This window comes from Fibrobacter sp. UWR3 (assembly GCF_900143055.1).
Lineage (GTDB): Bacteria > Fibrobacterota > Fibrobacteria > Fibrobacterales > Fibrobacteraceae > Fibrobacter.
On record NZ_FRCW01000002.1, the window covers coordinates 115,343 to 230,685 of the forward strand.

At 55.9% G+C, this 115,343-nt stretch carries 94 protein-coding genes and 1 tRNA gene (1 of these 95 cut by a window edge); 46 read left to right on the top strand and 49 right to left on the bottom strand.

Going from position 1 to position 115,343, the window contains the following annotated elements:
• Nucleotides 1-1,213 carry the 5' portion of a DUF1565 domain-containing protein gene (locus tag BUA44_RS02625; RefSeq protein ID WP_072808261.1) on the bottom strand. It extends 86 nt beyond the left edge of the window, so 1,213 of the gene's 1,299 nt are visible here — the first part of the coding sequence; the start codon lies at nt 1,211-1,213; its stop codon lies beyond the left edge, outside the window.
• A gap of 43 nt (nt 1,214-1,256) precedes the next feature.
• Nucleotides 1,257-1,955 (bottom strand): hypothetical protein, encoded by a 699-nt coding sequence (locus tag BUA44_RS02630; protein WP_072808264.1) that lies wholly within the window; start codon nt 1,953-1,955, stop codon nt 1,257-1,259.
• A gap of 89 nt (nt 1,956-2,044) precedes the next feature.
• Between BUA44_RS02630 and aroE the strand changes: the two genes are divergently transcribed.
• From aroE to BUA44_RS02660, 6 genes are all read left to right on the top strand, one after another.
• Nucleotides 2,045-2,938 carry a shikimate dehydrogenase gene (aroE, locus tag BUA44_RS02635; RefSeq protein ID WP_072808268.1) on the top strand — a complete coding sequence of 298 codons (894 nt, stop codon included), beginning with the start codon at nt 2,045-2,047 and terminating at the stop codon, nt 2,936-2,938.
• A gap of 1 nt (nt 2,939) precedes the next feature.
• On the top strand, nt 2,940-4,550 hold the full coding sequence (gene aroB / locus BUA44_RS02640) for a 3-dehydroquinate synthase (protein ID WP_072808271.1): 1,611 nt from the start codon (nt 2,940-2,942) through the stop codon (nt 4,548-4,550).
• Nucleotides 4,551-4,560: 10 nt separating this feature from the next.
• Entirely contained in the window at nt 4,561-5,544 is a 984-nt protein-coding gene (locus BUA44_RS02645) for a GDP-mannose 4,6-dehydratase (RefSeq protein WP_072808274.1), read from the top strand.
• A gap of 82 nt (nt 5,545-5,626) precedes the next feature.
• Nucleotides 5,627-6,673, top strand: coding sequence for a hypothetical protein (locus BUA44_RS02650; RefSeq protein ID WP_072808277.1), 1,047 nt, complete (start codon nt 5,627-5,629; stop codon nt 6,671-6,673).
• On the top strand, nt 6,673-7,476 hold the full coding sequence (hisA, locus tag BUA44_RS02655; RefSeq protein ID WP_072808280.1) for a phosphoribosylformimino-5-aminoimidazole carboxamide ribotide isomerase: 804 nt from the start codon (nt 6,673-6,675) through the stop codon (nt 7,474-7,476). The genes BUA44_RS02650 and hisA overlap by 1 nt, the downstream gene beginning before the upstream one ends.
• Nucleotides 7,445-8,893, top strand: coding sequence for a glycosyltransferase (locus tag BUA44_RS02660; protein ID WP_072808283.1), 1,449 nt, complete (start codon nt 7,445-7,447; stop codon nt 8,891-8,893). Before hisA ends, BUA44_RS02660 begins: the two co-directional genes overlap by 32 nt.
• Here the strand turns inward: BUA44_RS02660 and BUA44_RS02665 are convergent.
• Together BUA44_RS02665 and BUA44_RS02670 are read right to left on the bottom strand one after the other, a co-directional pair.
• The gene (locus BUA44_RS02665; RefSeq protein WP_072808286.1) at nt 8,888-9,430 is read right to left on the bottom strand and encodes a DUF4416 family protein; all 543 of its coding nucleotides are present in this window, start codon (nt 9,428-9,430) and stop codon (nt 8,888-8,890) included. The two genes, BUA44_RS02660 and BUA44_RS02665, sit on opposite strands and share 6 nt — an antisense overlap.
• Before the next feature lie 7 nt (nt 9,431-9,437).
• Nucleotides 9,438-10,697, bottom strand: coding sequence for a hypothetical protein (locus BUA44_RS02670; protein ID WP_178348729.1), 1,260 nt, complete (start codon nt 10,695-10,697; stop codon nt 9,438-9,440).
• Nucleotides 10,698-10,813: 116 nt separating this feature from the next.
• Here BUA44_RS02670 and BUA44_RS02675 point away from each other — a divergent pair, with 116 nt between their 5' ends.
• Entirely contained in the window at nt 10,814-13,141 is a 2,328-nt protein-coding gene (locus BUA44_RS02675) for a DNA internalization-related competence protein ComEC/Rec2 (RefSeq protein ID WP_143151836.1), read from the top strand.
• 82 nt (nt 13,142-13,223) lie between these two features.
• Here the strand turns inward: BUA44_RS02675 and hisN are convergent, their stop codons facing one another.
• Nucleotides 13,224-14,030 (bottom strand): histidinol-phosphatase, encoded by an 807-nt coding sequence (gene hisN / locus BUA44_RS02680; protein WP_072808295.1) that lies wholly within the window; start codon nt 14,028-14,030, stop codon nt 13,224-13,226.
• Between the two features lies 1 nt (nt 14,031).
• Nucleotides 14,032-15,120 (bottom strand): histidinol-phosphate transaminase, encoded by a 1,089-nt coding sequence (gene hisC, locus BUA44_RS02685; protein ID WP_072808298.1) that lies wholly within the window; start codon nt 15,118-15,120, stop codon nt 14,032-14,034.
• A 64-nt stretch (nt 15,121-15,184) separates the two neighbouring features.
• On the opposite strand from hisC, the gene BUA44_RS02690 reads away from it, so the two are divergent.
• Nucleotides 15,185-15,883 (top strand): hypothetical protein, encoded by a 699-nt coding sequence (locus BUA44_RS02690; RefSeq protein ID WP_072808301.1) that lies wholly within the window; start codon nt 15,185-15,187, stop codon nt 15,881-15,883.
• Between the two features lie 179 nt (nt 15,884-16,062).
• Here the strand turns inward: BUA44_RS02690 and BUA44_RS02695 are convergent, their stop codons facing one another.
• The 15 genes from BUA44_RS02695 to BUA44_RS02765 all read right to left on the bottom strand — a co-directional run bounded on the left by BUA44_RS02695 (nt 16,063) and on the right by BUA44_RS02765 (nt 34,674).
• A complete protein-coding gene (locus tag BUA44_RS02695) occupies nt 16,063-18,615 on the bottom strand; it encodes an ATP-dependent Clp protease ATP-binding subunit (protein WP_072808305.1) in 2,553 nt (850 codons plus the stop codon).
• 1,234 nt (nt 18,616-19,849) lie between these two features.
• Nucleotides 19,850-21,238: a TldD/PmbA family protein gene (locus BUA44_RS02700; protein WP_072808308.1), complete on the bottom strand. Its 1,389-nt coding sequence runs from the start codon at nt 21,236-21,238 to the stop codon at nt 19,850-19,852.
• A gap of 1 nt (nt 21,239) precedes the next feature.
• On the bottom strand, nt 21,240-22,031 hold the full coding sequence (gene hisF / locus BUA44_RS02705; protein WP_072808310.1) for an imidazole glycerol phosphate synthase subunit HisF: 792 nt from the start codon (nt 22,029-22,031) through the stop codon (nt 21,240-21,242).
• A gap of 115 nt (nt 22,032-22,146) precedes the next feature.
• Nucleotides 22,147-22,470, bottom strand: coding sequence for a thioredoxin (gene trxA, locus BUA44_RS02710; protein ID WP_072808313.1), 324 nt, complete (start codon nt 22,468-22,470; stop codon nt 22,147-22,149).
• A 40-nt stretch (nt 22,471-22,510) separates the two neighbouring features.
• Nucleotides 22,511-23,170, bottom strand: a complete 660-nt coding sequence (locus tag BUA44_RS02715; protein WP_072808316.1) for a hypothetical protein — start codon at nt 23,168-23,170, stop codon at nt 22,511-22,513.
• Between the two features lie 44 nt (nt 23,171-23,214).
• On the bottom strand, nt 23,215-24,972 hold the full coding sequence (locus BUA44_RS02720) for a PCMD domain-containing protein (protein ID WP_072808320.1): 1,758 nt from the start codon (nt 24,970-24,972) through the stop codon (nt 23,215-23,217).
• A gap of 9 nt (nt 24,973-24,981) precedes the next feature.
• Nucleotides 24,982-26,379: a PCMD domain-containing protein gene (locus BUA44_RS02725; protein ID WP_083579442.1), complete on the bottom strand. Its 1,398-nt coding sequence runs from the start codon at nt 26,377-26,379 to the stop codon at nt 24,982-24,984.
• Nucleotides 26,380-26,388: 9 nt separating this feature from the next.
• On the bottom strand, nt 26,389-27,345 hold the full coding sequence (locus tag BUA44_RS02730; protein WP_143151837.1) for a hypothetical protein: 957 nt from the start codon (nt 27,343-27,345) through the stop codon (nt 26,389-26,391).
• Between the two features lie 81 nt (nt 27,346-27,426).
• Complete coding sequence (locus tag BUA44_RS02735; protein WP_072808329.1) at nt 27,427-29,031, bottom strand: FISUMP domain-containing protein; 1,605 nt, start codon at nt 29,029-29,031, stop codon at nt 27,427-27,429.
• A 40-nt stretch (nt 29,032-29,071) separates the two neighbouring features.
• The gene (locus tag BUA44_RS02740; RefSeq protein WP_072808332.1) at nt 29,072-29,662 is read right to left on the bottom strand and encodes a DUF1007 family protein; all 591 of its coding nucleotides are present in this window, start codon (nt 29,660-29,662) and stop codon (nt 29,072-29,074) included.
• Between the two features lie 13 nt (nt 29,663-29,675).
• Nucleotides 29,676-31,274, bottom strand: a complete 1,599-nt coding sequence (locus BUA44_RS02745; protein ID WP_143151838.1) for a hypothetical protein — start codon at nt 31,272-31,274, stop codon at nt 29,676-29,678.
• A 141-nt stretch (nt 31,275-31,415) separates the two neighbouring features.
• Entirely contained in the window at nt 31,416-32,174 is a 759-nt protein-coding gene (locus tag BUA44_RS02750; RefSeq protein ID WP_072808336.1) for an RsmB/NOP family class I SAM-dependent RNA methyltransferase, read from the bottom strand.
• 121 nt (nt 32,175-32,295) lie between these two features.
• Nucleotides 32,296-32,366 (bottom strand) — tRNA-Gln (locus BUA44_RS02755).
• A gap of 53 nt (nt 32,367-32,419) precedes the next feature.
• Nucleotides 32,420-33,823, bottom strand: coding sequence for a hypothetical protein (locus BUA44_RS02760; RefSeq protein ID WP_072808338.1), 1,404 nt, complete (start codon nt 33,821-33,823; stop codon nt 32,420-32,422).
• Nucleotides 33,820-34,674, bottom strand: a complete 855-nt coding sequence (locus BUA44_RS02765) for a TIGR02147 family protein (protein WP_072808341.1) — start codon at nt 34,672-34,674, stop codon at nt 33,820-33,822. Before BUA44_RS02765 ends, BUA44_RS02760 begins: the two co-directional genes overlap by 4 nt.
• 544 nt (nt 34,675-35,218) lie before the next feature.
• Between BUA44_RS02765 and BUA44_RS02770 the strand changes: the two genes are divergently transcribed.
• From BUA44_RS02770 to BUA44_RS02780, 3 genes are all read left to right on the top strand, one after another.
• Entirely contained in the window at nt 35,219-35,998 is a 780-nt protein-coding gene (locus BUA44_RS02770) for an alpha/beta hydrolase family protein (protein ID WP_072808343.1), read from the top strand.
• A gap of 212 nt (nt 35,999-36,210) precedes the next feature.
• Nucleotides 36,211-36,894, top strand: coding sequence for a hypothetical protein (locus tag BUA44_RS02775; protein ID WP_072808345.1), 684 nt, complete (start codon nt 36,211-36,213; stop codon nt 36,892-36,894).
• Between the two features lie 14 nt (nt 36,895-36,908).
• On the top strand, nt 36,909-37,352 hold the full coding sequence (locus BUA44_RS02780; protein WP_072808347.1) for a hypothetical protein: 444 nt from the start codon (nt 36,909-36,911) through the stop codon (nt 37,350-37,352).
• A 9-nt stretch (nt 37,353-37,361) separates the two neighbouring features.
• Here BUA44_RS02780 and BUA44_RS02785 read toward each other — a convergent pair whose 3' ends face one another.
• Nucleotides 37,362-38,081 carry a UDP-2,3-diacylglucosamine diphosphatase gene (locus tag BUA44_RS02785; RefSeq protein WP_072808349.1) on the bottom strand — a complete coding sequence of 240 codons (720 nt, stop codon included), beginning with the start codon at nt 38,079-38,081 and terminating at the stop codon, nt 37,362-37,364.
• 108 nt (nt 38,082-38,189) lie between these two features.
• Here BUA44_RS02785 and BUA44_RS02790 point away from each other — a divergent pair, with 108 nt between their 5' ends.
• The 4 genes from BUA44_RS02790 to BUA44_RS02805 all read left to right on the top strand — a co-directional run bounded on the left by BUA44_RS02790 (nt 38,190) and on the right by BUA44_RS02805 (nt 42,050).
• On the top strand, nt 38,190-38,747 hold the full coding sequence (locus BUA44_RS02790) for a hypothetical protein (RefSeq protein ID WP_072808351.1): 558 nt from the start codon (nt 38,190-38,192) through the stop codon (nt 38,745-38,747).
• A 1-nt stretch (nt 38,748) separates the two neighbouring features.
• A complete protein-coding gene (gene rsmI / locus BUA44_RS02795) occupies nt 38,749-39,432 on the top strand; it encodes a 16S rRNA (cytidine(1402)-2'-O)-methyltransferase (protein ID WP_072808353.1) in 684 nt (227 codons plus the stop codon).
• A 6-nt stretch (nt 39,433-39,438) separates the two neighbouring features.
• The gene (gene lnt, locus BUA44_RS02800) at nt 39,439-41,421 is read left to right on the top strand and encodes an apolipoprotein N-acyltransferase (RefSeq protein ID WP_255370435.1); all 1,983 of its coding nucleotides are present in this window, start codon (nt 39,439-39,441) and stop codon (nt 41,419-41,421) included.
• 215 nt (nt 41,422-41,636) lie between these two features.
• Complete coding sequence (locus BUA44_RS02805) at nt 41,637-42,050, top strand: hypothetical protein (RefSeq protein ID WP_072808355.1); 414 nt, start codon at nt 41,637-41,639, stop codon at nt 42,048-42,050.
• A gap of 51 nt (nt 42,051-42,101) precedes the next feature.
• On the opposite strand, the gene BUA44_RS02810 is transcribed toward BUA44_RS02805, so the two are convergent.
• Nucleotides 42,102-43,166, bottom strand: a complete 1,065-nt coding sequence (locus BUA44_RS02810; protein ID WP_143151839.1) for a hypothetical protein — start codon at nt 43,164-43,166, stop codon at nt 42,102-42,104.
• Between the two features lie 109 nt (nt 43,167-43,275).
• Here BUA44_RS02810 and BUA44_RS02815 point away from each other — a divergent pair, with 109 nt between their 5' ends.
• Nucleotides 43,276-47,100: an SNF2-related protein gene (locus BUA44_RS02815; RefSeq protein ID WP_072808359.1), complete on the top strand. Its 3,825-nt coding sequence runs from the start codon at nt 43,276-43,278 to the stop codon at nt 47,098-47,100.
• Between the two features lie 66 nt (nt 47,101-47,166).
• On the opposite strand, the gene BUA44_RS02820 is transcribed toward BUA44_RS02815, so the two are convergent.
• The 10 genes from BUA44_RS02820 to BUA44_RS02860 form a co-directional block, all read right to left on the bottom strand.
• On the bottom strand, nt 47,167-47,634 hold the full coding sequence (locus BUA44_RS02820; protein ID WP_072808361.1) for a hypothetical protein: 468 nt from the start codon (nt 47,632-47,634) through the stop codon (nt 47,167-47,169).
• Nucleotides 47,634-48,080, bottom strand: a complete 447-nt coding sequence (locus tag BUA44_RS15230) for a hypothetical protein (RefSeq protein WP_143151840.1) — start codon at nt 48,078-48,080, stop codon at nt 47,634-47,636. The genes BUA44_RS02820 and BUA44_RS15230 overlap by 1 nt, the downstream gene beginning before the upstream one ends.
• 35 nt (nt 48,081-48,115) lie before the next feature.
• Nucleotides 48,116-49,039 (bottom strand): riboflavin biosynthesis protein RibF, encoded by a 924-nt coding sequence (gene ribF, locus BUA44_RS02825; RefSeq protein ID WP_255370436.1) that lies wholly within the window; start codon nt 49,037-49,039, stop codon nt 48,116-48,118.
• Between the two features lie 92 nt (nt 49,040-49,131).
• On the bottom strand, nt 49,132-50,058 hold the full coding sequence (gene truB / locus BUA44_RS02830) for a tRNA pseudouridine(55) synthase TruB (protein WP_072808363.1): 927 nt from the start codon (nt 50,056-50,058) through the stop codon (nt 49,132-49,134).
• Complete coding sequence (gene rbfA, locus BUA44_RS02835) at nt 50,059-50,412, bottom strand: 30S ribosome-binding factor RbfA (RefSeq protein WP_072808365.1); 354 nt, start codon at nt 50,410-50,412, stop codon at nt 50,059-50,061.
• Nucleotides 50,412-53,438 (bottom strand): translation initiation factor IF-2, encoded by a 3,027-nt coding sequence (gene infB, locus BUA44_RS02840; RefSeq protein ID WP_072808367.1) that lies wholly within the window; start codon nt 53,436-53,438, stop codon nt 50,412-50,414. Before infB ends, rbfA begins: the two co-directional genes overlap by 1 nt.
• A 38-nt stretch (nt 53,439-53,476) precedes the next feature.
• Nucleotides 53,477-54,694, bottom strand: coding sequence for a transcription termination factor NusA (gene nusA, locus BUA44_RS02845; RefSeq protein WP_083535450.1), 1,218 nt, complete (start codon nt 54,692-54,694; stop codon nt 53,477-53,479).
• Between the two features lie 14 nt (nt 54,695-54,708).
• The gene (gene rimP, locus BUA44_RS02850; protein WP_072808369.1) at nt 54,709-55,155 is read right to left on the bottom strand and encodes a ribosome maturation factor RimP; all 447 of its coding nucleotides are present in this window, start codon (nt 55,153-55,155) and stop codon (nt 54,709-54,711) included.
• A gap of 164 nt (nt 55,156-55,319) precedes the next feature.
• On the bottom strand, nt 55,320-56,360 hold the full coding sequence (locus BUA44_RS02855) for a hypothetical protein (RefSeq protein WP_097036611.1): 1,041 nt from the start codon (nt 56,358-56,360) through the stop codon (nt 55,320-55,322).
• A gap of 118 nt (nt 56,361-56,478) precedes the next feature.
• The gene (locus BUA44_RS02860) at nt 56,479-57,948 is read right to left on the bottom strand and encodes a nitroreductase family protein (protein WP_072808871.1); all 1,470 of its coding nucleotides are present in this window, start codon (nt 57,946-57,948) and stop codon (nt 56,479-56,481) included.
• Between the two features lie 1,330 nt (nt 57,949-59,278).
• Between BUA44_RS02860 and BUA44_RS02870 the strand changes: the two genes are divergently transcribed.
• Both BUA44_RS02870 and BUA44_RS02875 read left to right on the top strand, forming a co-directional pair.
• Entirely contained in the window at nt 59,279-61,294 is a 2,016-nt protein-coding gene (locus BUA44_RS02870) for a cellulase family glycosylhydrolase (RefSeq protein WP_072808375.1), read from the top strand.
• Between the two features lie 109 nt (nt 61,295-61,403).
• Complete coding sequence (locus BUA44_RS02875; RefSeq protein ID WP_072808377.1) at nt 61,404-65,093, top strand: PD40 domain-containing protein; 3,690 nt, start codon at nt 61,404-61,406, stop codon at nt 65,091-65,093.
• A gap of 119 nt (nt 65,094-65,212) precedes the next feature.
• Here the strand turns inward: BUA44_RS02875 and BUA44_RS02880 are convergent, their stop codons facing one another.
• The 5 genes from BUA44_RS02880 to BUA44_RS02900 all read right to left on the bottom strand — a co-directional run bounded on the left by BUA44_RS02880 (nt 65,213) and on the right by BUA44_RS02900 (nt 70,420).
• Nucleotides 65,213-67,114, bottom strand: a complete 1,902-nt coding sequence (locus BUA44_RS02880; protein WP_072808379.1) for a homocysteine S-methyltransferase family protein — start codon at nt 67,112-67,114, stop codon at nt 65,213-65,215.
• 4 nt (nt 67,115-67,118) lie between these two features.
• Nucleotides 67,119-67,568 (bottom strand): hypothetical protein, encoded by a 450-nt coding sequence (locus BUA44_RS02885; RefSeq protein ID WP_072808381.1) that lies wholly within the window; start codon nt 67,566-67,568, stop codon nt 67,119-67,121.
• Nucleotides 67,569-67,571: 3 nt separating this feature from the next.
• Entirely contained in the window at nt 67,572-68,459 is an 888-nt protein-coding gene (locus tag BUA44_RS02890) for a hypothetical protein (RefSeq protein ID WP_255370437.1), read from the bottom strand.
• Between the two features lie 66 nt (nt 68,460-68,525).
• Complete coding sequence (locus BUA44_RS02895) at nt 68,526-68,975, bottom strand: hypothetical protein (RefSeq protein ID WP_072808383.1); 450 nt, start codon at nt 68,973-68,975, stop codon at nt 68,526-68,528.
• Between the two features lie 116 nt (nt 68,976-69,091).
• Entirely contained in the window at nt 69,092-70,420 is a 1,329-nt protein-coding gene (locus BUA44_RS02900; protein ID WP_083579465.1) for a class I SAM-dependent RNA methyltransferase, read from the bottom strand.
• Between the two features lie 81 nt (nt 70,421-70,501).
• Between BUA44_RS02900 and BUA44_RS02905 the strand changes: the two genes are divergently transcribed.
• From BUA44_RS02905 to BUA44_RS02945, 9 genes are all read left to right on the top strand, one after another.
• Nucleotides 70,502-72,286, top strand: a complete 1,785-nt coding sequence (locus BUA44_RS02905) for an FISUMP domain-containing protein (protein ID WP_072808385.1) — start codon at nt 70,502-70,504, stop codon at nt 72,284-72,286.
• A gap of 15 nt (nt 72,287-72,301) precedes the next feature.
• Entirely contained in the window at nt 72,302-73,132 is an 831-nt protein-coding gene (locus tag BUA44_RS02910; protein ID WP_072808388.1) for an FISUMP domain-containing protein, read from the top strand.
• Between the two features lie 117 nt (nt 73,133-73,249).
• Entirely contained in the window at nt 73,250-74,308 is a 1,059-nt protein-coding gene (locus BUA44_RS02915) for an MlaE family ABC transporter permease (protein ID WP_072808390.1), read from the top strand.
• A gap of 9 nt (nt 74,309-74,317) precedes the next feature.
• Entirely contained in the window at nt 74,318-75,100 is a 783-nt protein-coding gene (locus BUA44_RS02920; protein WP_072808392.1) for an ABC transporter ATP-binding protein, read from the top strand.
• 12 nt (nt 75,101-75,112) lie between these two features.
• Complete coding sequence (locus tag BUA44_RS02925) at nt 75,113-76,039, top strand: MlaD family protein (RefSeq protein ID WP_072808394.1); 927 nt, start codon at nt 75,113-75,115, stop codon at nt 76,037-76,039.
• A 10-nt stretch (nt 76,040-76,049) separates the two neighbouring features.
• On the top strand, nt 76,050-76,736 hold the full coding sequence (locus tag BUA44_RS02930) for an ABC-type transport auxiliary lipoprotein family protein (protein WP_255370438.1): 687 nt from the start codon (nt 76,050-76,052) through the stop codon (nt 76,734-76,736).
• 234 nt (nt 76,737-76,970) lie between these two features.
• A complete protein-coding gene (locus BUA44_RS02935) occupies nt 76,971-79,322 on the top strand; it encodes a CotH kinase family protein (RefSeq protein WP_254794679.1) in 2,352 nt (783 codons plus the stop codon).
• Nucleotides 79,323-79,535: 213 nt separating this feature from the next.
• A complete protein-coding gene (gene metH / locus BUA44_RS02940; RefSeq protein ID WP_072808400.1) occupies nt 79,536-83,153 on the top strand; it encodes a methionine synthase in 3,618 nt (1,205 codons plus the stop codon).
• Between the two features lie 78 nt (nt 83,154-83,231).
• Entirely contained in the window at nt 83,232-83,651 is a 420-nt protein-coding gene (locus tag BUA44_RS02945) for a hypothetical protein (RefSeq protein ID WP_072808402.1), read from the top strand.
• Between the two features lie 18 nt (nt 83,652-83,669).
• On the opposite strand, the gene BUA44_RS02950 is transcribed toward BUA44_RS02945, so the two are convergent.
• A complete protein-coding gene (locus tag BUA44_RS02950; RefSeq protein WP_072808404.1) occupies nt 83,670-84,500 on the bottom strand; it encodes an ATP-binding cassette domain-containing protein in 831 nt (276 codons plus the stop codon).
• On the bottom strand, nt 84,493-84,705 hold the full coding sequence (gene xseB, locus BUA44_RS02955) for an exodeoxyribonuclease VII small subunit (RefSeq protein ID WP_072808406.1): 213 nt from the start codon (nt 84,703-84,705) through the stop codon (nt 84,493-84,495). Before xseB ends, BUA44_RS02950 begins: the two co-directional genes overlap by 8 nt.
• Nucleotides 84,706-84,765: 60 nt before the next feature.
• Between xseB and BUA44_RS02960 the strand changes: the two genes are divergently transcribed.
• From BUA44_RS02960 to BUA44_RS02990, 7 genes are all read left to right on the top strand, one after another.
• Nucleotides 84,766-85,515, top strand: coding sequence for a hypothetical protein (locus BUA44_RS02960; protein WP_143151842.1), 750 nt, complete (start codon nt 84,766-84,768; stop codon nt 85,513-85,515).
• Nucleotides 85,512-87,095: a carboxypeptidase regulatory-like domain-containing protein gene (locus tag BUA44_RS02965; protein ID WP_072808410.1), complete on the top strand. Its 1,584-nt coding sequence runs from the start codon at nt 85,512-85,514 to the stop codon at nt 87,093-87,095. The genes BUA44_RS02960 and BUA44_RS02965 overlap by 4 nt, the downstream gene beginning before the upstream one ends.
• The gene (locus BUA44_RS02970; RefSeq protein ID WP_072808412.1) at nt 87,092-88,483 is read left to right on the top strand and encodes a hypothetical protein; all 1,392 of its coding nucleotides are present in this window, start codon (nt 87,092-87,094) and stop codon (nt 88,481-88,483) included. The genes BUA44_RS02965 and BUA44_RS02970 overlap by 4 nt, the downstream gene beginning before the upstream one ends.
• A complete protein-coding gene (locus BUA44_RS02975) occupies nt 88,480-89,106 on the top strand; it encodes a hypothetical protein (protein ID WP_072808415.1) in 627 nt (208 codons plus the stop codon). The genes BUA44_RS02970 and BUA44_RS02975 overlap by 4 nt, the downstream gene beginning before the upstream one ends.
• A 22-nt stretch (nt 89,107-89,128) precedes the next feature.
• Nucleotides 89,129-90,724: a PEGA domain-containing protein gene (locus BUA44_RS02980; RefSeq protein ID WP_072808875.1), complete on the top strand. Its 1,596-nt coding sequence runs from the start codon at nt 89,129-89,131 to the stop codon at nt 90,722-90,724.
• Between the two features lie 96 nt (nt 90,725-90,820).
• Nucleotides 90,821-92,464 (top strand): outer membrane protein assembly factor BamD, encoded by a 1,644-nt coding sequence (locus tag BUA44_RS02985; protein WP_072808417.1) that lies wholly within the window; start codon nt 90,821-90,823, stop codon nt 92,462-92,464.
• Between the two features lie 42 nt (nt 92,465-92,506).
• Nucleotides 92,507-93,250 (top strand): DedA family protein, encoded by a 744-nt coding sequence (locus BUA44_RS02990; protein ID WP_083579466.1) that lies wholly within the window; start codon nt 92,507-92,509, stop codon nt 93,248-93,250.
• Nucleotides 93,251-93,307: 57 nt separating this feature from the next.
• Here BUA44_RS02990 and BUA44_RS02995 read toward each other — a convergent pair whose 3' ends face one another.
• Nucleotides 93,308-93,952, bottom strand: coding sequence for a toxin-antitoxin system YwqK family antitoxin (locus tag BUA44_RS02995; protein WP_072808419.1), 645 nt, complete (start codon nt 93,950-93,952; stop codon nt 93,308-93,310).
• A gap of 51 nt (nt 93,953-94,003) precedes the next feature.
• Here BUA44_RS02995 and BUA44_RS03000 point away from each other — a divergent pair, with 51 nt between their 5' ends.
• The 8 genes from BUA44_RS03000 to BUA44_RS03035 all read left to right on the top strand — a co-directional run bounded on the left by BUA44_RS03000 (nt 94,004) and on the right by BUA44_RS03035 (nt 101,232).
• A complete protein-coding gene (locus tag BUA44_RS03000) occupies nt 94,004-95,509 on the top strand; it encodes a B12-binding domain-containing radical SAM protein (protein ID WP_072808421.1) in 1,506 nt (501 codons plus the stop codon).
• An 81-nt stretch (nt 95,510-95,590) separates the two neighbouring features.
• Nucleotides 95,591-96,316: a hypothetical protein gene (locus BUA44_RS03005; RefSeq protein WP_072808423.1), complete on the top strand. Its 726-nt coding sequence runs from the start codon at nt 95,591-95,593 to the stop codon at nt 96,314-96,316.
• A gap of 26 nt (nt 96,317-96,342) precedes the next feature.
• On the top strand, nt 96,343-96,699 hold the full coding sequence (locus BUA44_RS03010; RefSeq protein ID WP_072808426.1) for a histidine triad nucleotide-binding protein: 357 nt from the start codon (nt 96,343-96,345) through the stop codon (nt 96,697-96,699).
• A gap of 188 nt (nt 96,700-96,887) precedes the next feature.
• Entirely contained in the window at nt 96,888-97,802 is a 915-nt protein-coding gene (gene recO, locus BUA44_RS15865) for a DNA repair protein RecO (RefSeq protein WP_255370440.1), read from the top strand.
• Between the two features lie 364 nt (nt 97,803-98,166).
• The gene (panB, locus tag BUA44_RS03020; protein ID WP_072808428.1) at nt 98,167-98,913 is read left to right on the top strand and encodes a 3-methyl-2-oxobutanoate hydroxymethyltransferase; all 747 of its coding nucleotides are present in this window, start codon (nt 98,167-98,169) and stop codon (nt 98,911-98,913) included.
• A gap of 436 nt (nt 98,914-99,349) precedes the next feature.
• The gene (locus BUA44_RS03025; RefSeq protein ID WP_072808430.1) at nt 99,350-99,616 is read left to right on the top strand and encodes a hypothetical protein; all 267 of its coding nucleotides are present in this window, start codon (nt 99,350-99,352) and stop codon (nt 99,614-99,616) included.
• A gap of 211 nt (nt 99,617-99,827) precedes the next feature.
• Nucleotides 99,828-100,226, top strand: a complete 399-nt coding sequence (locus BUA44_RS03030) for a hypothetical protein (RefSeq protein ID WP_072808432.1) — start codon at nt 99,828-99,830, stop codon at nt 100,224-100,226.
• Nucleotides 100,219-101,232: a Ppx/GppA phosphatase family protein gene (locus tag BUA44_RS03035; RefSeq protein WP_072808434.1), complete on the top strand. Its 1,014-nt coding sequence runs from the start codon at nt 100,219-100,221 to the stop codon at nt 101,230-101,232. Before BUA44_RS03030 ends, BUA44_RS03035 begins: the two co-directional genes overlap by 8 nt.
• 28 nt (nt 101,233-101,260) lie before the next feature.
• Here BUA44_RS03035 and BUA44_RS03040 read toward each other — a convergent pair whose 3' ends face one another.
• The 5 genes from BUA44_RS03040 to BUA44_RS03060 form a co-directional block, all read right to left on the bottom strand.
• Nucleotides 101,261-102,316 (bottom strand): class I SAM-dependent rRNA methyltransferase, encoded by a 1,056-nt coding sequence (locus BUA44_RS03040; protein WP_072808436.1) that lies wholly within the window; start codon nt 102,314-102,316, stop codon nt 101,261-101,263.
• A 76-nt stretch (nt 102,317-102,392) separates the two neighbouring features.
• Nucleotides 102,393-102,839 carry a transcriptional regulator NrdR gene (nrdR, locus tag BUA44_RS03045; protein ID WP_072808438.1) on the bottom strand — a complete coding sequence of 149 codons (447 nt, stop codon included), beginning with the start codon at nt 102,837-102,839 and terminating at the stop codon, nt 102,393-102,395.
• A 57-nt stretch (nt 102,840-102,896) separates the two neighbouring features.
• Nucleotides 102,897-103,577: a fibrobacter succinogenes major paralogous domain-containing protein gene (locus BUA44_RS03050; RefSeq protein ID WP_083579446.1), complete on the bottom strand. Its 681-nt coding sequence runs from the start codon at nt 103,575-103,577 to the stop codon at nt 102,897-102,899.
• 14 nt (nt 103,578-103,591) lie between these two features.
• On the bottom strand, nt 103,592-105,223 hold the full coding sequence (locus tag BUA44_RS03055; RefSeq protein ID WP_072808442.1) for an FISUMP domain-containing protein: 1,632 nt from the start codon (nt 105,221-105,223) through the stop codon (nt 103,592-103,594).
• A gap of 117 nt (nt 105,224-105,340) precedes the next feature.
• Nucleotides 105,341-107,416: a transketolase family protein gene (locus tag BUA44_RS03060; protein ID WP_072808445.1), complete on the bottom strand. Its 2,076-nt coding sequence runs from the start codon at nt 107,414-107,416 to the stop codon at nt 105,341-105,343.
• Nucleotides 107,417-107,565: 149 nt separating this feature from the next.
• Between BUA44_RS03060 and BUA44_RS03065 the strand changes: the two genes are divergently transcribed.
• Entirely contained in the window at nt 107,566-110,127 is a 2,562-nt protein-coding gene (locus BUA44_RS03065; RefSeq protein ID WP_072808447.1) for an NPCBM/NEW2 domain-containing protein, read from the top strand.
• 100 nt (nt 110,128-110,227) lie between these two features.
• Nucleotides 110,228-111,142 (top strand): glycosyltransferase family 2 protein, encoded by a 915-nt coding sequence (locus BUA44_RS03070; protein WP_072808449.1) that lies wholly within the window; start codon nt 110,228-110,230, stop codon nt 111,140-111,142.
• 85 nt (nt 111,143-111,227) lie between these two features.
• Here BUA44_RS03070 and BUA44_RS03075 read toward each other — a convergent pair whose 3' ends face one another.
• Nucleotides 111,228-112,325 (bottom strand): fibrobacter succinogenes major paralogous domain-containing protein, encoded by a 1,098-nt coding sequence (locus tag BUA44_RS03075; RefSeq protein ID WP_072808451.1) that lies wholly within the window; start codon nt 112,323-112,325, stop codon nt 111,228-111,230.
• A gap of 70 nt (nt 112,326-112,395) precedes the next feature.
• On the opposite strand from BUA44_RS03075, the gene BUA44_RS15870 reads away from it, so the two are divergent.
• Nucleotides 112,396-112,527 (top strand): hypothetical protein, encoded by a 132-nt coding sequence (locus BUA44_RS15870; RefSeq protein WP_255370441.1) that lies wholly within the window; start codon nt 112,396-112,398, stop codon nt 112,525-112,527.
• A gap of 281 nt (nt 112,528-112,808) precedes the next feature.
• Here BUA44_RS15870 and BUA44_RS03080 read toward each other — a convergent pair whose 3' ends face one another.
• Both BUA44_RS03080 and BUA44_RS15540 read right to left on the bottom strand, forming a co-directional pair.
• On the bottom strand, nt 112,809-114,134 hold the full coding sequence (locus BUA44_RS03080; protein ID WP_143151843.1) for a hypothetical protein: 1,326 nt from the start codon (nt 114,132-114,134) through the stop codon (nt 112,809-112,811).
• Nucleotides 114,135-114,213: 79 nt separating this feature from the next.
• Nucleotides 114,214-114,357 (bottom strand): hypothetical protein, encoded by a 144-nt coding sequence (locus BUA44_RS15540; RefSeq protein ID WP_178348730.1) that lies wholly within the window; start codon nt 114,355-114,357, stop codon nt 114,214-114,216.
• A 272-nt stretch (nt 114,358-114,629) separates the two neighbouring features.
• Between BUA44_RS15540 and gmk the strand changes: the two genes are divergently transcribed.
• Nucleotides 114,630-115,193: a guanylate kinase gene (gmk, locus tag BUA44_RS03085; RefSeq protein ID WP_072808880.1), complete on the top strand. Its 564-nt coding sequence runs from the start codon at nt 114,630-114,632 to the stop codon at nt 115,191-115,193.
• Nucleotides 115,194-115,343 lie beyond the last annotated feature (150 nt).

Genomic DNA, 115,343 nt, shown 5'->3' on the forward strand with positions numbered 1-115,343 from the left:
ACACCTTCGAAGAGATGGAGCCCTGCTTGTTCATGCCCATCGCGGCGCGGAACAGGTTCGCCGGAGAGTTCTCGTTATACGAGGTCTGTTCGGTGTAGGTCGCATTCAGGAAGCCTTCGAGGTAAGCCTGGTTGATCTTACCCTTGAAAATGCTCGGGTCGCTGATGGAGATGTTCCCGCTCAAGCTCTCGATGCTCGGGGCATCTTCGAGGTCCTCGAACTGGTCGTCGGCAACATTGAGCCAGAGGATGCTCGGGCTCACCGTAACGGTCACGTCGCCCTTCTTGTTCAAGATGAACGCGTTCTTGTCGAGCCAGACCTTCTTCGTTTTCGGGTCACCCTTCGTGTTGTCGAAACCCGCCATCATGTTGAGTGCGAGCAGGTTGTTGTGGATGCGGCTAAAGCAGTTCGTGTTGGAACGCACGCCGAAGCCCATGTCACCGAATTCCTTGGTGCGGGTCCAGGTGAACATCACCGTGTTGTACGCAAATTCGTAATCGACTGCGCCCAGCTTGTTCTGCTTGGCAAGCACGTTCGCACCGATAATGCGGTTCGCGATGAATATGTTGTTCAAAACCTTCACGTTGCCCGCGAAGTGGTTCACCTGCAGGGCAATGTTACCGGTGTTCACGAACACGCAGTTCTGGATAGTGAGGTCACCCTCGGAATTTTCGCCATAGAGGCTGTACACGTTCAGCGAGGGGTTCGTGGTGTTGCCCTTTGCGGGCGGTTCAAGCCACATGCCGGTCGCAACGCCTTCGGGCTTGCCGTTTACCGCGTGGTAGCTGTTCGCTTCGCCCTGGTCGAAAATGAAACCGTCAATCACGACCTTTGAGTTCGCGCCCTTGTAGTTGATGTGCAAAATGCCCTGGCCCTTGGTGGAGTTCATCTCGTTGGTGGGCTGGAACATCGTCTTGTTCTTGATGACGTCGCGGGTCTTGAAATCGTCGGAATAACCGCCGATGAGAGATACCGGCTTGTCGAGCAGAATCCAGCCCTTCTTCATCTGGCCGTTGTAGTTGCCCGCGGCCACGTGAATCGCGTCGCCGGCAGAAGCAAGTTCAATAGCCTTCCAGATGTTCTTGAGGGGCGCAGACGGGGACGTACCTTCGTTCTTGTTCTTACCGCTCGGGCTCACGTACCAATCTGCCGCAAAAGCCTGGCCAGCAAGCGTAAGAGCTGCAGCCACGGCAATCATTTTAATGCTTTTCATATTACTCCTTTAGAAATTTTACGGGAAATATAGTTCAAAATCGCTACTGGCGGCGCTGTTCCTCGCGAATCTGTTCCATGCGGTTCCTGTACTTCGTGTTGACCGCCTTGAGTCTCTCGTCCGAGACGACCTTCCTGAACGACGGGTTCATCGCCTCGTAAACAAATTCGCGCACGCCCTGGATAAAGAACCGAGCATCAAAATCCTCGTTGAAACTCTTCCTCATCCCGTCAAAGAGCATGTCAATCATCACGCCCTGCGCGTAGGAATACTTGACAATCATGGAAGTGGTATCCGTAATGACAACCTTCTGACCCGTAATCGGCCCCGCAAGGGCAATCTCCGAAGCCTTGTCTCCCGCCGCCCTACGTTCCGCGGCCACCTTCTCGTAATGCTCGTTGATATCCTTCCGCTCTTCCTCCGAAAGCTGGAGTTTCCAGGTCGAATCCTTCAGGGCCCTCTCGTTATCGACAATCCCCTGAATCATTGCATCGAGTTCGACCATCGCGCCGACCCGCTGGGGCGTATTCATGTACGACGGCAGCCCGTAGACCGAGCCCAGGATGTAAGCAAATACTTGCGCGTCTGTCATCGCGCTTGCGGCATCGTTCTGGGGCTGGGCTGCCGCTTGCTGGGCCTTGACCTGTTCCGGAGCGGCCTTTTCTGCGACCTTCCGCGGCTCATCCGATTCACAGGCAAGCAGTGTAAACGCGCAAATACATAAGGCAACAAAATTTTTCATAGTAAATCCTCTTTTGCCTTAAATATTATATATCTTTTGTAAGGATTATTGAGAGTTCAGCCCCAGGTGGGCGGACAAAAGAGGTAAAATTGAACCGTATCGACGGAAAAACAGAGACGCTCTGTATCTTCGGGCATCCGGTGGCGCACAGCAAGTCGCCCGCGATGCACAACGCCCTTTTCGAGGCGCTAGGAATCAACGCACGCTACCTCCCCCATGCACCGGAACCGGAAAATTTCGCGGACGCCATCCGCGGTTTCAGGGCAATGAATTTCCGGGGGGCAAACGTCACCATCCCGTACAAGACCGAATTCGTGGGTTGCGACGGAAGCCCTAGGCTCGTAGACGAGCTCAGCAACATCAGCAAGTTCACCGGCAGCGTGAACACGCTCTACTGGAAGGACGGAATTGTCGGGGGCACTCTCCGCGGGACGACTACCGACCCGTACGGCTGCATCCGCAACCTCGAGGAAAACGGCGTAGACGTCAGCAACAAGCGCGTGGCGCTCCTCGGGAACGGCGGTGCGGCGAAGGCAATCGCGTTCACGCTCGTGGAACAGGGCAACGCGCTCACCATCGTGTGCCGCACGGCAGAAAAGGGCCTGGCGCTCGCCGACAGCCTGAATGCGGTATTTGTCGAGGTCGGGGTAAAGGTTTCGACCTTCGCCGACTTCGAAAGCATCTCCGCCGATTTCGACATCATCATCAACGCGACATCCGTGGGCATGACCCCGAACGAGAACGAGAGCCCGCTCCCCGCGGAATGCCTCCACAAGGGGCAGGTCGTGTGCGATATCGTGTACGCGCCGCCGCGCACCAAACTTCTGCAGATGGCAGAGGCGAAGGGCTGCAAGGTCGTCACGGGCGAAGGCATGCTCGTACACCAGGGGTTGGAAAGTTTCCGCAAGTGGTTCCCGAAGGAGACGGAGGGCCGCACCAACGAAGAACTGACTGCGATTATGCGCAAAGGGATGCAGGGCTAACATGAAAGAGCATATTTTCCTTACCGGATTCATGGCCAGTGGCAAGAGCCGCACGGGCCGCACCCTTTCCGAACGCCTGGGCCGCCCGCTCGTCGATACCGACGCGGTTATCGTCGAGCGCGCAGGCAAGAGCATCAGCGAGATTTTTGAACAGGATGGCGAAGCGAAGTTCCGCGAGATGGAACGCGACGTGATTGCAGAAATCGCGGCCAACGAGACACCCCAGGTGGTATCGCTCGGCGGCGGCGCCATCAACAATCCCGAGAACGTGAAGGTCATCCGCGAATCGGGAACGCTCATCCGCCTGTGGGCCAAGCCCGAAATACTGAGTGAACGCATCGGCCGCAAGAACACGCGCCCGCTGCTCGCAAACCTGAGCGACGAGGAACGCCTCGCGAAAATCAAGGTAATGCTCAAGGAGCGCGAAAAGAACTACGCGCAGGCGGATTTCAGCGTGGAAAGCACGAACGATGTGAACGATTCCCACATCATCGAGCGGATCCTGCGCATGTTGCAGTTCTGGAAGAGCCATGCGCTCGATGTTTACCCGAGCAGCGGGGGCCGCTACCCCATCTTTATCGGGAAGGATATCGTCCCCGAGACTGCATGCCTGCTCGAAGGCCTGCAGCTCGCCCCCTCGCACGAATTCCTGGTATGCACCGACACGACCATCGCGAAGGCGCAGGGCAACATGCTTAACATGCTCCGCGGCCAGGCCGGCAGGTGCCCCGTATTCAAGTTCCAGGCGGGCGAACGCAACAAGACGCTCCACAACCTGAACCAGCTTTTCACGTTCATGCTGCACCGCGGCTACACCCGCAAGAGTTGCCTGTTGCAGTTCAGCGGCGGCGTGGTCGGCGACATGGCCGGCTTCGGGGCCGCCACCTACCAGCGTGGCATCCCATTCATCCAGTTCCCCACGACCCTCCTCAGCATGGTCGACAGTTCCGTGGGCGGCAAGGTGGCGGTGAACCACCCCGAAGGCAAGAACATGATAGGCGCGTTCTACCAGCCCCGCGCGGTGGTGTGCGACATCTCGGTGCTTTCGACGCTCAACGACACCGAATACCTCGCGGGCCTTGCCGAAATCGTCAAATACGGCGTCATCTACGACGAGGAATTCTTCCGCTACCTGGAAGGCAACGTAAATGCCATCAAGAACCGTGACTTTAACGCCCTCAAGCACATGATTTTCCGCAGTTGCCAGATCAAGGCCGAAGTCGTGGGCATTGACGAGAAGGAATCGGGCCTGCGCGCCATTCTCAACTACGGGCACACCTTCGGGCACGCCATCGAAAAGCTTACCGGCTACAACATGTTCAGCCACGGCATCGCGGTTTCGCTCGGGATGCGCGTCGCCGCAAGGGCCGCCGTAATGCTCAGCATGATGGATGCCGCGGCAGAATCCCGCCAGAACGCGCTCCTCGATGCGCTCGGATTCCCGAAAACGTTCAACGTGGATACGGAAAAGGCCTGGGAAGCGATGGCGGTCGACAAGAAGGCCGAAAAGGGCACGCGCGTCTACATTCTGCCCACCAGAATCGGTGCGGTCGAAAAAGTAACGAACATCGAAAAAGAAATTGTAACGAAAGCATGGGATGCAATTAGGTGAGGAATAGCATATGAGCATATTAGTTACAGGCGGTACGGGAGGACTCGGGTTCCACATCCTCTCGAACTTGAGCGGAACAAGCCACGGGCTTTACAGTTTCAGCGACGAACAGCCGCAGCCCTGGCAGAAGGTGGACGGCGTGGAGTACCTCACTGGCGACATGCTGAACTTCAAGGACGTGCTGGAGATGATGCAGAAGGTCGAGCCTACGCACATCTACCACCTTGCGAGCCAATCCTCCGTGGGCCTCAGCTACAAAAAGCCCTACGAGACCCTGAACATCAACCTGCTCGGCACGCAGACGCTCCTGGAAGCCGCAAGGCAGGTGGTTCCGAAGGCGAAAATCATGCTGCTCAGTTCGAGCGAAATTTACGGCCGCACGGAACAGCATCTCACCTACCTCCACAAGGAGACTGACCTGCCAAACCCGCTCACGCCCTACGCGACATCGAAGGCGTGCATGGAAATTCTCGGGAACCAGTTCAGGAACGCAAACGACATGCATATTGTCGCCGTGCGCCCCTTCCATTTCACGGGCCCGCACCACAGCAGGCGTTTCGCAATCCCCTCCATTACCTACCAGCTGGTAAAGATAAAGTACTACCACGCCGAACCCGTAGTGTATTCGGGTAGCCTCGACATCAGCCGCGACGTGGTGGACGTGCGCGACGTTGCCCGCGCCATGATACAGATTCTCAACACGGCCCCCTCCGGGCAGGTGTACAACATCTGCAGCGGGAAATCTTACACCTTCCGCGAACTCGTCGACATGCTCGTCGAGATTGCAGACGTGAGCGTAGACTTCCGATTTGACCCTGCCTACGAACGCACGAACGATATCCCGCTTTTGATTGGCGACCCCACCAAGGTAAACGAAATCGGCTGGAAGCCCATGATCAGCATCGAGGACAGCCTCACCGACCTCTTCAACGAAATGGTCGTGCGCAGGCGCACCGAACTCAAGCTCGGCATGGGCAAGGACCTGCCGCTGTAAAAGCGCTCGTTATCCCGATATTACGCCAAGCGCCCCGATAAAGGGGCGCTTTTTTTCGCCTCATTTTTTTATTTTTAGGAATATGAGACGTTCCTTCGGCAAGTTATTTTTCGCAGTCCTCACCGCATTTGCGGTCCAGGCCGCTTTCGCGGGCGATGTGACGCCCCCCTCTGGCGCCGTGCGCAACCTTACGGCAAGCGATTTTATGCCGCACCAGAACAGCGCGAAGGAATTCAACGAAACATGGAGTTACCAGTTCGTGTTCGACAACGGGACGCGCGCATTCGTGAACTATTCCACGCTGTACGTCCCCGCTTCGGGCAAAAAAATCGGCTGCGACATGAGCTTCTGGAACTTCAAGGGCAAAAGTTACGCCGTGGGTCGCCAGTACCCGCCCGAACGCCTGAAGGCCATCAAGGAAAAGAGCACCATCGACATCAAGGGCGAATACGCGATGGAAGGCAAGCCCGGCAAGGGCCACCGCGTGTACTTTACCGCCGACAAGGGCGGAAAGTTCTTCATGGACCTCACGTTCGAAAGTGCCGAACAGGGCAAGGTGCTGGGCGACGGCATCTGGAAAGTCGGGGACGCAAAATTCGCGCAGTACGTGCACATCCCTTACGGGCGCGTTTCGGGCCGCATCGGCTACAACGAGGATACGATTAGCGTGAAGGGATACGCCTACATGGACCAGATTTGGCAAACCGTGCAGGCGACAGACCTCGCGGTCCGTTCCATCAATTTCAGCACCAATACCCGCTCGCCCTACTATGCGGGCAGAATCTCCATAAGCGAAAAAGGCGGGTTGTTCGGCTATGCGCTCTACAACGCGGGTGAAGGCACCAAACTGCTGTTACCCACGCAGGTCAAGGACGGCGAGGAAACCTACAGCGGCAAGAAGTTCCCGAAGAACAAGCTTACCATCGCATGGAAGGAGGGCGCCCCCGAACTTTCATTCCCCGTGAACAAGACGTACCAGAAGGCAAGCCTCCTGGACAAGGTGGACGGGTGGTTCGCGAAGAAGGCGATGAAGATAGCCGCAGGCGGAGAGATTCTTTTCTACCGCGGGCGCAGCGATGCGAGCCACAACAAGAAACTCGACTGGACCGTAACGGGAGCGAAGGACTGATGACGAAGTTTCGCCCCTGCATAGACCTGCACGACGGAAAGGTAAAACAGATTGTCGGCAGTTCGCTCAGCGATAGCGGTGCCGGCCTCAAGACGAATTTCGAGACGGACCGCTCCCCCGCCTGGTTTGCAGAACTCTACAAGAAGGACGGTATAAAGGGCGGGCACGTGATTATGCTCGGGAAGGGCAACGTGGAAGCCGCAAAGGCGGCCCTCGCGGCATACCCGGGAGGCCTGCAGGTCGGGGGCGGAATCACCGCCGACAACGCGATGGAATACATCGGGGCAGGCGCAAGCCACGTGATTGTCACCAGCTGGATTTTCCCGGAAGGCAAGCTTGACCGCGAGCGCCTGGAACGTTTATCGAAAACGGTGGGTCGCGACCACCTGGTACTTGACCTGAGCTGCAAGCGCATCGCCGATGCAAGCACAGGCGACTCCGTTTTGCACGGGAAAGAATGCCCGCGCTGGAAAATCGCCATCAACCGCTGGCAGACGCTTATCGACATCGAGATTACCACCGAGACGCTCAATGACCTCGCCCGGTACTGCGACGAGTTCCTGATTCACGCCGCCGACGTGGAAGGCAAGCAGCAGGGCATGGACGACGAACTCATCGTGTTCCTCGCCGAAAACAGCCCCATCCCCTGCACGTACGCGGGCGGCGCCAAGTCGCTTGCCGACCTGGAACACTGCAAGCAAATTTCAAACGGAAAGATTGACCTCACCATCGGATCGGCGCTAGACCTTTTCGGTGGCAAAGGAGTGAAGTATGAAGACTGCGTCAGGTTCAACAAAGCTTAAGGCTACCGACGCGCTGGACACGAGACCGCCGATTTTCGGGCGCACGGTCACGAGTACATTCAGGAAGATGTTCAGTTTCAAGCACCAGCCCCCCGGAAACCTGCGTACCGGCATGATTCCGCCGATTGTTTTCGGGTCGCTACTCCTGAACATCCCGAAGTTACTGAAGTTGCGCGGCTACCTCAAAAAGGAACGTGCCAAGAGACCCGCAGACGACGTGCGCATCCTGTTCTATTCCGACAACCTGGACGAAACGAACGGGATTGCGAACAACCTGAGGAACGTCATCCCGTACATGCGTGCACATGGCATGAAGGCCTTCCTTGCCGGCAACGCGTTCAACACGCGCCCCTGCGGCGTGGTGGAAAACGGCTACTGCATTCTGCTCCCGAGGCTATTCAGCATGGAACAGCTCGGGTACGCGAACAGCGAACTTGCCATTCCGCGCGTGGGCCCGGTGCTCAGGCTGTTGAAGCGCTACCCCGTCGACCTCATCGAGTTCGAAACCCCGAGCCCCGGCGCATGGCTGGTATGCTTCTGCGCGAAGGTTGCGGGCATCAAGGTATTCAGCCACTACCGCACCGACGTCCCTACCTACACGAAGACCCTCGTGAAGGCAAAATGGATGTTCCACTTTGTGCTGTGGCTCATGAAGATTTTCTACGGGATGACAAAGCCCGTGGTTAGCCCCTGCAAGGACTACGCGGACATTCTCACCTCGCAGCTGAAGATCCCCGCGAACCAGGTGCAGATTCTGCCCCGCGGGCTCCCGCTCGAAAAGTTCTCGCCCGACCTGCGCGGGAAGGGCGTGTGGGAAAAGTACAACGGCTCCACCGAAGCGGTACAGACCGGAACCGCGCGCAAGGTACGTTTCTCGTTTATCGGACGTATCTCGAAAGAGAAGAATCTCGAGTTCTTGAACGGCGTGTGGAAGAAGTTCGCCGCCCAGCACAACGACGTGGAACTCATGTACGTGGGTTACGGCTGGTACCTCGAAGAAATCAAGAAGTTCTTCGCAGGCGACAACAGCGTGCATTTTGCAGGCGAGCAGGGCGGCGAGACGCTCGCGAGCCTCTATGCGGATTCGGACTTCTTCCTGTTTCCGAGCGTGACGGACACCTTCGGGAACGTCGTGGTAGAAGCGATGTCTACGGGGACGCCCGCAATCGTGAGCAACTACGGTGGCCCGCACGATATCGTCATGGACGAAGCCGCGGGGCGCATCTTGCCCATCGACGAAACCGCATGGCTGAACGCGATGGAAGAATGCCGCACGATGTTCCTGGAAAAACCCGAAGAATACGCCAAGATGCGCGAGGTCGCTCACGAGCGCACGCTCAAGTACACGATGCAGAATTCTACCAAGGCGCAGTTCGATTTCTTCAAGAAACTGAAGAAAGACGCGTACAAGCTATAGTTTCACTTTCTGTGCCTTGCGCCAGCGCTCACGTATAAGCTGCAGGTCGTGCTGGTAAGGGTTCCGCTTGAAATCCTCGAACGCCCACGCCGTCGGGTGGAAAATGCCCTTCGCGTACGTAAGCAGCATGTCTAGCCACACGCCCTCGCCCGCATACAGCTTGAACGGCCCACGCTTGTAACTCGGGAGCACCACCTTGTCCAAGTCCATGTAGCCGATATCGATATTCACGGTACGCATGTCCGGATTCTCGGCACTAGCCATCGTGAGTTCAAGTTCGTTACTGCGCACCTTTTCCAGGGCAATCGTCTCTGCCGGGATGCACTTCTCGAAAGAAACCACGCCGCGGCACAGCCCCTCGCCCATCTCGGGCTCGTAATACGGCGTCTTGTCGAAGGCGAAAAGCGCACCCTTGTGGCGCAGCGGCCCCCAGGTATTTTCCAGCGCGCACAATACTTCCGGATTCCATTCCGCACCCTTCTGGAGAACAAACGCGAGCAACTGCACCGGCTCGCAAAACTGTCGCTTAGTCGCCATCGTAACCTCAGTGCGGGTAGACCCGCAAGTTCTTGCGGATGTGTTCCAGCTGCTGTTCCGTAAAGCCGTCCACGCCATCCTCGTTCACCGCGGGGAACATCATGTTATGCGAATCCGGGCAAGAGTTCATATCGAACGCGGTCGCAAACCTCCCGCGCAAGGTGGGCAACCTGGCAAAGTCGCTTACGGGCTTACCGCCACGGCTCTTTAGAAGTCCCGAGGTAAGCAGGTCCTTGCAATACGGAGTATCGGTAAAGCCATCCTCGTAGTTCGAGTAGTCCATATCCACATCGAAATCTGCGAGAGTCGCAGTCGTGTGCCTCAACCCGAAGAAATGCCCGGTCTCGTGAATCGCAGTCGATATCATGGATGTGTACGGCACACCCTCCTCGCCCGAGGGAGTCTTGTTGTACGCGCCAATAACGACGGTACTTCCCGTGCCGCCCTGCAAGTTGCTTCCATACAGGAGCGAATATCCCAGCACCCAATCCGCCTCGATGCGGTGCACCAGCAGAATATCAAGAGCGTTCTTCAGCTTGGGCTCTGGCCAGCCGCCCAGTTCGGTTACAAACATGTCGTCGGAAGACCTGCCTGCAACCCAGGGCTCGTTCGCCGGGTACTTCGAGCCGAGCGTCGGGTGTTCATGCGCGTATCGCACGTACAAGGTATCGATAACGATAGACGAGTAATACGTCCTGAAATTTGTGAGCAAGAGTTCCGCAAACAAGTTCTCGTTCATGAACGAATCAAGGAAATCGACCTTGCCCACGACAACCAGGTTGAGCGAAAGCGTATCGGAATAGGGGCCCTCTGCAGCAAGGCTAGCCCTGCGCGTTGTACCCTTGTAGAGTTCGCCGTCCAGCACAAGCGTGGTCACCCATGTATTGCGGTCAAGTTCCTCACACAGGAATTCATAGACATAGCGGCTGCCTTCGAGCTTCGGTTCCAGCGTGCGCACGTGGCTGGTCGAAACGCGGCCTTCACTTACCATCTCCCCTAGTCGGAAAAGCTGGAGCACGGGCGCGTCCTCGATATTCGGGTCCTTCTCGAAAGAAAGGGTGTACGAGACCTTCGGGTGCACAAGTAGTTGCAAGCCTTCCGCCACATGGGCCGAGGCAGAATCGTTGTTCGCGAGGTCATTCGGGTAAAGCACGTACGGAGAAAGCGTCCGCGGAAGAATTACGGGTTCACCCGTTTCTTCTTCGGCACAGCCCCAAAAACCGGCCACGAGGAGGGCTAAAAGCATGTAAAGAATTTTTTCACGCATGTTTTGGCTCATTTTCGCGTTTCGGGCGTCTTATAGATAGAGGCACCTTCAACCTGGAACAAAACTATAAAAATATGAGAAAAAAACAAAACAGGAAAGCGGATCTTTTACAGAACATGCACGATTTGATGGACCCGCTTGCGGGGAAACCGGCACTCGTCGCAGCACTCACCGTGATGGCGACATACGCAAGCCTCGATGCTCCGGAATTTGCGGTGGCGCTACTCGCCCCCATCGCAATATGCACGAGATTTTTCCCGAGGAGCGTGCAGTGGTGCATCCTGGGGGCGCTTGTTGCCGGAGTGGCGTGCCACGGCCTGCTCGTGGGCCCGCGGGGGGCAAGCCTCCCGGACGACCTGCCCACGAAGGCGTGCGGTAAAATCGAGGCGATGCTCCCGAGGGCGAACGGGACCGCGTTTATCATTGCGGTAAATGAGTATCGCGTGAGGATAACCGAAAAGCGGGACCTGCCCGCGCTCCCGGAACCGGGAGACAGCATCTGCTACGAGGCAAAGTGGTACCCGGTCATGGACCCCACGGTTCCCGGCGGGTTCAACACGCGGGAATGGCTCACGAGCCAGAAGTTCGCCGCCTACGGGAAAATGCTCCACTGGGATTCCTGGCGCGGAGGCTGGACGTTCGAGCGGTATTTCCACCGGTTCCGCCGCTGGCTCAAGACGCGGTTCGACGACTACTTGGAACCTGCGGAGACGGGGCTCCTGCTCGGGCTACTCGCGGGCGACAGGAGCGGCATTCCCGAGGCGCTCCGGAACGACTTCCAGCGTTCGGGCCTCGTGCATGTCCTCGCGATTAGCGGTTTCCATGTGGTTCTGCTCGCGGGCATGCTCATGGTGTTCCTGAAGGCGACGCGCCTCCCCCACAAGGCGGCAAGCATCATCGCAATCTGCCTGCTCGGCGTGTACGTGCCGGTCACCGGCGGGTCGCCCGCAGTCATACGCGCGGTGCTGATGTTCGCCGTCCCGCAACTGGGCACGCTGTTGCAACGCCCCGCGAATACACTGAACAGCCTGGGGGTCGCCCTCCTGTGCATTCTCCTGCATTCGCCCGCAGAACTCTGGAATACGGGTTTCCAGCTTTCCGCAGCGGCAACCGCGGGCATCCTCGTAGGCAACAGCTACAACCCGCTCCGCCACCTCCCGGAATTCCTGAAGCGGAGCAAAACCTGGAACGTGCTCGAATCTCTCGCCATCGCCCCTACATACGTTACTTTGTGCGCAACGCTTGCCACGGCGCCGTTCCTGATACATCACTTCAAGACGCTCTCCCCGATGGCGTGGCTCGGGAACATCGTCGTGGTTCCCCCGATTTCGTGGGGAATGCAGGCAGGGCTATTCGCGGCTCTTTCGCCCATCGACTTCATGCGCGAAACATTCTGCTATGCGGCAGGATTCTTCCTCCGGCTTGCAAGTTTGCTCACCCGGCTCCTTTCCGATTCGGCGCAGGCATCCGTTACCGTCGGGCCATTCAATGCCTGGATACTGCTCCTGCTCGGCCTGCTGTTCGTCACGTTGCCCGTGTGTCGCAAGAACCTGGTCGCCCGCGGGTACTGCATCATATGCACGCTTATTTTTTCCATCACGTTCTGCGTCCAGGGCATAACGCAAATCCTGGACCCTACCTGGAGCATGACCGTCATCGATGTAGGGCAAGGCGACAGCATATTGCTGAAAAGTCCCGGCGGGCGCTGCATCCTCGTCGATGCGGGCGATATCGACTACACTGATTCCGGCAAGGACATCATCGTGCCCTTCTTGCACCACATCGGCGTGCAGAGGCTCGACGCGCTCGTGATTACGCACCCGCACAAAGATCACTTCGGGGGTGCCGCAAGCCTGCTTCGCATGTTCCCGGTGAACGAGATATGGACAAACGAATGTTCCCGCACGGCAGACGGCGTAGAATGGCGCGAGATGGTCGAGGAAGCGGTAAACCGCAAGGTTCCCCTGCGCGAAATAAGGCGCGGATTTACGTGGAAGGAATCTTTTTTCGGGAGCGACTTCTTTCAACTGCAGGCGATACACCCGAAGGGGCTAAGAGACCGCGAAAGGGAATGCCGCGACCTGAACGAGGCGAGCATCACGTTACGGGCGAGTGGGCTCGGGCATTCCGCAATCGTCACGGGCGACCTGACTGTCCCGGGCGAGAAGACAATTCTGGGATCGCTCGCCTACCTAAGGAGCGACGTGCTGAAGGTGGGGCACCACGGGAGCAAGACATCGAGCAGCGAGGAATTCCTGAAGGCGGTGGGCCCGCAGGTTGCCGTCATTTCGAGCGGGCGCAGGAACAGGTTCCGCCACCCGAACAAGCAGGTGACTGAACGGCTCGACGCGCTTGGGATTCCTTACCTCAATACGGCGAAAAGCGGGACCGTTACCGTAACGTTCTCGGAAGATTCTGTTAATGTGGAAACAATGCTTAAGTGAGACTAGGGAGGGGCTCGCACGGCGGCGCCTGGCGGCGCGTTGAAACAAGGGATGCGCCCGCACGGCAGCCTATCCCAGTGCGTTATTTTTTCAAGCAGTTGAGTGCGACGTCGTGCAGGGCGCCGTTCGTAGCGACACTTGAGAACCCTTCGTAAATCGGGGCCGTGGGCTTGCCGTCCGCATCAAAGAGCTCGGTCTTGCCATCGATGGTACTGAACTTGCCGCCCGCTTCCTTGAAAAGGAGCGGATACGGCGCGATGTCCCAGAGGGAAACGACCGGGTCCACCATCACTTCGGCGCGCCCTGCCGCCACAAGGTAATACCCGTAGCAGTCGCCCCACCCGCGGTGAAGCCTTGCCCCGCGGCGGAGCTTCGCGAAACCTTCGCCATAGCCCGAAGTTTCCATGGTGTTTACCGTACCCGAAAGCACGAGAGCCTCGTTCAACTGCGATACGCCCGATACACGAACTGCGCGGCCGTCCAGGAAGGCACCCCCGCCGTTTACCGCCCAGACGGCGGTATTCATCGCCGGAATACGGATAAGCGAACACACCGGAACATTCTTCTTGTAGAGCGCGATAAGCGTGCCGAACAGGGGAACGCCGTGAATAAAAGCCTTCGTACCGTCAATCGGGTCAATCACCCACTGGTATTCCGCATCGGGGCTCTCGATTCCGAATTCCTCGCCAATCACGCCAAAACCCGGAGTTTCCTTCGCCCAGAACTTGCGGCAAAGTTCTTCCGTGCTCTTGTCGGCAACCGTTACCGGCGTGTTGTCCTTTTTCCACTCAACGCCGATACCGGACTGGAAATACTTCAGGATATTTTCCTGAGCCATTTCCGCCGCCTTGAGCGCGATTTGCAGCAGGTCGTTGAATTCCTGGGCCATATTACGCCTCGCACCATTTTTTCACGAGTTCCATCAGGAACGCGTTCTCTTCGGGCTTGCCTATGGTCACGCGGATGTATTCCGGCATACCGAAGCTCGTAAGCCCGCGGACAATCATGCCGTTGCTTTCCAGGAACGCGACAAGTTCCTTCGCGCGTTCACCGATGCGTACGCAAATAAAGTTCGCCTGAGTCGGGAGCACCTTGAGCCCGAGCGCACTGAATTCGCGCGTCAAGACATCAATGCCCTCAGCATTCATCTTGCGGGTCGCCTGCACGTGTTCCTTATCGCCTAGAGCGGCGATCGCCGCCACCTGAGCAGCCTGGTTCACATCGAACGGCGGTTTTACCTTCCACAGGGCACGGACAACTTCGGTACTGCCGAAGGCATAGCCCACGCGGAGCCCCGCCAGCCCGTAAATCTTGCTGAAGGTGCGGTTCACGAACAGGTTCGAGTACTCGCCAACAAATTTCGCCATGTTCGGGTAGTCCGGTGCCGTCGCGAACTCGGCATACGCCTCGTCCAGGAACACGAGCACATTCTGCGGGACCTTCTTCAAAAATTCGCGAATTTCGCTTTCGGTGTAGTATGCGCCCGTCGGGTTGTTCGGGTTGCAAATGAAGGCAACACGAGTTTTATCGTTTATCGCCTTCGCCAGTTCATCGAGCGACGTGCGCGCCTCGCCCTCGCCCACACCGATAAAGTCGGCACCGTTCGAGAGCGTCGTAAACTTGTACACCGAGAACGTCGGCGTAATGCCCACGCAGTTGTCGCCCTGGCGGATGAACGCCTTGCCCACCATGTCGATAATCTCGTCGGAACCGTTACCGACCACAATCTGGCTCGTTTCCACGCCGTACATCTTGGCGATGGAATCAATCAGTTTCGGCGCATCGCCGCGCGGGTAGAGGTGCAGGCTGTCCGCAATCCGGTGAAACGCCTCGACCGCCTTCGGGGAAGCCCCGAGCGGGTTTTCGTTGGACGCTAGTTTCACTACCTTGTCAAGGCCAAAGCGCTCACGGATTTCCTCGATGGATTTTCCGGGAACGTAATCGGACAATTTCGAAAGTTCTGGACGCGGTTCTATCATATCAACCTCTTTTCGTGCACAAATCTACATTTTTCGCCAGAGGATTATTTTAAATTTATCGCGTATGAACCGCCTTGTAGCCCTGTTTGTCGCCGCACTATGCGTAAATGCGTTCGCCGTCGATCGCATGTGGGACATCCGCTACACGTTCGGCCCGGACACGCGCCCCTCGCCCCGCTGGGGTATCGGCGTCGGCGCGGTGAACAACTACGGCTCGGACATTCTCTTCCCGGCAAACATCACTATGGCGCTTTCGCGCGAATGGAACATTGGCGGCAAGGTAAACATACAGAGCATCGACAAGTTCGACCAGGTCATCGTTTCGCTAGATGTCGGCGGGCGCTACCTGATAAATGCGAACAACTTCGTAGAGCTCGACGGTAACTTCGGCCTGAATCGCAACAACAGTACAGCAGTCGTGCTGACCTACGGCAACGAGCAGTTTATCTCGAAAAACTTCGCGAACTTCTACGAACTGCGGGCAGGTGCGCTACAAGGCGTTACCGGAGAAGACGGTTACGTAAAATTCGCGGCGGGCATGACACCCACCCTCTATTTCACGACATTCTTCCGCACCTACATCGAAATCAACATGTCCGAGAGCATCGGGAACCTGACGGACGATTTTATGATTGACATCATCCCGAAATTGGAACTGAGCCTCGGGCCCGCGCGGGTCAGACTCGATTTCGACATCGGGATTATGCAGAAGAAAAACAACGACGTGCAGACCATCGCGCTCTACGTGATAAGCGCGCTGTAGCCACAAATTGATAACTGATAATGGATGATTGATAATGTGAAGTGTGTAATTTCACATTTGTCACTACACACCTCACATTTCACATCATTTACTATTTCACCGTAAACGCAGTGCCATCGTCATCCTCGCGACTTCATCGTCATCCTCGCGTAGGCGAGGATCTTAATCAACATCCGCGGCTATTTCACCGTAAACGCAGTGCCGTCGTAGTCGATGACCACGGGCTTTGCCGCACTCACGGTACCGGCGAGAATTGCGTGGCTCAGCGGGCGTTCCACGTTACGTTCCAGGTAACGCTGGATCGGCCGCGCGCCGAATTCCGGCTGGTAAGCACCATCGGCGATGGCGTCCAGGGCGGCGTCGGTCAAGGTCAGCTGCAAATCCTGACGGGCGGCGCGTTCGGCGAGTCCCTTGAATTTTAGCCTTACGATGTCACGAATCTGCGGCTTCGTCAAGCTCTGGAATACCAGCACTTCATCCAGGCGGTTCAGGAATTCCGGCCTGAAGAAGCTGCGGAGTTCCGGCTCGATTTCCTTCAGGGTCACGGGCTTTGCATCACCCGCGCGGTTCTGGAAGTGTGCGGCACCCAGGTTTGACGTCATGAGAATCAAGGTGTTCTTGAAGTTCACCGTACGGCCCTTGCCGTCGGTCAGTCGACCGTCGTCAAGCACCTGCAACAGCGTGTTGAACACATCGGGGAGAGCCTTCTCGATTTCGTCGAGCAGAATCACGCAGTACGGATGCGTACGCACGGCTTCGGTCAGCTGGCCGCCTTCTTCGTAGCCCACGTATCCCGGAGGCGCACCGATCAAGCGGCTCACGCTATGCTTTTCCATGTATTCACTCATGTCGATACGCACCAGCGCGTTCTCGTCGTCAAACAGTTCCACGGCAAGCGCCTTCGCCAGTTCCGTCTTGCCCACACCCGTCGGGCCCAGGAACAAGAAGCTACCGATCGGCGCATTTTCTCGGCTTAAGCCACTACGGTTACGCAGTATCGCTTCCGAAACCGCTTCCACGGCTTCGTCCTGGCCAATCACGCGGGCATGCAGGCGTTCGTCCAGGTGCAACAACTTGGCCTTTTCGCCTTCGCAAAGCTTGGTCACCGGAATTCCGGTCCAGCGGCTCACCACAAGGGCGATGGTTTCTTCCGTCACCTCTTCGCTCAGGTCGCCGTCTCCGGCGGACTTCTTGATTTCTTCCGTCTTCGCGGCGATTTCCTTTTCGAGGTTCACAATCTTGTTGTACTTGAGTTCGGCGGCGCGGTTCAAGTCGTAGCGGGCTTCAGCCTGCTCCATCTCGTCCTTCGCCTGCTGCAAAGACTTTTTAAGCCCCTGCAACTCGGCGTTTTTCGCGCGCCTCTCCTGCCAACGGTCCTGCATCAGCTTTACAGCCGCATCGGTCGTCGCGAGTTCTTCACGCAGCTCTTTCAGGCGCTTCACGCTGGTGTCGTCGGTTTCCTTCGCCAAGGCCTGCTCCTCGATTTTCATCTGGAGTTCCTTACGCTGCAAGGTGTCCAAGGCTTCGGGCACCGTATCCATCTGCGTCTTCACAAGGCTTGCCGCCTCGTCAATCAGGTCAATGGCCTTGTCCGGCAAGAAACGATCGCTGATGTAGCGGTTCGAAAGTTTCACCGCCGCCACAAGCGCGTTGTCGTGCAGACGCACGCCGTGGTGCGCGTCAAAGCCATCCTTGATGCCACGGAGAATGGAGATAGATTCTTCTTCGCTGGGTTCGTCAACCTGCACAGGCTGGAAACGGCGTTCCAGTGCGGAATCCTTCTCAATGTACTTGCGGTATTCCTGCGTAGTCGTCGCACCGATGCAGTGCAGTTCGCCACGGGCGAGTTTCGGCTTGAGCATGTTGCCCAAGTCCATAGAGCCTTCGGTCTTGCCCGCACCCACGATGGTGTGGATTTCATCGATGAACAGCAAGGTGTTGCCGTCTTCTTCGAGGGCGTCAAGCACCGCTTTCAAACGTTCCTCAAAATCGCCACGGTATTTTGCACCCGCCATCAAGGCAGACAAATCCAGTGCGAACAACTTCTTGCCCTTCAAAGCGTCAGGCACGTCGCCACGGTAAATACGCTCGGCAAGGCCTTCCACAATGGCGGTCTTACCCACGCCCGGTTCACCGACCAGGCAGGGGTTGTTTTTCGTCTTACGGCTTAAAATCAAGATGACACGGCGGATCTCCTCTTCACGGCCAATCACCGGCGAGAGTTTTCCGTCGGCAGCCATTTCCACAAGCTCACGGCCGTAGAGTTTCAGCGGAGACTGTTCTTCGGCATTCGCGGCACCCGCAAACGGATCCGAAAGCCAAGTTTCCACGACCTCGACGCTACCAAGCGCATCTTCGAACACCTTCGCGAGTCCACGGTCGCCCGAGAACTTCATGAGGGCCACGAGCATATCGCCCGGGGTCACCATGCGGTTCACCTGACGCGCCGCCTGCACGGAGGCTCGCAAAATACGGTTCAAGTCGTTATCGGGTTCCACGTCGGGGTTTACGCCCTCCATGCGCGGAATCTTCTGCACGAACGGCTCCAGCTTGCCGCGGAGCTCATTCGTCTTCGCGCCTTTGGACTTGTAGAGTTTCTTCAAGGTGGCATCAGGGCCTTCGACAAGCCCCACAGCCAAATGAGCCGCACCCAAGTAGGAATGCGAGCAACGGTCGCGCAGGCTCTGCGCCTTCGCCAAAACTTTTTCTGCATCGTTATTGAAATCGGACATAGTTGCCTCTTTTTTATTTTTACCGCTTTCCAGATGCAAAACCCGTGCCAAGGGCCTCGCTCGGCAAAAAACGCCCCAAACACCGTAAAAACGGCAATTTCCGCCAACAACAGCAAAAAACGTCGCATTTTTCAGCGGCATTTTTTCAAAATAAGACACACTGGCGTTTAATTCCGCATTAATTAAGGTATATTTAAAAAGTGGGTCTGATAGCGGCTCTTTATGAGCCGAGGTAAAACATCAACAGTTCTATTCTTATATGAAAAAGAATATCATCATTTTTTTACTCATGTTTTCGTCTGCTTTGCTCCTTTGTTTCATGGGAGACAAAGGAGGCAATCTTTATTTAATATTCTCGCTTTTTTTTCTAGCTTATATTTTAATCAGTCTCAAAAGAAAATAACGAAGGAATTTTAAAGGAACGCAAGAAGAAGTCCTTCTTTCACAAGAACCTGATTAATTAAAATTGACTTTTTAGTTTTATAGCTTCGCTTTATGAGACAAGGTAAACTCTAAAATTGGGCATAAATACATATGTTATGGATAATTTTAATCTGCTTAATCATTGTCGGAGTTATTACCAATAATTATACACCATTGAAAGTTTTTATCTTATAGGGGCTCTTTATGAGCCAAATGTAGGACTAAACACCATAAAACAACCCGTTTAGTCCTATGCTGGAGGCAGTTCGCGCCACAAAACAGCCTGCAAATCTGTGCGCAATAGGACTAAGCACCGCAAAACATGCCGTTTAGTCCTATTTTCAAAGCGTTCAGCCAGCATTTCTTGTCGCAAGAGCCCCACATGACCCCGGCAAATCTGCGCGCGGTAGGACTAAACACCGCAAAACATGCCGTTTAGTCCTATATAAGCTCTTCTGGAGCGAAATTTCGCCCCCGTCCCCGCCGCATTGTAAACCTTTCGCAACAAACGATAAGTAAATCGCCCTAACGGCGCCCCCACCCCCTCAAAAAACGCTTTTTTTTGCGTATTTCACGCATTTTCACGTTGTAGGTGTTGTAAACCTTTACAATGGAATTTGGCCCAACCTACTCCCCATAGAGCCCGAATAAATCTACTTTAAACTCAGAAACCAAACATCCCATACACCAACAACGGCATCCCTTCGCGGGGTGCCGTTGTGGTTTATACAGGCTTGCGCTAGGCGGCGCATTTTTTTAGGCGGCGCTTTTTTTCAGGCTGCGCTATTTGCCACACGCCATTTTTCTGAAATTACCGGCCACCGACGAGAATCTGGTCCACCTTGATGCTCGGCTGGCCCACAGTCACAGGAATGTGGCCCGAAGAGGCTCCGCAAATGCCCGCGGCCTGCTCGAAGTCGCTGCCGACCATGCTGATGCGGGGCATAATCTCGTGCCCCTTGCCGATGAGGGTCGCGCCGCGCACCGGTTCGCAAATCCTGCCGTTACGGATAACGTAACCTTCATCGACAGCGAAGTTGAACTCGCCTGTCGCGGGGTTCACGGAACCGCCTGCCATGCGGGCAGCATACAGCCCGTTATCGACACTCGCGATCATGGAATCGAGCGTATCTTTACCGGGGGCGATAAACGTGTTGCGCATGCGGCTCACCGGCGCATACTTGTAGCTTTCGCGGCGTGCCGAACCCGTGCGGGCAATGCCCACTTCTGCGGCACCCACGCGGTCACTCATGTAGGTCTTCAATATGCCATTTTCGATAAGCGTCGTACGCTGCGTGGGCATTCCCTCATCATCGTACTTGAGGCTCCCCCACACGCCGTCCATCGTGCCGTCGTCTATTGCGGTAAGGCACGGCTGGCCAATCGCCTCGCCAATCTTGCCGCAGAAGGGGCTCGCGTTCCTGCGTACGGATTCCGTTTCGAGCGGGTGCCCGCACGCCTCGTGGAATATCACGCCGCCGAACCCGTTGCCCATCACCACGGGCATCTGGCCGCCTGCGATGTAGCCCGCATCAAGCATGCGGACAACGCGTTCGGCACACTCCGTCGCGATTTTTTCGGGAGAGTAGTTCGCCAGCAGTTCGTAACCGCCAAGCGCCCCGGGGGCCTCGTGCGTCGTGAGCCTCTCGGAGCCATCGCTTGCAGTAACCGTCACGTTCACGCGAACCCTGGAACGGTCCAGCACAAGGTTCAGGCCCTCGCTGTTCATAATCGTGATAGACGAGCACACGTCGGTCACCGTAGACCCGACCTGTGCAACTTTGTCCGAAACGCTACGCGCCGCCTTGTCGGCACGGAACAAGAAATCCTGCTTGACTGCCTGGCCCAGCACGCGCGGGTCCTTGAACGCCGCCATATTGAAGTCGCTCACGCGCTTTTCGGGATGCAGTTCAAACGGGGCATTCGTGGCACCCGCCTTCGCGATACGCCCGAAGGCAAGTGTCTGTACCAGCTTTACAAGGGCTTCTTCGCTGTCGTCGCTCGTGAAACCGTACAGCACCTCGGTCCCGTACAGGAGGCGGATTCCGATACCATATTCCGTACCCGCAGTAGCGGTCTCTATATGGCGGTCCTTGATCCCGAGCACAGAACTGCGGGTCTCTTCCTCGAAAATTTCCACAAAGTCGGCGCCGGCATTCCTGCCCGCCTCGAAAATCTTCACAGCGATTGACGGATTCACGCTAGACCTCGCCGTTCATCTTCTTGCGCACAGGGATACCAGCCGCAAGCATTTCCTTCTTGATTCCTGGAACCGTGTAATCGCCAAAGTGCACCATCGACGCGACCAGCGCCGCATCTGCAGCAGTCTTGCGGAATAGGTCCACAATGTGCGCAGGGGTACCCGCGCCACCGCTTGCAATCACCGGCACCTGCACGGCACGTGCCACCTGGTCGGTAATATTCAGTTCGTACCCGTTGCGCACGCCGTCGGTATCGATGGCGTTCAGGCAGATTTCGCCCACGCCCAAATCCTCGGCCTTCTTCGCCCACTCGACGGCATCGATGCCCATCGCCTGGCGGCCACCGCGGATATACACTTCGTAACCGCTCTTGAACTTGTCCGAAACGCCCACGAACTTCGCGTCCATACCGAGCACCACGCACTGGCGACCGAACGCCTTCGCGCCGTCGGCAATGATTTCGGGGTGCAGCACGGCGAGGCTGTTCACGCTCACCTTCTCGGCACCAGCCAACAAGGCCTCGTGCATGTCGTCAAGGTTACGGATACCGCCACCCACCGCAAACGGGATAAACACGCGCTTTGCAATCTGGCGGATCATTTCCATGTCACACGGGCGGTTCTCGGCGCTCGCGGTAATATCGTAGAACACGAGTTCGTCCACGCCGTCGGCACTGTACTGCGCGCCCATCTCCACGGGGTCGCCAATGTCGATATTTCCCTTGAACTTGACGCCCTTCGTGACCTTGCGGTTCCGGACGTCGAGGCAAACGATTAAGCGTTTAGTAAGCATAATAATAGACAGGTCACCCTATGCAATAGTGAAGAATCCAGTTTTGTCATCCACAGCTGGATCCTTCGACTTCGTGCTACGCACTACGCTCAGGATGACACTTCAAAACCCTGAATTATAGATTGCGGTCAATGACGGCCTTGACGGTCGCCTTGGGTACGGCACCCACCACGTTCCCGACTTCCACGCCGTTCTTGAACAGCTTCATGTTGGGGATGTTCGTGATGCCGAAGCGGGCGCAGATATCCTTCGCGCCATCGCTGTCCACGTCCATCTTCGCGATAATGGCCTTGCCGTTGTATTCGTCGGCGAGTTCATCGATAATGGGGCCCATCATCATGCAGGGGCGGCACCAGGTCGCCCAGAAATCAACGAACACCAACTGGCCAGACGAAATGGCCTTGTCAAAATTTTCTGCTGTAAGGTGAATTGCAGGCATAGTAAACTCCGATTTTTTCCCTTAAAATAGAAAATTCGGACTAGAAAGCGTAGCCTATCGCGAAGTTGAGGTCTATACCGAAGCCCGATTCCGCGACCTTGTCGGCATCGCCGTCGTCGATATCGTTCGAAGACATCATCGTGTAGCCAAATCCAAATTCCGTAAACGAGACATAGTGCCCGCTCTGGATCTTCAGTCCCAGATAGCAGGCAAAAATGAAGGCGGACGCTTCACCGGACGAAGAACTGCGATGATTGTAGTAATCACTATCATAGTCAACAGAAACGCTCTCGTAACCGATTTGCGGCGACACGTAAAAACCTGTGTGGCCTTCATTGAAATAGAACCTAAGCCCCTCGTAGAGCCCGTAAGCAAAAATATCTCCGTCGGCAAAACTCGCCCACATCAGTTCCGGGCGCGAGGAAAGCGAAAGCCTCGAGGAAAGGTTATTCTCCACCGTCACCGTAATCCAGGGTATCCCGTATATGGTTGTGAAGATAAGCAACGATACAGGATGAATGGAAATAGACCAGCGGGTATTGGGGAGGGTGGGTTCAGGCGAGGGCTGAGCGGGCTGGGTCGAAACATGATCGTCGGAGGACGCAGCGGCCTGGTCAGAGCCATAGTTCGACCAGTTGTTCCCCTGGGCTCCAGCAAAAATGGCAAGGAGCAGCGCTACAACAGCAATGCGTTTAATCATTTGTTCTCCTTTTTATATACAACTTTGCCCAAAATTTAGCAAACTCAGTAAATCAAGCGCATTTCGTCGGCCCAGAGAGTCGCCCCGACAGAGCCCTTGTACAGGTTTCCGAGTGCACTGGAGGCCATCACCACGCGGATATGAGTCACGTCGAAATCATCCGGAGAATCCGTCGGGTCTAGGTGGTTATCAATACCGTTCTTGTTCTTGAGTCCCTTCGTAAGTACGCTCGAATTGTATATTGGAGAACTATCGTAGGGTATGCCATACTTGAACGCAAGCCGGATTGTCTTGTATCCTTCGCGCTCCGCATCGGTAATGGAAACCACGTCCGGGTCATCCTCGCTCTCGACAGTCGTCGCACGGTACCAGGCCGAAGCGACCATAGTGTTTACGTCGCTCGAAGTACGGTACTGGTTCTTGCCCTCGTTACTCGTGCGGCTGCGATTTTCAAGAATTACATACAAATCACAGGAATCCTTCTTACCATCATACTTTACGTCAAACTCCACATACTTGGGCCTGCCATAGAACGGCCTTCCAAAATCGATAAGTTCATTGCCATCCTCATAACCTGCCATACTGATAGCGCTCACGCCCTTGGGATTAAAATAGGCAACAAGCATATTACCACTAGCAAACTTGATAACCGCTGTCTGGGATTCCATCTTTATGACACTTTTACCTTCGGCATTGGTAGTCAGTTCCTTTGCATAGCTGTTGTTGCCATTATCCCAGCCATCTATATCGTTCATGTTATTAAAATCATCCTTGACCCAGGTATTAAAATCGCTGCCCGGATACTGGTAGCCCGCCTTCACGGTGTAAGTCCGCTCGACACCGTCGTTTTCCAGCGTCACCTTCAATCCGCGCGCAAAGTTGTAGGACTCGCCCACCTTCACACTTGCCGTAGCGCCGTCCGAAAGTTCCAGCCCCTTTATTTCGAGGTCGCGCAAGTCCAAATCAATCGCGTAATTCATATTCAGGAATACCGTACCGGCATCCTGGTCAATTTCAGCCTCAACTTCACCCGCACCGGCAATAAGCCTCAGGAGTTTCGGGGCATTCGCGGGAACCGCCACCGAAGACGATGATTCAGGCTCGTCGCCACCCGCCGAAGAATTGCCGTCGCCGCTGCTGGCCGAACCATCCCCCTTCACAGAAGAGGAACTGCCGGCAGGTTCCTTGCTGCTGCTCGACGCATCGCCCTTGCCCGAAGAAGAATCGCCCGTCTTGGAACTGCAGGAGTCTTCCTTCGCGGAAGACGAACTGGACTTTGCATCCGTATCGCCGGACTCCTTATTCGATGATGAAGACTTCACCTTCTTCTCGGGGATTTCAAACACGACCTGCCACAGCGAAGGAATCCCGCTTTCGGAAACGAGCATCAAGTAAACCGTCCCGCTCGAAGGAATACGCACCTTGTCGCCCTCGTGCAGGCGGTCTTTCGCGTACGAGAGTTCCTGCGCGAGCGAATCCAGCGCGGCGGAATCACTCGGGAACTCCTTGAACTTGCCATCAACCAGATGGAGCGTCGCCATGGAGCTTATATCGAGCAGGGAAATCGTCGCGGAGTCCCAGGTTTCAAGGCTATCGGGAATCTCGTCAAGACTCACGACAATCTTGTGTTCGTCCGCATAGAGCATTGCCCCACTTTCGCCCTCCTCGAAGGCGATTTCATTGAACACGCGGTAATCGGACTGCCCGAAGGTATCGTAGTCGGCAGTACAGCCGAAGAGGGCTGCGCACAGGAAAGCCGCCAAAAGCCATTTCAGAGAAAGTCCATTCTTAAACATTTTCATTTCTTTCTCCTAGTATATCAGTTTAAAATCATCCAACACGAGCGCCGAATTTTCGCCGCCGCGGTACTTACCCGAATTACCGGCCGTTCCGCCACACACAACATGCGCGTACGCCGAAGAAGCGAACATCACGTGAATCGAGTTCACATCCTCTTCACCCGTACCGAGCGAAAGGCCTTCGGCGACGGGATATTCGCCCGAAAGCAGCCCGAACGGGTCCTTGCCGTAAGAAAGTTCAACCGTACGGGATTTCATTTCCACGCTTGCCTCGTCCGAGAAGGCGCCCGTAGCAACCACCTTGCCGTTCTTGCCCACGAGCATCACGTACACGAGGCTCTTTTGCGGGTAGTCCGTAGACTTGTTCGCCACATGGCTGTAGGAATACTTCACCGTGAATGCGGTCGGGCGCGCCGTAAACGGCTTGCCAAAGGTCATGTCCTTCGAAATGTCGGAACAGCCCGTTGAAGGAGTACCTCCGTCAGAACCCTGCTCGTAGATATCCAGCGCAGTCTCACCCGCATAGGATCCAGCAAAGTAGAATCCGCCAGCCATCTTCCAGCTACCATCAATAAACAAGAATGAACCTTCCACCTCGCGGGTCGTAACCGTCGCCATACCGCCATTGAATTCAAGATTCGCCTCCGAAGTGACCTTTATGGCGGCAGAAGATGTCTTCGTCGCCATCGCATCGCTCGTGGTGGCCCAGAAATCATTGCGGGCGCTGAAATCGGAGCCAGGCAGTTGCGGTTCCTCACGTTCGCTGCTCGAAGATTCGGCTTCATCGCTACTCGAAGATTCTGCGGAAGAACTGGATTCGGAAACCTCACTGGACGAAGATGCATCCTCCGACGAACTCGAAGCAATCTCGCTGTTCGAGGCAGGAGCAACAGAAGACGAAGAACTCTCCGCGGGCTTCTCGCTCGAAGAACTCTCCGCCTTTTCACTGCAGGAAGAAACCTTCTCGGCGCTGCTCGAGGCAGGCGCCACGCTGCTCGAAGATTGCACCTCGGGCAAGCTCACCGTCCAGACGGCAATCACGCGGTTCGCATCGTCAAGCACGACAAGCCTAAGGCCTTCCTCGCCAATTTCAAGTTCCGTTCCGGTACTTACCGGGTTATCCCAGTCGATTTCGGGATCCACCAGGTCGTCGTCGAGCGCAAGGTAGCACTTGTTGCCGCCAAGAGCCGCAATGTTATCGACCTTGAAGGACGAAGTGCCCTCGGGGAGCACAATCGAGCGCGACTCCACATCGATTTCGGCATCATCGACATTTTCAAAAAGCTCGGACAGGTCGGGAGCGGCAACCTGCGTTTCCGTTTCGCCGGAACAGGCCCACAGGCCAAATGCCAGCGAGCACAGCGCCCCCGCGATAAACGACTTCATTTTCCCGTGAATCTCAAACCGCATAACAAACCCCTAGAAGAACATCACCAGCGAGAAATCCAGCGCCAGGAGGTTTATGGTGAAATTCACGATGTTGTACACAAAGCGGCTGCTCGTCTCGTCGTTCTCTTCCACATCAATAATGCTGGAACTCAGGCCGAGCAAGCCCACCGAGGTTTCGAACGCGAACCGGTCCAGCACCATCACGCAGATACCCGGATTGAGACCTGCCTTGATAGACCAGCCCCTGTTGCGGGTTTTCTTCATGTCTTCGCCGTCATCCGTCTGTGAAATGCCGTACGAATACTCCACCGAAACAGAAGTCTCGTTGAACAGATAGAAGATGCGGGAATCCAGGACCTTCAGGTAGTTTTTCAAGAGCGGCTGCACAAAGAACCCGTTGCTCACGTACTTGCGGCGCTCCTTCACGTCCATAAGGTCTTCCATGAGCGAGAAATCGATATCAAACCAGGTGCGCGAATACCCGGCACGCACGCCGAGCGCCATGGCATCGCGGATAAAGTACCCGCCAAAAGCCTCCACCGTGAACGTGTAGCCGTAAGCCTCATAAACATCACCAATGAGAATATTCAGCGCATCGTCCTCGGTATTCGCCTGGATAAGCGAGAGCGTCGTGCCCGCATAGAAATGCCCCTTCGATATCGACTCGTCAGGTTCTATCGGGAAAAGCGCATCCAGCAGACCAGCCTTCTTCGCAGGCTTTGCAGAATCGGTCACAACCGGGGCCGTTTCCGGGACAGTTACCGCAGCAGGTGCCGCCGGGGGTTCCACGGCAGGAGTTTCAGCAGCGGGAGCCTCTGCAACCTGGGATTCCTGAACCGGAGCAGATTCCGCCGGTTCAGCCTCCGGCACAGCATTCTCTACCGCCGGTACAGAAGTTTCGGCCTGTGCGGAATCCGGAACTATGTCCTGGGCTAGCGCGGGCAAAAAGGCAAAAAACAGGGAAATAACAAAGGCGGCTTTTCTCATATACTTTAATTTACATTATTATAAAGCAACGAGGAGCCGCCTACCCAGCGTATGTGAGGAATTTCAACTAATTCTAGCGCGCTATTCCACATCCTTTACGCAGCGCACGGCATAGCCGAAAGATTTCATGTAGGATTGTTTTTGAAGAAGGCGATCTCCGGCATAGTAATACCCTTCAAAAGCAGAACTACCGGCATCCTCTTCAACAAGCCAGAAACGGGCATATCCATCGTATTTCACGACGCCATTGCCGTTCCGTTCCCCGGTCGGGAGCATACCGGCGGCATCGAAGGATACAGAGCCATCGTTAAGTGCATACCCGAGCCAGTTCCAATCAGCCTTTTTCGGAAGGCGCCACCCTTCCGGGCAAATTCCGCGCACCTGTTTTTCCGATTCAAAACATACTTTTGTCGCACATTCCAAGTCGTTCACGGCAGCGGCATAGGTGTAGAGGTTTCCTTCTTCGCAGCGTTCCCCGCGTTCGCCAATGCACGCCGTATTCCCCACAAGCGCAGGCGTTGCGGTTGAATCCGCGTAGCGCAGGTTTTCAGCCATCCAGATAATAAACTCGTTGACCTGCACAATGCGGTACTTGTTGCCGTCACGTTCATCGGTAATCTGTTCCAGGCTGTTCCAATCTTCGCCGTGACTGTAGGGGTCCCACGCCGAAGACGATGAAACGGAAGAAGACGAGACATCCGACGAAGACGAAGAAACCTCGCTCGACGACGATTCCGCAGAAGAGGAACTTTCCACGGATGAACTTGAACTTTCCTCAGACGAACTCGAGAAAACGCTCGAACTGCTCGGAGTCGGGACTTCGACAAACTTGTCGAGTTTCACCTCGCCCGCATCGGCAACGCACCTTACCGCATACCCGTATTCCTTCCGGTAGCTTTGGACTTTCAAGCCAACGCCTTCGATATAAAATTCGTATGCACTTTCCGGATCGGTGCCACCGGTTTCTGTCGCAGACCAATACCGAGCAACTTCGTCGTGTTTGGTCCCCTGGTAAAACCATTCACCGGTCGGGTAAGCCGAGAAACCGTAATCGTCCGTTCCGAAATTGTACGTATGCCACCCACCAAGGGCACGGAGAGTGTTCGCATTACCGTCCACGTATGACGATAGCGTTTTCCATTCATGGATTTCCGGCAAGTGCCAGCCCTCGGGGCAAATTCCGCGATGCGGGTATTCAATCCCTTCGCATCTTTCGTGAACCTGGCAACGGTCGTCTTCCATTGCAGAATAGAACGAATAAAGCCTCTTGTCTCCGTCGCATGCGCCCTTTTTCCCAGTAGTCATGCACACGGAGAGGAGCCCGAACTGCAAATCTTCGGAATAATAGCGAAGGTCTTCGGCCATCCACACTTGCGAGCCGATTACAGCCACGCGGTAAACGTTCCCGTCGCGCTTGTCCGTAAAGGCATTGAACGAGGAACCTTTCACATAAGATTCTATCAGGGAACTGCTGGACCCGACGGAAGAACTCGAGGCCAGCGAAGACGAACTCGCCCCCCTCGCAGAAGAACTGGAAACATCATCAGAACTATCGGGAACGACCGGGCCCGCCTTTCCGTACGGGGCCTGCAAAAAATCTGAGCCGTCGTCGCCGCAGGCAACGAACGCCAGCGTGCAACAGGCAAAAGAAACAGGAAAAAGCGCCTTATAAAAACTGTTCATCATTCCTCCTTTTCTTGCAAAAATATAGCAACGCAATTACAGTCTATTTTTTCTTAAATCTCAAATAAAGCCCCTCTATTTCGGAGCGGAACGCCTTGAACAGGCTCAGGCCATCCAGCGCGTCTGCAAAGTACTCCACTTCCAGCGACTTGGGGGCATCTACGTCCGCGTTTTCCATGTCGCTTGTCATTTGTATGTAATTCGTGGGGTCGGCCACCACCACGACAAGCATAGTCCAGTCCGCAGTTGCAGGCATCGAGAAATCGACGACAAAGTCAAGCACAAGCTTGCCCTTGACCATGCTCGCCTTGAAGTTCCTGATTTTCCGGGCCTTCAAGAAGTCAGAACCCGCCTGTACGTAGTTGTAGTAGTTGTTCTTCTCGATAGGGCCAAGGATTGCCGTTTGCAGCGGGGGCTGTTCATCCGCCGAAATTTTCCCGTCGCCGTTATTGTCGACGGACGAAAGCATTGCTGCACTGTAGATTTCGTCATAGGACCAACGGTTTTCGACACCAACAAAGCCGGTCGCATCGTAGAGGACCTTCACCTTGACATCGGCAAAAACATGCGGATGCGCAAAGGCCTGCACGGCAAGCACCGCTACAAGCGAGACAAACAGCAACAATCCGCGCATAGCATGGCCCCCGCTAGAAGGCAAACACGACACCCGCCACGAGTAGACCCGCACCGATTACGCCAAGGCCAATGCCTACCGCCGCCTTCGTGTCGCCGGACTTGTTCAGGTCGTGGTTGTCCTTGATGAGCCGCTGGGCTTTCTCGCTGTCGAACACGGAACGGTTGTATTCGTGCTTCTTGTCGGCAGCGTCGCTCCAGTTGCGTTCGGCAAGGTACCAGAGCACCCCGCCCGCAAGGATAGGCGCAATAGAACTCCACAGGAGCACCTTGCCCACGCGGCGGTCGCTGCGCTTCTGGTTGAATTCCCTCTGGCCCTGGATATACTCGATATCGTCTATCGGCTGCAGTTCCACGTTGATGAAGTTCGGCATGAACGCCTTGATTTCGGTGGTAATGGAGGTGTCGCGGTAGCCCACCTTGCGGAAGAACAGCTGCATCTGCGGTTGCGGCTTCACGTCATCCACGATGAGGTCGGTCATGTAGTCGGGGAAGCGGTTTATCGTAGGTTCCTCGCCCACGTACACTTCGACCGCCTCCGGGTTCGTGCTGAGCGTTATCCTCGTGGAGGGGCGCTGCACCGGGATTTCCACCTTGTTCAGGCTATCCGCGTTGATCTTCACGGTAGCCGTGCCCCACCATTCCACGTCGCGCAGGACCTTCATCACGGAAATCGTGTACTTGCCCGGCTTGATGTTCTTGATGGTGTCGGGGGCAACCTGCATAAGCGCAATCCCGTTCACGAACAGCGAGCACGCCTCCGGGTTCGAAGTAACGAGCAGGTTCGCCTTTCCGGGAGGGTACAGTTCCATCTCCTCTTCCTCGTCCTTCACGACGGGCACCACGTAGTTCGAGAGCGAAAGGTCTATCATCACCTTGTCCTCGAGGTTGTACAGGCGCTTGAGGTCAAGCCTGAAAATCTTGATATACGGGTTCTCGACCACGTTTGCAAGGCTATCCTGGATTTCACGTTCGCGGATTTCGGCTTCGACCTTCGCGACCTCTTCCATCTTGAGGCGCTTTTCCTCTTTCTCGAGGGCCGCCTCCAGGTCATCCTCGGCATCGGCAGCAATCTCAGCAGCCTTTGCGGCCTCGGCAGCAGCAATGGAATCGGCGACGGCGGCGGAATCAGTCTTCGCGGCAAGGGAATCCTTCACGGCATCGGTCATAATGACCTCGGCGGGCTTCTGCGGTTCAGGCTTGTCGTCGTCCTCGAATTCTTCCTCTTCCTCGACCTTCTGGCCGTTGCTTTCCTGGAGCGCAACCGCCTCCTCGTCGCGGATTTCTTCCAGCACCTTCTGGGCGGCATCGTCCGGGGCACGCAGGTAGACGGTATCCTTCTCAATCTTCACGAAGATGGCTTCCTGTTCCACGGAATCACCCACAAGGAAGTAGCGGACGGGCACCTCGCGGGTCGTAGCCGTATCGGCGGGGTTCACGACAGCAGCCTTCGGGGCCGGGGCGGCAGCAGGTGCCGGAGTAGCAGCGGGAGCGGGTGCCGGGGCAACGGTCGGAGCGGCCTCAGGCGCTGGGGCATCCTGTGCAAAGGGTACGGAAAAACACGTCGCACAAAGTACGACCAAAAACACGAAAAGGCTAATTCGTTTCTGCATACCCTAAAGATATATAAAAAAGCGGGAAATGGAACCAATGGTTATTAGTTATTAGTCACTAGTCATTGGTTATTGGTTGCTAGTGAAGCGGGACGCGAGATGTTTATCGCAGGGAGCGGGACGTTTATCGCGGAGGCAGGGCTATTCCTTCACGAGTCGGGCGCAGTATATGGGGCCGCAGCCGTTGCACCGGTCGGGCAATATGTGCACCCCGCATTCGGTGCGGTCCGCCCCCTCGGGGAGGCTTTCGAGCGGTTCAACACGCATCGCGGGGCGTTTTTTCAGGATTCGCTTCACCACATCGTCGTTTTCTACGGGAGAGAGAGCGCAGGTGCCATACACGAGCGTTCCACCGGGTTTCAGGGCATCGATAGCGGATGCCAAGAGCCCGCCCTGTTCCACCGCAAGGCGCTTCACCCGCTTTACCGACCACACCTTGAGATGTTCCGGCGCATTGAGCACGTGCCTGTCCGAAGAACAGGGGGCATCGAGCAGAATCCTGTCGAAACTCTCCTTACGGTGGAGCCCGAACTTCACGCCGTCGTAACCCGAGACGGTCACGACCTTCCGCCAATCTGCCGGCAGGGAATTCTCGATAACGTGCGAAAGGCGCAGCCTCCGGTCCGGAGAGCGGTCGTTACTTTGTAAAAAACCTTCCCCCGCAAGCATAGAGGCAATCACGAGCGTCTTGCCACCGGGAGCGGCGCACATGTCAAGCACGCTATCGCCGGGGCGAACCCCGAGGGCGCGGGCGGCAAACACGGACGCTTCGTCCAGGTAATACGGTTCGAGTCCCTCGCCAAAGCGCAACTCCGTCGCGCGCCCCTCGCCCTTCAGGGATTCAAGGAGTACTGGCCAGCGTTCGCCAAACAGGTTCGTGAAGTAGTCAAAAAATTCCATACTAGTTGTTAGTCATTGGTCATTAGTCATTGGTCATTAGTTATTGGTTGTAATTCAATGACCTGTATATTTTCAAGATAAAAAAAACTCTCTGCTCAGGGGTATGAACAAAGAGTTTTCGTTGAGCTACCAGGATTCGAACCTAGACAAACAGAGTCAGAATCTGTTGTGCTACCATTACACCATAGCTCAGTGTGGGCACAACTTTAGAAAAAATTCTTCAGTTGTGCAAGGGGTAATTCCAATTATTTTACAGATTTCGGCAAAGTCGGCGGGGTATAGGTCATTCCCTGCCATTCCAGCATGTCACCCTTGGGCAGGTTCACGAAGGTAGTCACCACGTATTCATCGAGCGGGGTTTCCGCCGCCTGCAGGGTCGAAACGACCTTCGTATCGCCAGAATAGAGGAGCAGTTCCTGTTCGCCGGAAGGTATATCCTTGATTCTCAAGGAGTTACAAGTCACCGTACGGACAAAGTGCGCCGTACCCTTCGCGCCCACGACCACGCTGTTCACCATGCAGTTGCTCGACTGCGTAGAATCGCGCGGGTCAATCACGAGGGCAATCGTACTGATCAGCCCGGACTGCGGGGTAAGGCTCGCCTTGCCCAGGTTGAGCGTGTCGTTATCCAGGTCCTTGATTTCGGCATACCTCGCATAGCGGCTCAGGCCCGTCATCTTCGTCTTCACGGAATCGCCGAGCCTGTATTCCACGCGGAAACTATCGTAGGGGACGCTGTCGGGCACAGGCAGCCACCAACGGCCCGTACTGTCGGTCACGGTCTGGGCCACGAACTCGGAAGAATCGCCCACGAACTCGAACCCGTAGATGTCGGTAATCGCCATGACCTCGACCCCGGCACAGGGATGCCCCGCACCGCAGGCGACAGAGCCCATTATCCTGCTGAGGTTTTCGGGCTCTTCGGGAACCTGCTTCATGAGGCTGTCCACGTCGGAGGTCGTGCTCCAGATAAACGGCCCCACATCGAGCGTATCGCCCGCCTTTGCCTCGAGGGAATCCATGCTCCACACTCGGTAGATGAGGCTATCGGCAATACCCATGTCCTGGAGCTTCGCCACAATCTGCGGGTCGCCCGGGCAGAACCCGAACCACCATGTACCGGCTGGAATCATCATCTTGAACGAATCGCCCGCGAACACGCTCTGCGCGAACGGCATGCCGGGCATGTACACCGTGAAGTGCGACCCGACCGCCACAGCAGGACTGTCCGGCTCGGCGTAGTACATCACGCTCTCGAAGAACGCCGCCTTCTCGAGCTTGATGGTATCCAGGTCCCTGGAACCGCTAACCACGCGCGGCAGATAAGAGATTTCCTCGGCATCCTGGTCGATAACTGCAATCTGGAACGTATCGGCAATCGCGGAATCGAATGCGAACACGCCCAGCGTATCGGTCTTGACCTCGATAAATTCAGGCACGACCGCCTTATCCTTCGCGGAATAGATCTTCGACATGCGGACGGCGGCGGCAGGGGCACGCGCGCCATCGGTGCGGGTAACGGTACCCGTCACGGCAGAGGCGGTAAGCATGTTCTCGGTATCGGTAGCGGTCCCCGAGAGTTTCTCGGTATCGGAACAAGCAAAAAACAGGGCACTACAGGCGACAGCCAAAGTCAAAGCGTACTTCATTTCGCGTCCTCCCCGTCCTTAACAGACTTGGATTCCTTCTCCTTGCTGAGAGGGAAAAACTGAACGTTCAACTCACACACCATTGTTTCACCGCTGTCGGAGCGCACAATATCCAAAACTTCCTTACGGAAAACGTCAATCTTGTTGATGATGCGTTCGAGCCCCTCGGCCGAGACACTCATCGTGGTACAAGATACATTTCTGCGCTCGGTACTGTAGTGGTCCAGGGCGCTTTTCGCAAGGTCAATCATCTGCTTCTGGAACTGGTGACCGAAAATCGGGGCGATTTCGCGCCCGCTCGATATGGTCTTGTTCACGGAGCGGTAGAAGCCGTCTTCGGCAAGGTCGATAAGTCCGAGGTCGAGCAGCAACTGGATAGCCTGCTTCGCCTGCGGGAGCGTAATCTTGGGGTTCAGGAACAGGGCAACTTCCTGAATGTTCTTTTCGTTGATATTGAGTACCGAAAGGGATTCGCGAACCGCCACGTAATACCACTTGCTGTAGTATTCCTGCTGGTTCTTGGTGAGCGTCTTGACCGTGCGGGGCAGAAGCGCCGACATCTGGTCGAATATCTGCTGCTTGGACGCGGGAGTGGTCGCGTGGGTGAAATCCACCATCAGGGTAAAGTAGCGGCTCTCGCGTTCGTTCAGGCCGAGTGCGGCGATGAACTTCGGGAGCATCTGCGGGGTCAGCGACTTGCGGCCGCGGATCAGGTCGAGGTAGAGCCCCGACGAGGAATACCCGGCCTTCTTCGCGAAGGACCTGTAAGAGAAGTAGCGCTGCACGGACTTACGGTACTCATAGTAATCCTGCAGGTACTTCCTATAGTTGTAATAGGCGTAGACGTTCATTAAAAGCAAAGATAATTTATTTATTTCTTGGGAACACCCCCTTTTTTGCAAAAAGTGGCAAAATTCACCTTTTTCGAGCAAAAAGAGCAAAAAAGAACACTTAGAGAACACTTTTTGCTTTTTACCTATACCCTTTCGCCAAAAATTTGGGTATATTTGGAGAACACCCAATCCCATCCCTCGGACCTTCGCTAATACTCCTAGCGAAGGTCCTTTTTCATACCGTGCGCTCGACGTTTCGGGTATCAAGACCTCCGGTAACTCGCGCACTCCCACCTAAAGGTGGCCATGTACACTAAGGCCTAAAGGCCAAGTGTCCAAAGGTCGCCTTCGCCCCTGGTTAATACCAGGGGCTTTGTCGCTCACGGTGATACCGGCCGTTCTCGGCTCACAGAGAAACGCTCAACGTTTATAGCACCGACAACAGCTTTCGGCTCACGGATAACCGCTCGTTCGTCATTTCGGGTGAGGCCCCTCCGGCTCACGGGAAGCTGCTCTATGTTTATTGCGCCGAAGGCGCCTTTTTATTTTTAAATTTGGGTACATGGATTTGAAGAAGAAGGCTTTAGGGTTGGGTGCGCGGGTACTGCGCATCGCAGGCATCATCCTTGTCATATACGTGAGTATGGTGTTCTACCTCGCGCTGACCGAGCGCAGGAACGCCTTCCCGCGCGCCATCACGCACAAGGAGGCCCGCGAAGCCATCGCAAGTACCGCGAAGGGCATCACCTGCACTACCGCAGACGGCACCGTTCTCGAAGGCTGGGCCATCGGGAACAGGGGCGACAAAGCCCTCCTCTACTACCCCGACGCCGACGAAGATGCGGCCCAGTTCCTCGCCGAAGTCCAGTCACTGGAAGGAACAACGCTCCTCACGTTCAACTACAGGGGCTCGGGCAACAACAAGGGCACTCCCTCGGGCGAAACCTTCGAACCCGACGCTAGCGCCATCCGGGAATGCGCCACCGAATGGGGCGGCGCCCCCGCATTTGTCGCGGGCCGCGGCACGGGAGCGATTCTCGCCGCAAAGAACACCAGCAAGGGCCAGATGCTCATTCTCATCGACCCGGTCAAGAGCATCGCAGACGCCATAAACGGAAAATACGGGAACCTTTACCCCAAATTTTTGGTACGTGCAAAAGTGGCCATGCCGGCCGACTTGTCCTATATCACGGAAAACCGCAAGGTACTCGTTTTCGACCGTGAAAAACATCGTGTCAAAAATCACGCGTTTTTGAAGGATTTTGACAAACTAGACACCCTGAAGCGGGGCGAAAAAACACTCCGTAAAACGTTGTCTATCCTAACAAGTGAACAGCCGTAGGCACCCGCAAGCCCTTATTTTATGCGGGTTTCAGCCATTTATGCCCTCCCCCATCAAACAAGTTTCCTTTGTCTAAATTTGTCAGTAAATTACAGAAAAACTATTATTTTTCCAAATAACCTTGTCTTAAAAGGGGCTTGACAAAAAGCATAAAATTATATATTAATTTACTTGTTAGGGAGCGAATTAATCATTCACAAGAGGTGTATATTATGGAAAACAAAATTACAATCAAGATGGATATCCGAGGGTTTATCCGTTTTTCCAACCAGGCCGTCAAGGACCTTAAGATCGACAAGAACCCGTACGCGGACGTCGAAATCGATACCGTGGGCAAGCGCATCGCCGTGACCCCGACCAAGACTCTCAAGACGACCTCCTTCCGCTTCATGCCCAACGGAGCAGGCTACCTGCTCTACTTCAAGGGCGCCATGAACAACACCGGTTTCCAGGTCGTTCCCGGTGCCTACACGATGGTCAAGGAAGGCAACAGGGTTGTTTTCTCCGGCAACGCTCCCGCCAAGAAGAAGGGCAGCTGGGAACTGTTCCCCTGCCGCAACTCCGTCGGCATCCCGATGCTCTCCATCGACAGCCGCGGCACCATCATTTTCGACAAGCGTTCCTGCACGGCACTCGAAACCGCGAAGAACGACACCATGGTCGCCGAGTACGACGCAAGCAAGAAGATGTTCAAGCTCACCTTCGGCAAGAAGGGCTTCATCAACGTCCGTACCATCGCAAGCCACGCGAACGCCTCGTTCATGGGCACGCTTTCTTCGCACGGCATCGCCCTTCCCACGAAGAGCTACCGTACGGAATGCAAGATTGCGGGCAAGGTCGTGACCTTCAGCGTCGCGCCGCTCATCGCCGAACAGAAGAAGGCAAAGGCTAAGTAACCCAGTAGGCTCCTATGGTAGACGTACTCAAGGCATTCTATTCCGTTCACTACAACTTCGGCATCCTCGCCATAATCATATTGCTTATCGGCATCTTCTTTGCAACGAAGAAGATGTGGATATTCCTTGCGATTACGGTGGCTGTCGTGCTCGTCATGAACGTTGTCCTGTACAAGATGACGGACGGAAAGTCCTGGACCATCGAGGCGGCGGTCGTGAAGAACGCCTACGGGACAGAATACAAGGCCGACCCCATGACCTTCTCCGTCCAGAAAAACTGGGTAAGCAAGGAAGGCATCGTGGTGGACCGCGGAGACACCATCCATCACTGGTGCTGGGTCGACCAGCTCTGGGAGGAATTCTCGCAGACTGACGTCATCGGAGCGCTCTGGGGCGAAAACAAGAGCAAGAAGATGATCAAGGCGTCTGAATCGCACGGCGAAGGTGTCGGCGAATAAAAGCTCGCTCTAGAGATTCTCAAGAATTAGCCCGCCTTTTTCCATACGGAGGAAGGCGGGTTTCCATATCCACTCCCCGGGAGAGGCGACCACGCCACCCTCGACATCCCACATGCCTGCGAGATGATGGTGACCGTGGATGCAGAAGTCGCAATTGTTGCGCTTGAGGACGGACTTGCCCCAACTCAGGTATTCTTCGAGGCGGATCTTTCGGGATTCGCCGATTTTTCGGCTATTGCGGCCCACAAAACGCGCGAGCGCCATTCCCCAGTCCGGGTGAATCTGCTTGAAAAGGAAACGGTTCAGCGGGAAGTCGAGAACCCGGCGCATAATCCGGTACCCGAAATCGGATTTGGGAACGCCGTCGCCGTGATGGAAATAAACGCGCTTGCCCTGAATTTCAAGGATCAGGCTCCTGTGGACCTGCACCCCGAGCGCCTTCGGAAAAAAATCCCCGTAGGCAAAGTCGTGGTTCCCGCGCAAGACGTGCACCTCGCAGCCCGCCTGGACAAGTTCACGGAGCGTGAAGAAGAGTTCCATGTGGTTCTTGTTCACGTAGTCGCTGTACTCGTACCAGAACTCGAACAGGTCGCCCACGACAACCAGGTGCGACGCCCTGCCCTTGATGGAGGCGAGGAAGTCCACGAGCATTTTCTCGCGGTCGGGCAACGCTCCCGGAGGGTTTACCCCCAAGTGGGCATCGGATATGAAGTAGGCACAGGATTCCATCACGAGATGAATATAGTAATTGGGAGTTCGTAGTTATTAGTTATTAGTTGTTAGAATATGCGGGTTGCGGGAAGTTTATCGCCAAACAAAAGAATTATATTTAGGGTAATGAGTTTTTCCGTAGCAAAATCGCTGGTCTTTGCAGGTTGCGCCCTCCTTGCGGGGTGTTCGATGAGCCTCACGAAATACGACCTGCAGGAATACCCGAAGACTATCCCGTTCTTCGAGCCCATCACGATTGCATACGGCGGGGACACGCTCTACCTCGATACGAACCTGCAGCGCGCCTACACGCGGGTAATAGACACGCTAAGCTACCCGATGGAAAGCTGCCGCGGGGTGGCGCACATCGATGCAAGCGTCTCGCAGGACGAACAGCCGAGCGCCTGGAACGTGGGTCTCGCATTCGTGCCGTTCTGGCCGTTTGCCCCCGTGAAAGAAACGTGGACCTACAGGATGGGCGTGCGCATTTTTTGCAACGGCTCCCTCACCTTCAAGGCGGAACTCGAAGAAAGCGAACACGTGGACGCCTTCTGGTACGGCAAGTTCCGGGCCGGCCTCGTGAACGATGCCTCGCAGGAGATGCACCGCAAGCTGCTGGAGCGCATCCGGTACGAAACGCAACTCGGAAGGAACACCGACCTCAATTCCGCGCAGGACTTTTAGCATGCACACACTGTATATCGTCGCAACTCCCATCGGGAACATGGAAGATATCACCTACCGCGCCGTGCGGATCTTGAAAGAAGTCCCGCTCGTGCTCGCCGAGGACACGCGCCACACGCGCATCCTGTTCGACAACTACGGGATAAACACCCCGATGGAAGCCTACCACGACTTCAACAAGGAGAAGGTGACCCCGAAGTACGTGGAGTTTCTGAAAAACGAGGGCGATATCGCGCTCGTAAGCGACGCGGGAACGCCGGGTGTCGCCGACCCCGCATTCAATCTGGTGCGGCAGTGCGTGCGCGAAGGTATCGACGTGCGTGCTGTTCCCGGGCCCTGCGCGATGATTACAGCACTCGTATCGAGCGGCATGCCCACAGACCACTTCACGTTCCAGTACTTTTCGCCCAAGAAGAGCGCCCAGCGCATCCACCTGCTCGAAAAGCTGAAGGACGAAGAGGCAACGCAGATTTTTTACGCGAGCCCGCACAATATCGACAAGTTCGTCGAGGAAATCGGCCAGGTTTTCGGCGAAATCAAGATTGCGCTGATGCGCGAACTCACCAAGAAGTTCGAAGAGCACCTCATCGGCACGCCGGCCGAGATTACGGCGCACTTCAAGGCGCACCCGCCCAAGGGCGAATTCGTGCTGATATTCAACCCGAAGGACAAGAGCGGACTGTAAAAACATATGATGGACAAAATTAAGAATTTACTTGGTTCGCTCCCGAAAGTTTACTGGATTTATTTCGCTGCCCTTTTTATAGCGGAACTTGTCGCGTTCGCGCTCCGGCCCAACGAACCGGGGCTTTACTCGAACCCCGTGCAGTTCGCACCGCTCGCCATCGCGCTCGGGTTCCTGTTCACGCGCGAGGCCCGCAAGAACTTCCGCCGCCACATATACACCTACGGCATATTGCAGTTTGCATTCCTCGCCCTCGATTACACCCTCGGGGATTCTACCGGAGTGGGGCATGCTGGCCTGTACCAGATAGCGACCCTCGCCCTCCCGCTGTTTATCTTCTGGCTCGTGCTTTTCGCCCGCTGGAACGTGGCCCGCATCCGCGAGTTCGATTCCCGCAGGGCGCTTCTCCTGAGCGGTATCGCCTGGGGGCTTTTCGCATTCGCCTTCCCGCCTCTCCCGCTCGGGCCCGCCGCCCTCCTGCTTCTCGTGCCCTGGTTTATCGTGCTTGACCGCTACAACAGGAACACCGCAATATTCGCGACGTTCTGGTCGGGAATGATTTACAACACGGTGAACTACTACTGGATTTACAACGTGATGAACGTGGATTCCGCGCCCTCCGGCCTAATCTGCCTCGGTGTGTTCCTGCTCATCGCATTCTTCAGCGCGTACAGCGTGTTCGCCGCGTTCATCTACACGCTCGCAAAGAACATCAAGTTCGGTGGCCGCGCCTGGCTACTCGCGCTCTACCCCATATTCTACGCGGGTCTCGAGATGACGCGCACCCGCGGGGATTTCGCCTTCCCGTGGAGCCACCTCGGGTACGTTTTCGGCAACACGCTCGAATCCCTGCAGGCGCTCTCCGTCATCGGCATCTTCGGATACACGGCCCTCATCATCGCGTCGAACATGATGGTCGCGAAGGCCATCGAAAGCCCGTGGAAAAAGCCCGCAGGCGACAACCGCACAAAATTCGTTCTCGCGAAACTTCCGCTGGCCGTGCCCGCACTGATATACGCGGCCCTCCTGGTTCACGGGAACGTGGTGCTCAGCAGGCCAGAGGCACAGCCCTTCTACGGCGCAGAAGCACCCGAAACGCCCCTGATGGCGATGGTCCAGCCGAGCATCGAGCAGGGGGAAAAGTGGAGCAAGGCGCGGTTCGATTCCATTACCGCAAAGACATTCGGCATGGTGAACGACAGTGTAACCGCGGGGACAAACCTCATTATCCTCGCCGAGACCGCCGTCCCCGACCACATCCGCAGGCAGCCCGCGACAATCCGGGCGCTGCACAGGCTCGCGGAGCGCCACAACGCAGCGGTTCTCACAGGCGCGCTAGACTTCCACCGCAACGAACCGGGAAGCCCGCGCAAGTACGACATCTACAATGCGTCGTTCCTGTTCACGCCCGAAGATTCCCATTCTTACCAGCGCTACATCAAGAAGCACCTCGTGCCCTTCAGCGAGCGCATTCCCTTCGACGACATCTTCCCCATCCTCAACTACGTGGACCTGGGCGAGGGCGACTTCGTGCCCGGCAAGGAAACTCCCGTGTACGAGCCGTTCAAGTGGACGCCCTTCATCTGCTACGACGCTATCTTCGGCGACCTCGTGCGCGAGGCAATCAACGCGGGTTCGCGCCTGATGGTGAACATCACGAACGACGGCTGGTTCGGCAGGAGCACCGCCCCCTACCAGCACCTGAACCTGGTTCGCTACCGCGCCATCGAGAACGGCATGCCCACCGCAAGGCTTGCAAACAGCGGCGTCACGGCATTCATCGACCAGTACGGGCATTTCGACAAGAACACCGAAATCTTTACCGACCGCGTAGTCTCGCGCAAGATGCAGCTCAAAACCCGCGACACGCCCTACCAGCACTACGGTGACAGCGTAGAGACCGCTCTACTGTGGTTCTTCCTGTTGTACCTAATCGCCGTAGCCTCTATGACCCTCCGAAATACGGTACGTTCCGGCAACCGCAAGTGAAAACTTAAATAAACGGGACGTTTTAGCCCAACCGGACTTTTCTTCCCGCTTTTTGCAGAACGTCACTCGACATTTTTTTGAAAAAAACTGCGTTTTTAGCCCGTATTTATCTATTTTCCTTTCTGAGAGAATGTTTGGCACGCTTTTTGCGACACCTAAAACAGAAAAACAAAACTGAAAAGTAAAAAGCGTAAAACCAATAACCAAAGAGGTGTATGATGAAAACCAAACTGATTCCCGTACTGGCACTGTCTATCATGGGTGTCTTTGCGACAACGTCTTTCGCTCAGGACAAAGTTGTCCCGGCATCGGACGAAAGCGTTGCCGAGGAAGTCGTTTCTACAGACAAGGCCGACCCCAGGGCTGACCGCGCAAAGGAACGTTTCGAACGCAAGGACGCCAAGAAGGCAGAAATTGCAAACCACAAGGCCGAAATGAAGGCCCTGAAGGAAGAACGTGCTGCGGCCCGCGCCGAACGCAAGGAAGCCAAGAAAGCCGAAATTGCAAGCCACAAGGCCGAAATGAACGCCCTTAAGGAAGAACGCGCAGCGGCCCGCGCCGAACGCAAGGAAGCCAAGAGGGCCGAAAAGGAAGCCCGCAAGGCGAACCGAGTCAAGGGCCACTCGTAATATTCCTGCCGAAAGGATAACCCTAAGGGACGCGATCCAAATCGCGTCCTTTTATATTTCCCAGCTGACGCCCGCCTTGAATTCGGTAAAGAACGTCCGCCTGGGTTCTGTAAAGTACTTGTATTTTTTCGGTATCGCGAAGAACAGCCTATAGAACTGTTCCACCCCCGCATACACTCCGAACACGCAGGGTTTCCAGGACAAAGTAACCGCCCAGGAACCGCTGAGTTTTTCAACCTTCTCGTACTTGTTATCCGGGCCGTCCACTACATACCCGTAGAACAAGTTCGCCTTCGCATCTATCGATATCTCTGTCTTGAACCTGAACGAAAGGGACGGATTGAACGACGGGCCGAACCACTTGAGCCAATACGGCGTGCTGATGGAATCGGCCTCGAAACGCGCCCCCGCGAAAACGGAAGCCTTCCATCCGTATTTCACATAACGACGCCACGAGACATAGGCCGCCGCATACAGGGGGCCATCGAGATTTTCGTACCCCCAAAGGGAGATGCTCAGCTTGTGCGTCCCCAGATGCACGGGTTGAAACTCGAACATGGCGTAGAATTCGGGAACCCAGTCATCGACTTCCGAGACATTGAAGTTCGCCCCGACATCCAGGGCCAGGGACTTGCCGACAAGGCCATACCCCACCCCGAGCGAAGATTCCCACGCGCTCGTATCCAACGAACGCAAGTCATCCTTGTCTACAAACCAGCCTCCCGACACGCTAAGGTCAAAGGAATGGCTCCAGTTCCACGAATCGTACTCCAGCGATGCCGTCGCCGCAGTAGCTATTTCGCTACCGAACTCGCTCCCGGAAATTCCGCGGCTCTTGTAAAGCAGCCCGACATAACCCAGCCGGCCCGACGAATGGAATTCCCAGGAATTGGAGAAGAGCGCCTCGTTGTAGTCATCGATGATTTCCTGGAGTTCCGCCGTATAGGGGCCACCCGCAGTCACGGCAGAATCAAAGAGAGCAAGAGCCCGCGTGATATCGCCAGCCTCTTCCGCCTTCAATGCACGGTAATAGAGTTCACCCTGGGTTTCCTCGTCTGCAAGAGAAAGGCCCGCAAGGAAAAACAACAAGCAACAAACAACCACACGACACCGCATAACCACCAGTAAATATACCTAAAAAAGCGCCACGGAGTACATTCGCCGCATCACAATATTTTCACAAACTTTGCCCAAATGTGCAGTCAATTTTACTATATTTGGCGCGATGGATTTTGGAACACGCGTAAATACCTGGTGGAGCCGCAAGTGGCTCGACACGCTCCTGGAATCGGCCGACGAGCAGGCCGTGAAGCAGGGGCTAAAGTTCGTGGAACGCGGGCAGGTAACGAGCATCGACATCATCGACAACCGCGTGATTTCCGTAGTGAAAGGCCCGAACGGCGGCGTCCACAACAACTACATCGTATTCCCGAAGTTCAAGGACGAGAAGGCCGACGTTTTCATGAACCTGCTGATGCAGCAGCCCGCCGAGATGCTCGCGCTCAAGAACGGGGCAATGAACCCGCCGCTCGAACTTCTGCTCGCCAAGAGCGGGCTCACGCTTTTCGACAGCATCGCCGACGTGAAGATGGGCTGCGACTGCCGCGACCCCGTGCCCTGCAAGTACATCGTGGCGACCTTCGTGAAGATTGCCGAGCAGGCCGATTCGAGCCCCAACCTGCTGTTCAAGCTGCACGGGCTCGACCTGGAAGCCTACCGCGAGCACCACACGCTGGAAGCGAACCTCGAGGCCCCGCAGGAACAGAAAATCGTGCGCGCCCTGGGTGGCAAGAGCAAGATTTTTGAACAGGCGGTAGACAACCGGCTCGACTTCGCCGAGGATTCCAGCGACAGCCTGTTTGCAAACTCGCAGGGTTCCGTTACCCGCACGCCCCGGCAGATACTGCCGCAATTCGATTTCGATTCCTGGAAGGACTACTCGCGCATACTGCCCGCGATGCTGCCCAACTACCCCAAGTTCTGCCCCGCCGGGAACTTCCGCAAGAGCTTTACCGACGAGCTGGAAGGCTGCCGCAAATTCTTCGCGAACTACGAGAACTTCGACCAGTTCCTGGAGCACTACCGCGTAAACAACTCCAAGACGTTTATCGCCGAGAACGAGGCCCTGCGCATCTACCACAAGAACGGCTGGCGCTGGCATTTCGACCACCTGAACGAAGGCGGGAACGTCATCGAGACGGGCCTCAGCGTGCCCCAGGTGATGGGAGCCGTGAGCTGGCTCGGGGGCCGCAACCTCTCCTGGCACCACTACACGGCATGCTACCTGTTCCTGCTACTGAAGGTGGCGTTCCACCTGGTACGCACTGGCGCCATCTACCCGCAGGTTTTCTGGACGCACAAGGATGTCGCGCAGGTGCGCTGGCTCCCCGCCGAAATGCTGCCCGATATCCTCGGGATTGTCGCGGACCTCGAGGCGGCCGCCCCGCAAAAGTTCGCGTTCACCGCCCGCGAAGAGGAATTCGTGGAAATGGCGGAACCCGCAGAACAGGTGCTCTCGCTGTTCATTTCACAGCTGCTGCGGTTCGCGCACACGTACAAGCCCGCGCTCAAGACAAACCACGGGAACCTGCTATCGTTCTTCTTCACGTGCGTCTCGGGCAGGCTCGCAGGCAACATGCTCTCCGTACCGGCGGGCATCCAGAAGTGGTTTTCCGTCTATTCGAGCCTAGACTTCCGCACGCAACTGCTGTTCAAGTGCTACGAGAGCGGCGAGCAGGTTGCACTCGAAGTTTTCGTCATTGATACAGACAAACTCACACCCCTTTCTACTTTATTCGAAGAGAACGACGCGCGCCTGCTCTCGATTTTGAACATCCTGAACGGCATCGCGGATTCATTCAAGCCGATGGGCACCTACATCGAGAACCGTGCGGCCTCCCCCATCATGATGCAGGGTGCCGTACTGCTCCAGTTTTTACAGGATTGCCTCAAGAAGCTCGAAATTTTCGGCATCAAGACCGAAATTCCGAAGAACCTGATGAACGTGGGCAAGCCCAAGCCCAAGATTCGCCTGCAGGGCAGCATGAGTTTTGGCGCGTTTACCGCGAACGACCTGCTCGATTTTGACTGGGAAGTGGCGATTGGCGACGAGAACGTATCGGCGGAAGAATTCCTGGAACTTGCCGAGAATGCGGATGGGCTATTAAAATACAAGTCGCAGTATGTGGAGGTGAGCGCCGAGGACCTGCAACGCATCCGCGAACAGATTGAAGGCCGCGCGAAAGGCGATAAGGGCGCGAAAGGCCCCGATGCGGGTGCGGAAGGCTCTGCAGACAGCGAAAACGCGGGTAAGGACGGCGCGGGTTCCGCCGCAGGTGATGAAAGCACGGACGGCGAAGACACAGACGGCGAACCGGTCATCACGCAGGCGAAACTCGTGCAGGCGTGCTTCACCGGAGAATGCGACGGCATCCCGGTCGACATGGCGGGCGAATTCAAGCAGCAGTTCGATTCCTGGCGCAGCGAAACCGAAGTCGCCCTCCCCGAGCACCTGAACGCGACCATGCGCCCCTACCAGGTGCGCGGCTACTCGTGGATGTACAAGAACCTCGAAATCGGTTTCGGTTGCATCCTCGCCGACGACATGGGCCTCGGAAAGACCCTCCAGGTCATCGCGTTCCTCCTCAAGATGCACGAAGAAGGCAAGCTCGCCGAGAAGAAGGCTCTCGTGGTGATGCCCGCGGGCCTGCTGTGCAACTGGCAGGTCGAAATCAAGAAATTCGCGCCCGACCTCACGTTCTTCGCCTACCACGGCGGGAGCCGCGACCTCGAGAAATTCCACGCCGACGTGCTGCTCACCACCTACGCCACATTCCGCAAGGACTTTGTCGAACTGAACGAGCGTGAATGGCAGGTAATCGTCATCGACGAAGCGCAGAACATCAAGAACGCCGACAGCGAGCAGAGCAGGCTATTGCGCCGCATGCGCGCGCCCATGAAAATCGCGATGAGCGGCACCCCCGTCGAGAACCGACTCATGGAATTCTGGACCATCATGGATTTTGCGAACCGCGGGTTCTTCCCGAGCGCCGCCGAATTCCGCGAAAAGTTCGAGACGCCCATCCAGAAAATGGGCAACGAGAAGGTGGCAGAAACGTTCCGCAAGATTACGGCACCCTTCATGCTGCGCCGCCTCAAGACCGACAAGAGCATCATCAGCGACTTGCCCGACAAGATTATCCAGGACGAATACGCCGAACTCACCAAGCCGCAGGCGGCACTGTACCAGAAGACGCTCGAGCACTTTATGCAGGAACTCGAGATGGAGCAGGCGCTGAGCGAGAAGGCGAACGACGCGCATGCGCTATTCAAGCGCAAGGGAATCATATTGCAGATGATTCTCGCCTTGAAGCAGATTTGCAACCACCCCGCGACATTCCTGAAGGGATTAGACGAAAGACGAAAGACGAAAGACGAAAGGGACAATGCCGAAAATCGTCATCCTGACGACCATCGGGAGGAAAGATCCAGGGACACAACTCCCCCGCCAATGAGTTCCGGCAAGATGCAGATGCTCCTCGACCTGCTCACCTCCATCCAGGAACAGGGCGAAAAGACGCTCATATTCACGCAGTTCGCCGAAATGGGATTCCTGCTCGAAAAGACCATCACGGAAGAACTCGGGCTCCGCACGCATTTCTACCACGGCGGATGCACGCAGACACAGCGCACCTCCATGATCGAGGACTTCCAGAAAAACCCCGAATGCAAGGTGCTCATCCTCTCGCTCAAGGCGGGCGGAACGGGCCTCAACCTCACCGCCGCATCGCAGGTCATCCATTACGACTTGTGGTGGAACCCCGCCATCGAAGCGCAGGCCACCGACCGCGCATTCCGTATCGGGCAGACACGCAACGTGCAGGTCCACAGGTTCATCACCAAGGGAACGTTCGAAGAAAAAATCAACGCGCTTTTGGAAACCAAGAAGTCCATCGCGAACATGACCGTAAGCGCGGGCGAAACCTGGCTCGCCGACATGGACGACAAGCAGCTCGGCGAAGTCTTCGGGCTCGACAACACCCTCGTATAGCAAGATTTCAGCACAAACTAATCACAGAAAAAGTCCGCCGGAGCGACCTTCTTATTAAAACTTAATCTATTTTGATTTCACTTTTTCTTTGATGAAAAAAAAGTGTAAATCCCCGCTAGGTTCATTTTCTCTTTGTACTATATTGGCCCCATTCACACAAAAAACTTGCGTTTCTTCAATCATCCAATTTCCAGGGAATTTTTTCGTAAGCCATTCCTTATATTTCTCGCGAAACGGAACCAACTTGTACACAAAATAACACAGAGAATCACAAATTTTAGGATTTTCTTGGAGATTCCCGTCTGTTATAGGACAGTAATATCGATCAACGAGACCTAATCGATAATGGATCGAATCACCCTCATCTCGTTTAAATTTTTCGATATACTTTAAAACAGAATCGGCATCTACATAGTCAGGGCAATACACGCCATTTACAACTTTATATTCAAGTTTTTTGTTATTCTTTTCACCTTGTCCAAAAGCAAGGCAAAAAGAAGAAAGCAACAATAAAAAAAGCAACTTTTTATTCATTAGAATAGAATTCCATTTTTTATGTTGTAACAAGCCGTAGAATTATTCACATCAATCCACGCATTTTTCCATATAGGAAGGCCATCTATTTCTGCATTGTAATAATAGTCATAATCAACAAGAACAAAATTTAAAGAATCTATTTCTGCAACTTCAGCCTTCGAATTCCATTTTTCTATACAATAACTAAAGGCATCCTCTGAAATACTACGCACAACATAAACAAAAGAATCTTCTTCAACACTGCAATAGTTTGAATTATCACAATGATTTTTTCGTCCAGATGTATTAAAGATCTTTTTCGCAATATCTTTATCTAACCGGCAAGGATAAGGAACAGGGACGTCGCTATCCGAACAAAGAGGGCTTTGACTCTGTTTTGGATGAGTAAAACAAGAACAGAGAATCAAGCATAGTGAAAGAATTAAATGCTTTGAAATCCTCATATAACTGACGACATTCATTAAGAAAGGCTTGCTTTCTATTCGGCCCAGTGGTTTCCGTTGTAGTTTTTGGCGGTGTCGGCGTCCATGCCGATTTGACGCACAAGGTCTTCCATGCTGGCGAACTTCTGTTCCGGGCGCAAATAGGCCATCAGGTCAAGCACCATGTGCTGCCCGTAGATATCTTCGCTAAAATCGAGAAGGTAGGCTTCGATGGCCATCTGGTGGGGCCCGGGCGCAGAGGGTTGCACGCCGATATTCACCACGGCGCGGCAAATGCGGCCATCCGCAAGCCTCGCGGACGCCACGTACACGCCGGTTTTCGGCAGGAACTTGTACTGTTCCACCTGCAAATTCGCGGTCGGGAACCCGATGGTATGCCCGAGGCGCTTGCCCACGACTACGGTTCCGGAGAGGCGGTAGGGTCGCCCGAGGTATGTCTGCGCGCGGGAAACGTCGCCGTTCAATAGCGCGTTGCGCACGGCGGAAGAACTCACGCGTTCGCCCTTGTGTAGCACAATGGAAAGCATCTGCGTGCTGAGTTCCGGGAACGCGGCGGTAATCGTCTCGTAGTTGCCCTTGCCGCCCGCGCCAAAGCAGTGGTCGTGCCCGAAGAACATGGAGCACACACCGCGCTTCTCGATGAGTTCCTTACGGACAAATTCATCAAACGGGAGTCTTGCGACTTCGGGCGTAAACGGCAGCACCAGAAAATCGAGCCCGAGGCTCTCGATGAACTCGCGCTTTTCTTCGGTGGTGGTGAGGAGCAGCGGGTCACCGGGGCCACGCAGCACGTAGTTGGAATGGGGTTCGAAGGTGATGACGGTCGGAATCCAGCCGTTCACTTCGGCGACGGCCTTCAGGGTGCGGAAAAGCGCCTGGTGCCCCAGGTGGCACCCGTCAAAATTACCCATCGTCACGGCTCTTTTCTGTTTCTCGTTCACCGGCATTCTCTTTTCCATTCTTACCTGCAGTCATTCTGGAGGACCTTTGGTCCGATAGAATCCATGGACTCTATCGTTCGCCTACTGGCTCGCTCCAGAGTGACAAATACTTACTCATCTTCCCCTAGATAAATCTTCGGGCAGATGCGGCCCGGTTCGTAGCGGCACACGCTCAGCACGTTGCCATCCGCATCGGCGGCAAACACGAGCCTTTCGCAGTCGTCGCCACGGCCCTGCTGTTTTTCAACACCTTCAATGGCTTCGCGCCATGGAATCCAGTTGCCCTTGCGGATAACCGCCATCTGGTCTGCATCGAGTTTCACGACCGGGAAGTCGAGCACCTGCTCCACGGACTTGAGGTGTTCGCGCGTCAGGTCTTCCCCGCGCACGGCGGATTCCACGGAAACCTTCCCTATGCGGTGGCGGCGAATCTGCGAGACGCACCCGCAGGTCCCGAGAGAGCGCGCAATGTCGCGCCCGAGCGCACGCACGTAGGTTCCCTTGCTGCAAACGCACTCGATATCGAACGTCGCAAATTCCTTCCCGGAGCAACCCTCGGTAACGCCGCCCTCGCCCACAACCTTAAGCGATTCGATATGAATGCGGCGCGGCTTCATCTCGAAATCCTTCCCGCGTTCGGCCCAGTCGCTCGCGCGGCGACCGTCAATCTTTACCGCGCAATAGCGGGGCGGAACCTGGTCGATGTCGCCCGTGAACTGCGGGAGAACCGCATCGATGGCAGCACGGCTCACCGTCAACGCGGCACCTTGCTCCACCACATCGCCATCCCATTCGAGGGTGTCGGTCTCGTAGCCCAGATGCAGGCGGAACGTGTAGCACTTGTCCTTCGCCTCCACGTAAGGCAACAGGCGCGTCGCACGCCCGGTGGCGGCGATAATCAGGCCCGACGCCCGCAGGTCGAGCGTCCCGGCATGCCCCACGCGCTTAGTACAAAAGACCCTTTTCAACGGGAAAAGGGCCTTGAACGATGTTTCGCCGGCAGCTTTGTCCAGCAGGATGAATCCCGAAGGAGCCAACTAGAGTTCCCCTTTCTGCTTCAGCTCGGCGAGGATTTCCTCGATGTGCATCGCATGTTCCAGGTTCTCGTCCAGCACAAACTTGAGTTCGGGAATCTTGCGTATCTTGAGCGACTTGCCCAGCACGCCGCGGATAAAGCCCGCGGAATTGTTGAGGCCAATCAGGGAATCGGTCTTTTCCTTGTCGGTACCCATGACGGACACGAGAATCTTCGCATAGCTCAGGTCCTCGGTAATCGTCACGCGGGTAATGCTCGCAAGGCTGCTCACGCGAGGATCCTTCAAGCCTTTCTGCAAAAGCTTTCCGATTTCCTCGCGGAACTGTTCGCCCAGTCTGTCTGTTCTGCGACTCATTAGGCGTCCTTTTCCTCGGCAGCCTTCTTGGCCTTCTCTTCGGCTTCTTCGCGGGCGACGTCTTCAAGCGTACGAGCAACCTTGACTTCCTTGAAGAAGATGAGGCTGTCGCCTTCCTTGATATCGTCGTAGCCCTTGAGGCCGATACCGCACTCGAAGCCACGAGCGACAGACTTGACGTCGTCCTTCATGCGCTTGAGCGACTGGACCACGGTCGTACCGAGTTCCACGCCGTTGCGGTACACGCGAACGTGAGAGGTGCGGTCCACTTCGCCGTCGGTAACCATACAGCCGGCGATGAGGCCGATCTTCGGAATCTTGAACACCTGGCGAATTTCGGCTTCGCCCGAAAGTTCCTCGCGCATAATCGGCTTGAGGAGGCCTTCCACGGCGTTCTTGATATCCTCGATGCAGTCGTAAATCACGCGGTAGTTGCGGATTTCGATACCTTCCTTCTGCGCCATCTCGCGGATAGAGAGCGAGGGCATCAGGTGGAACGAGACGATGATGGCAGATGCGGTCGTCGCAAGCAGGATATCGGATTCCGTAATGGTTCCCACACCCTTGCGGATGATGTTGACGCGCACTTCCCTGTTGGTAAGTTTTTCGAGGGATGCGGCAAGAGCTTCGGCAGAACCACCCACGTCGGCCTTGACGATGAGGTTGAGTTCGGAGAGCTTGCCTTCCTTCTTGTCGTTGAAGGAGTTCTCGAGAGAAACAGTCTTGCGGGCGCGCAGGTCGCGTTCGCGGGCCGCCATGCGGCGCTTGCTCGCGATCTCACGTGCCGTCTTTTCGTCGTCGACCACGATGAGGTCGTCACCGGCCTGCGGCGTACCGTCGAAACCGAGCACCTGGCACGGGCTGGAAGGCGGCACGGCCTTGAGCTGCTCGCCACGTTCGTTGAACATGGCGCGCACGCGACCGGCGTAGATACCACACACGAACGGGTCACCTACATGGAGCGTACCGTTCTGCACGAGGATCGTAGCCATGGAGCCCTTGCCCACATCGAGCTTGGATTCCACGACAGCGCCACGGGCGTGAGCGTCCGGGTTCGCCTTGAGTTCCTGAACTTCGGCTTCGAGAGCGAGCGTTTCCAGGAGCTGGTCCATGCCCTGGCCCGTACGGGCAGAGACTTCCACACAGCTCGTGGTACCGCCCCACTGTTCCACTTCCACGCCGCGTTCGGCGAGCTGGGCGCGGATCTTGTCGGGGTTCGCCGTCGGAAGGTCAATCTTCGTGATGGCGACAACCATCGGGACCTTCTCGCGCTTTGCAAGTTCAATACATTCAACCGTCTGGGGCATCACCATGGAGTCGGCAGCCACAACGAGCACGATCACGTCAGTCACCTGAGAACCACGGGCACGCATGGCGCTGAACGCCTCGTGACCCGGAGTATCGAGGAAGGTCACCTTGCCCTGTGCCGTCGTTACTTCGTATGCACCGATGTGCTGGGTAATGCCACCCGATTCGCCAGAAACCACGTGGGTCTTGCGGATCCAGTCGAGGAGAGAAGTCTTACCGTGGTCCACGTGGCCCATCACGGTCACCACCGGATGGCGCGGCTTCAGGTTTTCCTGGGATTCCTCTTCCACGCCGAGAGCTTCCTCTTCGTATTCTTCCATGAGCTGAGCCTCGTAGCCGAACTCGTCTGCAAGAATCTGGATGGTCTCGAAATCGAGGCGGGCGTTGATGGTCACCATCATGCCCATCTCCATGCACTTCGCAATCACGCGGGCGGGCATCTGGTCCATAAGGCCGGCGAGTTCGCCCACGGTAATGAAGTCGGAGGTCTTGAGAATCTTCTTCTCTTCGCCGGAACCGTTGTCGTTGTGTTCCTTGCGGTAAACCTTCTTGACAGGCTTCTTGGAAAGGTCGGCCATCACGCGCGAGACGTTCTGGCGTACCATTTCCTGCTGCTGTTCTTTCTGCTGTTCCTGGCGGTCACGGCTGTTGCCACGGCGGTTCTTGTCGTTGCCGTGACGGCCATTCTGGCCCTTGCCCGGAGCGTTACCGCCCTTGCCGGCATTCTGCGCGCCCATCCCGGATGCGCTCGCGTTGAACGCCTCCTGCATGGAGCCGCTGGAGAACCCGCCGTTACGGCCGGTGTAGCCGCCGCGGGAACTGCTTGCGCCACCACCCTGACCGGGCCTGCGCTGGCCACCGTTACGGTTATCGCCCGGGCCGCTGCTACGCGGGCCGAACGAACCGGTGTAACCCTGGGCATTGCTCGGGCCACGTCCACCGGGGCCGGGGCGACGGTTGCCACCCGGACCGCGGCCGCCCTGCTGTTGCTGCTGGCTCTTCGCGATACGTGCGAGGATTGCGGCATCGGGCTTGAAGACCTGGGCCTTCATCGGGGGCTGCTTGAGTTCAGTATTCGCCGTCATCATCGTCGGCGCTGCCGGTGCGGGTGCCGGAGCCGGAGCTGCAACAGGCTTTTCGGGAGCAGCAGCGGGTTTTTCGGCAGCCGGGGCCTGCGGCTTCGGAGCCTCAGGTGCGGCAGACGCAGGAGCGGGAGCGGGCTTCGGAGCGGCAGGCGCTTCGGATTTGGCGGGCTCGACCTTCGGGGCCTCGGCGGGAACCGCGGGGGCAGCCGGAGCGGCCGGTGCGGGAGCAGCCGGCTTTGCCGGGGCTTCGGCAGCGGGCGTTTCGGCAGCGGCAGGCTTTGCCGCAGCCTTCGGCGCAGCGGGCTTGGCCGTTGCCTTCCTAGTCGTGGTCGCCTTCTTGAGGCTAATCTTCACGCCGTCCTTCGTCGTCGACGTAGTCGTCGACTTCTTCTTTTCGGTAGAAGATTCCGCATCGGAAGATGTGTTCTTCTTCAAGTTCTTGGTGCGGGCTTCCTGCTTCTTCTTTTCATCGGCGACGGCCGCTTCGATCTTTTCGAATTCCGAAGCGTTCACCTTCGACACCTGCGTCAACACCTTGACGCCGTTGTCGCGCAACAGTTTCACGACGAAGTCACTCTTGACTCCGTGTTCCTTAGCCCAATCGACCGGTTTAATCTGTTCTTCAATACTCATTAATTAGCCTGTTTATTGATCCCGTTTTTTAAGAGAGACTAGCCTTCCTCTCCCTGTTTTTCTGTATTAGCAAAGAGGGATTCTGCCTTGCTTACAGCACTGTGGCGGAGTTCGTGAGCACGCGGAGCCAAGACCTGGGCCTTAGCATCGGCGTCCTTCTCGGACCATTCCTTTTCGCCGAACACGTCGAGGTCGCGTTCCACGAGCTGGGAGGCAAGCTTCACGTTCTGGCCGTTCTTGCCAATCGCCTGTGCGAGGTTGTCGTCGTTGATGACCACCACCACGCGGGAAGTGCCCGGCACTTCATTGAGCATCACGACGTTCGCCGGAGAAAGCGCACGGGTGATGAAGGTCTGGATATCCGGATTCCACTGCACGATATCGATGCGTTCGTTGCCAAGTTCGCGCACGATGGTCTGCACGCGGGCACCCTTCATGCCCACACATGCGCCGACCGGGTCGATCTTCTCGTCGCGGGAGTACACGGCAATCTTGGCGCGGTAACCCGGTTCGCGAGCAACGCCCTTGATTTCGACGGAGCCTTCGTAAATCTCCGGAACTTCCTGGCGGAAGAGTTCCTTGAGGAAGTCGCCGCTTGCGCGGGAAAGCACGACCTGCGCGCCGTTCTTCGCGGATTCTTCCACGCGGGCGATAACGGCCTTCACGGACTGGCCCTGCTGGAGGCGTTCGTGGCCAATCTGTTCGCGAGGCGGAATCATGGCTTCGGTCTGCTTGCCCAGGGAAACAATCACGTTGCGGCCTTCGAGGCGGAGCACTTCGCCGCTGATCATGGAACCGATGCGGTCCTTGTAGGTATTCATGATCTTCATGCGTTCGGCATCGCGGATCTGCTGGGTCAAAAGCTGCTTGGCGGTCTGGATGGCCTGGCGACCGAAGGAGGTGGTCGGAACTTCCATTTCAAGGAAGTCACCCGGCTGGGCGTCCTCGTTGTATTCCTGCGCCTCGGCAACGAGCATGTAGCCTTCGTCCATCTCCTCGACTTCCTCGGCGGTCATGTTCGGGTCGTAGTCCGGATAGTCGTCCACCACTTCGACGCGGAGGAACACGTGGATTTCGTTCGTTTCCTTGTCGATATCCACTTCAATCTTCTTGTCGATGTGCAGGTACTTGCGTGCGGCAGAAATCAGGGCCTGCTTGAGTGCGCCCTCGATGACGGAGTCGTCCATGTTCTTGGCGTCCATCACTTCCTTGAGCACTTCAACCAGATTAACCTTGGGTTCGTTCTTTTTAGCCATTTTAGACCTTCCTATTATATTTGTACATCTACTTTCGCAACCAGCACCTCGGAGCGGGGAACGACCACGTCGCCCGCGTTACCCTTGAGGGTGAGCGTCAAACTTTCTTCGTCTGCAGCCTTGAGCTTGCCCGTAACGGGCTTACCGGTGCTGCGCGTGACCCGCAAAAAGCGACCGATGTTGCGGGTAAAATCGGCGACCGACTTCAAGGGGCGGTCCAACCCGGGGGACGAAACTTCGAGCGTGTACGCCCCCTCGATAATCTCCGGGTCCAGGTCGAGGGCATCGGAAAGGTGACGGCTCACGCTTGAGCAATCGTCTATCGTGACGCCTTCAGGCTTGTCGATATAGAGGCGGAGCGTCTTGCGCTTGCCCGCACGGAACATATCCTGTTCCACCAACGTGACGCCTACGGCCTTGCATGCCTCGGCGATAAGCGTATCCAGTTTCTGGTTAGCCAAATAGACCTCGTATAATAAACGGCGTTCGTATACGGCCCCGAATTCTGCTCATTTAAGCCGAAATCGGGTCCACGAACGTCAAGACGCACCAAATAGAGAAATTTTTTCGCCTTCGGGCAACCGGCAAGGCCGGAAACAGGGGCTGTTGGAGGGGAAAGCGGGGCTTACTTTATGGTCCAGCGTTCCAGTTCCTTCCACCAGTCGGCAAGCAGGTCGCCCTTCTCGATGCTGTTTACCAGCTTCTGCTTGGCCTCTTCTTCGTCAAAGCGGCCAACGCCCTTGAGGGTTGCCCCGAGGGTAAAGTACGTTTCGCCCTTGCAGGAACTACCGTTCAGGGCCACCACCTCGGTGCAGGTAACGCCAAGTCCGCCTTCCTTGCACTTCGGGTCCGAAAGTTCAAGGCTCAGCACGAGCCCGATTTCGCAGGCGGAATCCAGCACCGTCTGCAAGAACACCTTCTTGGAAAGCTCCTGGAAAATCTTCGCGCCTTCCTCGGCCTCGAGCACGCCTTCAAAATAGATGTGGTAGCGGCTCTTGAATTCCTTGTAGCCTTCCTGGGCCTTCTTGTAGTTTTCCTCAATCTCCGCCTGGTTGTCGGCAGCCCCGAGGGACTGCAGCACCAGGGCAGATTCCCTGTAACGGGAATAGGCGGCAGTCATCTTGTCGTAGTTTGCGAACTTCTCAAGCGGGTGGTTCGTCATCTCGAGCACGGCCATCGAGGACACCAGCGCATCGCGGGCACTCTGATAATCCTCGCGGTAGGGCTTAGCCGCATCGGTTTTTGCCATGCAGGCCACCACACCGACAACGCCTTCGCGGGCAACAGTCTCCAGCACACGCACGTCCTGGCGATTCCTTATGGTAGCAGAAACCTGCGAGGTACGCTCGTACGAAGATGTCACGCTCTCCTGGCCTTCGGCATTCACGTCAGAACCGACCTGTGCCTTGCTGATCGATGTGACCGAACTCTGAATCTGGATGGCAATCTGGTTCACCGCGTTCTCGAGAGCGTGGTCATAATCGCCCGCAAGACCCGACCCGCGGAGGTTACCCTCGGGGCAGGTAAACAGTTCAAGTTCGTGGGATACCGGCACCTGCGGTGGCGGAGGGGGCGGCGGAGTCTGCTGCACGACTTCCTTTGAAGAGCAGCCGAGAAGGATCAGGGCCATACCGCCCATGGCAATTATGTTACGCGAGAGTTTCACAAATCACTCCTAAAAGCACTGTTTTTACGCAAATAATATAATTTAAATGTGGTGTTAGTGAACTTTTCTTAACAGAAAATATTGTGAAAAAGAAATGCAAAGCGGTCAAAAGCGGAGTCTACCGCCCCACGAGCACTTCGGAAAGGACGCTTTCGCTCTCGGGAATGCGGAGCGCCTTCTTGAGTTCAGCCTCGCAGAAGAACGGTTCGCGACGGGCGAACTTCCCGAGCCCGCGGGCCGATTCGCGCAGGATTTCGGCGACGTACCCCGCGTTCATGTTCAGGTAGCGGTAGGCGCGTTCGCCCAGCATGTTGCAGGCCTCGTCCAGGTCGGCCGTGAAGATAACCGCAAACGAGACGTTCTCTACGGAATCGTCGCACAGGTGCGCGCCGGCGAATTTTTTGCGGTCACTGAAGTTTGTCTGTAAAAAGAGCGACTTCTTTACGGGCAGGTAGCGGTAGAGTCCCGGATAAACTAACTGCACGTCGAAGGAGAGCACCCAGATTTTCAAGAGGCCCGCGCCAAACGCATTCAGATTGCAGATTTCCATCCAGCGAAGCACCGTCGAGAAATCGTCGAGGGATGCCTTCCAGGGCTTGAAATTGCGGAAGCTGACCGCGCCGGGCCCGAGGAACTCGTACTCGCGGAAAAAGTATTCGTTCGGGAACTTGAGCGGGGTCAGCGGGAATTCCTCGCCCTTGAAGGGGCTCGCGACCACGCGGCACACCTTCATGCAATGCGAGAGGTCGGTAATGCATTCCACGCGGTTCTGGAGCATGAACCGCGCTATGTAGCGGTTCGCGCCCTCGCTCGAAACCGGGTGCATCTCGGTGCGATTGCTATAAGCAAATTCAGATACGGTCTCGTACTTCTTGAGCGCCTTTGGCATAATGCAGAGCGCCGCGAGCGGGACTTCCGAGGGGGAAAGCGAAAGAGCCACGGCCACCTCGTCGTCGACAAAGGCGCTGAACGGGATGGCGATGCCCCCGAGGGAGCGCGCGAGGATGGCAACTAGCCCGGCGTAACTGCCCGCGTCCAGCTGCAACTCTCTGTAGGCGGCCTCCTTGTAGCGCCACACGATGCGGTCGAGTATTCCCGTGAAGAACAGCGTTATGCCCGCGGCCTGCATGATTTCGTTCGGCGGGAAGGCGCCCTTGAGCGTCTCGATATTCGCGCGCCGAGCCTTCGCTTTGGTCGGTGATAAGGTCCCTGAGCTTGCCGAAGGGGCCGAACCACCGGCGGGCAATTCAACCAGTTCGTCTGACGTGGGGTCGAAATAATAGAGCCCGTCGGGGATGTTCTGGCCCTGCAAGAGCGCGTACACCCCAATGGAGCGCAGGCCATCGGCGCACACGTCGTTTTTCAATTGCGAAAACACGCGGTTGAGCATGGAGGAAGGCTCGCCCACCAGCGAGAAGAGGTCGCCGTCCAGCGCCTTCGTGTGGTTTTTAGACACGGAGTAGCGCTTGGCTCCCGCAAAACGCTTGTCGGGCGGCATGCGGGTTTCCCAGTGCAATGTGATCGGGTCCCCTGCCGAGCGGCGGGAATAGCGCAAGGAATCGTGATATGCGACGGAAAAGAAGGGCACGGGCAAAATATATTAAGAATTGCGCCCGATGGAGGGCGGATTGCGCAGAATTCGGGTGGATTGCAGGATGTTTTCGGGAGAATCGCGCGCGGGGCGGGCGGATTACACAGGATGAAGGGCAATTTGCGCAGGATGCGGGCGGATTGCAGAATGTTTTCGGGAGAATCGCGCGCGGGGCGGGTGGATTACGCAGGATGCGGGTGGATTGCAGAATGTTTTCGGGAGAATCGCGCGCGGGGCGGGCGGATTGCGGGATGTTTTCGGGAGAATCGCGCCCGATGGCGGGCGGATTACGCAGGATGCGGGTGGATTGCGGGATGTTTTCGGGAGAATCGCGCGGGGCGGGCGGATTGCGCAGGATGAAGGGCAATTTGCGCCGAAAATAGGACTAAACGATTAGTTTTTGTGCGTTTAGTCCTATGTTACGATAATTTGTATGCAAGTTTTTCTCAACAAAGACGCATTGCATAGGACTAAACTGCAACTTTTCGCCTGTTTAGTCCTACCGCCCGCGAGTTACCCGCGGGTTGAACGCGATTCGCCGGCCGTTTTCTCGCCCGAACCCCCTCCCGCATAGGACTAAACTGCAACTTTTCGTCTGTTTAGTCCTACCGCCCGCGAATTGCCCGCAGGTTGAACGCGATTTGCACGCGAGTTACCCGCGGGTTGCACGCGAGTTACCCGCAGGTTGAACGCGATTCGCCGGCCGTTTTCTCGCCCGAACCCCCTCCCGCATAGGACTAAACTGCAACTTTTTGCCTGTTTAGTCCTACCGCCCGCGGGTTGCCCGCAGGTTGAACGCAGGTTGAACGCGATTCGCCGGCCGTTTTCTCGCCCGAACCCCCTCCCGCATAGGACTAAACCGCAACTTTTCGTCTGTTTAGTCCTACCGCCCGCGAGTTGAACGCAGGTTGAACGCGATTCGCCGGCCGGTTTCTCGCCCGAACCCCCTCCCGCATAGGACTAAACTGCAACTTTTCGCCTGTTTAGTCCTACCGCCCGCGAGTTGAACGCAGGTTGAACGCGATTCGCCGGCCATTTTCTCGCCCGAACCCCCTCCCGCATAGGACTAAACTGCAACTTTTTGCCTGTTTAGTCCTACCGCCCGCAGGTTGAACGCGATTTGCACGCGAATTGCCCGCGGGTTGCCCGCGAGTTGAACGCGGGTTGAACGCCGCAGGCTCACATCCCGCGACTTCCCCGCAACAAATGTGATTTTCCTCAAAAACCGTAAAACACTTGATACACTTTAGCACATTTTACCCCATTGAGAAATTCTCCGGGGAGCATAATTACATATATTAGACTCGTAAAGTAAAAGAGGTATACTATGCTTTTCAAGAAAATACTCCCCATCACCGCAGCAGGCATCCTCGCCATCGGGCTTTCCGCCTGCGGCGATTCCGACAGCGCATCTAACCCGAACAACACGCCCGAAGATCCGGGCACTGTCCCCACCGACTCCATCCCCGACAAACCGGCCAACCCGGGCGACAGCGTCGTAACCCCGACAGACTCCCTGCCGCCTGCAACCGACACGACAACGACGCCAACCGAATTCACGGTGCCCGAAGAGGCTACTGAAATCACGCCCGCAACCACTATCCCGAAAGAGGCCGGCAAGGGCTTCCTCATTGACGATTTCGAGGACGGCGACAACGAGAGCCTTATCCCGAAGGCATTCTGGTACACCTACGACGACAACGACAACGACGGCGCGTCTGTCATCCTGACCCCGCTGAACGAAGACGGCTACCCGAAGGCAAGGCGCTCCGACAACGGCACCGAATACGCATTCGCCGTCTACTACAACCTCGACAAGGGCGAATACGCCTACGACCCGTACGTGGGCTGGGGCGTGCAGATTCCCGACACGCTCAACCTGGCCAGTTTCGGCGGCATCAGCTACTGGTACAAGGGCGGCAAGCACGAAATCCACGTGGAAACCTCCGACGTGAAGGACTACGACGTGCACCTCGCCACCGTGAAGGCCTCGCGCACATGGAAGCAGGTCTTTATCCGCTTCAAGGACCTCGCACAGGGCGGCTGGGGCGAAGAAGTCGAATTTGACCCGGCCCACATCACCGCAGTCAGCTTCCAGGCCAAGGGCAACCACGTGAAGGACTCCGTGCTCATCGACAACGTGTACTTCCAGGACACGAGCGAAGTCGCGAAGGACACCGCCGACATGCAGATCATGGATCCGGAAATTCCCGAGGTGACCATCGGTGATATAACCATCGCAAACCCGCTCCAGGAAAAGGCGATGAAGTACCTCAACAAAGGCATCAACATAACCAACTGGCTCGAAGAGGACAAGACATACTTCAAGGGCGAATTCAAGTTCGACGAGAGCGACGTGAAGCTCATGGCCGACAACGGAATCAAGTCGCTCCGCTTCCCCATCGACCTCGACCGTTACGCCACCAACCGCGATGAATTCGTGGCCGACACCACGGACGCCACCGAACTCAAGTTCGACGACGCAAACCTCTTCGCCGTACTCGACTCCTTCGTGGAATGGACCGGCAAGCACGGCATGTCGTTCGTGATCGACTACCACGAATACGACAACAGCTACAACGCCACCAGTTCCAAGAATCCGCGCTACATGAAGATGATGGCGAACGTGTGGAAGCACGTGGCAGCCCACTACGCAAGCAACGAACGCGAGGACATCTTCTACGAACTCCTGAACGAGCCCGACATGAGCAACGGCAAGGCGACCTCCGCCAACTGGCGCAAGGCCGCACAGGAAGACATCGACTCCATCCGTACGGTCGACAAGAAGCACACCATCATCTTCGGCGATGCACAGTGGTACAGCATCTCGTTGCTCACAAAGGGTCAAAAGCTCAATGATGACAACGTTATCTACGCCATCCACACCTACGAGCCGTTCGTATTCACGCACCAGGGAGCCAGCTGGACCGACCTCAAGAGCATCAAGAACCTGATGTTCCCCTACGACAAGGAAAGATGGTCCGAATACACAGCCGACTTCGGTGTCACCAAGACGGTACCCAGCAACTACAAGAAGAACATCCAGAACTACTATAAGCTTGGCAGCAAGGAATACATCCTCAGCCTTATCCTGCCCGCCAAGGAATGGGCCGTAACGAACAACGTGCCGGTCATCATCAACGAGTTCGGCGCCTACAACGTGAAGACCGACAAGCAGTCCGTGCTCAACTACATGGCTGCGATGAAGGAAATCAGCGATACGCTCCAGATTCCGCTCACGCACTGGGGCTACACCGGCGGCTTCTCGCTGTTCGAATCCACCGACGGCGTGAAGGGCACCCAGCTCATCGAGGGCATGAAGGAAGCCTACGGTCTGGAATAACTCTTTTTCAAAGTTCTCCTCCTAACACAAGCGCTGTGCGGGCAACCGCACGGCGTTTTTTGCTTTTTTTATGGGTTTTCAAGCACGAATTTCCTAAATTTATAAGACAATGCTCTTCGACGCGAAAAAGATCCGCGCTAAGGTTGCGGCTACACTTGCAGGCACATTGCTGCTTGCGGGTTCCGCCTTTGCGGCCGGTTTCTACGGCAACCAGAGCGACATCAAGTGGAAGACCGCAGACACGAAGCACTTCCAGTTCATCTACCCGCAGGAATACACCGAGCACGCCTCCGCACTTTCCGCATACGCAGAGGCTGTCTACGATTCGGTGGTGGGCCGCTACAAGAAGGACCTGCCGGGCCGCGTGAACGCAGTGCTCAACAACGCGCTCTACAGCAACGGCAGCGCCGTCCCGAGCGAGAACGCGGTAAACCTGTGGCTCACCAACTGGGATTTCAAAATCCGTAGCAGCCACGGCTGGCTCGCCGACGTCATCACGCACGAATTCAGCCACCTGGTAAGCATCGAAAACGGGAGCAAGTTCAAGCCGAGCATCTACGGTGTACAATTCAGCTACACCGACTACTACAACGAGCGCATCACGAGCGACTTCGCGACGTTCCTCCCCTTCACGCTGCAGCCGCTGTGGTTCGCCGAAGGTACGGCGCAGTTTGAATCCGCCCGCATGGGCTTTGACGCCTGGGACACACATCGCGACATGCTGTTGCGCGTCGCAGCCCTGAACGACACCCTGCTCCCGCTCGAATACATGCACGACTTTTCGGACAACTCGCTTTTTGCCGAACTCGGGCCCTACACGCAGGGGTTCTCGCTCGTGCTCTACATCTCGAAGCACTACGGCGAAGACGCTGTCCCGAAAATCTGGACGGAACTTTCGAAACCCTACCGCGTGACGCTCGACGGGGCACTCAAGAAAATTCTCGGGATTAGCGAGAAACAACTCTACGAAGCGTGGAAAAAGGAAATCACCGAGGCGTACAAGGCGCAGAAGGATTCCCTCGGGCCTCTCGTCGAAGGCACGAAGATTACCGCAGACGCCTTCTGGCAGGACTTCCCCGTAGTTGCGGGCAAACACCTCTACGGCGTATCGAACTTCGGCGGGCCGTGGTTCGACGGTGCGGTGTTCAAGATGCCGCTGAAAGAGACGAAAGATAGCGCAGAAGTCAAGGACAGTACTGCGAATAAGATCCCCGCCTCCGCGGGGATGACGAAGGAAGGGGCCTCCGCGGGGATGACGAAGGAAAATGAAAAAATTGACGGCGTAGAAATCGGAATGATTTCCATTGAGGAAGAGGAAGGCGATTCCACCATCGACATAAACGACTACGCGAAGAGCGGGTTCCGCGCGAAGAAGCCCTGGTTCGACAAGGGCATCGATGTGTACGACGCCCCGGAAAAAGGCCCGATTCTCGCCTACGTGACGTTCCAAAACCGCGACAAGGACGGTCACGCCCACTTCGACATTGCAGTGAGCGACACGAACAAGAACAAGCTGAACCTCACCCACCTCGTAGACGCGGTCTACCCCGCATTCAGCCCCAAGGGGAACGAAGTCGCCTTCGTGCGGCGCGAGCCCTACAGCACGCGCTTCGTGCTGAGCAAGGTTCCCTTCACCGCAGACTTCAGCGAATACACGGCAGAAGACCCGATAGACATCTACGTGCCCAACGCGAAGTTCAGGTACTACAACATCTATAGCCCCAAGTACAGCCCCGACGGCAAGCGAATCGCCTTCAGTTTCTTTGACGACGTGCATCGCGGAATCGCCGTGATAGACGCCGACGGCAAGAACATGAAGGTCGTGAGCACCGAGGGCTACGACGAGCGCGACGTAAACTGGATTGACGACAGCAAGATCGTGTTCGCAAGCAACAGGAACGGAATCTTCAACCTCATCGAGAAGAACATCGACACCGGGAACGAACGCCCGCTCACGAACGTGGTCGGCGGCGCATTCACTCCGGTACTCGCAGGCGACACTCTCTACTTTACGCAGTACGACAAGGACGGGTTCTCGCTCTACAAGCTCCAGTATACTCCTGTCGCGATGATAAACGACACGACGATGAACGTGACGGAACGCGACAGTACCATCCAAGTTGCCGATACCGTTTGGAACAACTGCGCGGCAACTGATTCTACAAAGATCCCCGCCTCCGCGGGGATGACGAAGGACTCCGCTTCGGTAGACTCTATCGCTGCTGCTGTCATTCTGGAGCGTAGCGATAGAATCCAGAGTGACAGCATCCAGGCCAACGCGACCGCAAACTGCACGACAGAGCCGACAGTCACGATGCGCGATTCAGCCATCAAGCTCATTGACACGACATACACCATCACGCAGAGGCCCGCCCCGAGCGAAATCGTGCTCAAGGGCTCGCCCCTCCCGCGCATTGAGAAGCATATAGAACTCGAAAGCCGCGAATTCGCCGGCACCGAGCGCGACTACAAGCCCATCCCGACAGTCCCGCTGTTCATCCCCATGCTCGCCTTCTACGAGAACGCCCCCGACCTCACCGTATTCGGCGACGGGCAACTCAAGGCAAAGATCGGGCTTGCCGCCATCATCGCAGACCCGCTCAAGAAGAACACCCTACAAGTCGGCCTCATGCTCGAAATCGGGAACGGCATCGACTACATCAACGGCAGCGGCCTCAACCCGGAACAAGAAAAGGAATTCTTCGTCGCATGGGAGAACAGGAGCACGCCCATCGATTTCGGGATTTCGTACACGTACGCGAGCTACACGAGCAAAGATACCGTGCGTTACGAGGATGTGCGCGCCAATGACGGGGACAGCCTCGGCATCAGCAACTACGCAGTCCCGATGCAATCGATTGTCGCAATGGCGGGTTACAGCCCGTTCAAGAGCGTCGACACGCTTCAAATTGCCGCAGGTTACGACTGGGCAGACTTCAACCTGTACGAAGACAACTTCGCGTGGACATACCAGAAGCGATTCAGCGCGATGGCGCTATTCGGGCTCTACGGCGACAGTGAAGGCGAAGACGGCACAGGAATCAGCGGGCAGGGCGACGGCGCCGTAATATCGTACCAGTATTCCAACAGTGACCTCTACCGCCCCGGTACGTTCGCCGAAAGTTTCGTCGTCACCAAAAGCGGGAAAATCAAGCCCAAGTACAGGAATTTCAACATACACGAATTCGGCCTGAGCCTCTACGGGAGCATCCAGAGTCCACTCACCGGAGCGCGACTCGCCGCAGGTGCTAAGCTCGGAGGCATTTTCAACTGGGATACCGACGCGAAGGATTCTACCGGCGCCAAGGTGGATACGCTCGACTCGTACTATTACAGCGCCGTGTTCCTGGAAGGCTACCCCTACCTGCGCAGTTCAGAAAACTACACGCGTGCGGGCACCAAGACCGCCATGGCGGAAGTCCATTACCTGTTCCCCGTCTACGACGACTGGCGTAAGGGTTTCTGGATTTTCGAAACGCGCGCATTCTACATCGACGCATTCGCGCAGATCGGTGCCGCATGGAACAGCAAGTGGTTCGATACGGACAAGTTCACGGACCACGATTTCTGGGACCGTTCTGCGGGCCTCAGCTTCAGGTGGAGCAACAAGATTTTCTACAGCATCCCGCTCGACATAACGCTCACGTTCGCACGCGCACTCAGCCGCATCGGCGACGATGAAGGGCGCGAAGGCAGTTGGAAGCCCACGACAATCGACGTGCCGCTTTTACCGGACGCGATTTCGCCCACGCGGATCAAGTTTACGCTCGGAATGGGATTCATCAATAGCTGGCAGTAAAGATCCCCGGTCGGAGCCGGGGATGACGATTGTGCATCGGTCGGAGCCGGGGATGACGATTGTGCATCGGTCGGAGCCGGGGATGACGATCGTGCATCGGTCGGAGCCGGGGATGACAGCTACATTGCCTTCAACGCGGCAGCGAGTTTTTTCTTCGCATCGGGTACGCGCGAAAGCACTACGTCTTCAAGCAGGCAGCACATGCGGTAAGGGATTTCCTCGTAAGCGGGGATTTTCTCCGGCTTAGCGATGTAAAAATCGAGCCCTGCCTTTTTTGCATGGTGTAGGAACACGGACGTAAGTCCGGGTCTCGCCTTCTCGAGCCCGTTCGCATGCAGCCCTAGTTTCTGGACATCGCCCAGGATATGCGCGTACGGCAGGTTCGCCTTCACGTAGCGGCACACCTTGAAGAGCAGGTTCATCGCATCGTCCAGCGGTTTGCCCTCGTGTTCCACGCAGGGTTCGAACACGATATCTTCGGCAAGGAAATTGAGTTTGCCCACCAGCAGGCGGTACATGCGCTCGATAATTTCGGTTTCGCGCGCGAAGGTATCCGCAGTGCCCTTCTCGTCTTCGGCAAAGCATACCAGCGCAAACCCGCGCTTGCGAATTTCCATTGCCTTCGTGAGGAAGATTTCTTCACCTTCCGCGAGGCTTATACTGCGGGCGATTCCCTTCCCCGAAATGCATTCGATTCCTGCGATAAGCAAGTCCCAACTGCGGGAATCCATCATCACCGGGCATTTCGCAAGCGACTTGTCATCGAGCATCTTGCCCATGAACGCCTGTATCTGCGGAGGCTCTGTATCGTAGGAATCCAGGTTTACGTCCAGGATTTCGGCACCGTAGGTAACCTGCCTGTGCCCGAGCGCAACGGCATCGGCAAGGTTCCCTTCGCCAAAGATTTTCGCGAACTCGGGAGATTCCTCCCGATTAAACACGTTGCCCACGCAAATGCAATTCCCCGCACCTGCTACCGTCATGGGTGCAAGCCCGCTCAACAGCATGTTGTACCGGCGGGCAGGGATTCGGCGGGGGCGGCTACCCTTGAGCGCCTTCACCATGAACTTGAGCGACTCGGGCGTGGTTTCCTTGCCGCCGCCCACGATGTTCACGAGGCCCGAATCGGCATAGCGCCAGAGCTCCTTTGCGCGGCCCTTCACGGAATCGCTGTCGTGGGGTTTCATGCCCTCGAGCGAAACATCCACCATCACGCTCATGCGCACGGGAGCATTCTCGATTTCTTTCAGGAGGTCATGCAGGTCGCCCGCGTTCTCACCCGCCGAAAGCCCGATACTGAATACCGGGAAACTGCTCACGGTATGCTGTAACGCCCTTGCGGTAAGGCCTGCCAGCGTGCCTGCACCCGCTTCGGCAATTTCGCCCGAAACCATCACGGGCACAAGTTCCTGGCGTTCGGAACACACCTTGAATACGGCGTGCAGGGCCGCCTTCACGTTCAAAAGGTTACGGAACGAATCCAACAGCAGTATGTCGGCATTCCCGTCCAGAAGGCCACGCACCACCTCGCTGTAGGCATCGACCAGTTCTCGGAAGCCCACATCCGCGGAATCTTCCGCAGGTCCCATCACGCCCGCGACATACTTGCGTTCGAGCGTCTGGCCCAGCTTGCCTGTTTTGCACTGAAGAATGTCGTCGTTGTATTCGGCAATCGACTCGCAGGCGATGCGCGCCCCCGCAAGGGCAATGTCGTACGCCATGTTCTCGAGCCTGAACTTCCCCTGCACAATCGGGTTTGCGCGCACGGTGTTGGTGCGGATAATGTCGGCACCCGCCTCCAGGTAGGCACGGTGGGCCTTTTTCACGACCTGCGGCGCAGTAACGCAAAGTATATCGTCGTTGCCCTGCAGGTCCACCGCGTGGTCCACGAACATTTCCCCGCGGTAATCTTCTTCACGCAAATCGCACGCATCAAGAACAGTCCTTGCCGGCCCATCCATCACAAGGATGCGCCCGATGCTCGCCCTCGCGAGTTCCTGGTAGGACTTCGAGAGGTTCATGGAACTATCTCCGCGTGTTCGGGACCTCGCCCGGGAGCAACTGCCCCGGGCTCGTGCGCTGGGCATCGCGCCCCTTGAAATTCGGATTGTACTGTTGGACCTTCGCCTTCTTCACCTCGGACTGCACCTCCATCAGGTGAGACTCCCAGGTTTTCATCGCGTCGTCAAGTTCGCCACGCGCCTGCAGCATGAGTTCGCGCAGCTGCAGCAGTTCCTGCATCTGTTCGCGCTTCATTATCCAGAGTTCCTCTTCCTCGGGCATGCGCTCGATATTGAAGAGCAGGTTCAGGTAACGTTCTTCCGCTTCCTTGTACGCCTTGTACGTTTCCTTGTACATCATGTAGCGGTCGTCGACCATCGTCTGCTGGGGCGAAGGGTGCGAGGTACAGCCCGAAAGTACCGCCGCAAAAGCGACAGCAAAAACGGCACAGGCTTTGCGGAAGATACTCGTCATAGGTTACTCCGCAGCCTGGTTGCGCTTGATGTTGAAGAGGCGTTCGTGCGTGATGTTGCTCTTGAAGGTCACGGTATCCTTCGTCACCGGGTGCACCATGTAGTGCGTTCCGACCTTCACCTCACGTTCCTGGCAAGGGATGCCCGTCTCGGGGTCAATCATGATTTCGAACTCGGTATCGTATTCCGCCCTAAGACCCGTATTGTATGCCTTGAACTTCTCGGGCACGATATTGCTGTTCACGTGCTGCTCCCAGATGTAGTAGGGGAAGCTTTCCTTCTCGTGCAGGTAAATCTTGTAATCCAGGCAACGACGGTGGTCACGGTTCTCGAAGCCCTTCGTGACAACGGAATCAATCTTGATGAGGGCAAAGTTCAGGCGTCCCTGGTCCTTGAGCATCTGCGTGATGTTCGCCTTCACGGGCACTGTACCCGTAAGCAGGTGGTCCATTTCCCAGCGATGCTTTTCGAGGCGGCGCAGGTGCGGCTTGTAATCGGGGTTCAGGAGCTGCTTGCGCCAGCGTTCGGGCATCGGGATGTGCGCGAGAAGCGTGTCGTAACCGTCATCGAGGCCGGTAATGCTCGTCACTTCGCGGTCAACGGCCGCAAGGTTCACCTCCTTCACGCGCCATGCAAGTTCGGAGGGCATAAAATTCTTGAGGTAGCCGCGGGAATTGTTCACGCGGTACAGGCGCTGCACCTTCGTGGTATCGCCCGCAGTAGAGTAGTTCAGGTCCACATAGGCGGCAGTAATCGTGCCCATCTGCTCTTCGCCCTTCAGGTCAATCGTCGCGAAGTAGCTTTCGGTATAGACCTCCACATCCACAGGCTGAGCAAGCTTGTAGTTGAGCGTAACCTCAGATTCGCCGCAACCGACAAGGGAAAAAGGCATAACACAAAGAGACAGAAGCCCGCCGAAGCCGGCCAGAAGTTTACTACGAATCATCGAAAATTCCAATTACTGTTTGTTCTTGATAAGCGTGATTTCTTTCACGGCCAGCAGGCGGTCGCCCGTAGTAGCCTCGATAACAATCTGGCCCGGAGCATGGTGGCGGGTCATTTCTGCTGCGGTCATAAGCCCTCCGCGCTTGGAGTGGCCCTGGAGCGTATAAACGCTCACCTTCTCGTTCACCTTGGTTTCGTACTTCCAGATTTCCTTGCCCTTGTTAGCGGCAGTACCCTCGTAGAAGGCAATCTTGATGGTCGGGAAATCGAAGCCCGTACCGTAGCGGAACTGCACAATCATCGGGTTGATAAGTTCAAATTCGCTGGTAGTATCGGCAACCAGCTGCAAAGCCGGATTCCATTCACGACCACACACGATGTGCGGATCTTCGGTGGAGCAGGACGAGAAGAATGCCCCCATGACAATCACCAAGAAAATAGCGAGTTTTGAAAGTCTGTTCATTTTAAGCCTTCCTGGAAAAACACCTAATTAACAAATTAGCAAAATCCCCCCGAATTGCCATATTCGTTGCGTTGTTTTTTACAATATGTGGCGTTTTTGGCCGTTTTAGGCGGTTTCTAGCGGGCCAGAACGAGCATCATTTCGAGGTGGGGAGTCTGCGGGTAGAAGGCAAAAGCCTCCGCACGGCAGATTTTGAAGCCCTTTTCGGCAAGGAGGGCGGTATCGCGGGCGAGCGTCACCGGGTGGCAGGACACGTAAATCAGGCGATTCACTGAGGAATCCGCTATGGCGTCGAGGGCTTCTTTCGGGAGGCCGGTGCGCGGCGGGTCCACGATGAGCGTCGCGGGGATATCCACCACGTTGCTCGCGAGCCATTCCTCGGCCGGCGCGGAAACATTTTCTATCGTCGCGACTTTTTTATCGCCACCAGATACAGATAAATTAACCTCTGCATGCTGCAGGCATTTTTCTTCGCGTTCCACGGTCGTCACGCGCTTAAACTTGTCCATAAGCATCGCGGCGAAGAACCCTACCCCGCTGAAGAGGTCGATAAGCCATTCGTCGCTCGATTCCCCGCTCGCAAGGCCTTCGTCCACGGCATTGCGCACGGACTTCACCAGCGCGGGCAAAAGCTCGAGATTACTCTGGAAGAACACACTCGCATCAGCCTCAATCTTCTTGCCGCAGATTTCGGAGACGCTTACCGCATTCTCGCTGAACTCGCGGGCAGGCATACCCTCGTAATAGTACGAGATTTCACCCGCGCCGTTATCGAAGAGGTTCACTTCCATCTCGCGGCCGGGGCGGAACTTGCCCGCAAAAATCTCGCGGGCGCGCCCCTGCAAGAACTCGTTGAGCGCGGGCGTCAATACGGGGCAGTTCTTGAACAGCGCCACACTATTGCTTTCCTGCTTGCGAAATCCGAAACGCACAATCGGCTTGTCGCCGGCCTGGTCGCAAACCACGACGACCCGTGCGCGGTTGCGGTAACCCCACGCGGGGCCCGTGTGCACCTTGAAATCTTCGGGCAATTCTATGCGGGCGATGCGCCGGAAGTTCTCGCGCTCGACCTGCGCCAGGTATTCCGCCTGCTTCTCGCTTTCCAAGTGCTGCAAGCTGCACCCACCGCACTTGCCATATAGCGGGCAGCGCGCCTCTACGCGGTCGGGATTTGCGCCTTCCAGCACTTCCACGACATGCCCGCGGGCAAAATCTTTTTTCGTGAACGTCACCGCCACCTTACAGAGTTCGCCCGGCAACGCGCCCGAGACAAAGCACACGCGGCCATCAGGCAGGCGCGCCATACCCTCGCCGCCCTGCACCATTTTCTCGATGCGGACTTCGAACACCTCGCGGGCGGGCGCAGAATATGCGGGGCGAGCAGACGCAGGGCGCTTGTGGCCCGACCTGCGCAGCTTTCCAAGCTTGTCAAAACGGCGAAACATGGGCATAAAGATAGAATTTAAGGAGCAAAAAGTAAAATCAGCGGTGAAATAATATATTTTTCTTCTAAAGGAGGAAATTAAATGAAACCCCACGCACTTCTATTCCCGGTACTCCTGTCTTTTGCGCTCCTCACTGCCTGCGGCGATGACGACTCGTTCATCCCGAAAGTCCCCGAGCTGCCCGGCGAAGTGGCAGACATGGACGAGCTCAAGGAGTTCGAGTGCAACGACGACCTCATGGGCGAAAAGGTCTACGTAAGAGACCTCGAAACGGACTACGAATGCGATGGCGACCACTGGTTCGAAACCATCGATACGGGCAAGTCGAGCTCGTCTTCCAAGAAAACATCTTCGAGCAGCGCAAAGTCCAGCAGTTCTGCAGAATCTTCGCCCAGCGAGAAATCCAGTAGTTCCGCAGAGTCTTCATCCAGTGGAAAGTCGAATTCCAGCGAGACAAGCGTGTCCAGCTCCGCAAAGTCGAGTTCGAGCTACACAACCCCATTGCTCTCTCACTGCGATATAGGTACCGACGAAAACTGCTTTAAGGACGCCCGCGATGGTCAAACATACAGAACGGTCAAAATCGGAAATCAGGTTTGGATGAGGGACAATCTGAACTTCAGAACAGGAAGTAGTTCCTGTTATAACGATGACACCAGCTTCTGCACTAAGTACGGTTTGCTCTACACCTGGGCAACAGCCTTAGACAGCGTTGGCGAATTCAGTACAAACAGCAAGGGCTGCGGATATAACGCATTGTCGTGCCGACCAGTTTCTCCGACATACGGAATCTGCCCAGATGGATGGAGAATTCCTTCAACCATCGATTGGAGTATTTTGTTTGGTAAGGTTGGAGGCAAGGATGTTGCCGGCAAAGCCCTCAAATCCGCATCTGATTGGCTAAATGACGGCAACGGGACAGACGAAGCATCGTTCACGGCCTTGCCGGGAGGACGTTTCGAAGAAGGAATATTCTATCTCATAGGTAACGACGCATCTTTTTGGGCCAGCAATCCCAATACTACCACATATGTCAAATTAGTTGATTATGTAGCTATGTCTGACGATCTCGACAAGGCAGCTGATTACCAGACTGAACCATACAACAAGCGTTACATTCGTTGCATCAAGATTGATACTGCTCAAACAGCATCTTCGTCCAGCATCACATCGAAGTCGAGTTCAAGCGAGTATACACCTTACGACCATAAGAACGATCTTTTTGAAGACAGTCTGAACTCCGGCGCGTACAAGAAATTTACCGATGTACGGAACGGAAGGTCGTATTACTATCTCACGATTAACGCAAAAGATGGTGACGAAGATGTTTCGGTAACAGTCATGGCCGAAAACCTGAATATCGGCATCGATGTGCCGGGAGCAAATGACCAGAGCGACGATGAGAATATTGAACGCTACTGCTACAATGACGACACGACCAACTGTGACAAGTACGGCGGCCTTTACCAGTGGGCCGAGATGATGCAATTGCCGAGTCGCTGCAATGTTGACGCTTGCGAAGACCTTATCGAGGAAAATCACCGGGGCATCTGCCCTGAAGGCTGGCACGTGATGACCTATGACGAGTATGTCATTGTATTAACGGCCAATAAGGAAGAAAAAAATATTCGAGCTATATCCTTTGGCGGGGATAATCTAACCGGATACAGCTTAATCGGAGCTGGTCATAACCGGAATCATCAATTCGCTGATTTAGACAACATGACATTCTGGTTTTACCCGGAAAATGGCACTATGTCAGAACCGTCAGCATTTTCAGGCTATCAACTAAAATCTTCCGCCGGAATGGATTTTACAAGCAGTCGCAAATCATATGCCAACTCCGTTCGCTGCGTGAAGGACTAAAAGGGGGGAAATAAAATGAAGCACTCACTCTACACCGCATTTGCATGCGCAGCGTTCCTCGCCGCCTGCGGCGACGACGACAACGATTTTATCGCGCGCCCTGATGGCGCAAAGTCTTCGTCGAGCATGGCAAGGAATTATTCCAGTACAACGGAACCTTACACCATCGTAGACCAATTTAACCCCAGAATCTCGTACGGTGAGATGGTTGACGACCGTGACGGTCAAACATACAGGACCGTAAAAATTGGGGACCAAACCTGGATGGCAGAAAATCTGAACTACCGAGACCTGCGCAAAGTATGGGATTATGATTCAAGCAGCTTCTGTTATAACGATTCAGCCATTTATTGCGAAAGATACGGACGTTTTTACCCATGGAGTACAGCCATGGACAGCATTGGGACTTGGAGTACTAACGGCAAAGGTTGTGGAGGAAACGGATGCACTCCGACTTATCCAGTACGAGGCATTTGTCCAAGTGGCTGGCACCTGCCAGACTCGACAGAATGGAGAATCTTGATTAACACAGCGGGTGGAGACTCAATCGCAGGCGAACATTTAAAATCCAGAAGCCCAGATTGGGAAACTCAAGTCAATTATGATGACAAAAAAAGATATGGAGGAAAAGACACTTACGGATTTTCCGCACTTGCTTCTGGCACATATTGGGACATCCGTGTAGGTGTTGCATGCATTCCACGCCTTTCAACGGAAATATGGACATCAACATCTTACTATTCGACAGACGCATACGCCATACATTTGGATATATTCAACAACAACGCGTGGTATTATACCCCCAAAAAAAGATCAAGTAATCCTGTCCGCTGCGTGAAGGACTAGCGCATTTAGCCCAAAAAACAACAGCAATTTGTCGGCAAAATGCGCCCGCTATCGCCTTAATGGTCAAAAGCGGGCCTTTTTTAGTGCTTTTTTCTATATTTCGCCCGAAATTGTACCATGACGACTATTCTCTTGCCAGATACGCTCACGGCGACGAACAGCAAAGACCTGCTCCGGAATTGCACGAAGCAGCTCCGTAGCGGTGCGCTGTGCCTTGACGGCAGCAATCTCGCAAGCATGGACTACAGCGGCGACGCGTTCTTCGCGCTCCTCGCCGAACTTTCCGAAAAGACGGGCAACGCGCTCACCCTCGCCCACTTCAACGCCGATATCAAGGCGCACCTTTCTGCACTCCGCAAGATGGAGCCGCCCGCAAGGCCCGCGAAGGGTACGAACAACGTTCTCGAGATGCTCGGTGGCATCGGCTTTGCCGTGCTGAAGGAATCCTTCGAGGTCCTCACGCTCCTGTTCATGTCCATCTACTGGACCGTCTTCGGGCCGTTCGACAAGGGCAAGATCCATTTTGGCGGTGTCGCCAAGCAGATGTTCAAGCTCGGGAGCGAAGCCATGGGAATATGTTTCTTGATGGTCGCCCTCATCTGCCTTACGATGGCGCTCCAGAGTTCCATCATGCTGAACGCGGTGGGCGGCGGCTCCTACCTCGCCTCTGGTCTCGGCTTCCTCATCTTCGCAGAAATCGGCCCGCTCCTCACGACCATCATCCTCGCGGGCCGTTCCGGCAGTGCCGTCGCCGCCGAAATTGCGAACATGAGCGTGTGCGAAGAAGTCAAGGCCATCAAGTCGATGGCCATCCCGCCGGTGCAGTACCTGGTGGTGCCGCGCTTTATCGCCATGAGCGTCGCAACGCCCATCCTCTCGTTCTGCGCCTCCATTTTCGGGTGCTTCTCGGGGTTCCTCATCGCGTACTTCTTCTGCGACATTTCGTTTTCCAACTACATGATGGGCATCCGCGACGGTATCGCGCCCATCACGTTCCTAAAGAGCAGCATCAAGGCGCTCGTCTTCGGCTGGATAGTGACGCTCATCGCCTGCAACAAGGGTCTGAACGCGCACGGCGGCGCAGAAGCCGTGGGCAAGGCAACCACATCGAGCGTGGTCGCCGCAATTTGCTGCATCGTGCTCGCCGACACCCTCTTCGCCTTCATATTCTACTAGGGAGCAGCAATGGAAGAAATCCTGAAAGTAGATCACCTGAAGGCAAGTTACGGGCGCGAGTCCATTCTGAAGGACATTTCCTTCGGGGTGAAGCGCGGCGAAATCCGCATGGTGCTCGGGAGTTCGGGCTGCGGTAAATCGACGCTCCTGAACAACATCCTGAAGTTCATCAAGTCCGACGCAGGCACTATCACCTACTTCGGCAAGACCTTCGGTGCAAAGGAAGGCCTTGACAGCGAGACCCGCATGCGTACGGGCGTGCTCTTCCAGAGCGGGGCCCTCATCGCCGACCTGACCATCGCCGAGAATGCGATGTTGCCGCTCAAGCGCAGCATGCCCTACATGCCCAAGAGCCAGATGGAAGCCATCGTGGCCGACCGCCTGGAGAAGGTGCACCTGCTGCACGCCTTCCACAAGTACCCGGGCGAAATTTCGGGCGGTATGAAGAAGCGCGCAGCCCTCGCCCGCGCCATCGCGCTCAAGCCGGAACTGCTCTTTTGCGACGAACCTTCCACGGGCCTCGACCCGGTGACGGCCCGCTCCCTCGACGAACTTTTGCTCGAACTGCGCGACACGCTCAAGGTATCGATGGTCATCGTGAGCCACGAACTCGAGAGCATCAAGATTATCTGCGACAGATTTGTGTACCTCAAGGACGGCTACGTGCTCAAGGACGCCACGCTGCAAGAAGGCATGGAATCCGACGACCCCACGCTACGTCACTTTTTCAACCGGCAGTGCCCCAAGGAGGAATACTCCGAGGGACTCTACCACTTTAATTTTATAGATTGATTCGGAGAAACGATGGAAACCACCCGATCCGAAAGAATTAAACTTGGCGCGTTCATGCTGCTGTGCGGAATACTCATCTGCGTATTCCTCGGCTACGTGCTCAAGCGCTACCTGAGCGAACAGTACGACAACTACTACACCATCTTCGACACCTCGGTGAACGGGCTCTTTGTAGACGCGAAGGTCAAGCTGAACGGCATCGACGTCGGTAGCGTCACGCGCATCACGATTAACGAGGAAAACCTGAACGAGGTCGTGGTCGCCTTCAAGGTCACGCACGGAACGCCTATCAAGATTGGCACCCGCGCGGGCATGACGGCAGGCATGAACCTCACCGGCGAAAAGCAGGTGGTGCTCTCGGGCGGCTCTTTCTCGGAACCGAACGTCCCCGAAGGCGGGCTCGTGCCGGCGGAAGTTTCGCACTTTGACCACATCACGAACCAGGCGGGCAATATCGTCGCGCACGTGGATTCCGTCCTCATGAACGTCAACACGCTGCTCTCTGCAGAGAATGCAGAAAACCTGAGCAAGGCCATCAAGAATTTTGAAGAAGTGACGGCAAACCTGAAGCGCGTCACGCAGGGCATGGCAAAGCCCATCGAGAACATTTCCAAGTCCGCCGAATCGATGCACCGCGTGATGGGTGAAATCGAAGAAGCGAAGATTGCCGCGAAGGCGGGCGAAGACCTCGACATCCTGAAGGAAAAGCTCGACGCCATCGACACGAAGGCGATGAACGAGAACTTGACGAAGGCGATGGAATCCATCAGCCAGCTCTCGAAGCGGCTCGACGGCATGGTCTACAAGAACCAGGACCAGGTGGGGGACGCCATCGTGGAACTGAACGCCGTACTCGAGAACCTCGAAGAGTTCAGCCAAAAAATCAAGAACAACCCCTCCGCGCTCATCCGCGAACCCGCAAAGACCCGCCGCAAATAAGAGGTAGAACATGCGCAAAGTTTTTAAGATTCTATCGACATTGTCACCCTGGAGCCGTCAGGCGATAGGGTCCAAAGCCTTCGCGGGAATGACGAGAGCCGCGAAAGTGTTGTTTGTCGCAATTGTCGCACTTGCCGCCATGACGCTTACCGCATGCTTTGGCGGGAGCACGAGCGAACCCACCCGCTACTTCACACTTGCCGTCGAAAACATCGACATGCCGGCCGCAGGTGAAGCAAACGGCCGCCTGCAGGTGCGCAAGTTCACCATCGACCAGGCCTACCAGAGGAACAACATCGTCTACCGCGAATCCGCTTACGACTTCATGTTCTACGACCTGGACCTGTGGGCATCTCGCCCCGAGCAAATGGTGGCGCAGGTCGCCGCAGAATACATCGTGAAAAGCGGGCTTTTCGCATCGGTCGATACCCGCGCCTCGGGCAAGCCCGATTTTGAACTCCTGGGCCACATCGACGCCATCGAGGAAATCGACGAAGGCTCCTCGCAGTATGCACGCCTTTCCCTCAAGCTTACGCTCCAGAAACCCGACAGTGACGCTCCCCTCTGGGAAAAGCGCTTCGACGAAAGGCAATCCGTGAGCAGTCGCGAGCCCCGCCTTGTGGCAGAGGCCATCTCGAAGCTCCTCGGCAAGTACATGGAAGAAGCCCTCGGGGCCATCGCCGGCGCAGGCAAGTAAATCTGGCCCGAGAATGCCCGCCGGCGGCCATTTTCGCAGACAAAAAACACATTTTTCGCGAAATTGGGGATTAAATCGCCCAAAACACGGCATTTCGGGCATTTCACACTATTTTAGCGTATAAAAGCGCACATCGGATGTAAAAAAAAGTGAAGGTTTAATCCCTTTGCTTTTTTTGATTTTAAATTTACTACGGGTTTGGTTGTATACTTAAAATACGGTATGGTGTACAAGATGTTTGATTATATCCTTTCGCGCAAGATTTTCCCCGCGACACTCGCATTCGGATTGGGCCTCACGTTCCAGGCCTGCTCCGACGACCCTTCCTCACCCAAAGGCGAAGACGAGCCCATACCCGTCCCGAAAGAGGAACTGCATACCTCCGAAGCACCGACGCTCAGGCTTACCGAAGTTTCTTCGCTCAACCTCTCGTGGCTCGATCACGAGGGCGATGACCCCGCGTGGGTAGAAATTTTCAACTCGGGCGACAAGGACGTGAACCTCAAGGGCTACTCGCTGGTCGAGAACCTCACGAACCCGCAGAAGTGGGTGTTCCGTGGCGAGACCATCCCCGCGGGCGCATACCGCACCGTATTCCTCGACAAGAAGGACATCTCCACCATCGAGGGCATGGTGGACGGCGTCGATGACGAAGGCCACGTGCTGCACGCCCGCACGCACACCAACTGGAAGCTCGACAAAAAGGGCGGCACGCTCTACATCATCGACAACCACAACGCCATTCACGACAGCCTCACCTACCCCGCACTCCCCGCCGGCATCAGCTACGGCAAGGTTTCGGACGGAAGCCTCAAGTATTTTGCCGTCGCGACTCCCGAAGCCCTCAACGACGATGCGGGTGCATACGCGACACTCGCCCCCACGTTTGACTTCGGCACCAAGAGCGCGGGCTTTTACGCAAGCGAAATCACACTCGACCCGCCCGCCGTACCGGAAGGCACCACCGTCCGCTGCACGCAGAACGGCTCTAAGCCCACCGAAGCCTCGCCCGAATTCACCGCACCGATTACCATTTCAAAAAACACGGTCTTCCGTTGTGCCGCATTCCAGCCCGGAGCGCTCACGACCGACGTGATTACCAAGACGTTCTTCATCGGCGAAACGGCCCGCATGCCGGTCGTCGCGGTCAGCGTCGATTCCGCGTTCTTCAAGGAAAGCTACATCAAGACCAACGCCGAAACTCCGAAGAGCGCACCCGCAGGCCTTTTTGAGGAAAAGGAATTCCCCGTGCACGTGGAATACTTCCCCGACGGTAGCAAGTCCACTGCACCCGCATGGGAAGTCGACGCAGGCATTTCCATCATGGGCGGCTACAGCAGGCTCAAGGACAAGAAGTCCGTCGCAATTGTGATGCGCGAGCAGTACCAGGACGGAAAAATCGACTACCCGCTGTTCGAGACCCGCAAGGACATCAACAGCAAGTTCCGCGGGTTCAACCTGCGCAACAACGGCAACCGATTCGTGAGCGACTACATCGGCGATGCAATGGGCGGCGCAATTCTCGAAGGGAGCGGCGTCGACTACCAGCGTAGCCGCCAGGTGGTGGTGTTCTACAACGGAAAGTACTACGGCATCCACGACATGCGCGAACGCTTCAACAAGCATTACGTAGAAACTAACTACGGAATCGACGCGAACTCGGTCACGATGGTAAAGCACCTCGGCCACGACGTCACCGCAAGCAACGGATCTGTCGACGAATACAAGACGCTCCTGAGTTTCGTGGCGCAGAACGACTTCAGTGGCGAAAACAACAAGAACTACGAGATGGTAAAGACCCTCATGGACGTGGGCAACTTCGCCGACTACATGGCGGCTGAAATCTACATCCACAACGGCGACTGGCCGAACAACAACGTGCGCGCCTGGAAGAGCCCCGAGCAACCGTGGAAATTCATGGTGTACGACCTCGACCACGGATTTGACTGGATGTGGGGTGTGAACGGCGGCGAATTCAGCCAGAGCACCGACATTTTCCCGTGGATAAAGAAGGGCGGCGGAAACAAGCCCTGCAAGGACGAAGGCTGCTTCGCGAACCTGTACATACAACTTATCAAGAACCCGGAATTCCAGCGCGTGTTCCTGAACAGGTCTGCCATGATGTTGCAGAACAACCTGAACGGGGCCAACGTGACCCGCGTGGTTGACGCGATGACAGCGACCATCGACACGGCCGAAATAAACCGCGACCTGAAAAAGTTCAAGCAGGACGAGATGTACTACAAGAACTCCTGCGGCAAGGGCTTCAGCAAGACGGGCAGTTGCCTCAAGGAATGGTCCGAAGAGCGCGACGCAAGCGTTGTTCAGGACTACTACTTCGAATTCGGGATGACGAGCATGGTGACCATGAACCTGAACGTCACCGGGAGCGGATACATCACCGTGGAAGGCAGGCCCGCCCCCACGCCGGCTTATGCGGGTAAGTTCTTCGCGGGCATCGGGATGGTCATCACCGCAGTCCCGGTCAGCGGCTCCGTGTTTACCGGATGGAGCGATGGCGAGACCGCAAACCCGAGATTCGTCGTGAACGAAGAAGGCGCGAGCTACACCGCCGTGTTTAAGTGATTGGTCATTGGTTATTAGTTATTAGTTATTAGTTATTGGTTATTGGTTACTAGAGTTGCGGGCTGCGGGATGTTTATTGCGGGCTGCGGGATGTTTATTGCAGGCTGCAAGGGGTTTATTGCTGGCATCAAGAGGTTTATCGCGGGAATATTTGCTATTATTTATGCATAAAAACGAATATATGCATAAACCTCGGGTCGTGGATAGACTTATATGACGCTACGTGAAGCTTTCGAAAACAAGATGTTGCTGCTGGACGGCGGCATGGGTTCCGTGATTCAGACTTACGGGATCAAGGGCGCGAACAACGACATGCTCTCCATCGAGAAGCCGGAAATCATTCTCGATATCCAGCGCCGCTACGTGGATGCGGGCGTGGACTGCCTGACGACGAATACGTTCTCGAGCCAGCGCGTGAGCCAGCACGAATACCACCAGGAACACCGCATTGCCGAAATGAACCGCGCCGCTGTGAAGATTGCGAAGCAGGCCGCGGCAGAGGCCATGGAAAAGTACGGACGACAGGTGTACATCCTGGGTGACGTAGGCCCCACGAGCAAGATGCTCTCGATGAGCGAAGACGTGAACGACCCCGCGAGCCGTAGCATTACTTTTGACGAACTGGAAGACGCCTACCTGGAACAGATTCAGGTGCTGGTGGATGAAGGCGTCGACGCCATCCTGATTGAAACGATTTTCGATACGCTGAACGCGAAGGCCGCCGCAAGTGCTTTTACGAAAGTGATGGAAAAAGTTTCACGCCCGGTTGAGGTGATGTTCTCCATGACAGTGAGCGACGCCTCGGGCAGAACACTTTCGGGCCAGACGGTGGAAGCATTCGCCGTGAGCGTGATGCACATGCACCCACTCTCCATCGGCCTGAACTGCGGTCTCGGTGCCGACGGCATGGTGCCGTACCTGCGCCGCATGGGCAAGGTTGCGCCCTGCTACATTAGCTGTCACCCGAATGCGGGTCTCCCGAACCAGTTCGGCGGTTACGACGACACGCCCGAAGACATGGTGCGCCTGATGGGCGTTTACCTGGACGACAAGCTGGTGAACATGATTGGCGGCTGCTGCGGTACCACGCCGGAACACATCGCCGCCATGCGCAAGATGCTCGACGCCCTGCCGGCCGATTACGAACGCCGCAAGCCCGCGCCCAAGTACGCAACAAGCCCGCTACTCCGACTCGCGGGTCTCGAGCCGCTGTTCAAGGAACAGGTACGCCCCAGCGACGGTGCTGACAGCTGCAACGCCGAAGACTTCGTGAAGGTGGGCGAACGCTGCAACGTCGCCGGCTCCAAGAAGTTCCTGCGACTGATTAACGAGAAGAATTACGACGAAGCGCTGGACATTGCACGCAAGCAGGTCGAAGACGGCGCCGACGTGATCGACGTGAACATGGACGATGGCCTCTTGGACGCCACTGCCGAAATGCAGACCTTCCTGAACCTGATTGCCTCGGACCCGGCCGTGAGCCGCGTGCCCATCATGGTGGACTCTTCCCGATTCGAAGTCATCGAGGCGGGCCTCAAGTGCATCCAGGGCAAGAGCATCGTGAACTCCATCTCCCTCAAGATGGGCGAACAGGCGTTTATCGAGCACGCGCTCACCATCAAGCGCCTGGGGGCCGCCGTCATCGTGATGCTCTTTGACGAAGAAGGCCAGGCCACCAACTACGAGCGTCGCGTGAATATTGCCGCCCGCGCCTACGACATTCTGGTGAAGCAACTGAATTTCGCGCCATCGGACATCATCTTTGACCCGAACGTGCTGACGGTCGCTACCGGCATGGCGGAACACAACGCCTACGCCATCGACTTTATCCGCGCGGTCCGCTGGATTATGGACAACCTGCCCGGCGTGCGCATCTCGGGCGGTCTTTCGAACCTCTCGTTCGCTTTCCGCGGCAACAACTACCTGCGCGAAGCGATGCATACCACCTTCTTGCATTACGCGATTCCAAACGGTATGGGCATGGCCATCATGAACCCGAGCGCGATTATCGAATACAAGACGATTCCGCTGGAACTCCGCATGGCCATTACCGAAGTGCTGTTGAACACGGAACCGGACGCCAGCGAAGCGCTTATTGAAATTGCAAGCCGCATGACCGCGGCCGCCGCTGCCGCCAAGGAAGCGGGCACCAAGTACGACCCGAAGGCGATTTTCGCCATGAGCACGGGCGCGGGCAGTTCCGACGCGGGTAGCAACAGCGTCGCCGACTCCGCGCAGGCAAAAACCACGCCCGAGGAACGCCTGCAAGAAGCCTTACTCAAGGGAACCTCCACCACACTTCAGCCCGACCTGATGGAACTCATCAACCGCGGCGATAGTCCCGTGGGAATTATTTCCGGCCCGCTCATGGACGGCATGAACGAAGTCGGTCGCCGCTTCGGTGAAGGCAAGATGTTCTTGCCGCAAGTGGTGAAGACTGCCCGCACCATGAAGAAGGCGGTAGAAATCTTGCAGCCCTACATCGAGGCGGGCAAGGACGCGAATGCATCGAGCCGCGGGAAAATCGTGATTGCGACCGTGAAGGGCGACGTGCACGATATCGGCAAGAACATCGTCTCCGTGATTATGGCCTGTAACGGCTACGAGATGGTGGACCTCGGCGTGATGATTCCCGAAGATGTAATCGTGAAGGCGGTCATCGAGAACAAGGCCGATATATTGAGCCTCTCCGGATTGATTACGCCCTCGCTCGAAGAAATGTGCACTGTCGCGAAGGCCATGCAGGCTGCGGGCCAGCGCATCCCGATTATCGTCGGCGGCGCAACGACCTCGCCCACGCACACGGCCGTAAAGATTGCCCCGTGCTACGAAGGCCCCGTATTCCACGTGCGCGACGCCGCCAGCAACCCGGGCCTCGTGCAAAAGCTCTTGGACCCCGCGACCAGCGAGCAGACCATTCAGGAAAACCGCGAAGAACAGCAGCGCATTCGCGACAAGCAAAACGGCATCCAAACCGAAGCCGCAAGCGCCATGGCCGCAGCAGAGAAGACTCCGCTCGAACGCCGCTACCTTTGCGACTGGAGCAAGTACCAGCCGGTGGAGCCTCCGTTCATGGGCGAAAGCAAACTCCCGCCCATCGCGCTCGAAAAAGTCATCCCGCTTATCAGCTGGGAATACTTCTTCTTCACCTGGAAAATCAAGCCGGACCAAGAAGAAGCAAAGAAACTCAAGGCCGACGCCGAAGCGCTCATCAAGAGTCTCACAAAGCCCGAGTATGCGCTGCGTGCCGTGCAGGCGTTCTACCCTGCAGCCGGTACGGAAAATTCCATCAAGTTCAACACGGGCCGTACCGGCACCGACTCCGACTTTGTCGAAGTCGTGACGGCACGCCAGCAGAACCCGGAAGGCACCTGCCTTGCCCTCTGCGACTACGTTGCACCCGCAAACGCGAATACCGCAAGCATCTTCGCCGCTCCCGCCGGTAAGGATGTTTTCCGCGACATCGTGGGTGCCTTCGCCGTCACCGTGAGCGACGCCTTCGTCAAACGCCTCGAAAAGCTGAAAGCCGAACAGGGCGGCAGCGACTACGACGTTCTTTTGATGCAGACCGTCGCCGACCGCCTCGCCGAAGCCGGCGCCGAATACCTGAGCCAGGAACTCGCGCGCACCAAGGGCTGGAAGGGCATCCGCCCGGCCGTCGGCTACCCCGTGCTCCCGAACATCAAGGAAATCTTCAACGTCGCGAAACTCATCGATTTTAACAGCGTAGGCATCAGCCTCACCGAGAACGGCGCCATGTACCCGCAGGCCTCCGTGAGCGGCCTCTACATCAGCCACCCCGAAATCGACTACTTCCACGTGAAGGTGTAAATCGCCCGTTTCGCAAAAACGCCCTATTGACTTCGCACTGTTTTTTGATTAAATTAACAGCAGATTGCGAGGTACATTATGAAAGACAGACAAGATCTTCCCGAACTAGCCAAGGCGTACCTTTTCGCTATAAAGATTACATTTGACAACATTCTCCCCGACAAGGCGGAGGAATTTAACGAGCTCGCCAACAACCTTTCGGCACGCTGCCGCAAGGTCAAGTTCCTCAAGGAAAACACGAGCGACGTCTACACCATCGTGGAAATTTCTTTCGACGAGTTCGAGGACTTTTTGGTCACGACCTGCATCAAGAACGAATACCTGAAAAGTTTCCGCATGACAATCGACCACTACTCGTCGAACATGAAGCTCGTCTACAGCGAGAAATTCTTTGACTGCAAGGCCGTCTACGTCGAGGAATTCGCCTACGACAAGTTCGACACCAACCAGGAACGCCTAGTCAAGACCATCGGCGTCAAGTGCAAGCGCGGACATTAAACCCGCGCGAGCCCCACCCTATTTGCGTATAGTAGGTACGCACGAAAGCAGTTTTTTCGTGTATTCGTGCTGAGGGTCCGTAAGCACGGAGTCTGCGGGCCCGCGCTCCACCACCTTGCCAAAGTACATGACAAGCACGTCGTCCGAAATCGCACGCACCACCTGCATGTCGTGGCTAATGAAAAGTATGCTGAGCCCGAGATCGCGCCTCAGGTCGTCGAGCAGGTGTAGAATCTGCGCCTGCACCGATACGTCCAGCGCGCTCGTAACCTCGTCGCAAAGCAGGACCTTCGGTTCGACCATCAGGCTACGCGCAATGCAGAGCCTCTGCCGCTGGCCTCCCGAAAACTCGTGCGGGAACTTCTCCATCGCGCCGTGCGGAATGGACACGCGTTCCAGCAACTCGACAGCACGCTGCCGCGCCTTCTCGAAAGTGACCTTGCGGGCCACCAGCGGGGCGGTGAGTATTTCCTCTACCGTCTGTCGCGGGTTCAGGCTGCTGAACGGGTCCTGGAACACCATCTGCACCACGTCGCACACGCGCGCAGGCTTCTCGCCCCCCTCGGGAGCAATCTTCCCGCACTGCACGCCCCTCCCGAAAATTTTCACGCTGCCCGACGCAAGCGGCACGAGCCCCACCAGGGACTTCACGAGGGTCGACTTCCCGCAGCCCGATTCGCCCACCACGCTCAAGGTCTTGCCCTGTTCCAGCGTGAACGAGACGCCATCGACCGCGGTGAAGTAGTCCTTCACCTTTCCGAACACGCCACCCCGCACCGGGAACCGGACCGTAAGCCCGCTCGCCTCGATGGCGGGTACACCCGCGGGAGCCGCCTGCTGATTAGGCATCGGCCTCCCCATCCAGGCTTTCCAGGGCTTCCTGGACATTCTTCTCCGTCTCGAGGAGAATCTGGCGGCACTTCTTCAGCAGGGCCGTCGCCTCCTGGACACTCCCCGCCAGCTCGTCAATTTCCATCTCGGAATTGTCGATACGCGTAAGGATAGCCTCCAGGCGCTCCATCGAGTTCTTGTACTCTAGATTTTCTTTGCTCATGTGTGGGAATATAGTTATTTGTACAAAACATTCGTCCGCTTTTAATTACATTTACCCCCAGTGGAGAAAAAAGAGACTCACAGCCTGCGGATGACACCCGCGGGTATGCGCAAGGGTTTCCGCATCGCGTGCGGGGCGGTTTTTGTGGTCGTTGCGCTCGCGCTCCTGGGTTGCCTTGACCTCCCCGATGCCCCGAACGAGAGCCAATACGTGGAACGCGTCGACGTGTTCCTGTTCCAGGAAGGCAACCAGGATTCCACGCTCCTGAAGATTCGCCCGAACGACTCGGCGATTATCAGGGCAGCCATCTATCCGAGGCAGTTCAAGAACAACCTCACGTTCCGCTGGCTTTTCTGCATCGGGGATTCCACAGCCGTCATCGGCGACAGCCTCACGTACACAATCCCGAGTTCGCCCAAGATACACGACATCCCGAACGCGCTTGAGGTCGCGGACGGGGTCGGGAACACCATCCGCAAGGATTTCAAGGTCAGCGTGAACATGGCTCCCGCGCTCCATTCCACCACCATCCCCGCCAACGGCGCAACGCTCTACGGCAACAAGCACACGTCCATCCTGTTCAAGTGGAAATCCTACGACTTCGATTCCTTCGACGAGAACAAGCTCGAGCACACGCTCGTCATCGACGGTGTGGAGTACCCCGTAGGCCACCTCGAAGAGATTATGCAGTCCGGATTCGGCGAAGGCGAGCACACGTTCCAGATTATGGTGAAGGATTCCTTCGGCGATGCGGATACGCTCCCGGTCTACAGGTTCTACATGCTCGACACGCTCGGGGGCAGCCTATGACGCGTGCCTTCCGTGCCATTTTCGCGTTCACGCTCGCGCTCGCACTCGCGGGTCAGTTCTCGGCATGCAGCAACGGCGAGGACTACCTCTACGACGAGGAACAGTCCACGTTTATCGAGGTTTCCGCCGAGATGGCGTCTTCGTTCGATTCCAGCAGCACGCGGGCGAAGTCCGACACGCTCACTCCCGCCGACACGCTCATTTTCATCGCGAACATTCTCCCCTCCAAGTCCATCAAGATAAAGCGCTACCTCTGGACCATGGACGGCGAGCCCCTCTCGTACGATTTCAGTTTCCGCAAGAGCATCGAGGAGCCGGGCCTGCACAAGATTGCGTTCTTCCTCGAGACCTACCTGGGCGACACGCTCTCGGACACGCTCTCCCTGCTCATTTCGAACCTCCCGGTACTCGACGAGAACAAGTTCATCCCCGCGCGGCACTCGCAGGGGCTCCCGACATCGGGCGGGGTTTCGTTCGCGTGGGATGCCTACGACCCGGATTCCATCGCGAGCCTGCACTACCACTTTACCATCGAGGGCATTGTCGATACCGTAGTTCCGGAGCAGGGCTTTACCTACTGGGGCGACCTCCCGCCGCTCGAGCACCTGCGGTGGAGCGTGCAGGCGATAAACGAGTTCGGGTTTGCTTCGCGCGAAAAAATCCACGGGGATTTCTTTACCCGCGGTGGCATCGGCGAGGCGGGCCTTACGGGCGCGGTCACCACGAGTGCCGCGACAAGCGGCTCGGGTCAATTCGATTTCGGCGTGAACGTCACCGTACGCGACACCTTCAATCGGGTTGTCCTCACGAAAGACTTCCCGAGCAACAACCTTACCACGGGGCCATTCGCCGTATCGCCCTTAAGTGCGGGCAGATACAGCATCGAGGTTTCCATTCCCGAATATCCCGACTTTGCCGGCGATACGTTCGACGTTACGCTCCAGGCGGGCGAAGTGCTTGACCTGGACACGATTACCCTGCGCGATACCGTGCGCCCGCACATTGCCGTGCTTGCCGCGGGCTCAGCATTCACGAAAATCGACACGCTCGACTACAGCGACACGCTCAAGTTCCTCGTGCTGGATTTCGGTACGCCCTCCTCGCAGGTGACCGTTTCCGCGTTCCTGGAATCCACTCTCCTTACCGAGACAGCGGTTTCGGGCGACACGTTCACAGTAATCCTCCCCTCGTCCGCACGCACATGGAACAGGCGCCTGCTCGATATTGTCGCCATCGACGCGAGCAAGAACAAGACCGTGCGCAACTACGTCATCGAGGGGGCCGATTCCTGGTTCAGGTCGAACCCCAACCCGACCCTAATCACGAGCGATTCCGTCCGCCTCTACATCCTGGACAACAACCGCTACGGATTCAAGCCCGACACGTTCTACTTCCACTTCGGCAACCGCAAAATCGCGCAGTACGCAAACGACGTTCCGCTCTACTCGCAGACGTTCCTGAAAATTGAATTCAACGAGGGCGAAAACACAATCATGAGCGGGATCCGCTACACGAACGGGATTACACAGTGGAAGCGCTGGACACTCATCCGGAACAACTCTACGGGAGGCTCGCCATGAAACGCCTAGCCTCCGTGATTTCCATGCTCGCAACCGCGGTCGCATTCTTTGCCTGCGGAGATTCGCACCTGGTCGAAGACAGCGACCAGCCTACACTCGACCAGCACATCTTTGTGCTGCCCGACCGCTTTGCCGGACAGCCCTACAACTTCGGCTCGCCCGCAACGAACGTCTATCTCGACACGAACCAGTCCGTGAAATTCTGGGCGACATACAGCCTGGACGGGCAGTTTATTTCCACGGATGCCGACGAGGAACTCTACCTGAACCACAACTGGATTATCGACGGAGAGAACTACAACATCTCGCCCCTGCGCCACAAGTTCTCGACACCCGGGTTAAAGCGCGGGATACTCGAGACGGTAGACCTGCTGAACGACACGCTGCGCGATACGGTGAACATCTACGTGAACACCCCCGTCTCTGTCGCCATTATCGCCCCGGTCAACGGTTTCAACCGCGTATATCCCGGCCCGAACAGCAGCGTGGAACTCCGCTGGACCCTTGCAGGCGCCGACCCCTGGGAAAAATCCACGTGCTACGTGCACGCGGCTTACGACAGGGAAAACGTGTGGCGTAACGCCATCGGCAAGGTGGACTGCAACGAAGGCGCCACTCTCAACGGCACGTTCCTGGGCGATTCCCTCACGAGCTACATCATGGCCCACCCCGAGCGCGACACGTCCGTTTCCATATACTGGGGCGTAAAGGCAATCCTTTCTACCGATGACGGCTTCGAGGAACGCGACTCCACCGACATCTTCTATTTCTCCACGCTATTCATGCATACCGATTCTGCGGTCATCAGCATCCCTGTCGTGTACGACAATCTGCGCAACATGTCGATACACACGCGGCTCCTTGTAACAAGCAGTACCGGCGACACGCTCGCCCAGCTCAATTCAAAGACCAACCCGACGACTTTCACCACGAAGGTCGCGGCACAGACCGGTATCCGCATCCATGTCGACGACGGCAACAGGAAGGAATTCCTGTCCGACGACGTTATCGTGAACACGTCCGCCGGCGCATTGACCATCGTGGATACAATCCACATGCAGGATCATGTGCAGCCGCAGGTGGCCCCGCTCAGCAACGCCATTGGCTTCAACGACAGCATCGCCTTCTACGTTCTCGATGACGGCACGGGAATTAACCCCAACCGCATCCACGTTTCCGTAGATTCCGATTCCGTCGAATTCAATTACGACGAGCCGTTCATCAAGTTCAGGAGCAGGTGCTTTGTCGGGTGTACCATCCGGATTTCTGTCGAGGACAACGCCCGCAACATGAACCCCAAGGTGTTCTGGGAAACCAGGGCAAAGCAGGGATTCCTCGACACGCTCTACATAGACGGTCCATTCACCGAACTTTCGGGGGAAAGATGATTTCGAAGTTTTCCCTGATATTCGCGCTCGCTCTCGCCTCCCTCGCCCTTGCACAGGAGGCGCACAGGTATCTGCACATCTCGACGAACCCCTCGTACGCAGATGCCTATGTGAATTCCACCCGCAAGAACTTTGCCGCGAACCCGGACGTAAGCCTCCCCGGCTACATCGAGGTTCCCGCTGGCGAGGGCAACGTGCTGGTGACCATATTCAAGCCCGGCTACAGGGACACGACCATCAACGTGACTGTTTCTGACAAGGACACATCGTACCTCATCGTTTCGCTTTCGCCCAGTTATGACGACGTGTATCTTGAACGCCAGCAGAAGGCGCTCTCGCACCGCACGCGCAGGAACATAGGCTTCAAGCTCGCCATCGCATCGGCGGCCCCGCTTGTCGCAAGCGGAATCGCGGCGCTCGTGACCGAATACAACATCGGCAAGGCGAACGACAAGAAAGACCTTATCGAGAAGAGCGTCATACGGGAAGGCGACGAATATGCACGCAACCTGGAGCGCTACGGGGAATACCGGGATGACGCGGAATCGGCAAAAAAAGTCACCGTAGGGACATTCATTGCGGGGGTAGCACTCCTCGGATTCGGCTTGATACTTTCGTTTTAGCGGGTAAACCATGAGCAGCACCATGAAAAAGATTTTCCTCCTTCTAGCGGCAAGTTTCTTATCGCACGCATTTGCGGAAGACCCGCAGGGCATGCAGGTTATGGTCGAGCTTGTCTCGGGCACAAAACAGAAGGCGCAGTTCCTCGGCATCGCAAACGATACCGTGAGCCTCGGGGGCTATATCAAGAACGAATTCACCGTGCTAAAGTTCCCGAAGAGCCAGTTCAAGAGCATTCTCGATTCCCTCGGGAACAACATCCTTGCGGCCCAGGCAGATCCCGCGCAGGAATACGAGCCGGTAGACCCGAACGCCCCCGGGTTTGTAAATGAGGAGGCCGCTGCAGGCGATACGCCCGAAGGTGACACCGCCGGGCTCGACACAGGTAGCGGGAGGCCCGCAGGCACAAACCCCGAGCCGGCCGCAGGCGACTACATTCCAGACAAACTATTCGCCGGGTTCGAAACCGACGGTATAGATTCCGGCAAGGCGAGCCTCCTTACGGCAGTGACCTTCGAGATAATGCGCGAACTCGACCCGCGGTTCGGAATGCGCGGGTTCAGCGCCACCCCGCAATGCAACGACCGCGCCTGCGTGCAGGATTACTGGAAGACATACGGCGTGAAGGATATCTACTTCGGGAAGATTTCAAGAGCATCGCACCCGGATTCCGCGAACGTGGAAATCACGCGGGTGCTTTACGAGGAGGAACTCCCCACCATTTCAAAAGAGCAGGTGACGCTCTCGCTCGACTCGCTCCTGCAGGATGCCGTCAAGGACGGCGCCCTCGTGAACCTCGTCAAGAAGGCGGCCGGGTTCCCCATACCCTCGAAGCGCAAGCGCAGCTACATCCATGTGGAAACGGACCCGGAATCCGCCACCATCTCGCGCCCCGAAAAGGATGCGATATGCAAGTCTCCCTGTACCTTCGCCGTTACGGATACGGGCAAGATTGAGATAAACGCGTACTGGAACGTGGATAAGCACCTGTGGGGCGCACAGACCTTCGTGCGCCCGCTCCCCGGCGATACGGTGAAGGTCTCGCTCAAGCTGAAGCGGGTGATTCCCGAAATAAAAATCGTGTCGAACCCGGTCGGCGCAGAGATTTTCCCGGGCCAGGAAGAAATTACCCGCAACAGCAAGTCCATCGGCTCGACTCCAAAGATTGTCTCGCTCACCAATCCGGGCATGACCCACCTGCGCCTCCGCCGGGAAGGCTACCGCGATACGCTCGTGAGTTTCTACGTTGCCCCCGTCTCCGAAATCAATCTCGACATCTCGATGGAGCACCTCACCGACTTCGAAGAAATCAAGAAGCAGGAGGAATGGGTGAAGCAGCGCCGCAAATCGTTTATCGGGCAAGTGCTGATGGGTTCTTCCGTCGCCCCGGTACTCGCGGGTGCACTCCTTTTTTACCTCGCCCAGCAGAACTACGACGACGCCGACGACATCAAGGCCGAACTCAAGATGCCGAGCGCCGCGAAAGGCGAGAACTACAACAGCAAAAAGCAGAAGAACAAGGACCTCGTGGACACGGGCGACCGCTACAGCATCATAGGCGGGAGCCTCATCGGTGCGGGTATAGCCGTATTTGGCCTGGGGCTTTTCCTCACCTTCTAGCAAAAACCGCATAATTCGCCGTAAAAAAGGCAAAAAAACACTTTTTTAAACGGACAGCCGTCCGTTTTTGCTTTTTAAAAAACTAGATTTAGAGCGATGCGTAAACTACTTATTTCATTCATGCTTTTGACCGCGGCGGTCTATGCGGCTGATTTCGAGCGCTCCAATTGGCGAGCCCAGATGTACCTGCAGGCCGAACCCGCCTTTATTCACTTTGAATCCGAAGAACCGCAACTGTTGAAAGAGTCCATCGATAAGGAACTCCTCACCATACCCGTGAGCGTGGGCTTCCTGTTCAACCCCTTCTTTACTCCGCTGTTCAAGGCCGATATTCCGTTTACCTTCTGGCTCGGTGCCGAAGTCAACTCCATCCAGTTCCGTGAAATTGCGAGCGACCCCGCCTACTGGGGTGTCGGCGACGACGGCAAGCGCGTCGAAGACGAAAAGCACGACCTTTCCGAAGCGGGCGAAGGCCGCACGCTCTCGTTCCGCGCATACGCCCCGTCCGTGGTGGGCGGTTTCTCGTTCAACCTCGGCGGCGACTTTGACCTTCGCGTGCTGGGCGGCTACGGGTTCCACTTCTTTACCTTCGTGGACAACTACTCCACCAGCACCAAAGACCACACCGAGATGGTCCCGACGGCATTTGTCTCTGGCGCTCTCGAATACCGCATCACCGAGATTTTCCAGGACGTGGACATGAAAATCGGCATCAACGTGCGCAGGGAATTTTTGCCCTACGAAGACATGATGGCGACCTACCCCTACAAGTACGACAAGGAAAACCCGACCCCGTCCTCCGGATTCTCGGGAATCACCTTCAGCAAGGTTTCTTACAAGTGGCCCGTACGCGTGGGCCTCGAACTTTCGTTCGACTTCGGGCGTGAAAGCCGCCGCGACCGCCGCATGCGCTTTACCCTGCGCGACCGCGACCAGGTGCTGCGCGACAACAGCGAAGTCAAGGACACCCTCAGCGACTGGGACTGCATGGCCATCGAGCGCGACTACCGGTTCTTCCTCGACGAGAACGGCGAACTGCCCGACATGAGCGACGCCTACACCAAGACCCAGTTCTCCGACGTGCTGGAAAGCTTCCTCGCCTTCTGCCACCCGGCGGACCTCGCCACGAAGGAAAAGCTCTATGCGACTCTCGACACCGGCAAGATCGAGCTGAAGGAATACCAGGTACGCCAGGAAGATTCCCGCTTTGACCAGGTCATGGCGAGCAACGACCCCGAAATGCTCGAAATGTTCCTGCAGTACTACCCCGACTCCCCGCGCCGTGGCGAAGTCGAAGCCAAGATTAGGACACTCAGCGAATACCACAAGTTCCGCGAGATACAGGCGCAGAACACCTTCAAGGCATACCTCTCCTACCTGAACGACAACCCGAACGGGGCTTTCAGGGACGAGGCCGAAGCAGGCATCTTTGAACTTGTCCGCAACAGCAACCGCATGAAGGACTACGAGATTTACCTGAAGCGCTTCCCGAACGGCAAGTACGTCGAAGAAGCGAAGGCCGCACTCAAGGGCGCAAACAACAGCGCTCCTTCCCAGATAGAATACCAGGCCCCCGAATACGTCGAACCTCCTGCAGAGGAGAGCGCTCCGGCGGTCGAGGAACCCGAAGAGGAAGAAGAAGAGGAAGAGGTAAAGCCGTCGCCGAAGAGCAAGAAGGCTAAGGCCAAGGCCAAGAGGGCCGCAAGCAAGAAGAAAGCAAAGTCCAAGAAGAGAAGATAGGCCTTGAAAAAATTCGCCCTACTCGCAATCCTTGTCGCAGGCATGAGCCTCGCGACGTTCGCACAAGTTGATTCCAGCACGGTGCAGGCAAGTCCGGCAGCCCAGGTCGAAGCCGTTGCAGAAGCCACCTCCGAAGAAGGCGCGACCGCCGACGGCACCCCGAAGACCGGCATCTACGACCAGGTCATCAACTGGTACAACGCGAACCTGAACTACGGCACCGTCGCTCTCCTCATGGCGGTGGAATCCTCGTTCATCCCCTTCCCGTCGGAACTGGTGGTGCCGCCCGCCGCATACAAGGCGATGCAACCGGAATCGGGCCTGAACATCGTGTTCATCGTGCTCTTCGCTACCCTCGGGGCACTCGCGGGTGCATTCGTCAACTACTTCCTCGCGAAGCTCCTCGGGCGCCCGATTGTGTACAAATTCGCAGACAGCCGCCTGGGGCACTTTCTGCTTCTCGATTCGGGCAAAGTAACAAACGCCGAGAGGTTCTTCCTCGAGCACGGCGCAGTCTCTACGCTCGTCGGCAGGCTCATTCCGGCAATCCGCCAGCTGATTTCTATCCCGGCGGGCCTTTCCAAGATGAAGCTCTGGGCATTCACGCTCTACACCGCCATCGGCGCCCTCTTCTGGAATATCATCCTCGCAGTCCTCGGGTACATCGCCCACGGGCAGAAGGACTTGATTCAGACGTACAGCCACGAACTTTCCATCGGGCTCGTTGGGCTCGGCGTATTGTTTATCGGCTACATGACCTGGTGCGCGCTCAAGCCGAAAAAGTAGAAAGCGAGAAATCCGTCATTTCACACTCCACACCTCACACTCCACACTTCACACTAGTTAGAAGTCGCAGTTCTTGACGCAGCGGTTGTTTTCGAAAATCGCCTCGAGCGTCTTGACGCCCTTGGTAAAGCGGCGGTACGGCCCGTTGCGGAGCCCTTTCTCGAACGTCATCTCTTCCTTGATGGCACCAAGGTCGTCGTAGATTTTTGCGACACCGTGGATTTGCCCGTTCACGTAGGGCAGCGTGCGCACCAGCAGTCCGCGTTCGCTCCACACTTCGCTCGCGCCGTCAAGCACGCCCATCTTGTATACCTCGCGGGATTTCTTGATTCCGTTCTCGTAAAATTCCGTGCTGGACCCGTCCTCGATTCCTTCCTTGTAACCGATGGTCTGCCAGACCTTGCCGCTTTCGTAGTAACTCTTGAACACGCCATCGAGCTTGCCATTCTTGTACGGGGCCTCGACCGCCAGATTGCCGTTGGGGTGATACGTGTAGGCAACCCCCTCGCGGATGTCGGTACCCTTCTGCACCGTGTACAGGCGGGCCAGCGTCCCGTCATCAAGCGTAGTGCGGACGGTGTCCAGTTCCACCCCGCCTTGCGATGCGGGCTTGGCCGCGAGCTTCTTCGGGGCCTTTGCAGGTGCGGCGAAGGCATTGAGAAATCCGCAACACAGGAGTAACACGAAAATTTCTTTTTTCATCACCGATAAATGTAGTTTTATCGTCGAGAATTATGTATTTTGCAGTTGCTTATGCGTATTACTTTTTTGAATCCTCCGTTCCATCCGATGTTCAGTCGCGAATCGCGCAGCCCCTGCGTGACTAAATCGAGCACTCTTTACTGGCCCATGTTCCTGAGTTACGCCGCCGGCACTGCCGAGGCGGATGGCAACGAGATTCAGCTGATTGACAGCCCCGCGATGGAGCTGGACTTGCCCCAGACGCTCGAGGGCATCAAGAAGTTTGACCCGGCGCTTGTCATTTGCAGCACGAGCACCCCGAGCATTCTGAACGACCTCAAGGTGGTGCGTGCCATCAAGGATACGCTCCCGAACGTGAAGGTCGCCATCATGGGTACGCATGCCACCGCCGAGCCGCTCGAGAGCCTGGAGATGGAACCCGCGCTCGACTTCGTGATTATCGGCGAGGCGGACTACACCTGCCGGAACCTCGCGAGGAGCCTGCGCGGCGACGGAGTCCCCGTGAACCAGATTGCGGGCCTCGCCTTCCGCAAGGAGGACGGCACCACAGACTTCCAGCCCGAGGGTCCAAAAATCGAGAACCTGGACGAACTCCCGTGGGTTTCGAAGGTGTACCGCAAGCACCTTTACAGCTGCTACAAGAAGTATTTCTACGGAGCGAACCTCAACCCGCTGATTGTGATTTTGAGCGGGCGCGGGTGCCCGAACCGCTGCAGCTACTGCGTGATTCCGCAGACGCTCAACGGCCACAAGTTCCGCCGCCGCACGCCGAAGGACGTGGTGGACGAATTGCAGTACATCAAGGACAATTTCGAAGATCTGGGCGAAGTCTTCTTCGAAGACGACACGTTCACCGCAAGCCACGAGCATGTGCGCGAAATCTGCAACCTGATTCTGGAACGCGGCCTCAAGATTACGTGGAGCTGCAACGCCCGCGCCGATGTTCCGCTGGATTTGCTCAAGCTGATGAAGAAGGCGGGCGGCCGCGAGATGTGCGTGGGTTTTGAAAGCGCTTCGCCTGTGGTTCTCGAGAACATTCACAAGGGCGTGAAGAATACCGACAAGGCAATCGAGTTCACGAAAAACGCCCGCAAGGCAGGCCTGCTGGTGCACGGCTGCTTCATGGTAGGTAACCCGGGCGACACTCCGGAAACACTCCGCATGACGCTCGACTACGCCAAGAAGTTGAACCCGAATACTGCGCAGTTCTACCCCATCATGGCGTACCCCGGTACCGAGGCCTACAAGGAAGCCCTCGAGAGCGGCGCATTACAGACAAAGGATTACAACCAGTGGCTGGACAAGGACGGGTTCCACCGCACCACCATCCAGCGCGGCGAACTCAGCAGCCAGGCACTCGTGGACTTCTGCGACAAGGCCCGCCGCGAGTTCTACCTGCGTCCGAGCTATATTCTGCGTCAAGGCATCATGGCCCTCAAGAACCCGCGCGAACGCTACCGCGTGATGCGTGGATTCGGAACGCTCGTGAAGCACCTGTTTAGGAAGCACGGGCAGCTCGCCCCTGTGGCGCGCCAGGCCCCGACCATAAAGCCATAGCGGATTGACAGGCAAACCAACCTTATTTAAATCCTGGCCCCTGCGCCGGGATTTTTTCTACATTGACAAACAGAGGCCAATATGATTCAAAAGGACGCAACAAAAGAAACTACGGACGCACTTTGGAACGAACTCACTGTCGATAAGAACCTGAAATACGGTGAAAGTTCCATTTTCTGGATCAAGGTCCTGTATGTCAACGCCGTCGCCATATTCGCCCTCTTGGCAATCGACTGTTTCCTATTCAAGGACAGTGTCGAGGGGGCGCCCCCGACAACCCTGGAAGACCTTTTCTACACAGTCTCCATTATATCAGTCATTGCCATGGTTTTTACAATTCCGATTCAGTGCTTCAAATTCGGTAAATGGGCTTACCACACCCTAAAATTCCAGAGGCTATTCACTGAAACCCGTTTTTCGCCCAAGGTCGCCGCCTGTCTTTGCAACCTGATATTCGCAAAAGACCTGTTGATCCGTCAAAAGCAGGCCCTCGAGAGTTACAACCAGGAAGCGGTAATCAATCCCCAAAGCCGCTCCTGGAAAATCACTCTCATTATAAAGTTCCTTACCGCCGGATTCACCATCGCTTTTTGTGCCGTCATGGTTATTCTAGCGATTCTACAATTCTTTTTCGCCGCAATACTGCTCTTTGTATTGGCACTCCTGCTTTGTGCCGTCTATCTCGCATGCAGTTTCAAAATCATGCGAGCCATCATGGAGAACGAACGCAGACTCCATTCCCTCCTGCTCGATGAACTGCTGAACCGCAAAGTTGACGAAATCCTCGCCCAGCGAGGAAATCAATAAACTTTTTTACTACTATTATACATACTATGAGTGAAAACTGCCTTTTCTGCAAAATCATCAAGGGTGAAATCCCTTCCAAGAAAATCTACGAAGACGACGACGTGTTCGCCTTCTACGACATCGCCCCGCAGGCCCCCGTGCACTTCCTGGTGGTGCCGAAACGCCACATTTCGACCATCATGGACATGAAGCCTGAGGATTGCGAGCTCGTGGGCAAGATGCTCTACCGCGCGCAGCTCATCGCGAAGGACCTCGGCCTCGAAGAGGGCGGCGCCCGTTTCGTGTTCAACTGCAAGGCTGACGCGGGCCAGACGGTGTTCCACATCCACCTGCACGTCGTTGGCGGACAAGCGATGGGCTGGCCCCCGTTCCCAGCGAAATAGACGAAAGAACGGGCCTTCGGCCCTATAGACGAAAGACGATAGATATACCTGTCCAAAATTCTTCATAAAATTGCTTGGTATATCAACAAATACAATTCTTTCGTCTATCGTCTACCAGCTATACAAAACTTCACAACTTGTTGCCTTAGTTGTTGTTATCCACCTTGTGGAGAAGCGATCTTTCGTCTATGATTAAAACCCGCGCGATAGTCCTGCACCGCTTCCCCTACAGCGATTCCAGCTGGATCGTGAAGGCGCTTACGGAAGAAACCGGCACGGTCTCCTTCATCGTGAAGGGAGGCAAGCGCAAGGACAGCCCGTTCAGGGGGGCGCTCGACCCGCTCGCCCTGTGCGAGATAGTGTATCGCGAGAACCCGAATACGGAACTGCAGTTCCTGAAGGAAGCGAGCGTCATCAACTGGCACCCGCACCTTCGCGAAGACCTGCTCGCCCTCGCGAAGGCGCAGGTGATGGCCGAAATCGTACTGCGGTACGCACCCGCGGGTGTCCCGCTGGAAGGTGAATTCGCCCTGCTGGAAGAGGCGCTCGCGGCGCTTGACGTACCCGATAATAAACTGCCCGCGGACGATAATTCTGAAGTTAAACTCCCAGCGGGCAATTCGCCTGAAGTTAAACAGCCCGCAGATTCCGAAGTTAAACCGCCCGCGGGCAATTCGCCGGAACAAGATGCCACACCCTCCTTACCAGCAGGCATTAAACCACCAGCAGGCATTAAACAGCCCGCAAACAAGTCGGGTGTTTTCGCCCGCTGGCTCCTGGATATCTGCGAACTCTGGGGCTACCACCTGGACATGAATTTCTGCAGCCGCTGCGACCACCAAATCGAAGGCGTTCCGGCCGATTTCCATCCGGAAACAGGCGCATTCGTCTGCAAAAGCTGCCTCGGGGTCGAAACTCCCCGCGCTCGGCCCGAGACGCTCGCCGGTTTCGAGGCGCTGCGCACCGGCAGGGCAATCGCGCACCCGGAATTCGTCGAGAACGCTCTCCTCGCCTACCTGCGCAGCCACATCGGGTTCATGCGCGAAATAAACTCGCTCAAGTTCCTGAACGAGACGCGAAAGTTATACGACCGTTCGCGCTAAACTCGGGGATTAAATTACTCCGGTTTGCGCTCACTCTCCCAACCGCCCCTGTTTAATAACAGGGGCTTTGTTGCTCACAATGACGACCGTTCGCGCTAGATTCCTGAATTAAATTACTCCGGTAGGCGCTCACTTTCGCCTTCGACGACTCGTTAATACGAGTCGCTTTTGGCTCACAAACGACCGGTCGCACTAAACTCGGGGATTAAATTACTCCGGTTTGCGCTCACACCCACCTGCGACGACCTCGCGCCAACTTCCAACATAATTTCTATCTTTTACACGCTGTGAAAAGCGCAGTTTATAGAAAGCGCTGTTCACAGAAAGCGCGGTTTACAAGCGCGGTTCATAAATAGGAGATGCTATGCTTACTGCGGAAGATATCCGCGCCTTGAAGGGCACGGGCAAGAAAGTTTCGATGATTACCGCCTACGACTTCGCGTTCGCCCAGATGGCAGAAGCCGCCGGAGTCGACCAGATTCTCGTGGGCGACAGCCTCGCGAACACCATGCTCGGCTACAAGAGCACCCGCGAAATCGGCATGACCGAAATGCTCATCTTCGTCGCCGCCGTCTGCCGCGGCGCCCCCAACACGCACGTGGTGGCCGACATGCCCTACCTGAGCGACAAGGATCCGCAAACCGCATACGATAACGCTAAGCGCTTCATGGACTTAGGTGCAGCAAGCGTCAAGCTCGAGGGCACCCCCGCAGGCGTCATCGAATACCTCCGCAGCAAGGATATTCCCGTCTGCGCACACCTCGGGCTGCTCCCGCAGACTGCAGAAAACTTCAAGCAGAAGGGCAAGACCGAAGAAGAGGCCCGCGCCATCGAAGAGGCCGCCAAGTTCGTCGATAGCCTCGGATGCTTCGAGACGGTGCTCGAGCACATCCCCGAAGAACTCGGCAAGAAGATTACCGGCGAGGTGAAAAGCGTCACCATCGGCATCGGCGGCGGAAAATTTACCGACGGACACGTGCTCGTGATGCACGACGCGCTCGGAATGCACCAGAAAAAGCTCCCTCCGTTCGCCACGAAGTTCGTCGACATGTATTCCCTCGGCGTAGAAGGCTTCCGCAAGTACGTGGAGAGCGTGAAGAACGAAGCGTAACACACAGCAAGGAGAAAATTTTCTCTACGCAAAGCAAAAAAATTTGTCGCAGCGCAGAAAAAATCTTTCTTGATTGAAAAATTTTCTCTCGCGAACGAAAAATTTCTGGTGAAAAGAAAAAAATCTCGTCGATGACGGGATTTTTTTTGCAAGTGTTACGAAAATCACAAGTAATTCTTTGAGTATCATCAAGTTACAATCACAAAAGACTGCTACGTACAAAAAAGGAGCAAATCGTCTGCAACCCGCGTCGTTATTGGGCTCGCGTCATTTTACATACAAAGTAATTTTCATCCCTTATAAGACAACTTTTCCATCTTGTCAATATCTTTTTGAAAAAAAATGAAAAAAATTTTAAAAAGGTGTTGACTTTTTGTGAAAATAAAGTTATTTTAATGTCATCAAAACAATTAACCCTCAAAAAAGGAAGAATACAATGGCTACTACAAAGAAAACTGTTGCTAAGAAGGCTCCTGCCAAGAAGGCTGCTCCGGCTAAGAAGGCTGTTGCCAAGAAGGCTCCGGCTAAGAAGGCTGCTGCTAAGAAGGCTCCGGCCAAGAAGGCTGCCCCGGCTAAGAAGGCTGTTGCCAAGAAGGCTCCGGCCAAGAAGGCTGCTCCGGCTAAGAAGGCTGTTGCCAAGAAGGCTCCGGCTAAGAAGGTCGCTGCCAAGAAGGCTCCGGCTAAGAAGGCCGCCAAGAAGTAATTTTTATTCTTCTTTAAAGCTCTCTTTTGGAAAGGTCCCGCTCTGCGGGCCCTTTTCATTTTTGCACGTTTTAAACACAAATAAACATCCCGAAGCCATCAATCAATTTGAAACTTCATCTTAAGCAGGGTATAAGCAGTCTTATAAATGGAAGGCGTCGGCCAAGGCATCATTTAAAATCATTTTAAAGATAATTTCTATCTTTAAAAACATGATTTCGGAAAAAGACCTCGAAGAACTCCAGAAAATTCCCCTAGATGAACGTGTCAAGCGCGTTGAAGCGCTGCTCGAAACAAAGGAAAACCCGCGCGGTTTTGAACTCGGGCTCCTCCTCGCCCTCAAAATGGGCCAGGAAATCCGTGAAAAGAAACCCCTCGGGAGCGAATCGGGCGACCTCGTGGTAAGCTGGAAGGACAAATATTCCGAATATGTGATTGAAGAAGCCATCGCAAGCGCGAAGGAATTCCTGCTGCACCCGGCAAGCATCGCCGAAAAGATCAAGGCGGGCATGGACAAGTTCAACAAGGCGCCGGAAGATGCCGGGCAAGAGAGCACCGGTCAGCAAAACGCTGCCGAATCGAAGGACCAAAACGAGGCAGAAAATGGATAACAAACTCCAGGCCACCGTAGATATCGGGAGCCACAGCTGCATATTGCTGATCGCCGCATTCGAAGACGCTCCCGCAAGTTCACCAGCCGAAACAGCCGAAGCAGAAGTTAAACCGCGCCAAATTTTGGTGCCGAAACTCCAGAAGGTGGAAATCTGCCGCCTGGGTGAAGACATTTATGAACATGGCGCCATCACGCAGGCGCGCATCGAGGAACTCTCGAGAGTGCTGACCAAGTTCCGCATGGACCTGCACGCGCTCGGCGCCGACCTCAAGGCGGCCGTCATGACCGAAGCGATGCGCAAGGCATCGAACCCGGACGAAGTTCTCGACGCGGCAGAAAAGGCGCTCTGGATGCGCCCGCGAATCATCAGCGGCGAAGAAGAAGGCAAGCTCACCTACCGTTCCGTGAAGGAATGGCACGGCGAAGGCATCGTCACCATCGATATCGGCGGCGGTTCCACCGAGCTCAGCAACGGCGAGACCACGTTCTCGATACCCGTCGGCGCACTCAAGATGTTCAAGGCGATGGGCCCGATTCCTGGACCGGAATACAAGAAGTTCGTGAAGGAGACCTTCAAGGAAGTGAGCTTCAAGGGCATGACCAAGAAGCCCGTCTACCTTATCGGCGGCACGGGAACCGCACTCGCGATGGTCTACCTCGACAAGCCGAAGTTCGACTACAAGGCAATCGAAGGGCTCGAGATGAGCATCGCCGACCTCGACGCGGTCACCACGCGCATATCGAACCTCTCGAAGGAACTGCGCGCGATGCTCCCGGGGCTCGAGAACGGCAGGAGCGACGTAATCATCTGCGGACTTTTCTGGCTCAAGTCGCTTTTGGAAAAACTGCGCGTAGAAACCTTCCGCATCAGCACCGCGGGCATCCGTTTCGGGCTCCTGTACCCGCCGGAACCCGAACCTGAAGCAAAACCGAAGGCGAAAAAGACACCGCCCTGGCTCAAGAAGAAGGAAGAGAATTCTGCCGAAGAAGGCTCGGACCAGTAACGTCATCCCCGCGTAGGCGGGGATCTTTTTACAATTCCACGAGCGTCGCGACGAGGCAAGAATCCTTCGTAGCGCCGCTACCTGCAAAATCGATATCCTGCCCGCGCTTCCAAGCAGTGCGGGCTTTTTCGTGAACCGACCTGACGGCGGCAAGCACGTCACGCGCGAAGGTGTCGAGCGCGAACTCGCTGTAATTGGAACTCACCATGATGAAGGCTCCCGCGTTCAGGAGCGCCGCACATTCCGAGACGAGCGGCATCAAATGTTCCCGCACGTTGAAGTTGAACCCCTTGAAGCGCGCGAAACTCGGCGGGTCGAGCACGATACCATCGAACTTGAGTCCCTTCTTTGCAGCCCAGCGCACATATTCGAGCGCATTCCCGCGGAAAAATTCACCGGGGCGCAGGTCGAGCCCGTTCAGCGCGTAGTTTTCGCGGCCCTTGTCGAGAATCTTCCCGCTGATGTCGGCGTTCGTGGCGACTGCGGCACCCCCGAGGCGCGCGTGCACCGAGAAACTGCACGTATAGCTGAAGAGGTTCAGGAACCGCGGGCCTCCACTTGTCATCCCCGCGCAGGCGGGCGGACAGCACTTAACAACTTGTTGTTTAGTGCGCATGGCCACCAAGGTGGGGATCTTCTTTGAACCTTCGCCAGTCATCGCGCGGAAGCGGTCTTCCACCTCGAGGCGCACGTGCCTCATGTCGAGGAACAGCCCCGGATTGACGGTATCGAGCAAGTCCACATGGAAGCGCGCGTTGCCTTCGCGTACCGTACCTACGGCCGCATCGCGGGTCCCGAACGCTACCTCCATGGGCGCGTTCTCAAGCGACTTGCCCGAACGGGAAAGCCTCTCCTTCACGATGATGCACGCGGGGTTGAACATCGCGGCCACCGCATCCACGAACTCGCGGCGACGCGGGAGCATCTCCGGCCCAAAGAACTGCACCTGCAAGCGGTCGCCGAAGCGGTCGAGCGTAAGCCCCGGGAATCCGTCGGCGGCTCCATTTACAATGCGATAAGCGTCCGTCACCTCGAACAGCGACGCACGCTTTTCAAATGCAGTCCTAAGTAAATTCTTCATCATCTATAACGCATGCCCAAAATTTTCGAAGACTTCTTTCGTCTTTCGTCTGTAGCGAGCATGGCGAGCGTTCTTTCGTCTAAGTTTTATCCATCGACTTGATCTGGTCCACGAACTCGCCTACTTCCTTGAACTCGCGGTAGATGGAAGCGAACCGCACGTAGGCGACCGCGTCGAGCTTCTTGAGTTCCTGCATCACGAGATTCCCGATAGTATCGTAGCCCACCTCGGAATTGTCGTTCACCGGCAGGGCGTTTTCCACGCGGGTCGCGAGTTCTTCGATGTCCTCGGGCGTAATCGGGCGCTTCTTGCACGAGTTCATGATGCCGCGAATCAGCTTTTCGCGCTGGAAAGGCTGCTTTTCGCCACTCCTCTTCACGACCGTCAACGGCTGGAGTTCAATATACTCGCGGGTCGTGAACCTGCGGCCGCAGGCCAGGCACTCACGCCGTCTGCGGATGGCGATTCCACTCACGCGACTATCGACCACTTTGTCGTTGTCGTTCTTGCAAAAAGGGCAAATCATGGCTAGAATATAGGATATTTTGCGAAAAAATGCAAATTTTTTATTCTTTACAGCCCACTAGTCCTTGATACAGCGGACACTGATCAAGGTATTTTTTCGGTTCTCGAACCAGCCCGTAGTGTCATTTTCGTAGCGAAGATTCAAGGTGAAAGCCTCGTCGTCATCGATTCCAGCGGAACTCCAGAAGAACGCCCCGGAATTGATGATGGAGAGACGCCCTTCGCCACGGGTTTCGCTCCTGTCAAGCGCGACTCCCCCGGGTAGCGCCGCAAATCCGTAGTCATCCGTACCGGCAGAATAGTTGCCCTTCTCGTCCCAGGCCGTCGTCGCCTTGAGCTTACCGCCCGCAACCTTAGTGCCCCCGGCAAAAACGACCAGGGTCGTCCAGTCGTCTTCACTCGGCAGGCGCCAACCGCGCGGGCACGCCTTCATGGCAGCATTCCAGTCGTAGAAGCACCCGTACATGGTAAACACCTCAAACTCCCGGCACACGCTGCCTTCCATATCGTAATTGAGGTTTTCCGCCATCCACACCTGATCGCCAATCTGCACGGTCTTGTACCTCTGACCGTCGCGCGTATCGCGGAGCGTATTCGCAGAATCATCGTACTCGCTACTTCCGCGCCCATCCTCCGGCGTAACAAAGTCATCGCCGTCGTCACTACAAGCAGCGAGAAGAAGCAAAATGGACCCTATCGCGGCGCTCCGTTTGCTCCAGGGAGACAACAATACAGACATATTTCCTCCTAAAATTAATCCTGGACGCAGCGGACGCTTAATCCATATTTTTTCCCCTCCACCCACATACCGACATCACTCTTGTCGTTTAAAAATTCATAATACAAAACAAAAATACTGGTAGATGTAAAATAAACGTCTTGTCTAGAAGTCCAAAACCTAGCCCTCAAGCCCTTAAAACCACGGTTGCCATCAAAGTCACTTTTACGACCAAACTGGACAGAAATAACGGAGAATCCATAAGCATCATCTCCTCCTCCCCAACCGGACCAGCTGGTGTCGGTCTTGAGCAATTTCCCCGCTTTTTGTTTTCCGCCAATCGCAGTAAAAAGCTTGCCCCAGTCCAATGTATCCGGAAGATGCCACCCTTCTGGGCATATTCCACGCACCGGCATGGTCGGCGAACAATCCACCTCATAACCGCAGCCCTTGCCATTTTCGCTGAATACAGCCGCGCTGTCCATCGCCGCGCTCCACGTGTATAGACGGCCATACACGTCACAATTTTTCGCTAAACTTTCATAACAGTAACTGAGCGTATCCAGGCCGTCATCGGATTCCGGATAAGCATAGTTCAGGTTCTGCGCCATCCACCACTGGTCTCCGATTTTCACGGTCCTGTAAATCTGGCCATCGCGTTCATCGGTAAGAGTACCGTATTCACAGGTGTCCGTGCTGTCCGTCTTGCAGGGAGGAACCTGCACTTCGAGCGGTTTGTAACACCGGACAGAATAACCACCGCCCTTTGAATATACCCAGGATGTATAAGCAGAATCGGACCTGCTTCGCAAAGTCATGCCATCGCTATTCCAAGAGTCATGCTCGGATGCACTCCAAAAAGTAGCGAGGCTGTCCGCACCAGAATAAGCATCAACACCATTGACCTTGAACCCCGCAGGGATTGCAGAGAATCCCGTACCGTCTGTTCCGCCGCCATCGCGGTCCCAACCTGCTTGCGACTTGAGATACTTTGCAACTTCAGAAGCCTCGCACCAGGTTGTCGGACAATATCGATCCGCCGCAGCAGCCAAGAGCCGCCATTCGGGATTGGTAGGCAAAAACCATCCCTCCGGACAAACGCCACGCACCGGATAAGTCTGCGTGCATCTTGTACCATTGCCGCAACCCGCGCCATTCGTAGACCACGTACCCGCGCTGTCCATGGCCGCGGCCCACGTGTAAAGGCGCCCAGCCACCTTACAATTTTCTTCGTTGTTCCCGTAGCACCAGCTATCTGCCGACTTGTAGTTGAGATTTTCGGCCATCCACCACTGGTCATCAATTTTCACAACCTTATAAACCTGGCCATCACGCGCATCGACGATAGAGTCGTATTTTACATTCGGGTTCAGGAAGGATTCCTTCGAGACGCTCCAGACATAGTTTTCAGAAGAACTACTGGACTTGGCGCTACTGGAAGAGGACTTGGCCGAACTGCTCAATTTCGGTGTAACGCTGGAGGAAGACCCGTCATCGCAATCCTCGCACTCGCTGGACGACGAATCGTCGGAACCGCGCGTGATAAAGTCGCTATCGTCGTCGCCACACGCGGTAAGGAAAAACGCCAAGACAAACGCTACAATGGATCCTATCAGTCGCCAATGGCTCCTTCCAGGATGACGTGTCGAGAGAATGACTCTTTTCATAAAGTTCCTCCTTCATTAGTCCATATATAATATAAAAAAAGGAGACCCCCGCTCGGAGGCGGGGGTGACTCATTAATAATATGGAGGGCGACAATTTTGCAGTGCGGAGACTACAAACTACCCATTCACCTTCTTGAAGGCGGCGACGTTCTGTGCGAACTCGGCGAGGTATTCCTTGGCCTTCGCGGCGACTGCCTCGGGCACATAGCCGAATTCCTTCTCGAGCACGCCAGCCGGAGCGGAAGCGCCGAAGCGTTCCAGGCCGCAGGCCTTGCCAAAGCCGCCAACCACGCGGTCGAAGAGAACCGGGAGGCCGCTGGAAAGCGCAAACACCGGAGTCCACGGCACAATCACCTGGTCGCGGTATGCCTTGTCCTGCTTGAGGAAGAGGGCCGGGCTAATCATGGAGACGACGCGCACGGCCTTGCCTTCGGCGCGGAGGAGTTCGGCGGCCTGGTGTTCCAGGAGAACGTCACTGCCGTTTGCAACCAAAGTAAGTTCCGGGTTCTTGCCGGAGGCGGTATTGTCGCTCACGATGTAGGCGCCCTTGCGGCAAGCCTTCGCGGCTTCGTAGCGGTTTTCGCCGGGGAGCGTGTTCACCACCTGGCGGGTAAGGATAAGAGCCGTCGGGCTGTCGTTGTTCTCGAAAGCCATTTCCCAGGCGGCGAGAGTCTCGAAAGCGTCTGCCGGACGGAGCACGAGCATTTCGGCCTTGCCGTTTTCCTTCGTGAGGTCTTCGAGCAGGCGGATCTGCGTCTCGTGTTCGATGGGCTGGTGCGTCGGGCCGTCTTCGCCCACGCGGAAGCTGTCGTGCGTGAACACGTACTTGACCGGGAGGCCCATGAGGGCGGCCATGCGGATAGCGGGCTTCATGAAGTCGCTGAACACGAAGAACGTGGCGCAAATCGGGAACAGGCCCTTCTGCAACGCGATACCGTTCATGATGGCGCCCATCGTGAGTTCTGCAACGCCCACCTGCACGAACGCGCCCTTGAAGTCGTTCGGGCGGAAGATGCCCGTCTTGTTGAGGAACGCCTGCGTGTTGTCGGAGTTCGAAAGGTCGGCGGAACTGCAAATGATGTTGTGGAAGTTCTCGGCGAGGTAGCCGAGCACCGTACCGCTCGTAACGCGGGTAGCGACACCTTCCTTGATGGGGAGGTTCGAAAGGTTGAGCACCGGAGCCTTGCCGGAGAGCCATTCATTGAGGGTCGCGGACTTCTCGGCATTCGCCTTGTCCCAGTCAGCCTTGGCCTTCTTCCATTCGGCAACAACCTTGCGGAGTTCGTTCGCACGAGCCTCGAAGCCCGCCTTCACGTCGTCGAACACCTGGAACGGGTCGTCCGGGTTACCGCCGAGGTTCTTGACCGTAGCGGTTGTGGAAGCACCGGCAGCGTTGAGCGGCTGCCCGTGCGTAGAAACTTCACCTTCGTAGCTCTTGCCATCTTCGGCAACGGCGCCCTTCGCCATCGTGGTGTGGCCGTACACGAGCGTCGGCTTTTCCTTCTCGGCCCAAGCTTCCTTGAAGGCCTTGCGCAGTTCGGCAATGTTGGAACCATCGCATTCGATAACGCGGAAACCCCATGCCTTGTACTGGCCGACGAAGTCGTGGCTCATCACGTCTTCGGTCTTGCAACTGAGCTGCACCTGGTTCGCGTCGTAGAAGAAGATGAGGTTCGAAAGCTTGAGGTGGCCCGCGATGCGGCCCACGCCGTAGGCAATTTCTTCTTCGAGGCCGCCGTCAGAAACAAGGCAGACAGTCTTGTGCTCGAGGATGGAACCGAAGCGTTCCACCATGAAGCGTTCGGCGATGGCGGCGCCAAGGGCGATGCCGTGGCCGATGCCGAGCGGGCCCGAGGAGTTTTCGATGCCGAGCATCACGTCGAGTTCGGGGTGGCCAGGAGTGCGGCTGCCGAGCTGGCGGAAGTTCTTCACGTCGTCGAGCGTGAGGCGACCGGTGAGCACGAGCTCGGAGTACAGGAGCGGGCTCATGTGGCCCGGGTCCATAAAGAAGCGGTCGCGGCCCATCCATTCCGGATCGTCCGGGTCGTAGCGCAAGAATTCCGCAAACAAAAGCGTCGTGGCGTCGGCGGCGCCCATCGCACCACCCGGATGCCCGGACTTCGCCTTCTGCACCATCGCGGCAGAGAGAATTCGGACGTTGTCAGCTGCTTTTGTAACTAGGGAGTCTTGCACGGTAAAACCTCTTTAGGGTGTTATTATTTACGCGCCAAATTTAGTTTTTTTCGCGCAATTTCACAAGGTCGAAAAGCCCGGTTAAAGCACGATAACATAAAAAGTTATATTTTGCAGGGAAACAAAAAACACGCATTACGGCTTCAAAAATGAAGATTAAAGACTCTATTCTGTTGACACTCAAGAACTTACTGCACCCTGCAGGCCTTATCGGCCTGGTTATCGCCATTATCATCCCGGCCATCATCTGGTTTCTCGGTCGCCCCAGCGGAGGCCACAAGGAAATCATCCGCCAGCTCGACCTGAACCTCCCCCTCCCGCTGTTCCTGTTCCAAATGGCGGTCGCCATCATCCTGTTCGCGTTCTTGAACAAAGATTTCCGCGAATGGTTCAAGGGAATCCTCCCCCAAAAGCCGTTCAGCATCCTCGCCATAGCGGCGGCCATCGGCATCGCGGTATTCGCCGGCACCCAGATAGAGGCACGCCACCGCGTTCAGAGCGACGAGAGCGTGTTCATGTCGGTCGCCCAGAACATGTACCACAACCACGAATCGGGCACGTGCAACCAGGGCATATTTGACGGCACGCACCTCAACTGCATCGCCAAGTCCAACAGTTTCAAGACGAAGGGTCTCGCCTTCCTCTACTTCCTCGGCATGCCCCTGTTCGGCACTGACCTGCACTGGATTTTCAACGCAGAACTCCTGATGCTCCCGCTCGCGTTCCTGCTAATGTTCCTCGCGATTGTCGCCTGGACCAAGCAGCCCCTGCTCGCCTTCCTCGCAGCACTCCTCATGGCACTGCAGCCCACCGTGCTCTTCCAGTTCCGCGCCATGTCGGTGGAACCGCTCTACATATTCCTCTCTGCGCTCTCGCTGTTCATATTCAAGTGGGCCTACGACCGCAACACCGTAATGCACTGGGCTCTCCTCGCCATCACGCTGGCATTCTTCGCGCAGACCCGCCAGGAAACCGCATTCTGCCTGCTTTCCTTCATATTCTTCGCCTTCCCGAAAATCCTCGACAAGAAGGATTTCAAGGCGCCCACGTTCTTCGTGACGCTCTCGCTGTTCTCGGTACCGGCGCTGCTCACCATCAGCTACTTCCAGGGATTCGGGTTCCAGGGCGGCGAGTTCGAAGCCCACGGCCACTTCCTCGAAGACCTGAAACGCAACTGGATCGAGATGACCCGCCCCCTCAAGGAAAACGGCGAGCTCGAGAACCCGTTCCTCACCTACTTCAACTACCTGTTCGCCATCGGCGGAGTCTACCTGCTGTTCCGCGCCATCTACGACGCCACAAAGGGCTGCAGGTTCTACCTGTGGACGCTCGTGTTCCTTTTGCTCTACCACGTGCAGACCTACATGATTCTCGAGAACGTCTCGGGCGACTTCAGCATCCAGATTAACCAGCGCTACAGCCTGGTGATGCTGCCCAGCATGGCGTTTGTCGCAGCGCTCCCCATCGCGCACGCCATCGAGTACTTCGCAGCATCCGCAAGCAAGAAAGAGGCAAAGCCGCTCGCATTTGCGGGCATGGTCATCGTCGCCATAATCCTCAGCGCATGGACGTTCCACTACAAGGAAGACTTCAACAAGAACATCATGTACAACCGCAACCACCTGACCACCGAGGAGCACGAAATTCTCGGCTGGCTCAAGGAACAGCCCGAAGCGGACCGCCTGTTTATCTACGGGAGGCCCTGGCACTTCGTGGGTTACGGAGTATCTTCCATCCACTACGACAGGGCGCGCCAAATGAGCGATGCCGAACTGCAAAAGTACATTGACAAGTACAACGGCGAAGTCTACTACATCCGCGGGCTCGACTGCTGGGACAGCCAGACCTACCACAAAAAGGCGGTAGAACACCGCATCGCCACGACCTGCGACGTGTTTGAGCGCGAAATGGACCTCGTGGGCGTGAAAAACATCCTGATTACCAACAACTACTGGGTGCAGATCGCGAAGTTCAACGGGCGCAAGCACTACAACCCCACGAACATTATCCAGGTTTCCGAACCCGCGAGGGAGAGCGCCGCGGAAAATTCGAGCGAAGCCCCGCTGCTCCTGAATTACAATCTCAAGGAAAAGCCAGAAGCGGCCCGGAACTGGACGCTCCGGATTTCGCTTAACAATCTTCTAGTGAAAGATACCGCCTACGCAGCCGGAGAATACAACGTCCTGGTGAGTTACGACAAACTGCAACCCGGTTACAACACCGTCCGCTATATCGTCACGAACACGGAAAAGCATACTAAGCTCGCCGACATTTCCAAGTACTACTTCAACGCAGCCGGCGGGGCCTCCGCACTCGAACAGGGCTCAATAACCGAGCACCGCCAGGACTGGGGCAACCTCCGCTGGAACAAGAGCATAGAGAACCACGAGATGACGATAAACGGTACCAAGTTCGAAAACGGGTTCGGCACGCACGCCAACTCCGAAACGACAATCGGCCTCGAGGGCAAGTACCGCGCATTCCGCACGTCTTTCGGGCTCGACGACGAAAGCCTCTGCAGCGAGGGCGTCTCGGTGCAAATCATCGGCGACGGGCAGGTGCTTGCCGCAAGCCCTGTATTCCAGAGCGGCGTGGTCCACACGCTTACCGCCAACACCGAAGGCGTGCAGAAACTGGTGCTCAAGACCACCGCGAAGGGCAGCATCGACTGCAGCCACGTCGACTTCGTACACCCCGTACTAATACCTTAATGTGTAATGTGAAATGTGATATGAGTAATTAATCATCACACATTACACACTTCACATTTCACACCTCACATTTTTCATCCGTCTTTTCTATATTAATCGCATGCTCTTATCCGTAATCATTCCCGTATTTAACGAAGAAGAAATTGTTGCCGAAACTTACCGCGTCCTGGAAGAGGAACTCAAGGAATACGAGCACGAACTCATTTTCGTGAACGACGGTTCCAAGGACAGGACCCGCGAAATTGTCGAGGGCCTGCTTCCGGGCAACCCGAACAACAAGATTATCAACTTCAGCCGTAACTTTGGCCACCAGGCCGCCTTCAGCGCGGGCCTCGACCATGCCATCGGCGATGCGGTGGTGATTATCGACGGCGACCTGCAAGACCCGCCGAGCCTCATCCACGAGATGATGGTCAAGTGGCGCGAAGGCTACCAGGTCGTTTACGCGCAGAGGAACAAGCGCAAGGGTGAAACCATCTTCAAGCGCTTTACCGCGTTTTGCTTCTACCGCCTCATCGGCAAACTCACGAGCATCGATATCCCGCCCGATACCGGCGACTACCGCCTCATGGACCGCTGCGTGGTGGACCAGCTCAAGAACCTGCCGGAACGCAGCCGCTTTTTGCGCGGGCTCGTGTGCTGGGTAGGCTTCAAGAAGATTGGCGTCAAGTACGACCGCGCCGAACGCACCGCAGGCACGTCCAAGTACCCGCTCAAAAAGATGATGCGGCTCGCCTTCGACGGCATTACCGGATTCAGTTCCGCGCCGCTCAAGGTCAGTTTCTACATGGGATTCTTCGCGACCCTCGTGGGTCTCGGCGTTCTCGTGTGGTCCATACTCGAGAAGTTCCTGAGCCCCGCGACAACAGTACCGGGCTGGGCATCGCTCATGACGGCCATCGTGTTCTTTGCAGGCGTGCAGCTCATGTCAATCGGGATTCTCGGGGAATACATCGGCCGCATCTACGACGAAGTCAAGCAACGCCCACTTTATATCGAAGACAAGAAAAACTAGGGAGGGCAACGCCCTCCCTAAGACCCTCCCGATACTCGATACTAGTATCTTCGTGGGCACCTTCGGTGCCTATGAAGTTTCTTTCCTAATCCTTCAAGCAGCGGACGGAAACAGAAGTCGTTCCAGTGAAATCCGTAAAAGCTGCACTTTGGAGGCTATAGACAAAATTAGCAGTAAAATATCTACCCTTACAAGAGGTCGTTTGACACTGTGTCTTACTCAAAAACCAAGCATTTTCTTTTTCTCCATCGCAAGAAGATCCCGAAGCTGCTCCTCTACCTCCCGGAAGTGCCGAGAATCCGAATTTATCATCACCGTTACCAGGTTCTTTCCAACCTGATGTAGAATTGAGATGGGTGGCCGCATTCTCTTTTCCATCAACAGCGGAGAACAAAGCAAACCACTCCGTCGTATCCGGCAGATGCCAGCCTTCGGGACAAACACTTCCCTTCTCTATCGTTTCCTCTATTGGATAAAGGCGGCCGTACTTGTTACAATTGGCTGAATTTTTTCCGTAGCAATAACCAATCGTATCCTTGCCTTCTCCCTTATAGTTCAGGTTCTGCGCCATCCACACCTGGTCGCCAATCTTGACCATCCTGTACGTCTTGCCATCGCGGTTATCAACGAAGTAATTTGTATCCAGGATGCAGCGGACGGAAAGAGCATAGTAATGATCTCCAGTCACATAATATTCGGACATCGATGCAGAATCGACAGTATACTCCAATTTTAAACCATACGCGGAGTTAGATCCGGATTCTGTTGCAGTTGCACTCCAGAAATGGGCCGCGCCTTCTAAACCATAGTATCCACCATCACCCGAATAATTACTCCAAAAGCCAGCAGGCAGTGCCGAAAAGCCATACTTATCCGTTCCATTACCATCATTCTTCCAGCCGGAGTTCGTCTTGAGAGCCTCGCCCGCTTTTTTCGCACTACCATCACCCACAGATTTAATCAACTCTTCCCATTCGCCCTTACTTGGTAAACTCCAGCCTTCGGGACAAAGATTTTTCGCATCCCCCCACACGTAAAGGCGACCGTATATTTCACAATTATGAGTGTTCCCGTCATAGCAAAAACTATTGGCCTCTTGCCAGGCCATATTTTCCGCCATCCAAGTCCGACCGCCGATTTCTACCGTCCTGTACGAAAAATAAGGAGTCCTTGGATCGGTCATAATCCCATAGCTTCTTCCTGAAGGAGGAACGTAGCTGGAAGACGATTCCGCAGAACTGCTGCTCGAAGCAATGGAACTGCTGCTCTGCACCGCCTGCGACGAAGATGTCGCTATGACCGATGAAGACGACTGGATATCACCGCTCGATATCGGGACAGAAGATGACGACGGTTTATCGTCTTCCGAAGATGGAGAAGACTGAATATCACCGCTCGATGTCGGGACAAAAGATGACGATGACGACGGATTATCGACATCCGAAGACGAAGGCAACGGATTATCGCCATCCGACGGGGAAGAATAGTCTACATCGTCCACATACTCAAGCGCCCCGAAGTTGTTGTCGAACTCTTCCTGGTAGTTGCTGCAGGCCGCAAAGAGGAAAGCGAGGGCAAGAATGACAAATGGATACACTTGTGCCCTTGGCACTGCGGTATGACGCACGAATCGTTCATTCAATTTCGAATTCATTCTGTTTCCTCCCTAGAACGCAAGGCTCACGCCAAGCCCGATTCCACCCACAATGGCAATACCGATACCCGCAGTGCGATACTTCTGGTACTTCCCGATGTCGTCGTGGCGTTTATTGAATTCTTCGCGCGAAGCCGGCATTTTTTCGCTTTCGCTTTTCGCCTTGTTGTTGTAAACCACAGCAAGCGTCGTGCCCGCAACGAGCGCAGCCGCCGAAATCCCGAGGAACACCCAGCGTGCGCCGCTCGACTTCTTTGCTTCGGGCAGGCCGTTATCCACCTTGTCGCCCGCCTGCGGGGCCGGTTCCGCTACCGGAGCGGCATTGGACACCGTTCCCGAGGAGGTCACCACCTCGGATGCAACCGTCTTCGTGTTCATCTTGGGCATCGCCTTGATGGCCGTAGAATCGCGACCCCAAATCCAGCGGCCCACGAGGTCGTTGCTCGCCTTCTCGAACTCCACGCGGCCCTTGTAGGTGGCCATCTCGCCGTCGCGCCCCTTCGGGAAGTTCACCGACTTGTCCTTCATGTCCACCAGCAGGTGCGCGTTCTCCTTGCCCGAAGGAATCTGCGTCACGTTGAAGAGTTCGGCGCCGCTCAGGTAGTACGCGCCCGCCACCGGCCTGTTCAGGTCCAGGTAGAGCGAGAGGTCGCTCGTATCGAGAACCACCTTCAGGTTCGTCTTCGTATGCAAAAGCGAGTCGTTCATGTGGTCGAGCGCCTGCACAAAGAGCGGTGCAAACTCGTCGCCCGACTTGCGCAGCACAATGTCACCGCACTTCGAGAGCCAGAGTTCGGTAAAATGCTTCTGCTGGTCCATACGGCGTTCGTCGTAGCGCAGCTTGAAGTTGTAAGATGCATCGAAAGCGCCCGCATGCGAGAGCGGTTCCAGGTCCACGCCGCCCTCGATTTTCAGGAGGTTCTCCTTGCTCGCGATAATGCGGGAAAAAGCGTCGGTACAGGCGTCAATCTGCTGCGTGCGCTGTTCCAGGTCGTTCGCCATGGTCACCACGCCCAGGCGCAGTTCGCCAGTCACTTCCATGTAGCGCGATTCGAATTCGGGGAGTTCCACGGCATAAAAATGACCGCACTCCTCGTCTAGCACGTCGTTTATAGAAACCATGCTACACCGGTCGTTCATTTTCGCGATGCGGTTCGCACGGGTAATCAGGGAATCAAGTTCGGGGTTATCGCTCCCGATGCCCGCCTTCAACTGCTGCAAGTCGGACTGTATCGCCTGGAACTCGGAGGCGTCCTTCACAAAGATAGATACAGTCGGGTCGGCAAAGGCCATGTCTGCAAGGCACGCCAACACAACAGCAATAAAACTAGATTTCATACCATCTCCTACACACCCTGACACCATTTGCAAACAAATATAATAACCCCAAAACATTTTTTTTCGCGGCGATTCTGCGTTATTGCGTTAAATCACACTCCAGGCCTTCGTTTGTTTGCGAAAAATCACATTCCCGTTTCCTCGCTTGTTGCAAATCACATTTCAGCCAGGATTCACGCGAGCGGGTTTCGATTTCGGTGGCGAAAAAAAGCATTTTTTTCATTTCTGGCGGTGAAATTAACAATTTTTTTCGCATTTCACCGCCACTTTGTTACGTTATCTGCAACATTTGAGTTTCAAAAGATACTTTTTCGTCATATTCGGCGGTGAAAACGACATTTTTTCTCTGATTTCACCGCCATCCCGCCACCCTATTCCGCAAACGGCCCTAATTTTTATACAGACAACATAATTTCTGGCGGTGAAAACGAGCATTTTCACCCTATTTTCACCGCCACTTTGGCAATTTCGCCGCCTTTTACTACATTTGGGCGCATGAAAAACAAGCTCTTCGTGATGAGTGCCGCTAGCGGCGCAGGCAAGACCACCCTCAAGGACAAGGTCATCGGCGAATTTCCGGACATCGTGTATTCCATCTCGGCAACGACGCGCAAGCCCCGCGAGGGCGAAGTCGACGGCGTGCACTACTTCTTCAAGACGAAGGAAGAATTCGAGCAGATGATCAAGGACGACGCACTGGTGGAATACAACCTGGTGCACGGCAACTACTACGGTACTCCCAAGTTCTTCGTGGAAGACATGCTCAGGCAGGGCAAACGAGTCCTGTTCGACATCGACGTGTTCGGCAAGGTGAACTTCGACAAGGTCTACCCCGAGGCAACGGGCATCCTCATCCTCCCCCCGAGCGAAGAAGAACTCGAACGCAGGCTCCGTGGCCGCGGCACCGACTCGGAAGAGGTCATCCAGACCCGCCTCCACAACGCGAAAAAGGAGATGGAATTCGCGAAAACGCAGGGAAAATACGAATATACCATCGTGAACGACGACCTCGAGAAGGCCGCAAACGAGCTCCGAGCTATATTAAAAGGCGAGGCTTAAGCAGGAAAAAACGCTTAAAAAGAGATCCTTCGACTACGCTGCGCTCCGCTCAGGATGACACGCAGCGCATTAAATTTTGGCGATTTTGAAGAAATTTCGCCATTTTTTGCATTTTAGACAGTTAATTTATATGTAAAGAACGGAATTTTT

Coding starts and splice junctions, on each gene's coding strand:
- BUA44_RS02630 (WP_072808264.1), bottom strand. CDS start 1,955: ATGAAAAATTTTGTTGCCTTATGTATTTGCGCGTTTACACTGCTTGCC.
- aroB (WP_072808271.1), top strand. CDS start 2,940: ATGAAAGAGCATATTTTCCTTACCGGATTCATGGCCAGTGGCAAGAGC.
- BUA44_RS02645 (WP_072808274.1), top strand. CDS start 4,561: ATGAGCATATTAGTTACAGGCGGTACGGGAGGACTCGGGTTCCACATC.
- BUA44_RS02650 (WP_072808277.1), top strand. CDS start 5,627: ATGAGACGTTCCTTCGGCAAGTTATTTTTCGCAGTCCTCACCGCATTT.
- hisA (WP_072808280.1), top strand. CDS start 6,673: ATGACGAAGTTTCGCCCCTGCATAGACCTGCACGACGGAAAGGTAAAA.
- BUA44_RS02660 (WP_072808283.1), top strand. CDS start 7,445: ATGAAGACTGCGTCAGGTTCAACAAAGCTTAAGGCTACCGACGCGCTG.
- BUA44_RS02665 (WP_072808286.1), bottom strand. CDS start 9,430: ATGGCGACTAAGCGACAGTTTTGCGAGCCGGTGCAGTTGCTCGCGTTT.
- BUA44_RS02670 (WP_178348729.1), bottom strand. CDS start 10,697: ATGCGTGAAAAAATTCTTTACATGCTTTTAGCCCTCCTCGTGGCCGGT.
- BUA44_RS02675 (WP_143151836.1), top strand. CDS start 10,814: ATGCACGATTTGATGGACCCGCTTGCGGGGAAACCGGCACTCGTCGCA.
- hisN (WP_072808295.1), bottom strand. CDS start 14,030: ATGGCCCAGGAATTCAACGACCTGCTGCAAATCGCGCTCAAGGCGGCG.
- hisC (WP_072808298.1), bottom strand. CDS start 15,120: ATGATAGAACCGCGTCCAGAACTTTCGAAATTGTCCGATTACGTTCCC.
- BUA44_RS02690 (WP_072808301.1), top strand. CDS start 15,185: ATGAACCGCCTTGTAGCCCTGTTTGTCGCCGCACTATGCGTAAATGCG.
- BUA44_RS02695 (WP_072808305.1), bottom strand. CDS start 18,615: ATGTCCGATTTCAATAACGATGCAGAAAAAGTTTTGGCGAAGGCGCAG.
- hisF (WP_072808310.1), bottom strand. CDS start 22,031: ATGCTTACTAAACGCTTAATCGTTTGCCTCGACGTCCGGAACCGCAAG.
- trxA (WP_072808313.1), bottom strand. CDS start 22,470: ATGCCTGCAATTCACCTTACAGCAGAAAATTTTGACAAGGCCATTTCG.
- BUA44_RS02715 (WP_072808316.1), bottom strand. CDS start 23,170: ATGATTAAACGCATTGCTGTTGTAGCGCTGCTCCTTGCCATTTTTGCT.
- BUA44_RS02720 (WP_072808320.1), bottom strand. CDS start 24,972: ATGAAAATGTTTAAGAATGGACTTTCTCTGAAATGGCTTTTGGCGGCT.
- BUA44_RS02725 (WP_083579442.1), bottom strand. CDS start 26,379: ATGCGGTTTGAGATTCACGGGAAAATGAAGTCGTTTATCGCGGGGGCG.
- BUA44_RS02730 (WP_143151837.1), bottom strand. CDS start 27,345: ATGAGAAAAGCCGCCTTTGTTATTTCCCTGTTTTTTGCCTTTTTGCCC.
- BUA44_RS02735 (WP_072808329.1), bottom strand. CDS start 29,031: ATGATGAACAGTTTTTATAAGGCGCTTTTTCCTGTTTCTTTTGCCTGT.
- BUA44_RS02740 (WP_072808332.1), bottom strand. CDS start 29,662: ATGCGCGGATTGTTGCTGTTTGTCTCGCTTGTAGCGGTGCTTGCCGTG.
- BUA44_RS02745 (WP_143151838.1), bottom strand. CDS start 31,274: ATGCAGAAACGAATTAGCCTTTTCGTGTTTTTGGTCGTACTTTGTGCG.
- BUA44_RS02750 (WP_072808336.1), bottom strand. CDS start 32,174: ATGGAATTTTTTGACTACTTCACGAACCTGTTTGGCGAACGCTGGCCA.
- BUA44_RS02760 (WP_072808338.1), bottom strand. CDS start 33,823: ATGAAGTACGCTTTGACTTTGGCTGTCGCCTGTAGTGCCCTGTTTTTT.
- BUA44_RS02765 (WP_072808341.1), bottom strand. CDS start 34,674: ATGAACGTCTACGCCTATTACAACTATAGGAAGTACCTGCAGGATTAC.
- BUA44_RS02770 (WP_072808343.1), top strand. CDS start 35,219: ATGGATTTGAAGAAGAAGGCTTTAGGGTTGGGTGCGCGGGTACTGCGC.
- BUA44_RS02775 (WP_072808345.1), top strand. CDS start 36,211: ATGGAAAACAAAATTACAATCAAGATGGATATCCGAGGGTTTATCCGT.
- BUA44_RS02780 (WP_072808347.1), top strand. CDS start 36,909: ATGGTAGACGTACTCAAGGCATTCTATTCCGTTCACTACAACTTCGGC.
- BUA44_RS02785 (WP_072808349.1), bottom strand. CDS start 38,081: ATGGAATCCTGTGCCTACTTCATATCCGATGCCCACTTGGGGGTAAAC.
- BUA44_RS02790 (WP_072808351.1), top strand. CDS start 38,190: ATGAGTTTTTCCGTAGCAAAATCGCTGGTCTTTGCAGGTTGCGCCCTC.
- rsmI (WP_072808353.1), top strand. CDS start 38,749: ATGCACACACTGTATATCGTCGCAACTCCCATCGGGAACATGGAAGAT.
- lnt (WP_255370435.1), top strand. CDS start 39,439: ATGATGGACAAAATTAAGAATTTACTTGGTTCGCTCCCGAAAGTTTAC.
- BUA44_RS02805 (WP_072808355.1), top strand. CDS start 41,637: ATGATGAAAACCAAACTGATTCCCGTACTGGCACTGTCTATCATGGGT.
- BUA44_RS02810 (WP_143151839.1), bottom strand. CDS start 43,166: ATGCGGTGTCGTGTGGTTGTTTGTTGCTTGTTGTTTTTCCTTGCGGGC.
- BUA44_RS02815 (WP_072808359.1), top strand. CDS start 43,276: ATGGATTTTGGAACACGCGTAAATACCTGGTGGAGCCGCAAGTGGCTC.
- BUA44_RS02820 (WP_072808361.1), bottom strand. CDS start 47,634: ATGAATAAAAAGTTGCTTTTTTTATTGTTGCTTTCTTCTTTTTGCCTT.
- BUA44_RS15230 (WP_143151840.1), bottom strand. CDS start 48,080: ATGAGGATTTCAAAGCATTTAATTCTTTCACTATGCTTGATTCTCTGT.
- ribF (WP_255370436.1), bottom strand. CDS start 49,039: ATGGAAAAGAGAATGCCGGTGAACGAGAAACAGAAAAGAGCCGTGACG.
- rbfA (WP_072808365.1), bottom strand. CDS start 50,412: ATGAGTCGCAGAACAGACAGACTGGGCGAACAGTTCCGCGAGGAAATC.
- infB (WP_072808367.1), bottom strand. CDS start 53,438: ATGAGTATTGAAGAACAGATTAAACCGGTCGATTGGGCTAAGGAACAC.
- nusA (WP_083535450.1), bottom strand. CDS start 54,694: ATGGCTAAAAAGAACGAACCCAAGGTTAATCTGGTTGAAGTGCTCAAG.
- BUA44_RS02870 (WP_072808375.1), top strand. CDS start 59,279: ATGCTTTTCAAGAAAATACTCCCCATCACCGCAGCAGGCATCCTCGCC.
- BUA44_RS02875 (WP_072808377.1), top strand. CDS start 61,404: ATGCTCTTCGACGCGAAAAAGATCCGCGCTAAGGTTGCGGCTACACTT.
- BUA44_RS02880 (WP_072808379.1), bottom strand. CDS start 67,114: ATGAACCTCTCGAAGTCCTACCAGGAACTCGCGAGGGCGAGCATCGGG.
- BUA44_RS02885 (WP_072808381.1), bottom strand. CDS start 67,568: ATGACGAGTATCTTCCGCAAAGCCTGTGCCGTTTTTGCTGTCGCTTTT.
- BUA44_RS02890 (WP_255370437.1), bottom strand. CDS start 68,459: ATGCCTTTTTCCCTTGTCGGTTGCGGCGAATCTGAGGTTACGCTCAAC.
- BUA44_RS02895 (WP_072808383.1), bottom strand. CDS start 68,975: ATGAACAGACTTTCAAAACTCGCTATTTTCTTGGTGATTGTCATGGGG.
- BUA44_RS02900 (WP_083579465.1), bottom strand. CDS start 70,420: ATGTTTCGCCGTTTTGACAAGCTTGGAAAGCTGCGCAGGTCGGGCCAC.
- BUA44_RS02905 (WP_072808385.1), top strand. CDS start 70,502: ATGAAACCCCACGCACTTCTATTCCCGGTACTCCTGTCTTTTGCGCTC.
- BUA44_RS02910 (WP_072808388.1), top strand. CDS start 72,302: ATGAAGCACTCACTCTACACCGCATTTGCATGCGCAGCGTTCCTCGCC.
- BUA44_RS02915 (WP_072808390.1), top strand. CDS start 73,250: ATGACGACTATTCTCTTGCCAGATACGCTCACGGCGACGAACAGCAAA.
- BUA44_RS02920 (WP_072808392.1), top strand. CDS start 74,318: ATGGAAGAAATCCTGAAAGTAGATCACCTGAAGGCAAGTTACGGGCGC.
- BUA44_RS02925 (WP_072808394.1), top strand. CDS start 75,113: ATGGAAACCACCCGATCCGAAAGAATTAAACTTGGCGCGTTCATGCTG.
- BUA44_RS02930 (WP_255370438.1), top strand. CDS start 76,050: ATGCGCAAAGTTTTTAAGATTCTATCGACATTGTCACCCTGGAGCCGT.
- BUA44_RS02935 (WP_254794679.1), top strand. CDS start 76,971: ATGTTTGATTATATCCTTTCGCGCAAGATTTTCCCCGCGACACTCGCA.
- metH (WP_072808400.1), top strand. CDS start 79,536: ATGACGCTACGTGAAGCTTTCGAAAACAAGATGTTGCTGCTGGACGGC.
- BUA44_RS02945 (WP_072808402.1), top strand. CDS start 83,232: ATGAAAGACAGACAAGATCTTCCCGAACTAGCCAAGGCGTACCTTTTC.
- BUA44_RS02950 (WP_072808404.1), bottom strand. CDS start 84,500: ATGCCTAATCAGCAGGCGGCTCCCGCGGGTGTACCCGCCATCGAGGCG.
- xseB (WP_072808406.1), bottom strand. CDS start 84,705: ATGAGCAAAGAAAATCTAGAGTACAAGAACTCGATGGAGCGCCTGGAG.
- BUA44_RS02965 (WP_072808410.1), top strand. CDS start 85,512: ATGACGCGTGCCTTCCGTGCCATTTTCGCGTTCACGCTCGCGCTCGCA.
- BUA44_RS02970 (WP_072808412.1), top strand. CDS start 87,092: ATGAAACGCCTAGCCTCCGTGATTTCCATGCTCGCAACCGCGGTCGCA.
- BUA44_RS02975 (WP_072808415.1), top strand. CDS start 88,480: ATGATTTCGAAGTTTTCCCTGATATTCGCGCTCGCTCTCGCCTCCCTC.
- BUA44_RS02980 (WP_072808875.1), top strand. CDS start 89,129: ATGAAAAAGATTTTCCTCCTTCTAGCGGCAAGTTTCTTATCGCACGCA.
- BUA44_RS02985 (WP_072808417.1), top strand. CDS start 90,821: ATGCGTAAACTACTTATTTCATTCATGCTTTTGACCGCGGCGGTCTAT.
- BUA44_RS02990 (WP_083579466.1), top strand. CDS start 92,507: ATGAGCCTCGCGACGTTCGCACAAGTTGATTCCAGCACGGTGCAGGCA.
- BUA44_RS02995 (WP_072808419.1), bottom strand. CDS start 93,952: ATGAAAAAAGAAATTTTCGTGTTACTCCTGTGTTGCGGATTTCTCAAT.
- BUA44_RS03000 (WP_072808421.1), top strand. CDS start 94,004: ATGCGTATTACTTTTTTGAATCCTCCGTTCCATCCGATGTTCAGTCGC.
- BUA44_RS03005 (WP_072808423.1), top strand. CDS start 95,591: ATGATTCAAAAGGACGCAACAAAAGAAACTACGGACGCACTTTGGAAC.
- BUA44_RS03010 (WP_072808426.1), top strand. CDS start 96,343: ATGAGTGAAAACTGCCTTTTCTGCAAAATCATCAAGGGTGAAATCCCT.
- recO (WP_255370440.1), top strand. CDS start 96,888: ATGATTAAAACCCGCGCGATAGTCCTGCACCGCTTCCCCTACAGCGAT.
- panB (WP_072808428.1), top strand. CDS start 98,167: ATGCTTACTGCGGAAGATATCCGCGCCTTGAAGGGCACGGGCAAGAAA.
- BUA44_RS03025 (WP_072808430.1), top strand. CDS start 99,350: ATGGCTACTACAAAGAAAACTGTTGCTAAGAAGGCTCCTGCCAAGAAG.
- BUA44_RS03030 (WP_072808432.1), top strand. CDS start 99,828: ATGATTTCGGAAAAAGACCTCGAAGAACTCCAGAAAATTCCCCTAGAT.
- BUA44_RS03035 (WP_072808434.1), top strand. CDS start 100,219: ATGGATAACAAACTCCAGGCCACCGTAGATATCGGGAGCCACAGCTGC.
- BUA44_RS03040 (WP_072808436.1), bottom strand. CDS start 102,316: ATGATGAAGAATTTACTTAGGACTGCATTTGAAAAGCGTGCGTCGCTG.
- nrdR (WP_072808438.1), bottom strand. CDS start 102,839: ATGATTTGCCCTTTTTGCAAGAACGACAACGACAAAGTGGTCGATAGT.
- BUA44_RS03050 (WP_083579446.1), bottom strand. CDS start 103,577: ATGTCTGTATTGTTGTCTCCCTGGAGCAAACGGAGCGCCGCGATAGGG.
- BUA44_RS03055 (WP_072808442.1), bottom strand. CDS start 105,223: ATGAAAAGAGTCATTCTCTCGACACGTCATCCTGGAAGGAGCCATTGG.
- BUA44_RS03065 (WP_072808447.1), top strand. CDS start 107,566: ATGAAGATTAAAGACTCTATTCTGTTGACACTCAAGAACTTACTGCAC.
- BUA44_RS03070 (WP_072808449.1), top strand. CDS start 110,228: ATGCTCTTATCCGTAATCATTCCCGTATTTAACGAAGAAGAAATTGTT.
- BUA44_RS03075 (WP_072808451.1), bottom strand. CDS start 112,325: ATGACCGATCCAAGGACTCCTTATTTTTCGTACAGGACGGTAGAAATC.
- BUA44_RS15870 (WP_255370441.1), top strand. CDS start 112,396: ATGGAACTGCTGCTCTGCACCGCCTGCGACGAAGATGTCGCTATGACC.
- BUA44_RS03080 (WP_143151843.1), bottom strand. CDS start 114,134: ATGAAATCTAGTTTTATTGCTGTTGTGTTGGCGTGCCTTGCAGACATG.
- BUA44_RS15540 (WP_178348730.1), bottom strand. CDS start 114,357: ATGAAAAAAATGCTTTTTTTCGCCACCGAAATCGAAACCCGCTCGCGT.
- gmk (WP_072808880.1), top strand. CDS start 114,630: ATGAAAAACAAGCTCTTCGTGATGAGTGCCGCTAGCGGCGCAGGCAAG.